At 71.1% G+C, this 115,343-nt stretch carries 80 protein-coding genes and 1 riboswitch (1 of these 81 cut by a window edge); of the genes, 45 read left to right on the top strand and 35 right to left on the bottom strand.

The window, feature by feature from the left end:
- Positions 1-1,913, top strand: the 3' portion of a protein-coding gene (locus ACGFIK_RS13665; protein WP_327026351.1) for a tetratricopeptide repeat protein. Its footprint begins 679 nt before the window's first position; only the last 1,913 of its 2,592 coding nucleotides appear in the window; the start codon falls outside the window, past its left edge; it ends in the stop codon at positions 1,911-1,913.
- Between the two features lie 90 nt (positions 1,914-2,003).
- Here the strand turns inward: ACGFIK_RS13665 and ACGFIK_RS13660 are convergent, their stop codons facing one another.
- Both ACGFIK_RS13660 and ACGFIK_RS13655 read right to left on the bottom strand, forming a co-directional pair.
- Positions 2,004-4,235, bottom strand: coding sequence for a cellulose binding domain-containing protein (locus ACGFIK_RS13660; protein ID WP_327026350.1), 2,232 nt, complete (start codon positions 4,233-4,235; stop codon positions 2,004-2,006).
- Positions 4,236-4,592: 357 nt separating this feature from the next.
- Positions 4,593-8,123: a ThuA domain-containing protein gene (locus tag ACGFIK_RS13655; protein ID WP_327026349.1), complete on the bottom strand. Its 3,531-nt coding sequence runs from the start codon at positions 8,121-8,123 to the stop codon at positions 4,593-4,595.
- A gap of 508 nt (positions 8,124-8,631) precedes the next feature.
- Between ACGFIK_RS13655 and ACGFIK_RS13650 the strand changes: the two genes are divergently transcribed.
- From ACGFIK_RS13650 to ACGFIK_RS13625, 6 genes are all read left to right on the top strand, one after another.
- Positions 8,632-10,143 carry a sugar ABC transporter ATP-binding protein gene (locus tag ACGFIK_RS13650; RefSeq protein ID WP_327026348.1) on the top strand — a complete coding sequence of 504 codons (1,512 nt, stop codon included), beginning with the start codon at positions 8,632-8,634 and terminating at the stop codon, positions 10,141-10,143.
- Positions 10,140-11,114 (top strand): ABC transporter permease, encoded by a 975-nt coding sequence (locus ACGFIK_RS13645; RefSeq protein WP_327026347.1) that lies wholly within the window; start codon positions 10,140-10,142, stop codon positions 11,112-11,114. The genes ACGFIK_RS13650 and ACGFIK_RS13645 overlap by 4 nt, the downstream gene beginning before the upstream one ends.
- On the top strand, positions 11,111-12,085 hold the full coding sequence (locus tag ACGFIK_RS13640; protein ID WP_327026346.1) for an ABC transporter permease: 975 nt from the start codon (positions 11,111-11,113) through the stop codon (positions 12,083-12,085). The genes ACGFIK_RS13645 and ACGFIK_RS13640 overlap by 4 nt, the downstream gene beginning before the upstream one ends.
- 11 nt (positions 12,086-12,096) lie before the next feature.
- On the top strand, positions 12,097-13,281 hold the full coding sequence (locus ACGFIK_RS13635; protein ID WP_327026345.1) for a substrate-binding domain-containing protein: 1,185 nt from the start codon (positions 12,097-12,099) through the stop codon (positions 13,279-13,281).
- A gap of 5 nt (positions 13,282-13,286) precedes the next feature.
- Positions 13,287-14,138, top strand: coding sequence for a sugar phosphate isomerase/epimerase family protein (locus ACGFIK_RS13630; RefSeq protein WP_327026344.1), 852 nt, complete (start codon positions 13,287-13,289; stop codon positions 14,136-14,138).
- A gap of 68 nt (positions 14,139-14,206) precedes the next feature.
- On the top strand, positions 14,207-16,603 hold the full coding sequence (locus ACGFIK_RS13625; protein WP_393339459.1) for an RICIN domain-containing protein: 2,397 nt from the start codon (positions 14,207-14,209) through the stop codon (positions 16,601-16,603).
- A gap of 89 nt (positions 16,604-16,692) precedes the next feature.
- Here ACGFIK_RS13625 and ACGFIK_RS13620 read toward each other — a convergent pair whose 3' ends face one another.
- Positions 16,693-17,178: a MarR family winged helix-turn-helix transcriptional regulator gene (locus ACGFIK_RS13620; protein WP_393339457.1), complete on the bottom strand. Its 486-nt coding sequence runs from the start codon at positions 17,176-17,178 to the stop codon at positions 16,693-16,695.
- A 119-nt stretch (positions 17,179-17,297) separates the two neighbouring features.
- Between ACGFIK_RS13620 and ACGFIK_RS13615 the strand changes: the two genes are divergently transcribed.
- Positions 17,298-17,939, top strand: coding sequence for an NAD(P)H-dependent oxidoreductase (locus ACGFIK_RS13615; RefSeq protein ID WP_327026341.1), 642 nt, complete (start codon positions 17,298-17,300; stop codon positions 17,937-17,939).
- 126 nt (positions 17,940-18,065) lie between these two features.
- On the opposite strand, the gene ACGFIK_RS13610 is transcribed toward ACGFIK_RS13615, so the two are convergent.
- Positions 18,066-21,440 carry an endo-1,4-beta-xylanase gene (locus ACGFIK_RS13610; protein ID WP_327026340.1) on the bottom strand — a complete coding sequence of 1,125 codons (3,375 nt, stop codon included), beginning with the start codon at positions 21,438-21,440 and terminating at the stop codon, positions 18,066-18,068.
- 239 nt (positions 21,441-21,679) lie between these two features.
- Positions 21,680-21,886: riboswitch (cobalamin riboswitch) on the top strand.
- Positions 21,887-22,020: 134 nt separating this feature from the next.
- On the opposite strand from ACGFIK_RS13610, the gene ACGFIK_RS13605 reads away from it, so the two are divergent.
- Entirely contained in the window at positions 22,021-24,384 is a 2,364-nt protein-coding gene (locus ACGFIK_RS13605) for a ribonucleoside-diphosphate reductase subunit alpha (protein WP_327026339.1), read from the top strand.
- A 53-nt stretch (positions 24,385-24,437) separates the two neighbouring features.
- Entirely contained in the window at positions 24,438-25,433 is a 996-nt protein-coding gene (locus ACGFIK_RS13600) for a ribonucleotide-diphosphate reductase subunit beta (protein ID WP_393339453.1), read from the top strand.
- Between the two features lie 107 nt (positions 25,434-25,540).
- Here ACGFIK_RS13600 and ACGFIK_RS13595 read toward each other — a convergent pair whose 3' ends face one another.
- The 6 genes from ACGFIK_RS13595 to ACGFIK_RS13570 form a co-directional block, all read right to left on the bottom strand.
- Positions 25,541-26,317 carry a VOC family protein gene (locus ACGFIK_RS13595; RefSeq protein ID WP_327026337.1) on the bottom strand — a complete coding sequence of 259 codons (777 nt, stop codon included), beginning with the start codon at positions 26,315-26,317 and terminating at the stop codon, positions 25,541-25,543.
- Between the two features lie 110 nt (positions 26,318-26,427).
- Entirely contained in the window at positions 26,428-38,187 is an 11,760-nt protein-coding gene (locus tag ACGFIK_RS13590) for a non-ribosomal peptide synthetase (RefSeq protein WP_327026336.1), read from the bottom strand.
- 62 nt (positions 38,188-38,249) lie between these two features.
- Entirely contained in the window at positions 38,250-38,765 is a 516-nt protein-coding gene (locus ACGFIK_RS13585; protein WP_327026335.1) for a helix-turn-helix domain-containing protein, read from the bottom strand.
- Between the two features lie 30 nt (positions 38,766-38,795).
- Positions 38,796-40,226 (bottom strand): MFS transporter, encoded by a 1,431-nt coding sequence (locus ACGFIK_RS13580; RefSeq protein ID WP_327026334.1) that lies wholly within the window; start codon positions 40,224-40,226, stop codon positions 38,796-38,798.
- A 508-nt stretch (positions 40,227-40,734) separates the two neighbouring features.
- Positions 40,735-41,478, bottom strand: a complete 744-nt coding sequence (locus ACGFIK_RS13575; RefSeq protein WP_327026333.1) for an AraC family transcriptional regulator — start codon at positions 41,476-41,478, stop codon at positions 40,735-40,737.
- 458 nt (positions 41,479-41,936) lie between these two features.
- Positions 41,937-42,740, bottom strand: a complete 804-nt coding sequence (locus ACGFIK_RS13570) for a TIGR03084 family metal-binding protein (RefSeq protein WP_327026332.1) — start codon at positions 42,738-42,740, stop codon at positions 41,937-41,939.
- Positions 42,741-43,184: 444 nt separating this feature from the next.
- On the opposite strand from ACGFIK_RS13570, the gene ACGFIK_RS13565 reads away from it, so the two are divergent.
- The 5 genes from ACGFIK_RS13565 to ACGFIK_RS13545 all read left to right on the top strand — a co-directional run bounded on the left by ACGFIK_RS13565 (position 43,185) and on the right by ACGFIK_RS13545 (position 49,215).
- Complete coding sequence (locus tag ACGFIK_RS13565) at positions 43,185-44,132, top strand: DUF1702 family protein (RefSeq protein WP_393339448.1); 948 nt, start codon at positions 43,185-43,187, stop codon at positions 44,130-44,132.
- Between the two features lie 35 nt (positions 44,133-44,167).
- Positions 44,168-45,652, top strand: a complete 1,485-nt coding sequence (locus ACGFIK_RS13560; protein ID WP_393339445.1) for a polyketide synthase dehydratase domain-containing protein — start codon at positions 44,168-44,170, stop codon at positions 45,650-45,652.
- Between the two features lie 328 nt (positions 45,653-45,980).
- Positions 45,981-46,511 (top strand): DUF5987 family protein, encoded by a 531-nt coding sequence (locus tag ACGFIK_RS13555; RefSeq protein ID WP_327027143.1) that lies wholly within the window; start codon positions 45,981-45,983, stop codon positions 46,509-46,511.
- The gene (locus tag ACGFIK_RS13550; RefSeq protein ID WP_327026329.1) at positions 46,508-48,163 is read left to right on the top strand and encodes a GMC family oxidoreductase; all 1,656 of its coding nucleotides are present in this window, start codon (positions 46,508-46,510) and stop codon (positions 48,161-48,163) included. Before ACGFIK_RS13555 ends, ACGFIK_RS13550 begins: the two co-directional genes overlap by 4 nt.
- Positions 48,160-49,215 (top strand): carboxymuconolactone decarboxylase family protein, encoded by a 1,056-nt coding sequence (locus ACGFIK_RS13545; protein WP_327026328.1) that lies wholly within the window; start codon positions 48,160-48,162, stop codon positions 49,213-49,215. Before ACGFIK_RS13550 ends, ACGFIK_RS13545 begins: the two co-directional genes overlap by 4 nt.
- Positions 49,216-49,292: 77 nt before the next feature.
- Here ACGFIK_RS13545 and ACGFIK_RS13540 read toward each other — a convergent pair whose 3' ends face one another.
- The 5 genes from ACGFIK_RS13540 to ACGFIK_RS13520 all read right to left on the bottom strand — a co-directional run bounded on the left by ACGFIK_RS13540 (position 49,293) and on the right by ACGFIK_RS13520 (position 53,208).
- Positions 49,293-50,306 (bottom strand): SDR family NAD(P)-dependent oxidoreductase, encoded by a 1,014-nt coding sequence (locus ACGFIK_RS13540; RefSeq protein ID WP_327026327.1) that lies wholly within the window; start codon positions 50,304-50,306, stop codon positions 49,293-49,295.
- Between the two features lie 85 nt (positions 50,307-50,391).
- Positions 50,392-50,814, bottom strand: a complete 423-nt coding sequence (locus tag ACGFIK_RS13535; RefSeq protein ID WP_327026326.1) for an SgcJ/EcaC family oxidoreductase — start codon at positions 50,812-50,814, stop codon at positions 50,392-50,394.
- A gap of 307 nt (positions 50,815-51,121) precedes the next feature.
- A complete protein-coding gene (locus ACGFIK_RS13530; protein ID WP_327026325.1) occupies positions 51,122-51,730 on the bottom strand; it encodes a copper resistance CopC family protein in 609 nt (202 codons plus the stop codon).
- Between the two features lie 8 nt (positions 51,731-51,738).
- Positions 51,739-52,329 carry a hypothetical protein gene (locus ACGFIK_RS13525; protein WP_327026324.1) on the bottom strand — a complete coding sequence of 197 codons (591 nt, stop codon included), beginning with the start codon at positions 52,327-52,329 and terminating at the stop codon, positions 51,739-51,741.
- Positions 52,330-52,449: 120 nt separating this feature from the next.
- Entirely contained in the window at positions 52,450-53,208 is a 759-nt protein-coding gene (locus tag ACGFIK_RS13520; protein WP_327026323.1) for an SDR family NAD(P)-dependent oxidoreductase, read from the bottom strand.
- A gap of 262 nt (positions 53,209-53,470) precedes the next feature.
- Between ACGFIK_RS13520 and ACGFIK_RS13515 the strand changes: the two genes are divergently transcribed.
- Both ACGFIK_RS13515 and ACGFIK_RS13510 read left to right on the top strand, forming a co-directional pair.
- On the top strand, positions 53,471-54,697 hold the full coding sequence (locus ACGFIK_RS13515) for a ricin-type beta-trefoil lectin domain protein (RefSeq protein WP_393339438.1): 1,227 nt from the start codon (positions 53,471-53,473) through the stop codon (positions 54,695-54,697).
- Between the two features lie 229 nt (positions 54,698-54,926).
- A complete protein-coding gene (locus ACGFIK_RS13510; protein ID WP_327026321.1) occupies positions 54,927-56,522 on the top strand; it encodes a hypothetical protein in 1,596 nt (531 codons plus the stop codon).
- Here the strand turns inward: ACGFIK_RS13510 and ACGFIK_RS13505 are convergent.
- On the bottom strand, positions 56,495-58,558 hold the full coding sequence (locus tag ACGFIK_RS13505) for a hypothetical protein (protein ID WP_393339435.1): 2,064 nt from the start codon (positions 58,556-58,558) through the stop codon (positions 56,495-56,497). The two genes, ACGFIK_RS13510 and ACGFIK_RS13505, sit on opposite strands and share 28 nt — an antisense overlap.
- Before the next feature lie 236 nt (positions 58,559-58,794).
- On the opposite strand from ACGFIK_RS13505, the gene ACGFIK_RS13500 reads away from it, so the two are divergent.
- Positions 58,795-60,309 (top strand): S8 family serine peptidase, encoded by a 1,515-nt coding sequence (locus ACGFIK_RS13500; RefSeq protein ID WP_327026319.1) that lies wholly within the window; start codon positions 58,795-58,797, stop codon positions 60,307-60,309.
- Between the two features lie 71 nt (positions 60,310-60,380).
- Here ACGFIK_RS13500 and ACGFIK_RS13495 read toward each other — a convergent pair whose 3' ends face one another.
- A complete protein-coding gene (locus ACGFIK_RS13495) occupies positions 60,381-62,027 on the bottom strand; it encodes a ricin-type beta-trefoil lectin domain protein (RefSeq protein WP_393339431.1) in 1,647 nt (548 codons plus the stop codon).
- 353 nt (positions 62,028-62,380) lie between these two features.
- Here ACGFIK_RS13495 and ACGFIK_RS13490 point away from each other — a divergent pair, with 353 nt between their 5' ends.
- From ACGFIK_RS13490 to ACGFIK_RS13435, 12 genes are all read left to right on the top strand, one after another.
- Entirely contained in the window at positions 62,381-62,950 is a 570-nt protein-coding gene (locus ACGFIK_RS13490) for a sigma-70 family RNA polymerase sigma factor (RefSeq protein ID WP_393339428.1), read from the top strand.
- 89 nt (positions 62,951-63,039) lie between these two features.
- On the top strand, positions 63,040-63,858 hold the full coding sequence (locus tag ACGFIK_RS13485; RefSeq protein ID WP_327026316.1) for a zf-HC2 domain-containing protein: 819 nt from the start codon (positions 63,040-63,042) through the stop codon (positions 63,856-63,858).
- Between the two features lie 263 nt (positions 63,859-64,121).
- A complete protein-coding gene (locus ACGFIK_RS13480) occupies positions 64,122-64,688 on the top strand; it encodes a hypothetical protein (protein WP_327026314.1) in 567 nt (188 codons plus the stop codon).
- Positions 64,685-65,365: a hypothetical protein gene (locus ACGFIK_RS13475; RefSeq protein ID WP_393339425.1), complete on the top strand. Its 681-nt coding sequence runs from the start codon at positions 64,685-64,687 to the stop codon at positions 65,363-65,365. The genes ACGFIK_RS13480 and ACGFIK_RS13475 overlap by 4 nt, the downstream gene beginning before the upstream one ends.
- Before the next feature lie 54 nt (positions 65,366-65,419).
- Positions 65,420-65,785, top strand: a complete 366-nt coding sequence (locus ACGFIK_RS13470) for a hypothetical protein (protein WP_327026311.1) — start codon at positions 65,420-65,422, stop codon at positions 65,783-65,785.
- A 45-nt stretch (positions 65,786-65,830) separates the two neighbouring features.
- Positions 65,831-66,574, top strand: coding sequence for a hypothetical protein (locus ACGFIK_RS13465; protein WP_327026310.1), 744 nt, complete (start codon positions 65,831-65,833; stop codon positions 66,572-66,574).
- A 1-nt stretch (position 66,575) separates the two neighbouring features.
- The gene (locus ACGFIK_RS13460; protein ID WP_327026309.1) at positions 66,576-67,811 is read left to right on the top strand and encodes a hypothetical protein; all 1,236 of its coding nucleotides are present in this window, start codon (positions 66,576-66,578) and stop codon (positions 67,809-67,811) included.
- Positions 67,812-67,840: 29 nt separating this feature from the next.
- Positions 67,841-69,340 carry an SCO6880 family protein gene (locus tag ACGFIK_RS13455; RefSeq protein WP_393339421.1) on the top strand — a complete coding sequence of 500 codons (1,500 nt, stop codon included), beginning with the start codon at positions 67,841-67,843 and terminating at the stop codon, positions 69,338-69,340.
- Positions 69,337-71,100, top strand: coding sequence for an ATP/GTP-binding protein (locus ACGFIK_RS13450; RefSeq protein WP_393339419.1), 1,764 nt, complete (start codon positions 69,337-69,339; stop codon positions 71,098-71,100). Before ACGFIK_RS13455 ends, ACGFIK_RS13450 begins: the two co-directional genes overlap by 4 nt.
- Positions 71,097-72,860, top strand: coding sequence for a TraM recognition domain-containing protein (locus ACGFIK_RS13445; protein WP_393339416.1), 1,764 nt, complete (start codon positions 71,097-71,099; stop codon positions 72,858-72,860). Before ACGFIK_RS13450 ends, ACGFIK_RS13445 begins: the two co-directional genes overlap by 4 nt.
- 5 nt (positions 72,861-72,865) lie before the next feature.
- On the top strand, positions 72,866-74,335 hold the full coding sequence (locus tag ACGFIK_RS13440; RefSeq protein WP_393339413.1) for a glycoside hydrolase family 19 protein: 1,470 nt from the start codon (positions 72,866-72,868) through the stop codon (positions 74,333-74,335).
- 108 nt (positions 74,336-74,443) lie between these two features.
- Positions 74,444-75,424 carry a hypothetical protein gene (locus tag ACGFIK_RS13435; RefSeq protein ID WP_327026304.1) on the top strand — a complete coding sequence of 327 codons (981 nt, stop codon included), beginning with the start codon at positions 74,444-74,446 and terminating at the stop codon, positions 75,422-75,424.
- A gap of 61 nt (positions 75,425-75,485) precedes the next feature.
- On the opposite strand, the gene ACGFIK_RS13430 is transcribed toward ACGFIK_RS13435, so the two are convergent.
- Positions 75,486-75,926 (bottom strand): DUF4913 domain-containing protein, encoded by a 441-nt coding sequence (locus tag ACGFIK_RS13430; RefSeq protein WP_327026303.1) that lies wholly within the window; start codon positions 75,924-75,926, stop codon positions 75,486-75,488.
- Complete coding sequence (locus ACGFIK_RS13425) at positions 75,923-76,657, bottom strand: hypothetical protein (RefSeq protein WP_393339410.1); 735 nt, start codon at positions 76,655-76,657, stop codon at positions 75,923-75,925. Before ACGFIK_RS13425 ends, ACGFIK_RS13430 begins: the two co-directional genes overlap by 4 nt.
- Before the next feature lie 409 nt (positions 76,658-77,066).
- On the opposite strand from ACGFIK_RS13425, the gene ACGFIK_RS13420 reads away from it, so the two are divergent.
- The 4 genes from ACGFIK_RS13420 to ACGFIK_RS13405 all read left to right on the top strand — a co-directional run bounded on the left by ACGFIK_RS13420 (position 77,067) and on the right by ACGFIK_RS13405 (position 83,158).
- Entirely contained in the window at positions 77,067-78,650 is a 1,584-nt protein-coding gene (locus ACGFIK_RS13420; RefSeq protein WP_393339408.1) for a DHA2 family efflux MFS transporter permease subunit, read from the top strand.
- A gap of 187 nt (positions 78,651-78,837) precedes the next feature.
- Complete coding sequence (locus ACGFIK_RS13415) at positions 78,838-81,414, top strand: M14 family zinc carboxypeptidase (protein WP_327026299.1); 2,577 nt, start codon at positions 78,838-78,840, stop codon at positions 81,412-81,414.
- A gap of 158 nt (positions 81,415-81,572) precedes the next feature.
- Entirely contained in the window at positions 81,573-82,130 is a 558-nt protein-coding gene (locus tag ACGFIK_RS13410; RefSeq protein ID WP_327026298.1) for a dihydrofolate reductase family protein, read from the top strand.
- Positions 82,131-82,342: 212 nt separating this feature from the next.
- Entirely contained in the window at positions 82,343-83,158 is an 816-nt protein-coding gene (locus ACGFIK_RS13405; RefSeq protein ID WP_327026297.1) for an SAM-dependent methyltransferase, read from the top strand.
- Between the two features lie 16 nt (positions 83,159-83,174).
- Here ACGFIK_RS13405 and ACGFIK_RS13400 read toward each other — a convergent pair whose 3' ends face one another.
- Positions 83,175-84,149, bottom strand: a complete 975-nt coding sequence (locus ACGFIK_RS13400) for a DMT family transporter (RefSeq protein WP_327026296.1) — start codon at positions 84,147-84,149, stop codon at positions 83,175-83,177.
- Between ACGFIK_RS13400 and ACGFIK_RS13395 the strand changes: the two genes are divergently transcribed.
- Entirely contained in the window at positions 84,148-85,563 is a 1,416-nt protein-coding gene (locus ACGFIK_RS13395) for a PLP-dependent aminotransferase family protein (protein ID WP_327026295.1), read from the top strand. The genes ACGFIK_RS13400 and ACGFIK_RS13395 overlap by 2 nt on opposite strands.
- Before the next feature lie 28 nt (positions 85,564-85,591).
- Here ACGFIK_RS13395 and ACGFIK_RS13390 read toward each other — a convergent pair whose 3' ends face one another.
- From ACGFIK_RS13390 to katG, 5 genes are all read right to left on the bottom strand, one after another.
- Positions 85,592-86,440, bottom strand: coding sequence for an ABC transporter permease subunit (locus tag ACGFIK_RS13390; protein ID WP_327027141.1), 849 nt, complete (start codon positions 86,438-86,440; stop codon positions 85,592-85,594).
- Positions 86,440-87,528: an ABC transporter ATP-binding protein gene (locus ACGFIK_RS13385; RefSeq protein WP_327026294.1), complete on the bottom strand. Its 1,089-nt coding sequence runs from the start codon at positions 87,526-87,528 to the stop codon at positions 86,440-86,442. The genes ACGFIK_RS13390 and ACGFIK_RS13385 overlap by 1 nt, the downstream gene beginning before the upstream one ends.
- Complete coding sequence (locus tag ACGFIK_RS13380) at positions 87,525-88,610, bottom strand: hypothetical protein (protein ID WP_327026293.1); 1,086 nt, start codon at positions 88,608-88,610, stop codon at positions 87,525-87,527. Before ACGFIK_RS13380 ends, ACGFIK_RS13385 begins: the two co-directional genes overlap by 4 nt.
- On the bottom strand, positions 88,594-89,223 hold the full coding sequence (locus ACGFIK_RS13375) for a sigma-70 family RNA polymerase sigma factor (RefSeq protein WP_327026292.1): 630 nt from the start codon (positions 89,221-89,223) through the stop codon (positions 88,594-88,596). Before ACGFIK_RS13375 ends, ACGFIK_RS13380 begins: the two co-directional genes overlap by 17 nt.
- Positions 89,224-89,332: 109 nt before the next feature.
- A complete protein-coding gene (gene katG, locus ACGFIK_RS13370; protein ID WP_393339401.1) occupies positions 89,333-91,534 on the bottom strand; it encodes a catalase/peroxidase HPI in 2,202 nt (733 codons plus the stop codon).
- Positions 91,535-91,724: 190 nt separating this feature from the next.
- On the opposite strand from katG, the gene ACGFIK_RS13365 reads away from it, so the two are divergent.
- Together ACGFIK_RS13365 and argS are read left to right on the top strand one after the other, a co-directional pair.
- On the top strand, positions 91,725-92,186 hold the full coding sequence (locus ACGFIK_RS13365; protein WP_327026291.1) for a VOC family protein: 462 nt from the start codon (positions 91,725-91,727) through the stop codon (positions 92,184-92,186).
- Between the two features lie 339 nt (positions 92,187-92,525).
- Positions 92,526-94,250, top strand: a complete 1,725-nt coding sequence (gene argS, locus ACGFIK_RS13360; RefSeq protein WP_327026290.1) for an arginine--tRNA ligase — start codon at positions 92,526-92,528, stop codon at positions 94,248-94,250.
- Here argS and ACGFIK_RS13355 read toward each other — a convergent pair.
- Positions 94,186-95,010, bottom strand: a complete 825-nt coding sequence (locus ACGFIK_RS13355) for a glyoxalase (RefSeq protein WP_327026289.1) — start codon at positions 95,008-95,010, stop codon at positions 94,186-94,188. The genes argS and ACGFIK_RS13355 overlap by 65 nt on opposite strands.
- A gap of 270 nt (positions 95,011-95,280) precedes the next feature.
- On the opposite strand from ACGFIK_RS13355, the gene ACGFIK_RS13350 reads away from it, so the two are divergent.
- The 3 genes from ACGFIK_RS13350 to ACGFIK_RS13340 all read left to right on the top strand — a co-directional run bounded on the left by ACGFIK_RS13350 (position 95,281) and on the right by ACGFIK_RS13340 (position 98,615).
- Positions 95,281-96,786 carry a glycoside hydrolase family 43 protein gene (locus ACGFIK_RS13350; RefSeq protein ID WP_327026288.1) on the top strand — a complete coding sequence of 502 codons (1,506 nt, stop codon included), beginning with the start codon at positions 95,281-95,283 and terminating at the stop codon, positions 96,784-96,786.
- Between the two features lie 76 nt (positions 96,787-96,862).
- Positions 96,863-97,090 carry a potassium transporter TrkA gene (locus ACGFIK_RS13345; RefSeq protein WP_327026287.1) on the top strand — a complete coding sequence of 76 codons (228 nt, stop codon included), beginning with the start codon at positions 96,863-96,865 and terminating at the stop codon, positions 97,088-97,090.
- Between the two features lie 46 nt (positions 97,091-97,136).
- Entirely contained in the window at positions 97,137-98,615 is a 1,479-nt protein-coding gene (locus ACGFIK_RS13340; RefSeq protein ID WP_327026286.1) for a cation:proton antiporter, read from the top strand.
- Between the two features lie 22 nt (positions 98,616-98,637).
- Here the strand turns inward: ACGFIK_RS13340 and ACGFIK_RS13335 are convergent, their stop codons facing one another.
- The 3 genes from ACGFIK_RS13335 to ACGFIK_RS13325 form a co-directional block, all read right to left on the bottom strand.
- Positions 98,638-100,344, bottom strand: a complete 1,707-nt coding sequence (locus ACGFIK_RS13335) for a hypothetical protein (protein ID WP_327027139.1) — start codon at positions 100,342-100,344, stop codon at positions 98,638-98,640.
- 239 nt (positions 100,345-100,583) lie between these two features.
- Complete coding sequence (locus tag ACGFIK_RS13330) at positions 100,584-102,179, bottom strand: FGGY-family carbohydrate kinase (protein ID WP_393339395.1); 1,596 nt, start codon at positions 102,177-102,179, stop codon at positions 100,584-100,586.
- 4 nt (positions 102,180-102,183) lie between these two features.
- Positions 102,184-104,430 carry an aminotransferase class III-fold pyridoxal phosphate-dependent enzyme gene (locus ACGFIK_RS13325; protein WP_393339391.1) on the bottom strand — a complete coding sequence of 749 codons (2,247 nt, stop codon included), beginning with the start codon at positions 104,428-104,430 and terminating at the stop codon, positions 102,184-102,186.
- 140 nt (positions 104,431-104,570) lie between these two features.
- On the opposite strand from ACGFIK_RS13325, the gene ACGFIK_RS13320 reads away from it, so the two are divergent.
- Together ACGFIK_RS13320 and ACGFIK_RS13315 are read left to right on the top strand one after the other, a co-directional pair.
- Complete coding sequence (locus ACGFIK_RS13320; RefSeq protein WP_393339388.1) at positions 104,571-105,755, top strand: PucR family transcriptional regulator; 1,185 nt, start codon at positions 104,571-104,573, stop codon at positions 105,753-105,755.
- Between the two features lie 10 nt (positions 105,756-105,765).
- Positions 105,766-106,710, top strand: a complete 945-nt coding sequence (locus tag ACGFIK_RS13315) for an acyltransferase domain-containing protein (protein WP_393339385.1) — start codon at positions 105,766-105,768, stop codon at positions 106,708-106,710.
- A 7-nt stretch (positions 106,711-106,717) separates the two neighbouring features.
- Here the strand turns inward: ACGFIK_RS13315 and ACGFIK_RS13310 are convergent, their stop codons facing one another.
- The 3 genes from ACGFIK_RS13310 to ACGFIK_RS13300 form a co-directional block, all read right to left on the bottom strand.
- Positions 106,718-108,067: a GNAT family N-acetyltransferase gene (locus ACGFIK_RS13310; RefSeq protein WP_393339383.1), complete on the bottom strand. Its 1,350-nt coding sequence runs from the start codon at positions 108,065-108,067 to the stop codon at positions 106,718-106,720.
- A gap of 163 nt (positions 108,068-108,230) precedes the next feature.
- Complete coding sequence (locus ACGFIK_RS13305; protein ID WP_393339381.1) at positions 108,231-108,998, bottom strand: ABC transporter permease; 768 nt, start codon at positions 108,996-108,998, stop codon at positions 108,231-108,233.
- Positions 108,995-109,732 carry an ABC transporter ATP-binding protein gene (locus tag ACGFIK_RS13300; RefSeq protein WP_393339379.1) on the bottom strand — a complete coding sequence of 246 codons (738 nt, stop codon included), beginning with the start codon at positions 109,730-109,732 and terminating at the stop codon, positions 108,995-108,997. The genes ACGFIK_RS13305 and ACGFIK_RS13300 overlap by 4 nt, the downstream gene beginning before the upstream one ends.
- Before the next feature lie 111 nt (positions 109,733-109,843).
- Here ACGFIK_RS13300 and ACGFIK_RS13295 point away from each other — a divergent pair, with 111 nt between their 5' ends.
- From ACGFIK_RS13295 to ACGFIK_RS13285, 3 genes are all read left to right on the top strand, one after another.
- Complete coding sequence (locus ACGFIK_RS13295; RefSeq protein ID WP_393339376.1) at positions 109,844-110,947, top strand: sensor histidine kinase; 1,104 nt, start codon at positions 109,844-109,846, stop codon at positions 110,945-110,947.
- On the top strand, positions 110,944-111,588 hold the full coding sequence (locus tag ACGFIK_RS13290; protein ID WP_327026277.1) for a response regulator transcription factor: 645 nt from the start codon (positions 110,944-110,946) through the stop codon (positions 111,586-111,588). Before ACGFIK_RS13295 ends, ACGFIK_RS13290 begins: the two co-directional genes overlap by 4 nt.
- A gap of 215 nt (positions 111,589-111,803) precedes the next feature.
- Positions 111,804-112,940, top strand: a complete 1,137-nt coding sequence (locus ACGFIK_RS13285) for an acyl-CoA dehydrogenase family protein (protein ID WP_393339490.1) — start codon at positions 111,804-111,806, stop codon at positions 112,938-112,940.
- Between the two features lie 33 nt (positions 112,941-112,973).
- Here the strand turns inward: ACGFIK_RS13285 and ACGFIK_RS13280 are convergent, their stop codons facing one another.
- Genes ACGFIK_RS13280 through ACGFIK_RS13270 form a run of 3 tightly spaced genes read right to left on the bottom strand, consistent with a single transcriptional unit; the run spans position 112,974 to position 115,280 of the window.
- Positions 112,974-113,540: a TetR/AcrR family transcriptional regulator gene (locus tag ACGFIK_RS13280; RefSeq protein WP_357527620.1), complete on the bottom strand. Its 567-nt coding sequence runs from the start codon at positions 113,538-113,540 to the stop codon at positions 112,974-112,976.
- Complete coding sequence (locus tag ACGFIK_RS13275) at positions 113,537-114,331, bottom strand: ABC transporter permease (RefSeq protein ID WP_393339372.1); 795 nt, start codon at positions 114,329-114,331, stop codon at positions 113,537-113,539. The genes ACGFIK_RS13280 and ACGFIK_RS13275 overlap by 4 nt, the downstream gene beginning before the upstream one ends.
- 19 nt (positions 114,332-114,350) lie before the next feature.
- On the bottom strand, positions 114,351-115,280 hold the full coding sequence (locus tag ACGFIK_RS13270; RefSeq protein WP_393339370.1) for an ATP-binding cassette domain-containing protein: 930 nt from the start codon (positions 115,278-115,280) through the stop codon (positions 114,351-114,353).
- Between the last annotated feature and the right edge of the window lie 63 nt (positions 115,281-115,343).

Here is a 115,343-nt window from a genome sequence, read left to right as displayed (position 1 = left end):
CCCGCACCGCGGCCTACCGTGACCGGCTCGCCGGTACCCGCACCCTGATCGTGCTGGACAACGCCGCAGACCTCGACCAACTCCGCCCGCTGCTCGCCGAGGTGCCCGGCTGTCTCACCGTGATCACCAGCCGGCGAAGCCTGTCCGACCTGCCCTCGGCCACGCAGTTGGTGATCGACGTGTTCGCAGCGGACGAGGCTGTTCGATACCTGGCCCACGCCGCCGGCCAGGTTCCGGTGGGCGACGATCGCACCGCTGCCGCCCGTATCGCACGGCGCTGCGGCTACCTGCCGCTGGCGCTGGACCTGACGGCCGCACACATGCGGGCCACACCCGACTGGACCCTCACCGATCACGCCGACCGGCTCGACGAACGCCACGACCAGCGACGCCTGGAAACCGGTGTCGAACTCGCCCTCGACCTGTCCTACCACCGCCTGCCCGCCGACCAGCGCCAGCTGCTCCGGTTGCTGGCGCTGCACCCCGGGCAGGACAGCGACGCCTACGCCGCGGCTGCCCTGGCCGGCACCGACATCGAGGTCACCCGTGCCCATCTGGACCGCCTGTGCCGCGACCACCTGCTGCACCAGTCCAACGCGGGCCGGTACACCTTTCACGACCTCGTCCGCACGTACGCCACCACCCGAGCCCACGACGAGGTCCGCCCGCGCGACCGTCGCGAGGCCCTGACCCGCCTGTTCGATCACTATCTCGCGACGGCCGCCTCCGCGATGGACGCTCTGCACCCCGCCCAGGCGCACCTTCGACCCCGCGTCGCCCTGTCCGGTACCCCCGTGCCCGAGTTGACCGACCCGGACACCGCCCGCATCTGGCTCGACACCGAACGGCCAGCCCTGGTCACCGTCGTGGCCCACGCCGCCACCCACGGCTGGCCCGCCCACGCCATCCGGCTCTCCCGCGTCCTGGTCCAGTACTTCGCCGGTGGCCACAACAGCGACGCCATCACCGTTCACAGTCATGCCCGCCGTGCCGCCAGCCACATCGGCGACGTCACCGAACAGGCCCACGCTCTCGCCGACCTTGGCGTCGCCTATCTCTGGGGCGGCCAGCATCAGGCCGCCGCCGAACACTTCACCAAGGCGCTGCTCCTGTTCGAGCAGACCGGCGACGCTCCCGGGCAGGCCCGGACCCGGACCAACCTCGGCATCGCCGAACAGCGGCTCGGCCGCTACCGCGAGGCCGCCGCCCACTTCACGCAGGGCGAGATCCTGCACCGGCGAGCCGGCAACAAGGTCGGTCAGGCACGCACGCTGACCAACCTCGGCGACATCGAACAGAAGACGGGTCGGTACGGCGAGGCCGCCACGCACCTGCGGCAGGCGCTCGCCCTGTTCCGAGAGACCGGAGACCGGGCCGGCGAGGCGGTGTCGCTGGTCAACCTCGCGGAGGTCGACACGCGGTTGGGTCGGCATGGGGCGGCCGCCGAAAGCCTGGCCCAGGCGCTCGCCCTGTTTCGTCATGCCGGGCATCGCAACGGCGAAGCCTGGACGCTGGACGGGCTGGGCACCCTCCACGCTGCTCGTGGCGAGCCCGCCAAGGCCGCCGAGTACCACCATCAGGCCCTGACGATCCTGCGGGCGACCGGCGACCGGCACGGCGAGGCATACGCGCTCAACGGCATCGGCGAGGCCGCGCTCGCCGCAGGCCACCCCGCCGACGCTCTTCGCCATCACACCGCCGCGCTGCGGATCGCCGCCGAGATCGGTGCCCGCGACCAGCAAGCCCGCGCCCACACTGGGCTGGCCAATGCCCACCGCGCCCTCGGCCATCCCGACCAGGTCCGTGCTCACTACCACCACGCCCTCGCCATCTTCACCGACCTCGGTACGCCCGAGGTCGACCAGATCCGCGCCTGCCTGGCCGCCCTCGACAACGTCGGCATCCACACCTGAGCGAGATCCCCGGGAAGCCCGCCCGGTGGCTCCCAACCCGGGGATCTCGCGTTTACGGGAGTGGTCGAGAATGACCAACCCCCCGTGGGGTCAGGTGGTGCAGGGGGTGCCGTTCAGCGTCCACCCCACCGGTGGCGGGTTGGAGATGCCGCTATTGCCCAGGAAGCCGAAGGACGTGGAGGCACCGGGTACGAGCGTGCCGTTGTGGCTGAGGTTCCGTGCCGTCACCAACGCGTTGGACTGCGTCACGCCGGCGTTCCAACTGCTGGTGATCCGCTGCCCGTTCGTGAACGAGAAAGTCAGCGTCCACCCGTGCACGGGCGTGTTGCCGGTGTTCGTGATGGTCACGTTGCCGGTGAAGCCGGCGGACGTCGGGTTGGAGTGGGCTGTGTAGGCGATCCGGCAGGCGCTGTTGCCTCCGGTGGGCGATGGGGACGGGGATGGCGGCGCGGGGTTGCCGTCCACCGCGGCCTTTGGAAGTCCGACGAAGACATCAGCAGCCTGCCGGCCGAGTACGGCGACATCCAGCTCGCATGAGACATTCCACATCGGCTCAAGGCGTAGCGTGGCGCAGTACTCCCTCGCCGGTTGAAGAACATTCGCGGGGAGGTGGTGGGAGTAGAAGGGCGCTGCCGGGTTGCCCACGTCGACGGCTTCGCAGAAGCGCAACAGTGAGGTGGTGTGGCTGACCCGCCAGCTGTTGCCAAAGACCCCGTACAGGTCGGCGAAGGAGAGCGGCACGCGCAGGGGGTCGCCGTTGCTGGCTTCGAGAAAGTGGGGGTCACCGTTGTGGTTGCCCAGCAGGCCGCGCACCGCCGGGGTCTCGGAGTCCAGGCTGATGCCCAGGTTCACGTACGGGACGGTGCCGGCGATGGCGGTGCTGCGGACGAGGTTGCCGGACGGGTCCCGGAACGTGTAGACGTCGCCTACGCGGTGGATCGCCACTCCGGTGGAAAGCAGCAGTGATTCGCCGGAGGGCAGGTTGGTGTCGACTCCGTTCACGACCAGACGGGTCCCGGAGCACACCGCCAGCCTGGTGTTGCCCATCCGCACGCCGACCGACTGGTTCACCGATGCGTTGGGCCGGGTCGGGGCGCCAGACTTCTTGCGGGTCTGCACCTCGAACGTGGTACCGGCCCGGGCCTCGACGAAGTCACCCGTAGCCTGGAAGTCGTAGTACGTACCGGCGAAGGTGTACTGGTGAGTGTCGCCGACGGCGACGGCGGCCAGGCAGCCCGCCAGCTCCCGATTCTTGGCTGCCTGGTTGATGATGAGGGCCGGTGCCGGCGATGTGGGGGTCGCACTCGGCTTGCCGAAGTTGAGGTTGTTCCTCTCCTTGCTGAAGCCCTCTTGTTTGCAGATGGGCTTGGTCGGACTGCCGTCGACTATCGTCGTGCGAAGGTTGAAGTCGGCCTCCTTGTTGAAGACGGCTGTGGATCCGTTGCCGAAGCCGAACACGTTGAACTCGACCTGCGTCCATCCCGGTCCCGCCTGGCCGGGCTGCGACGGCACGTCCAGCACATGAAAGACGTCCGAACTGGACGTCGAGGCGGCGTTCTGGTTCCCATCGTTGAACGTGACCACGTCGACGACGACGGTTTCCGCGCCGACCGTCTGCGTTTGCGTCTCCGCTTCCAGCTTGAAGCCCGGAAGCGCGATGTTCCTGATCGGTACGTAGGGAAGCGGGCCCGCCGCCCTCTCACGCCTCAGCCAGCAGTGGACCTCGCCGTCGTCCGGAACCTCGGTCCAGTCCGTCGGGCAGGGCTTGCCCTGGCTCGCATCCGGGTTGTAAGCCAGCAACCAGTAGTCGATGTAGAGACGGCTGGGCAGCTCATTCGGAACGGTCTGCGGGGTGTTGGCGAAGATGAACTGCTTCCAGCCCTCACACAACGCGGGGGTCGGTGAACTGTCGCACTCCTCGACCTTGAGGCGGTTGGTGTTGAGCTGGAGCGTGTAGCTGTTCGCCATCACCGGCCCGCTGGTCGGGGAGGAGTTCACCGTCAGCAGGTCTTTGTCCTTGACGTCTTCGAACGTGCCGGTCGCCCTGGTGATGTCACCGGCATCCGCGGGTCGCTCCGTCACGATGCCCATCCCGGTGCCACCACCGATGTCCCGCCGCGCAGCCGGTACCCGGTTCGGGGACATCGGGATCGCCGGCGAATCCACGCAGGCGGTCTCCCGCCATTCGACCTTGGGATAGGTCGCGTTGAAGCACCCGTCCAGCGATGGCCGCGGAGCCTCGACGATCTGCGCATTCCAGGTCAGGGGATTCTCCTGTATGGCGGGATGCTCCGCTTTACTGGCCGTGTGGACGACTCCCATTGTCAGTAGGACAGCCGCGATCGTGGCGCTGATCAGCCCGAGTCGTGCTCGGCGTTTTCGCGGTAGCAATCTCAGCATCGTTTCCTCCCCAGCGCTTGTGAAACCGCCTAGCGCCCGTCTGCGGGCGGGTCTTGCTGACGAGGGTCGCGCGGTGGGGGGCAGGCTGGGGAAATCCCATACAAACCCATAAATGCCTTCGTGGTGTTGGCACTCCCAGCCACACCTTTTCCACCTTCACGATCTGGCACAGCGTCCGCGAGATGACCGACATGGTCCACGGCCGTAGCGGGTGTCGGGACCGGCGCCGTGGTGCGACGCCGGTCCCGATCGGTGCTGTCACCGGTCAGCTGTGGCCGGTCAGGCCGCGCTGAACCGCCACTGCTGGTTGGTGCCGCCGTGGCAGGTCCACTGCAACAGTCGGGCCCCGTCGGTGGTGGCGGCGGAGTTGACATCCAGGCAGAGCCCGCTCGGCACACTCTTCACCGTGTAGACCCCGGCCGTGCTCGTCTGGGTGGCGGTGAACTTCTGCTGGTTGCTGTTGTTGCAGGTGGCCTGCTGAAGGAAGGCGCCCGCCGTGGTGGAGCCACCGATCACCTCGGCGCACTTGCCACTGTGCACCGCCTTCAGATAGACCGCGCCACCACCGGCGTCGACGGCCTGCCACTTCTGGTTGTTGCCGCCGGTGGCCGCCCACTGGTGGATCTGGGCGCCGTCGGCGGTGGAGACCCCGCTGACATCCATCAGCTTGCCGCTGTGCTGCGCGGTCAGCGTCCAGGTCTTGCCCGCCACCCCGTCACCGGGAGGTGGGGTGACCGGGCCGCCGGTGCCGACCCCGGGGCCACCGAAGGTGTGCGAGTCCAGGTCGAACCAGTTGTTCCCGCTGCCCTTGAAGACCAGGTACAGGGTGTGCGTACCGGCCAGGGGGGTGACGTTCACCGGCGGGGTGGACTGGTAGTTGTCCCACCCCCCGGTGCTCGGCACCGGCGTGGTGGCCAGCAGGGTGCCGGTGGGTGAACCGGCCCGCAGCTCGATGGTGCCGCCGCCCGAGGGGGAGGAGAGTCGGTAGCTGACCGTGGTGATCCCGGACAGGCTCATCGGGGTGAAGGCCACCCAGTCGTTGTTGGAGATGTCCCCGATCCGCTTGCCGCTCTGCGCGCCCGCCTGGTCGATCACCCGGGTACCGGACTGGCTGCTGTAGTACTCCGCCTGCTTGTGCTTGGGCTGGAGGATCACCTGCGCGTGGCCGGTGAGCGGCGCCGCCCCACCCGCCCCACCGTTGTCGGTGTAGCGGGCGTTGAGCACGTAGAACAGGTTGGCCCCGTCCGGGTGCCCGCCGAGCAGGTCGGTCGGGATGGTGCCCGAGCAGCCGGGATAGTCCGTGGTCTCGTGTGCGTGATCGTCATGGCCCAGGGCGGGGTTCAGGAAGACCTTTGTGCAGTCGACCGGGTCCCCGCCGGGGTCGGAGACACTGATCTGGTACGAGACCCGGTCACCGAAGGTGAGCATCCCACCGTTGGTCGGGGTGGTGATGGTGACCACCGGGGCGGTGTTGCCGACGGTGATCTGGACGTTGGCGAAGCCGCTCTTGCCGGTGTTGTCGGTGACCTTCAACTGGGCGGTGTAGTTGCCGTTGCTGGTGTAGACCTTCGACGGGTTGGCCGCCGTCGAGGTGGTGCCGTCACCGAAGGTCCACTGGTAGCTGAGCGTGTTGCCGGGGTCGGGGTCCATCGACCCGGCACTGGAGAACTGCACCGTCAACGGGGCGTTGCCGCTGGTCGGGGTGCCGGTGGCCTTGGCGATCGGAGAGCGCCCACCCTGCACGTAGTCGATCCGGTACAGGCCGGAGTCACTGTTGCCGCCGCCGAAGTTGGTGCCCCACTCCAGCAGGTACAGCGAACCGTCCGGGCCGAACTCCAGGTCCATCGGCTTGTTGAACCGGCTGGTCGTCAGGAAGGGGTTGGTCCGGGTGACCGCGGTGGCCGAGTCGAAGTGCACCTCCTTGATGTAGCTGCGGGACCACTCGTAGAAGAAGTGCACCCCGTCGTAGTACGGCGGGAACTTCGTCTGCGAGGGGTTCGCCGGGTCGTACCGGTAGACCGGTCCACCCATCGGCCCCGAGCCCCCGGAGCCCAGCTCCGGGAAGGTCTGCGAGGTGCCGTAGCCGTACCAGATGTTGGGGGCCACCACCGGTCGCAGGTTGGTCAGACCGGTGTTGTTGGGGGAGTTGTTGACCGGGACGGAGCAGTTGAACTTGGCGCCGACCGCACCGGTGTCCGGGTTGTACGGCGCGTACGGCTGGTTGTCGCCGTGGCAGAAGGGCCAGCCGTAGTTGCCCGGGGCCTTGATCACGTTGAGTTCGACGAGACCCTCCGGGCCCCGGTTGGTGGTCGGGGGATTGCGGTCGGGCCCGTAGTCGGCCAGGTAGACCCAGCCGTTGGCCGGGTCGATGGAGAACCGGAAGGGGTTGCGGAAGCCCATCGCGTAGATCTCCGGACGGGTCTGCGCGGTGCCCTGCGGATAGAGGTTGCCGGACGGGATGGTGTACCCACCACCGGCCGAGGGCCGGATCCGCAGCAGCTTGCCCCGCAGGTCGTTGGTGTTGCCGGCGGTACGGGCGGCGTCCAGCATGTGCTTGCCCGACCGCCAGTCCAGCGGGGCGTAGCCCTGCCAGTTCGGGTCGAGGTTCGGTGCCACGTCGTCACCGGTGCCGATGTAGAGGTTGCCGTCCGGACCGAAGTCGATGTACCCGCCGGTGTGGCCGGGCTCCGGGTAGGTCCGGTCCCGGTAGGCGGGGATGTCGATGACGGTGACCCCGCTGGACATGTTCAAGGTGTCACCGGTCAGGGTGTAGCGGGACAACCGGTTGATGTCCGTGCTGCTGTTGGCCGGTGAGTGGTACAGGTAGACGTACCCGTTGCTGGCGAAGTTGGGGTCCAGGGCCAGTCCGGTCAGCCCGTCCTCGCCCCCGGTGTAGACGCTGAGGGTGCCCGCGGTGACCGTGCTGTTGGTGCTCGGCTTGAAGATCTTGAGCTGGCCGCCGCGTTGCACGTAGAGCACCCGGCCGTCCGGTGCCACCGCCAACGCCATCGGGTCCACGGTGTTGTCGTCCAGGGTGCGCTTCTCGAAGTTGCCCCAGACGGTGCCGCCGCAGTCGCCGGGCTGGTTGCCGGCGGCCCACTTGACCCCGCCGAGTACATGGTTGCGGAAGTGGGTCTCGCTGTAGGACGCGATGGCGTGGCCCATGGCCGTGGCCCAGACCCGACCGCCGCCGACGTTGCGACACCAGGAGATCGGATGGTCCGGGCCCATCGCCCGGGATCCCGGGTTGTAGGTCCGTTCGTCTGCGGTGACCAGCACGTGCACGTCGCCCCGGGGGTTCTTGTCGAAGTTGTACCACTCCTCGCTGCGGTTCCAGCGGTCCGGCAGGCCGGCCGTGGAGGGGTGCTTCTTGTCGGCCACGATCGCCGTGCCGGGCAGCACCCCGGGGGAGTGCTCGGGCATGTGGGCACCGGCGTTGATGGTCTGGTCCCACCAGGGGTACTCGCCCTCGATGCCCATGTCGGTGGCGTTGTGGACGGCGACGATTCCCTTGCCGGAGGCGAGATACCCCTCCACGGCCTGGCGTTGGGCGGCCGAGGTCCAGACCATGCCGGAGGTCTGGAACATGATGAGGACGTCGAAGGTGGCCAGGTTGGCCGGGGTGAAGACGGACGAGTCCTCGCTGTGCACCAGTTCGAAGTTGTCGGCCGCGGCCTGCTGTTGGAACATCGAGACCCCGGCGGGAATCGAGTCGTGCCGGTAGCCGGTGGTCTTGGTGAACAACAGCGCCCGGAAGGCGGGCGCCGCCGTTGCGGGATTCACCAGCGCGAGGGCCAGTAACAGACCCACGATCACACCGACGATTGGTGTTCTGCGACGCATAGCGTCTCCTTCGGGGCGGGCGGAGCTACCTGTGGTGGTGTGGTGCGGGTCGGCGACCGTCGCGTCGTCCTGCCGGCAGGTGGCCTAGCCGGCGGTCACGCAGCGTCATGCCCGGGCGGCGACTGTCCCGTGGTGGTCAAGGGTCGGGCCTGGTGCTCTATTTATAGAAGATCGCATATGTTAACGACAACATCGCGGTGCCGCGCACGGCGGTGACCTGCCCTCTGGATGCACCGCGATTCGCCCTCACCTGGCCTGTCGCTAGATCCAAAGCCGCTGCCAGGTAGGGGATTGCGAACTCATACCCGAACATCTATCTTCATACGTGTGATGTTTTGGTCATGTCAAGCGAAAGTTTGAGCACGACCACACAAAGTGCCGCTTGCTAGGCGGGAACCGGGCGGGTCGGCGGCCGGAGGATGGCCGGAAGCCGTGGAAAGCCCTCGCCTCTGACTACTATGCGTGAGGATTGGCGATGCCAGATCGAGGCTCGGACGCCCTGCTCGCCCTCCGCGGCATCGGCAAGTCCTTCCTCGGCGTCGGGGTCCTGCACGGGATCGACCTCGACGTGGCGGCGGGCGAGGTGCACGCCGTGGTCGGCGAGAACGGCGCCGGCAAGTCCACCCTGATGAAGATCGTCTCGGGGGTGTACTCCCCGGACGCCGGCACCATCCACCTGGCCGGAGCGCCACAGGTGTTCCACAGCCCCCGCGCGGCCCAGCGGGCCGGCATCGGCATCATCCACCAGGAGTTCAACCTGTTGCCGGAGCGCACCGTCGCGGAGAACGTGTACCTGGGCCACGAGCCGGTACGCCGCGGCCTGGTCGACCGGCGGCGGATGCTCGACTCGACCCGACGCCTGCTGGCCTCGGTCGGGGAGACGAACCTGCCCGCCGAGGCCCCGGTCAGCCGGCTCAGCGTCGCCCAACAGCAGGTCGTCGAGATCGCCAAGGCCCTGGCCCTGGACGCCCGACTGATCATCATGGACGAACCCACCGCCGCCCTGGCCGACCACGAGGTGGCCCTGCTCTACGGCCTGGTACGCCGCCTTCAGGAGCAGGGCATCGGCATCCTCTACGTCTCGCACCGGCTCACCGAGGTCTTCGACCTGGCCGGCCGGATCACCGTGCTCAAGGACGGTCGACGGGTCACCACCCTGCGTACCCCGGACACCACCCCCGCCGACCTGGTGCGGCACATGGTCGGGCGGGAGCTGTCGCACTACTACCCGGACCGGGCCATCGGGCAGGAGATCGGCCCGGCCCGGCTGGCCGTACACCGGGGCGGCAACCGGAAGTTGCGCGACATCGACCTGGTGCTGCGCGCCGGGGAGGTGCTCGGCGTCGGTGGCCTGCAAGGCTCCGGGCGCTCCGCGCTGGCCCGGGCCCTGTTCGGGGCGGTGCCATTCAGCACGGGCGAGATCACCGTGGACGGCACCCCGATCCGGATCCGTTCCCCGCGTACGGCGATGCGGGCCCGGATCGCCTACGTCAGCGAGGACCGCAAGGGTGAGGGGATCGTCGCCCGCCAGTCGGTGCTCGACAACGCCCTGCTGGCCAGCCGTGCGGTCTTCGCCCGCCGCTCCGGCCGGGCCGCCCGCACCGTACGGGTGCGGGACCTGCTGGCCGCCGTCGAGGTCCGCGCGGCCGGCGACCACCAGGAGATCCGCTACCTCTCCGGCGGCAACCAGCAGAAGGTCGTGCTGGCCCGCTGGCTGGCCGTCGATCCGCGGATCCTGATCTTCGACGAACCCACCCGGGGCATCGACGTGGGGGCGAAGTCGGCCATCCATGACCTGGTCCGCCGACTGGCCCGCGACGGCGCGGCCGTGCTGATGATCTCCTCGGAGCTGCCCGAGCTGCTCGGCATGAGCGACCGGATGATCGTCATGCGGGACGGTCGGATCGCCGGTGAACTGCCCGCCGGGGCCACCGAGCAGGACGTGCTGGCCCTGGCGGTCGGGACCGTACGGGAGACGGCGGCGTGAGCGCCCTGCCCCTGTCGCCCGCCCGCCGACCGGTGCCGGGGGTCTTCGTGGCCCTGGGCCTGACCCTGGCGATCGGCTGGCTGGTCGTCGCGATCGACGGCGGGCAACTGTTCAACCAGTCCACCACGGTCAGCCTGCTGCATGTCGCCACCGGCCTGGGGTTCGTCGCGGTAGGGCAGACCCTGGTCATCCTCGGCGGTTCGCTGGACCTGTCGGTGGCGTACGTGGTCAGCCTGAGCACCCTGGTGGCGGCCGAGACGATGAACGGCCGCGACGGGGCCCTGCTGCCCGCGATCGGCCTCACCCTGCTGGTCTGCGCCGGCATCGGGCTGTTCAACGGACTGCTGGTCACCGCCCTGCGGATCAACTCCTTCATCGCCACCCTGGGCGTCGGGCTGCTGCTCAAGGGCTACCTGGACAGCAGGTACGACGGTCCGGCCGGCAGCACCGCCCCGGCCCTGGTGCAGACCCTCGGCTACCAGCGGGTCGGACCCGTACCCCTGGCTTTCCTGCTGTTGCTCCTGGTCGCCGGGGCCGGCTGGCTCCTGCTGTCGCGGACCCGGTTCGGTCACCACCTGATCGCCGTCGGCGGTGATCCGGAGGTCGCCCGGCTCTCCGGGGTCCGCAACGACCGGGTCCGGGTGACCGCTTATGTGCTCTGCTCGCTGTGCGCCGGGCTGGCCGGGATCTACCTGGCCAGCCGGCTCGGCTCCGGCGCACCCCGGGTCGGCACGGAGGGCCTCTACGACCTGGAGTCGATCGCGGCCGTGGTGATCGGCGGCACCGCCCTGGCGGGCGGGAGGGGCGGGGTGGTCGGCACCCTCGGTGGGGTGCTGCTGCTGGCCGGCATCGACGCCATCTTCAACCAGCTGGCGGTGGACTCCTTCGCCAAGCAGGTCGTCCGAGGCGTGATCATCATCGCCGCGGTGGCCGTCTACGCCCGGCGGACCCTGCGGAAGGCGGCCCCGTGAGCACCCAGACCGTCGCCCGCCACGCCCGGTGGCGGTGGCCCGGTGGACTCCTGCCGATCCTGGCGCTGCTGGCGGTGCTGCTGGTGCTCATCGGGATCCGGCAGCCCGACTTCCTCACCCCGTCGTCGCTGATGTCCTTCCTCGGCCGGTCGGCGCCGATCATCCTGCTCGCCGCCGGCCAGTACTTCGTCATCGTCTCCGGCGAGTTCGACCTCTCGGTCGGATCCCTGGTCACCGCGCAGGTCGTGGTCGCCGCCCGGCTGATCGACAGCGACGGGTCACGGACATGGCCGGTGGTGCTGGTGCTGCTCGCCGGAGGAGCCCTGGTCGGCCTGGTCAACGGTCTGATCACCACCCGGCTGCGGGTGCCCTCATTCGTCACCACCCTCGGGATGTTCCTGATCCTCGTCGGGGCGGTCTACCTGTGGTCCGACGGCGCCCCCAAGGGGGGTCTCAGCGAACAGTTCCGCCAACTGGGCCGACGCGCCGTCGAGGAGGTGCCGCTGCTAGGCCGGATCCCGTACGCCCTGCTGGTCCTGCTGGTCCTGGCGACGGCCGCGATGCTGCTGATGCGCTCGGACTTCGGTAGGACCCTGGTCGCGGTCGGCGACAACCCCCGCACCGCCGAGTTGAGCGGGGTACGGGTGTGGCGTACCCGCACCATCGCCTTCGTCCTCAGTGGCCTGGCCGCGGCGGTCGCCGCGATCCTGATCGGCGGCTACGGCGGGGTGTCCTTCCAGGCCGGCGCGGGCCTGGAGTTCGGCGCCATCACCGCGGTCGTCCTCGGTGGGGTGGCCCTCGGTGGCGGCCGGGGTTCCGTGCTCGGCGCGATGCTCGGCGCCCTGGCCCTGGAACTGCTCTTCGCGTTGATGAACTTCTCCGGCGTCTCCGGCGCGCTCCGGCCGAGCGTGCAGGGCGCCATCATCCTGATCGCCGTGGCGGTCACGGCCCGGCGTCTCTCATCCAGATAAGGGGACCTCCGTTGAAACGTTGCCTGACCGCGCTGGCCGCGGTGACCCTGTTGACCCTCGCCGGCTGCGCCACGGACACCCCGGTGGCCACCGGATCGGGCAGCCCCTCCGCACCGGCGGGCGCCGGCACCGGCGAGCAGTCGAAGTTCTTCGACCAGGCCGACTACGACGCCGAACTGGCCCTGCTGGACGCCACGGCGACCGGGCCGGCCGACAAGCCGTGGGAGCAGGCCCTCAACCCGACCATGACGGAGACCACGACCTTCAAGAAGCCCGGCCCGTACAAGATCTGTTTCTCCAACGCGGCCCTGAACAACCCCTGGCGGCAGGTCGGCTTCAAGACCATGCAGGCCGAGGTGGCCGCGCAGGCCGACCGGATCAAGGAGTTCGTGCACGTCGAGGCCGAAGGCAAGGACCAGAAGCAGATCGCCGACCTCAACGACCTGCTGGGCCGCGACTGTGACGCCCTGATCGTCTCGCCGAACACGACCGCCACCCTGACCCCGGCGGTCGAGGCGGCCTGCCGTACCGGCCTGCCGGTCATCGTCTTCGACCGGGGGGTCGACACCGACTGCCCGGTGACCTTCATCAACCCCATCGGCGGGTACGGCTTCGGCCACGTCGGGGCCGAGTTCGTCAGCCAGCGGATGAAGCCCGGCGGCAAGGTGCTGGCCCTGCGCATCCTGCCCGGGGTGGACGTGCTGGAGACCCGCTGGTCCGCCGCCAAGGTCGCCTTCGACAAGGCCGGGGTGGAGGTGGTCGGGGTCGAGTTCACCGACGGCGACCCGGCCAAGACCAAGAAGATCGTCGACGACTACCTCCAGCGGTACGGCACCATCGACGGGGTCTGGATGGACGCCGGGGCGGTGGCGGTGGCGGCCGTCGAGGCCTTCCAGGACGCCGGCAAGCCGGTGCCCCCGATCAACGGTGAGGACCAGCTCGACTTCCTGAAGGTGTGGAAGGAGGCCGGCCTGACCGCGATCGCACCCACCTACCCGACCTACCAGTGGCGCACCCCGATCATCGCGGCCCTGCGGGTCCTCGACGGCCAGCCGGTGCCCAGCCCGTGGAAGCTGCCCCAGCCGACGATCACCCAGGACAACCTGGACAGCTACCTGGACCCGGACATGCCGCCGCTGCACTACGCGATGTGCGGCTGCACCGACCTGCCCGGGTACCCCCAGCGCTGGAAGTAGGTCCGATGTTCGAGATCGGCGTCAACCCCTGGGTGTGGGCCTCCCCGGTCGACGACACGGCCCTGGCCGAGCTGGTGCCCCGGATCGCCCGGTTCGGCTTCGACGCGGTCGAGCTGCCGGTCGAGCAGCCGGGGGACTGGGACCCCGCCCGGACCCGGGACCTGCTGGCGGCCCACGGCCTGAGCGCGGCCGGGGTCTGCGCGGTCACCCCGCCCGGCCGGGACCTGGTCAACGCGGCGCCGCAGGTCGTCGAGGCCACGGCGGGGTACCTGCGGGGTTGTGTGGCGGCCGCGGCGGCCCTGGGTGCCCCGACGGTCGGTGGGCCGGTCTACGCCTCCGTGGGCCGGACCTGGCGGATGACCGGGGCCGAGCGGGCGGCCTGCTACGCCGACTTCCGCAAGGCCCTGGCACCGGTCGCCGAGCACGCCGGGGAGCTGGGGGTGTCCATCGGGGTGGAGGCCCTCAACCGCTACGAGACCAGCGTGGTCAACACCATCGAGCAGACCCTGGATCTGATCGACGGTCTGCCCCCGAACGTCGGCCTGATGATCGACACCTATCACATGAACATCGAGGAGGCCGACCCGTACGCCGCCCTCGCCATCGCCGGCCCGCACCTCAAACACGTACAGGTCAGCGGCACCAACCGGGGGGCGCCCGGGGCCGACCACCTGGACTGGCCCCGGCTGCTGGCCGTGCTGGCCACCACCGGGTACCGGGGGGCGGTCTGCATCGAGTCGTTCACCCCGGACAACGACACCATCGCCACCGCCGCCTCCATCTGGCGACCCCTGGCCCCCTCCCCGGACCGGCTGGCCCTGGACGGCCTGGCCTACCTGCGCGGAATCCTCGGCTGAGCGGCGAGACGACGGTATGAGTCCGGCCCACACCCACCACCAGATCCGTCCCGGGTAAGGAGACCCCCGTGTCCGTACCTTCCGTGTCGACCGCGTCGAGACCGGTGCTGGCCGCGATCGCGGCGGTGGCGCTCACCGGCGCGCTCACCGCCACCGCCCTGGCCACCTCCGCCGCACCGGCCCTGGCGGCCACCACCACCCTGTACGCCGCCCCATCCGGCACCGGCAGCGGTTGCAGCGCGGCCCAGCCGTGTTCGTTGACCGCCGCCCAGACCGCGGTACGGGCGATCAACAGCGCGATGTCCGGTGACATCGTCGTCCAACTGGCCGACGGGGTGTACCGGCTGTCCTCGCCCCTGCGGTTCACCGCTGCGGACTCCGGCACCAACGGCCACCGGGTGCTGTGGCAGGCGGCACCGTCGGCCCGGCCGGTGATCAGCGGCGCGCGGGCGGTCACCGGCTGGTCGCTGGTCGACGCCGGCCGCAACATCTGGCGGGCCGATGTCGGCGCCGGACTGGACACCCGGCAACTCTATGTCGACGGTGCCCTCGCCACCCGGGCCCGCACCCAGGTCAGCCGGAACGACTTCACCGCCGACAGCACCGGCATGCGGTTCACCAACGGCGCCCTGAGCTACCTGAACAACCTGGCCAACCAGAGTCGGATCCAGATGGAGAGCGTCAACTCCTTCACCGACCGGTACGTCTCCGTGCAGAGCATCAGCGGCAACCTGATCCGGATGCAGCAGCCCGGCTGGAGCAACAACAACTTCGGGTACGACACCTTCACCAGCCCGCACCGGCCCGGTCCGCTGTACCTGAGCAACGCCTACGAGTTCCTGGACTCCCCGGGGGAGTGGCATCTCGACCCCGGCACCGGGGCGCTGTCCTACATCCCGCTGGCCGGGCAGAGCATGTCCACCGCCCGGGTGGAGTTGCCCATGTTGCAGTCCCTGCTCCAGGTCGGAGGCACCTACGCCGCACCGGCGCACCATGTGTCATTCAGCGGGATCACCTTCACCGGCACGAGTTGGCTGGGCGCCAGCAGCAACCAGGGCTACGTCGACCAGCAGACCGGGGCGTACATCTTCGGCAACTGGAACTGGCCGAGCTTCACCTCCTGCCACAACGGCTGCCCCCAGTTCGAGGCCACCCGACCCAACTGGCAGCAGATGCCGGCCGCGGTGCAGATCTCGGCCGCCGACAGCATCACCTTCAGCGACTCCGCCTTCGTCAACCTGGGTCAGACCGCCATCGGCATCGGCAACGACGCCAACGCCCACGCCAGCGGGGTAGGCCTCGGGGCCAGCAACATCACCGTCACCAGGTCCGAGATCGCCCGCAACGCGGCCGGGGGCATCGTGGTCGGCGGGGTACGCGCCGACGCCCATCACCCGAGCGACCAGCGGATGATCAACCGGGACATCACCATCAGCAACAACCGCCTGCACGACCTGGGCATCGAGTACCGGGGCATCGTCTCCGTGCTGACCACCTACGTCAGCAACGCCACCATCTCGTACAACGAGGTCTACAACATGCCGTACACCGGCATGTCCGTCGGCTACGGCTGGGGTTCCAACGACGCCGGGGGCAGCAACCACTACGCCGACCGAGGGCTGTACAACTACCAGCCGCGCTACAGCACCGGCACCACGGCGCTCAACAACCGGGTCATCGGCAACTACGTGCACGACGTCATGCAGCAGATGAACGACGGCGGATGCATCTACACCCTGTCGGCCAACCCGGGCGCCATGATCAGCGACAACTACTGCCTGCGGACCAACGGCCACTTCGGGCTCTACTTCGACGAGGGCTCCCGCTTCTTCGCCGCCCGCAACAACGTCTTCTCCTCGACCGGCACCTGGGCCACGGCCAACTACTGGTTCGCCGAGAACATGGGCAACTTCACCGTCACCGGCAACTGGTCCACCAACGGCAGCACCAATGTGACCAACGGCGACCGGGGCAATGTCGTCTCCAACAATGTGACCGTGACCGGCGGCAACTGGCCCGCCGGCGCCCAGGCCGTGATGGCCGCCGCCGGGCCGCAGGGCGGCAACCCGCCACCGCAGGGCGTGCAGATCGTCGGTGGCCAGTCCGGTCGCTGCCTGGAGATCGGCGGGTCGAGCACCACCAACGGCAGCCAGGCGCAGTTGTGGGACTGCCACGGCGGCACCAACCAGAGGTGGACCTACACGGCAGGCCGGCAACTGATGGTGTACGGCAACAAGTGCCTGGACGCCTCCGGCCAGGGCACCGCGAACGGCACCCTGGCGATCATCTGGGACTGCAACGGCCAGACCAACCAGCAGTGGAACGTCAACAGCAACGGCACCATCACCGGGGTCGGGTCCGGACTGTGTCTCGACGCCAGCGGTTACGGCACCGCCAACGGCACCAAGGTCCACCTCTGGGCCTGCCACGGCGGCACCAACCAGCAGTGGGCCCTGCGGAACTGATCTCCGGGTGGTGGGGTGGGGGTCGGGCCCGCCCCACCATCCGGTCACCGCAGGTCCACGCGAGCGCGGGACCTCGCGCCGCCCGGTCGTCAGTGGGGGCGCGGACCGGTCTCCGAGGTCTGGGAGATCTGGCGGGTCACGTGGCAGGCCACTTCACGCAGGGCGTCGATCTGGCTCGGGGTCAGACCGTCGATGACGTAGTGCCGGACGGCCGCGACATGACCGGGGGCGGCGGTGACCACCAGATCCCACCCCGCGTCGGTGAGGGCGGCGATGGTGTAGCGGGGACTGTCCGGGTCGGGCGCGCGGCGGAGCAGTCCGCGTTGTTCGAGACGCTTGACGACGTTCGACAGGCGGGACAGCGAGCAGCTGAGGTGGTTGGCCAGGTCACTGAGCCGCATGGTGCGTCCGGGGGTCATGGACAGGACGCTGAGCACGAAGTAGTCGAACAGGGTCAGATGGTTGTCCCGCAGGAGTTGGGCGTCGAGGGCGCCCGGCAGGTTGAACATCAGTTTGGCCAGCGCAAGCCAGGCGTCGCGCTCGTGGTCGGTCAACCACCGAGGTTCCTCGGGCATGTCCCCAAGGGTACGGGCGTCCGCCGGCCGCCGAAGTGAGGGAACTCTCTTTCTGTTCAAGCTTGAACAGACTCGTATAGAGTGGGTTCAACCTTGAACCTACTCATCCGGGAGTCCCAGTGGCCTTGTTCCGTCTCGACGCCAGCATCCGTTCGCACGGTTCGGCCAGTCGCGAGATCGCCGACCTCGTCGAGCAGGAGTGGCTGGCCACTCATCCCGGCGACACCGTCACCCGTCGTCACGTCGGGGTGGACACCCTGCCGTCGACCCTCTGGGCCGCGGCGCTGTCCGCCGGCATGACCCCCACCGAGGAGCACACCGCCGAGCAGCGGGAGGCGGTCGCCCTGGCCGCGACCCTCGTGGACGAGTTGCTCGCCGCCGACGCACTGCTGTTCGCCGTACCCCTCTACAACTACGGCGTCTCCCAGCACTTCAAGACGTACGTGGATGTGGTGTTCGCCGACCCTCGGGTGACCGGCCGGTCGTTCCTGGCGGGTAAGCCGGCCGTGCTCGCCACCGTGCGGGGCGGGGCGTACGGTGCCGGAACTCCCCGCGAGGGGTGGGACCACTCGACCCCGTACCTGCGTCGGATCATCGCCGACTGCTGGGGCGCCGACCTCACCGTGATCGAACGGGAGTTCACCCTCGTCGGGGTCAACCCCGCGCTCGACTCCTTCACCGACACGGCCGCCCAGATGCACGCCGGGGCGTTGCAGTCCGCCCGGGAGGTGGGTAAGGCCCTCGGCGACAGCCGCGCCTGACCCGGTTGAGCCGATCGGCCGAACGCGTCGAGCGGCCTCGAACGTACTCGAGTCGCCGGCAGTTGACCGGCCCGGTGACGCAGGAGGGCACATCCGGCCGGATGTGCCCTCCTGTCGTGCGGTGCGTTACAGGTTGGCGCAGTAGCCCACGCTGAAGGTGCTGGCCCCCGGCTTCAGGGTGCGGTTCCAGTCCACCCCGCTGATCCGGTAGCTACCGTCGGCGAGACGTTCCCGCTTGAAGTTCCAGGCGTCGTAGATGTCGCCTTCGAGCTGCACGGTGGCCGACCAGTCGACCGGCTTGTCGCCGGTGTTCGTCGCGGTGATGGTCGCGCAGTAACCCCCACCGCTGTCGGAGTACCACCGGGTGAAGGTCTTCAGGGCCACCTCGACATTGGACCCGGCCACCAGCCGGCCGACTCCCCAACGCGCGGTGCTCTGGTAGCCCGCACCCTCCTGCTCGGCCCAGTTGCGGATGCTCGTCCGGGTACCCTCGGAGGCGTCGTTGACCTGGAAGTCCAGGCCGTGGAAGGTGTCCAGGCCGCCGTATTCGAGCAGGCTGATCGCCGCCTCCACGGTGTACCCGGTCGGGGTGCGCACGGTCGCGCTCTCCAGCCGGTTCGCCTGGAACCCCTCGTCACCGGTGCCGAACGACACCACGTTGTCGGCGTTGATCCGGATCTGGGTGTCGTCGTACCGGAAACTGCCGTTCTTGAAGTTGCCGGCGTCGACGTAGATCTCCACGGAGTCCTGGATCCAGGGGTCCGAGCCGGAGACGTCCACCACCGGGTCGGTCACCTCGGCCAGCACGTACAGGGTCTGACCCCGCCAGAGGGTACGGACCTGGGCGCTGGCCCCGTCGGTGCCGGAGACCTGCTTGTCCGTGGTCACCGTGGTGGCGTTAGCCCAGGCGGCGTCGACCGAGCCGTCGATCACCGGCGCCTCGGCGGCCTGCCGCACCTCCAGGTACGACAGCTCCTCGACCAGGGTCAGGGTGCCCACCGCCCCCGGAGTGTTCCACCCGGAGGTGGTGTCGTTGTCCCGCACCTGCACGTCCAGGGTGCGGGTGTCACCCTCGGCCGCTGCGGTCAGCGGCAGGTGGGCGACCAGGTGGTAGCCGCCCTCCCGGTCGACGGCCACGGCCGGCACGTCACCGCTGCCGTCGCGGGACACGTGGTAGGTCTCACCGCCCAGCACGAAGCTGACCCGGTCGGTGTCGGAGACCGTGGTGTCGTCGACCGTCACGTACGCGGTCAGGTGCTCCGGCGCCCACCGCAGCTGGAACCGGGCGACGTCCTCCACCTCGTGCAGCGGCAGCTTGCGCCAGGTCAGGTCCGTCGGCGCGGCGGCGGTCAGCGGCACCTCACCGGCGAAGACGTTGGCGGTACGCAGCCGGGCCGGCAGCTCACCGTCGACCGCCCCGTAGTAGGCCGGCTTGGCGCGCAGGTTGTCGTCGAACAGCAGCGGCCCGCCGTTGCCGGAGCGCCAGGAACGCCCGTCGGTGAGCCCCCAGACCGTGACGGTCAGCAGATCATCGGCGTACGCCCGGAAGATCCGGAAGGCGTCCCGGTAGTAGTAGCCCTGGTCGATGAACTTCGCCTGGGTGGCCGGGGTGCCGGTGGTGACGTCGAGCTCGGTGACGGCCTGGGTGACCGGCAGGTCCGAGAAGGTCTCCAACGCGGTCTCCAACGCGCTGACCGGCATGGCCAGCGAGACGTGGAACTGGTGACCCACCCCGTGCACCGGCACCCCACGGGCCAGCAGCCGCTGCACCAGGGCCAGGTAACGGGCCTGCTTGCCGCTCTGCTCGGTGTTGTAGTCGTTGATGAACAGGGTGACCGGCCGCTCCGCGCCCTCGGCGGCGTAGACCTCGTTGAACGCCTCGTCGGCGTAGGTGAAGGTCAGGTCGATGAAGCTCTCACCGAGGATCCGGTACCACTCGCTGCGGCGCAGGCCGTCGCTGTACTCGCCACTGTCGCTGACCACCTCGTTGACCGCGTCGAAGGCGTACAGCGGGTTGGTGGGGGAGCCGAACTTGCCGTACCGCTCGCTCATCGACTCGGCGACGTTGAAGATGTGGGTACGCAGCCGCTCCCGCAGCACCTGCTGGTCGGCCGCCGAGGTGGTCAGCGGCTGCCCGGCGGAGTCCTGGAAGAACCAGGCCGGGGTCTGACTGTGCCAGACCAGCACGTGACCGTAGACCCGCAGGTCGTTGTCGCGGGCGAAGTCCATCATGGTCAGCGCCTGCTCGTGCGGGCGGAAGTTGCCCGCCTCGTCGTACCAGGCCTCCGGCTTCATGTGGTTCTCGGCCGTGATCTGGTTGAAGTGCCGGGTCAGCAGTTGGGCGGGGGCCCCGATGGTCTCCCGGCTGTCGATGGCCACCCCGACCGGGAACTCCGTGGTCTCGTGCAGCGGGGTGAGGTCCTCGATGACCGGCGGCTCGGGCACCCGTACGACGATGTCGTCGGCGAGGAAGTCGCTGGTGTTGCCGGGCACGTCCTCGCCCTGCCAGCGGGTCTCGAAGTAGAGGAAGGCGCTGTCCGCGGCCGGCATGGTGAACCGTGCGGTCACCTCCGTCCACCCCGAGTTGGTGATCGTCTCGAACTGGGCCAGGGTGCTGAAGGACTGGCTGCTCCCGGTGGTGCTGGCCAGGCTCAACCAGATCTGGTCGGCCGGCTGTCCCTCGGCGAACCGCAGCCAGGCGCTCAGCTCATAGGTCACCCCGGCGGTGAACAGGCCGGTGACGTCCCGACCCAGCCCGGCACCCTGGTTGACCCGGTCGCTGACCAGTGCGGCCGAGGTGCCGCCGTGCGCGACATCGGTGATGGTGACGCTCGGGGCCCCCGGGCCGCCGTCGCGTGGCCCCCAGTCGTCCAGGCCGTCCTCGAAGTCGGTGTCGATGACGATGGTGCCCGGCGCCGGTCCGCCGCCGCCGTCCTCCGGCGCGGTGATCAGCACGTCGTCGAGCAGGAACGGGGTGGTGCCCTCGGCCTCCACGTACAGGGTGGCGGCGTCCAGGCCGGTGGGCAGGGTGTACTCGCCGCCGATGCGTACCCACTCGTCGGCGGTGGTGCTGACGTTGTCGCCGATCCAGGTGTAGGTGTTGTCACCACCACCGGCCGGGGTCGACTCGACGGTGAAGTGCACCCCGGCGGTGCCCTCGGTGCCGGCCGGAAGTTTCGCCCACGCGCTGACGGTGTATCGGATGCCCGGCCGCAGCAGGGTGGTCGCGTTGGTGGCGGGGCCCTGCCAGTCGGCGGTGCGGCCGGTGACGGACAGGCTGCTGTCGCTGTCGCGTCCCTCCTCGGCGAGGGCGAGGGTCACCTCACCCCGGGGCCCCCAGGGGGCGTACGAGCCGGACTCGAAGTCGTTGTTGAGCACGACCTCGGCGGCGGCGGCCGGGGTGGGGGCGACGGTGACGGCCGCGACGAGCGCGGCCGAGCACAGTACGGCGAGAGTGCGTGATCGGCGTCGTGATCGATGGGACGGATTCCACAGGCGCATCGACTGGTCCCTTACGCAAATTGGACAGTGGTGGGGGTGCCTGACATCGGGTTTCCGGACAGATCCAAGCGCGTGCATGTTATGTCGAGCCCATCCCGATGGCCAGAACTTCCGGAAGTTTTCGGAAAGTTGCGCGGGTCCGGCGCTGTCGTCGCCTGTCGTCGCGCTCGGTCGGTAGTCCGATCGATGCGTGCTGCGATACGCCATCTGGTGTTGAGGTTCCTGGCACGTTCCCATATATAGTGTTGCCTGCAGCTGGTTCGGCCGTCACTCCACGACGGCCGAGGCAAGAGGGAACCCGGTGAAATTCCGGGACTGCCCCGCAGCGGTGAGTGGGAACGACCGCCGTCAACTAAGCACTGGGCCCGCCAGGTCTGGGAAGCGACGGCCAGTAGGCACTAACACGCCCACGAGTCCGAAGACCTGCCAGCGCGCCGCGCGCGTACGTGTGCGGCGGTCGAAGGCCGCGCGGGACGGCCGACGCCATCAGCTGGTCATAGACGGCAGTCAGGCCGTCCGGTGACCGGCGGCGTCCTCCCGCGTGCCCGTCGACCTTCACCGACCGGTACGAGGAGGGACCATGACGGTGACCCGGGAACAGGCAGGGCCGGAACAACGCCGGCACGTGATGCAGGTCCGTAAACGCAACGGCGACACCGAGCCGGTGGACGTCAACAAGATCGTCAAGGCCGTGGAGCGCTGGGTCGCCGACCTGGACGAGGTCGACCCGTTGCGGGTGGCGACGAAGACGATCAGCGGTCTGTACGACGGGGCGACCACGGCTGAGCTGGACAAGTTGTCGATCCAGACGGCCGCCGAGTTGATCAGCGCGGAGCCGCAGTACTCGAAGCTGGCGGCGCGGCTGCTGGCCGCGTACGTGGACAAGGAGGTTCGTGGGCAGCAGGTGGCGAGCTTCAGCCAGTCGATCCGGTACGCCCACGGTTTGGGGCTGATCGGGGACGCCACCGCCGCGTTCGTGGCCCGCAATGCCCGCAAGCTGGACGATGCGGTCGATCCGGAGGGTGATCTGCGGTTCGAGTACTTCGGGCTGCGGACGGTCGCGGACCGGTATCTGTTGCGGCATCCGCAGACCCGCCTGGTGGTGGAGACCCCGCAGTACTGGCTGCTGCGGGTCGCGTGCGGGTTGTCGCAGTCGCCGGGTGAGGCGATCGGTTTCTACCGGTTGATGTCCAGCCTGGCGTATCTGCCGAGTTCACCGACGCTGTTCAACTCCGGCACCCGGCACACCCAGATGTCGTCGTGTTTCCTGGTCGACTCGCCCCGCGACGAACTCGATTCGATCTACGAGCGGTATCACCAGGTGGCGAAGCTGTCGAAGTTTTCCGGCGGTATCGGCATCTCCTGGTCGCGGGTGCGGGGCCGGGGCGCGTTGATCCGGGGCACGAACGGTAGGTCGAACGGTATCGTGCCGTTCCTCAAGACCCTCGACGCCGGGGTGGCGGCGGTCAACCAGGGTGGCCGTCGTAAGGGCGCGGCCTGCGTCTACCTGGAGCCGTGGCACCCGGACATCGAGGAGTTTCTGGAGCTGCGGGACAATACCGGCGAGGAGTCGAGGCGTACGCACAACCTGAACCTGGCCAACTGGATTCCGGACGAGTTCATGCGCCGGGTGGAGGCCGACGGCGACTGGTCGCTGATCGACCCCTCCGACGCCCCCGAGTTGCCCGATCTGTACGGCGAGGAGTTCGACGAGGCGTACCGGGCGGCGGAGAAGAAGGCCGTCAAGACGGTCAAGGCCCGCGACCTGTACGGGCGGATGATGCGCACCCTCGCGCAGACCGGCAACGGGTGGATGACGTTCAAGGACGCGGCGAACCGGTTGTCCAACCAGACCGGCGCACCGGGCAACATCATCCACCTGTCGAACCTGTGCACCGAGATCCTGGAGGTCAACAACGACACCGAGACGGCGGTGTGCAACCTCGGGTCGATCAACCTGGCCGCGCACGTCACCGCGGACGGCGTCGACTGGGAGAAACTGCGGGCTACGGTACGCACTGCGGTGGTGTTCCTCGACCGGGTGATCGACATCAACTACTATCCGGCCGAGCAGGCGGCGGCGTCGAATCCGCGCTGGCGTCCGGTCGGGCTCGGGTTGATGGGCTTGCAGGACGCGTTCTTCACTCTGCGGCTGCCGTTCGACTCGGCGCAGGCTCGGGAGCTGTCCAGCCGGGTGCAGGAGGAGATCCTGCTGACCGCCCTGGAGACCTCGGCGCAGCTCGCCCAGCAGTTCGGCCCGCACCCGGCGTACGCGCAAACCCGGGCCGCGCGCGGTGAGCTGCACCCGAATCTGTGGGGTGCCGACGTCACCCAGGTGCAGCGGTGGGCGGCGCTGCGCGAGACGATCGCCGCGCACGGCCTGCGGAACTCGCTGTTGGTGGCGATCGCGCCGACGGCCACCATCGCCTCGATCGCCGGCTGCTATGAGTGCATCGAGCCGCAGGTGTCCAACCTGTTCAAACGCGAGACGATGTCCGGCGAGTTCCTCCAGATCAACACCTACCTGGTACGCGAACTCAAGGCGCGCGGGCTGTGGACCGCGTCGATCCGCGAGCAGATCAAACGCGCCGAAGGGTCGGTGCAGGGCATCGCCGAACTGCCCGAAGCGGTGCGGCAGCTGTTCCGCACCGCGTGGGAACTGCCGCAACGGGCGCTGATCGACCTGGCCGCCGCCCGTGCCCCCTTCATCGACCAGTCGCAGTCGCTGAACCTGTTCATCAGCGCGCCGACCATCGGCAAGCTTTCCTCGATGTACCTCTACGCCTGGAAGTCCGGGCTGAAAACCACCTACTACCTGCGGTCGCGACCCGCGACCCGGATCCAGCAGGCCACCGTCGCCGTCACGCCGATCGTCGCGGTGAGTGATGACGAAGCACTGGCCTGCTCCCTGGAGAACCCCGAAAGCTGCGAGGCCTGCCAGTGACCACCGTTTCCGAATCCAGCACCAGCACCGGCGCCAGCCCAGGGGAGCGGCAGATGCTGCTCGACCCCGGCATGGACCTGACCCTGCGACCGATGCGCTACCCGCAGTTCTTCGACCGGTTCAAGGACGCGATCCGCAACACCTGGACCGTCGAGGAGGTCGACCTGCACGCCGACCTCGCCGACCTGGCCAAGCTCTCCCCGGCCGAACAGCACCTGGTGTCCCGACTGGTCGCCTTCTTCGCCACCGGCGACACCATCGTCGCCAACAACCTCGTGCTCAACCTCTACCAGCACATCAACTCCCCAGAGGGCCGGCTCTATCTCTCCCGGCAACTGTTCGAGGAGGCGGTGCACGTCCAGTTCTACCTGAACCTGCTGGACACCTACGTGCCCGACGAGAAGCAACGGTACGAGGCGTTCGCGGCGGTGGAGAACATCCCGTCGATCGCCCGCAAGGCCGAGTTCTGTTTCAAGTGGATCGACTCGATCTTCGAGTTGCGGGAACTGAAGACGCGGGAGGACCGGCGGGCGTTCCTGCTCAACCTGATCTGCTTCGCCGCCTGCATCGAAGGACTGTTCTTCTACGGCGCATTCGCCTACGTGTACTTCCTGCGTTCCCGAGGGCTGCTGCACGGGCTGGCCTCCGGCACCAACTGGGTGTTCCGCGACGAGTCGATGCACATGGCCTTCGCCTTCGACGTGGTCGACACCGTACGCGCCGAGGAGCCCGACCTCTTCGACGTCGAGATGGAGCAGCAGGTCCGCGACATGCTGGCCGAGGCGGTCGACTGCGAGGTCCAGTTCGCCGCCGACCTGCTGGAGCAGGGCGTCTCCGGGATGCCGCTGGCCGACATGCGCCAGTACCTGCAACACGTGGCCGACCGGCGACTGGCGATGCTCGGCATCGAACCGATGTACGGCTCGACGAACCCGTTCGCCTTCATGGAACTGCAGGACGTACAGGAACTGTCCAACTTCTTCGAACGCCGCGTCTCGGCCTACCAGGTCGGTGTGATTGGCACGGTCAACTTCGACGACGACTTCTGATCCCGGTCTCAACCGATCCGCCGTTTCGGCGGTATGACGGTCACCCACCCACCCGGACACCGCCATACCGCCGAAACGGCTCCCACACGCTGTAGGGCGAGTACGCGTCAGGCAGTGAGGACGCAGAATTCGTTGCCGTCGGGGTCAGCCATCGCCACCCGGCCGGTTTCGCTCAGACTGGCGTCGCCCCGGCCGGTCTCGCCCCGGCGGGTCGCACCGAGGTCGGCGTCGATTCGGGTTGCACCGAGGGCGAGGAGGCGGTCGACCTCTGCCTGCTGGTCACCGCCGGGCGGGGGAACGACGTCGAAGTGCAGGCGGTTACGGCCCAACCTCGGCATCAGTGGTGGGCCGCCCCAGGTGATCTTCGGGCCGCCGTGCGGCGATCGGATCGCGGTCTCCTGATCCTGGTCCCACACCAGCGGCCAGCCGAGCGCGGCAGCCCAGAAGTAGCCGACCTGCTGCGATCCGTCGCAGGCCAGCGCGCCGACGAACCCGCATTCGGCGAGGAAGTTGTTGCCGGGTTCGATGACGCAGAACTCGTTGCCCTCGGGATCGGCGAGGACCACGTGCTGATCCTCGGGGCCCTGCCCGACGTCGACGTGCCGCCCGCCGAGCGCCAACGCCCTGGCCACCGTCTGCCGCTGGTCCTCCAGGGAGGTGCTGGTCAGGTCGAAGTGCATCAGGTTCTGGCCGATCTTGGGCTCCTGGCGCGCGAGGAAGCGAAGCCGGAAGCCGGTGTCGTCGGTGGGCAGAAGGGCGACTCCGTCGAGTGGATCGTCCGTCACGCTCCACTGCAGCAGTTCCGACCAGAAGCGCGCGAGCCGCGACGGTTCATGGGCGTCGACGCAGAGCGCGAACAGGTGACATGCCATCTCGTTGCTCATCTCCGCTCCGCAGACCGACCACCTCGACCGCACCGCCGGCCCGGTCACCGTCGACCGACCACCGCTGGTCGGAAGCGTAAGGCCGAGCCACGACGGGCGCAGCTGAGTAACTAGCGGCCGAACCTCCCGAGCAACTCCGGCCCGATCGGGTGGTGCAGCAGGTGCAGGGGCGCGGCGTCGATGCCGGCCTCGGTGAGCGCCCGCGCGTACGCCGCTGCGGTCGCGTCGTCCACCAGGCCGTGCACCAGCGGCAGGTCCGCAGCGGTCGACCACAGTAGCGATTCCAACCGGCAGGAGGCGATCGTCCCGGGCAGCCCGAGCACGTTGCCGTCGACCGGCACCGGCGGCAGGTCCCCGGGTATGTCGCGTTCGGTCTCGCCGACGCCCAGGAGCCCACCGCCGACCACCAGGATGTCGTGGTCGCGGCGCATCCGGGTCAGGGCCTTTCCGGTGTCCAGTGCGGGCGGGAAGGAGTCGTCCACCACGATGGTGCCGGGTGCCAGCCGGTCGACCTCGATCGGTGCGCTGGCCGCGCTCGTCGCCGCGATGATCACGTCTGCCGTGTAGCCGGCCGGGGCGATTCCCGGTGCCGACGGGCACACCTCGATGGTGCCGGCGAAGCCGTCCGCCCGCAGTCGCGCGGCGTGCTCGCCCAGTCGGGGCGCGGCGGCGGGAACGTCGCAGAGCACGAGTCGGGCGGGCGGCTGGTCGGCCCGGGTGAGCAACAGCCGCAGCGCGGAGAACCCGATCGAACCGAGACCGACCACGGCTAGGTCGCGGCCGGCGAGGCTGCGCCCGGTGGCGGCCAGCGCGGCCTGCACCGTGCGGACGACGGAGACGACGGTGACGGCATGGCCGGTGGTCACCGCCACCCCGCTGCGGGTACGGCGCAGCACCCCCAGGCCGTAGCCGGTGCGGGCGGGAATCATCCCGGCCAGCGACACGCAGTGGGCGCCGAGGCGGGCGGCCAGGTCCACCGCCTCGGCGGTCTCGTCGGCGAGGGCGTCCCCGGCGGCGGTCAGCTCGTCGGCGAACCGGGGCAGGCAGACGAAGCCGGAGACGCCCAGCGGCGTGGTCAACTGCTCCAGCAGACGCGGCCGGCCACCGGGAAAGAGCAGTTCGCGTAGCTGGGCCCGGGGCAGGCTGCCGGCGGGCAGCCCGGCGATCGCGGCGAGCTGGGCCGGCGGCGGCAGGTAGCCGACGATGGCCGCGGCCAGCCTGGTCGGTCGGCCGGGAACGGCCGTCGTCGCCGGCACGACGGCGGCGTCACCGGTGACCACGGCCGGCGTGGCCGGCTGGTCCCCACGGGCCGGGTCGGTGTGCTCGGCGGCGGCGGTCAGGTCGGCGCGGAGCCAGTCGGCGAGCCGGCGCAGCTCGGCCGGGGTGACTGTGGCGGGACAGCCGCGCAGGGTGACCCGGAGCCCGTCCCGCTCGGGGCGCGCGGTCAGGAACAGGTCGGTCCCGAGGGGCGGTGGCGCCAGTTCACTGTCGGCGTCCCAGTCGAGGCTGAGCCGATCGGCATCGCTCGGCACGGGGGGCGGGGTGTCGAGTACCGTCGGCGACGGTGCATCGACGACCTCGCGTGATGCCGTATTCGCTGCGGCGGCCGGTAGCGGGGTGCGGGCGGAGAAGTCCAGGAAGCTGAAGAAGAACTGCGCTCCGATGGGGGTGCCGCCCGGGCCGGTGGGCACGGCCGCCGCGATCGACGGCGGATCGTCGTACCGGCGGGCAGTAGCGACCTCGGCCCCGATGTGGGCGAGCTGTTCGGCGAAGCCGGCCGAGCCCTCCAGCCGCAGCGGCAGCATCGCCGCGCACGGGCCGAAGATCCGGTGCAGGTCCGGCAGCGGATGATCCCGACCGGTCAGCGCCAGGCCGATGACCAGGTCGTCCTGTCCGGTGAACCGGGCCACCGCCCGGTGGTACGCGGTCAGCACCGGGGCGTACAGGGTGGTCGCCGCCGAGGCGGCCAGCCGGCGCAGCCCGGCGACCACGGTCCCGTCCAGGGTGAAGCCGCAGACCGGCTCGGAGGTACCGCCCGGGTCGGGCGCGCTGCCGGGGGCGGGTAGCACCGGCGGCCGGTACGGGGTGCCGAAGCGTCCGCGCCACCAGCCGTGGGCCTCCGGGTCGGGTGGGCCGGCGGCCCGCTCGGCCAGCAGATCGACGTAGTCGCGGAAGTGGGTGCGCAGCGGAGGCAGTCCGTCGGGCTGATCGGCCACCAGCCGGCGGTAGACCGTCAGCAGTTCCTGGCCGAGCAGGGCCGCGCTGTAGCCGTCACCGATCAGGTGGTGGGCGTGCACCAGCAGGATGTGGTCGTCGGGGGCGAGCCCCAGCAACTGCAGTCGCAGCAGCGGCCAGGCCCACGGCTCGAAGCGACGGCCGCGCTCCTCGGCGACCAGGGTGCCCACCTCGGCGGGGCCGGCGACCGCCCGGTAGCCGACCGGCAGCCGTAGCGAGGTGGGAAGCTCCTGCTGGACCGGGGGACGGGCCCCGGTGGGAAAGACGGTACGCAGCATCGGGTGCCGGGCCACCAGCAGGTCGACGGCGCGCTGGAGGACGTCGCGACGGAGCCGGCCGCGCAGTCGTAGCCGGGCCAGCCAGGCGGTGCCGTCGCCCGGTGCGATGGCGTCGGCGAGCAGGAAACCGCGCTGGGTGGCCGTCACCGGGTAGGGCCGGTCCGCCGGGCCGCTGACCCGGCCCATGGCTGCGGTGGTGCGGCCCGTGCCGTCGGTGGTACGGCGCGGGGCAGCGGTGGCGTCGATCTCGGCGGCGAGAGCCCGCAGGGTTCGGTGCTGGTAGATGACGGTCGGGCTCGGTGCGGCCGGGAACTGTTGTTGGACGCGGGCGAAGACCTCCAGGGCAAGGATGGAGTCGCCGCCGAGGGCGAAGAAGTCGTCGTCGGGCGCTATCGTCGGCAGGTCGAGCAGCTCACCCCAGATCCGGGCCAGCCTCGCCTCGGTTGCGGTGTGTCCGCCGCCAGCGGCGTCCGGACCGGCGGGTGCCGCAAGCCGCTCCGGAGCGGCGGGTGCCGGGAGTCGCTTCGGGCCGGCGGCGGGTGCGAAGCCGCCGAGTGCACGCAGCCGGTCCCGGTCGACCTTTCCGGTGGGAGTAAACGGAAGCGTGTCGAGCAGATGGATGCGCGCCGGGACCACTGGCTCCGGCAGCCGGGCGGCGAGATACTCACGCAACTGGGCCACCGTCGGCTCGGTTCCCGGTCTGGTGGCGACAAAGGCATGCAGCCGTGGATGGGGTTCGGCCTGGTGCAGCACGGTCGCGGCGGTCACCGCCGGATGGGTACGCAGCACCGCCTCGATCTCACCGGGCTCCAGCCGGTGCCCGTGGATCTTCACCTGGTCGTCGAGCCGACCGAGGAACTCCAGGGTGCCGTCGGCGATGGCGCGAACCCGGTCGCCGCTGCGGTAGTACCGTTCGCCGTCGAGCCGGGTGAAGGCGGTGACGGTCAGCGCGGGCTCATCGAGGTAGCCGGTGGTGACGCCGACGCCGCCGATCAGCAGCTCGCCGGCCGTCCCGGGTGGGCAGGGGTTGCCGTCCGGGTCGACCACGCGGATCCGGGCCCCGCCGACGGGCCGACCGATCGGCAGTCGGCGTACCGCCTCGTCGGGGCGGTTGTCGATCAGATGCCAGGTGGCGTTGATCGTCGTCTCGGTGGGGCCGTACAGGTTGGTGATCCGGCAGCCGTCACCGAACAGGTCGAACCACCGGCGTACCGGCACCGGCGACAACTCCTCCCCGCCGACGTGGACCCACCGCAGGGCACTGAGATCCGGCCGTACCCCCTCGCGGGTGGTGCGGTCCTCGGCGGCCCGCAGCAGCCGTTCCCAGAGGGTGGGCACCGAACTCCACACGGTGAGCCGGTCCCGCTCCAACCGGGACAGCAGCACCTGCGGGTCGCGCAGTTCCGATCGGGCGAAGGTGACCACCGTGGCCCCGACCAGCAGTGGTGCCAGGATCTGCCGGACCGAGGCGTCGAAACAGATCGACGAGGTCTGGGCCAGCCGGTCACCGGCGCGGTAGCCGAAGGTGTCGATGGCCCAGTCGAGGTAGTTCGTCATCGACCGGTGGGTGATCGGCACCCCCTTCGGCCGTCCCGTCGAGCCCGACGTGAAGATCACGTACGCGGTGTCGTCCGGCCCGGCCGTCGGATCCCCGGGCCGGACCGTCGGGCCGTCCAGCGGAACCGCCGGGACGTCCAGCCGGGTCATCGTGCCGTCGAGTCGGACCGCCGTGCCGTCGAGTCGGGCGGCCGTGGTCGCGCAGTCGTCGTCGTGCAGCACCACCCGGACGCGGGCGCGGTGCAGTTGTCCGTCCAGCCGGGCCGGGGGATGGGCGGCGTCCAGCGGCACCCAGGCCGCTGCCGCGCGCAGGATCCCGACCACCCCGATGATCGAATTCGGGCCGGGGGCGGTGAGCAGCCCTACGTGTTCGCCGGGGCGTACCTCGTGGGCGAGCAGCAGCGCCGCCACCCGGTCGGCGGCCTGGTCCAGTTCCCGGTAGGTCACCGTACGCCGACCGTCGGTGACCGCCGGAGCGTCCGGGGTACGCCGGCACACCGCCCGAATCCGGGCGCTGACGTCCATGGCGGCGGGCTCCGGTCGTACGCGGCGATCCTGATCGCCGGGCTGCCGCCCGGTGGCGAGGTCGACGAGTTCCTGGTGGTGCTCGGCGGCGAGCCGGGCCACCGTCTGCCGTCGGAACAACCGCAGCGGGAAGTTCCAGGACAGCCGCAGTGTCGTCCCCGACTCCCACCACAGCAGGCTGAGCCCGGTGGCGGCGGAGCCGGAGCCGGCCGCCGTCGGGGTGACCGTCACCGGGCAGTCGGGATCGGTGTCGACCGGGAACCGGGCGAAGCTGAACCCGGCCGGGCTGGCGGTGCGCGGGCCGCTGTCGGTCGTCGGTAGCAGCCGGGCCAGGTCCAGGCTGGACACCGAGCCGTGCCGCTGTGCCTCGGTCCAGGACTGTCGGAGACGGTCGGCCAGCCGGGCGGCCGACTCGGACGGGTCCACCTCGACCAGCAGCGGCAGGGTGTCGGCGAACGGCCCGACGAGCCGTTCGATGCCGGACATCCGGGCGTCCCGGCCGGCCCGCGCCACGTTGACCGGCACCCGGCGCTGCCCGCTCCACCTAGCCAGGCACCGCAGATACCCGGCGAGCAGCAGGTGGAACAGGGAGACACCGGCGTCGGCGGCCCGCTCGCGCAGCCGCGCCACGAGCGCGGGGTCCAGTTCGTCGGTGTGGGTGACGCAGGGCGGGGCGGGCAGGCCCCCCGGGTCGCCGTCGTACGGCAGCCGCAGCGTCCACCCCGGATCGTCGAACCTCCGACGCCAGTACGCCAGATCCGTCTTGCGTGGCGGGGTGAGGGCAGCGGCGAAGGCGGCGAAACTGCCGATGGCCGGCGGCACCGTGGGGATGCGTCCCGTCACCAGTTGGCCGTAGTCCGCCCAGAGTTGTTCGCTGAGCAGGTGGAGACTGAACCCGTCGGCGGCGGCGTGGTGCAGCACCAGGATCAGGTGCGAGCGGTCGGATCGTTCCTGGGCCAGCACCGCCCGCAGCGGCGGTTGCCGGGTCAGATCCACCGGCGTGTTGCAGAGCTGCTCCTCCAGTGCGGTCAGCTCACCGGTCAGGGGCCGTACGTCCAGGCTGATCGCGGCGGCGGCCGGGGGCACGATCACCTGCCGGGGGGCGGTGACGTCGGCGAGGAGGCGCACCCGCAGCATCGGATGCCGGGCGACGAGGCCGGTCAGGGCCCGGTCGAGCAGCCTCGCCTCCAGTGGCCCTGTGACGGTCTGCCGGACGAAGGCGTACCCGGCCATGCTCGGGTGCAGTTTCTCGTTGACGAACCAGGCCCGCTGCACCGCAGTGAGGGCGAACGGCTCCCCCTCGGCGACCGAACCGGCCGGTGATCCCTCGCCCGCCGCCGGGCGCGCCACCTCCGGCGACGGTGCGGCCGGGTGGGCCGGGGGTCGTCCCGGGTCGGGTTCCGCCAGCGCGGCGGCCAAGGTGGCGACCGTGGTGTACTCGAAGAATAAGGTGACCGGCAGTTGCCGCCCGAGTTCGTCCTCCAGTCGCTTGACCAGGTCGACTGCGGCCAGGGAGTCCAGTCCGAGGGCGAGGAACGAGTCGTCGTCGGCGATCTGGTCGCCGGGGCGGTGCAGGGGCTCAGCGAGCAGTCGGCGCAGCAGTCGCGCCAGTTCCTCGACATCCGAATGCTGATGACGTGCCGACCTGTTGGCCGAAACCTCGCCCGCCTTGGCGATCTCGGCGGTCCCGGGCTCGACCGGCTGGGCAGCCGGACCGGCGGACCGGTCGCCGTGTGCCTGCACGCGGCCATCGACGTGTTGACCCCGTCGGGCGACGGCCGCCGAGTGCGCGGTCGACGCTCGCCGGTCCGCGACGATCAGGTGGGCGGCGTCGACCTCCCGGGCAGCCAGCAAGGCGTCCAGCGCGGCCCGCGCGGTCAGCGAGCCGGGGAGGTCGTGGCGAGCGCTACCTCGGGCAGCCATCCCCGTGTCGCTGACGGCGGCGAGGCCGACCGCCTGGAAGGGGCGGCCGGTCGCCCGATGGGCGGCGGCGAAGGCGTCGAGGAAGGCGTTGGCCGCCGCGTAGTCGCCGATCGCGGCGGCCAGGCCGGGCAGCACCGCGCTGACCGAGGAGAAACCGACGAGCGCCGCCCGGTGGTGACCCTGCCGGCGCAGCGACTCCTCCACCAGGTAGCTGCCGCGTACCTTGGGTGCCAGCACCGCCAGGATGTCCGGGATCGACTTCGCCGCCAGGGTGCCGACCCGGACCGTGCCGGCGGCGTGCCAGACGGTCCCCACCCGGGGCAGCCTGGCGAGCAGGGCGTCGACATCGGCCGGCACGGTCACGTCGCACCGCTGGTAGGTAGCGGTGGCACCGGCCGCGGCCAACTCGTCGAGCAGACCGGCCGGGGCCTGGGCCGACCGCCCGGCCAGCAGCAGGGTGGGTCGTCTCCGACGGGCCAGGGTACGGGCCAACTCGGCGCCGAGCCCGCCACCACCGCCGAGGATCACGTGCACGTCATCGGACGGTGCCGTACCCGGCTGCGAAACCGGGGTCGACACCGGCACCAGGTGCCGTTCGAGTCGGCGTCCGGCCCGCCAGGCCAGCCCGGTCAACTGGTCGGCGGGGTGCGCCGTGGCCTCGGCCAGGTGCAGATCGGACAACTCCCGGCACACCGCCTCCACCCGGACGGCCAGGTCGTCCACGCTGGACAGGTCGACCATCCGGGCCCGCAGGCCCGGTCGCTCGTCGGCCAGCGCCGCGCACAGTCCGCCCAGCACCGCCTGCACCGGGCGGGGACGCTCGTGGTGCCCGGTGACCTGGACGTCCTCGGTGACCACGAGTAGCCGCCCCAGCCGGTCGTCCGGCTCGTCGAGCAGGGCACGCACCGCGCTTACCTGGTCGGCCACGGCGCGATCGAGGTCGGCCACCTCCGCCAGGTCGACCGCGTCGCCGGCGAGCAGCACGGTCAGCTCCGGCGGCGTATCGTCGTCGGTCTGCGGTGTGACCTGGACCCTGACGCTGCGTTCGCGCAGTGCCGTGGCGAGTCGGGCGGCCAGGTCACCGCCGGCACCCGGGCCGCGCAACCGCACCCGGCCCGGCAGGTCGCGGCCGACCACGGCTCCCGGCCCGCCGGTGGCCGACGGCGTCTCCCGCCAGGTGACCCGGTGCAGGGGTAGCAGCGGCGATGGCGGATGAGACCGTCGTTGGAACGGGTATGTCGGCACCGGCACCCGCCGCCGGCCGGCGTGCAGAGCGGCCCGGTCCAACGGGCCACCGAGGGCCCACAGCTGTCCTACCGCCGCCAGCACAGCCTCGGTGGCCTGCGGCCCGTCCAGGACGGTCAACACCCGTGCCGGGTTGACCCCGACGTGTGGCGACACGGCGCGCAGCCGGCCCGAAGCGCCCAGGTCGACGAAGGTGTCGTACCCGTCGGCGCACAGCTGCTTCAGCGCGATGCGCAGCTCCGGCTCGGTCGATGGGGTCGCGTTGGCGGCGCGGCGAATCGCCTCGGCCGGGTCCAGCTCACCTCGGCCTGCCGCCGCCGCCAGGTCACCGACGCCGACACCGAACAGCCGGTCCGGCCGTACGCCCCAGTCGGTGAGCTGACCGACCAGGGCGAGCCCGACCGCCACCGCCACCTGCCGGGCGACCTGCGGATCGGCGGAGCCGGTCAGACACCAGGTCAGCAGTGGTCGGCCCTGTACGGTCGGGGCGGCGACCTCGGTCAGCCGGTCACGGAAGGCCGGCAGTCGGTCGTGCAGATCGCGTACCGCCGCCGGGGTCGGCGGGCCGTCGGGGAAGACGAACGCCGTCCGGGGTCGTCGGCCCACCGGCTCGCGGTGCTCATCCAGCAACTCGGCGGCCCGGTCCAGCCGGGCGGCCAACTCACCGTCGGCGACGACCGTCACCCGGTACGCGGCGTCGTCGCGGGCGGTGCCGGAGCTGGCGCAGACATCCGCCTCGGCCAGGTGGGGATGGGCCCGCAGATGGGCGGCGAGGTCCCGAGCCGCCTGCCGAAGCGCCGGCACCGAATGCGCGCTCAGGGTGGCCAGGCCGATCTCCGGCCCGCCGGACCCGCCCGGCCCGCCGGGCACGGTGGCTGGGGGTTCGCGCAGGATCGCGTGAGCGTTCGTCCCGCCGAAACCGAAGCTGTTCACCCCGGCGACCAGGGGGCCCGGTGCGGTCCAGGGCCGTCCCTGGGTGACCACCTCGAAACCGGCGGCGGCCAGGTCGCAGCGAGGGCTGGGTCGGGTGTGGTGCAGGGTGGGCGGCAGGTACCGGTGCCGCAGCGCCAGCACCACCTTCAGCAGGGCCGGGAAACCGGCCGAGTTGAGCAGGTGACCGAGGTTCGTCTTCACCGAACCCAGCCCGCGCGGCACCTGATCGGCCGGCGGTGGGTAGGCCGCCGCCAGGGACCGTACCTCGACCGGGTCACCGAGTTCGGTGCCGGTGCCGTGGGCCTCCACGTACGACACCTGGCCCGGGTCCACACCGGCCTCCCGGTACGCCCGCGCGATCACCTCCCACTGCCGGTGCGGGTTAGGCGCGAGGATGCTCAACGCCCGCCCGTCGTTGCCGATAGCGGTCCCGGCGACCACGGCCAGCACCTCGTCCCCGTCGATCTGCGCGTCGTTTAGGCGACGCAGCACCAGGGCGGCCCCGCCCTCACCGGGGACGAAACCGTCCGCCTCGGCGGCGAAGGCGCGGCACCGTCCGGTGGGGGAGAGGGCTTCGGCGGCGTCCAGCAGCCGGTACCCGGTCTCGGCGAGGTTCAGGTTCACCCCGCCGACCACGGCGATGTCGCATTCGCCCTCTGCCAGGCTGCGGGCGGCCAGGTGCAGGGCCACCAATGCCGAGGAACAGGCCGTGTCGACCGCGATCGCCGGCCCGGTCAGGTCCAGGGTCTGCGCCAAGCGGGCCGGTATCAGGTTGCGCAGATTCCCGACCAGGGCGCCCGCCCCACCGGCCTGCCCATCGGCCGCCAGCAGCTGCGGGTAGGCACTCTCCCCGACGGCCGCGAAGACCCCGATGCGGTGCCGGTGCCGGCGGGGCCCGGCGTACCCGGCACGCTCCAGGGCCTCGTGCCCGATCTCCAGGAACAGTCGGGCGTGCGGATCGGTGAGCCGGGCCTCCTGATCGGTCAGACCGAAGAACCCGGCGTCGAAGAGCATCGGATCGTCCAGGAAGGAACCCCACCGGGTGGTTCCCTCCGAGGAGGCCCACCGGTGCGCCGGGACCACCTCGACGGTGTCCACGCCCTCGACCAACTGCTGCCAGAACCGCTCAAGGGTGTCCGCGTCGGGAAACCGGCAGGCCATGCCGATTACCGCCACCGGCGTCGGGCCCTGCGTCGGGGCCTCGGCGGTCGCCTCGGTCGGGCGCGGCTGCGGTGCCTCGGCCAGCCGGTCGGCGAGGGTGGCCACCGTGGGGCAGTCCCGCAGGTCCGCCGGGTTCAGCCGGGTACCCAGGGCGTCCTCCAGCCCGGCTAGCACCTCCATGGCCTTGAGGGAGGACCCGCCGATGGCCAGGAACCGGTCGTGCGGGCCGATCGTGGCGGGCGGACGGCCCAGCACCCGGGCCCAGACCTCGCGCACCAGGGCCTCCAACTGCGGCCCGGACCGCCCGGCGGACAGGACCGGCCCGGCCACCACCTCCGGGCCCTCGGCGACCGGGGTGCACCAGCGTCGTTCCCGGTCGGCGAAGTCGCCGGCCAGGTACCGGTCGCGCATCCGGCGTCGGCGCAGCTTCCCGCTGGTGGTCCGGGCGAAGGCGCCGGGCGGCAGCGGCAGCACCCGGACCTCGTCGTGACCGCAGGCCTCCGCCACCCGGGCCCGCACCGCGGCCAGCACCGCAGCCGCCTCGGCCGGTGGGCGGGCCCAGGGCACGAACACCACGATTCGTTCCCCACCGGAGTCCGGGTCGGTCGTCCCGACCACCACGGCCACCTCGCCGGGCAGGCCGGGGGTGGCCACCGCCACGGACTCCAGGTCCGCGGCGTGGAAGGTGCGGCCGTTGACGAACACCACGTCCTTGGCCCGGCCGGTGACGCAGAGCCGCCCCTGGCGCATAAAACCCAGATCGCCGGTACGCAGCCAGCCGTCGACGAAGGTGTCCCGGGTGGCCTGCGGATCGCGGTGGTAGCCCCGGGCCACGTTCGGGCCGCGTACCTCGATCTGGCCGACCCGCTGTTCCGGCAGGGGTCGACCGCCTTCGTCGACGACGCGTACCGCGCACCCGGTCACCGGGTGGCCCAGGTCCATCAGCTCCACCGCGTGCGGGCCGGGCCGGGTGGGCACCGCCACCCCCCGGCTCAACTCGGCCCGGTCGAGCACCTGCGGTTGGGCCACCTCGCCGGGCGGGGGGAAGGTGACCGCCAGGGTCGCCTCGGCCAGCCCGTACACCGGTCGCAGGGCGGCGGGGTTCAGCCCGGTGGCTTGGGTGTGGGCCAGGAAGGACCGCCATACCCTGGGTGAGATCGGTTCCGCCCCCACCACCACGCAGCGCACCGCACTCAGATCGAGACCGGCCAGGGTTTCCGCCGGCACCCGGCGGACCGCCAGGGCCAACGCGAAGTTCGCCGCGGACAGCAGGGTGGCCCGGTGCCGGTGGGCGGTGGTGAACCACAGCGCCGGGCGTTTGGCGAAGGCCAGCGGAGGGATGCGTACCTGCTTGAGGCCGACGGCCAGCGGGGTGAGGTGGGTGCCGATCAACCCCATGTCGTGGAAGTACGGCATCCAGCTGACCAGGACATCGTCCGGGCCGGCCTGGCTGGCCAGCCTGGCCTGTTCCAGGTTGGCCAGGACGTTGTCGTGGGTCAGCTCCACCCCCCGGGGGGCACCGGTGCTGCCGGAGGAGAACTGGAGGAAGGCCACCTCCTCCCCGGCGGGGGTGGGCAGTTCCTCGATCGGGGTGCCGGTGCGCAGGTCGGCCAGGCGCAGCACCGGCCCGGCCAGGCCCTCGGCCACCGCTGCGGTGGCGGGGTCGGTCACCACCACGGCGTCGGCGAGCAGTTGCCGTACGGCGCGTACCCGGTGGGTCTCGGGGGGCAGGGGCACCGGCACCAGCCCGGCGGCCAGGGCACCCCAGAACATCGGCTGGAAATCGTCGCCGGCGTCGGCTAGCAGGAGGGCGGGAGTGCCGGGGGAGACCCCGGCGGCTCGGAAGCCGCCGGCCACCCGCAGCGACTCGTCGCGCAACTGGCCGAAACTGACCGTACGCTCCGTGCCGTCCTCCCGGACATGCACGATGACCTGCTCCGGGGCCCGGTCGGCGGCGTCGAGGAGGACACCCAGCAGGCCCCGGTGGGCACCTGGCCCGATGGCAGTCGACACAGCAGGATGGTAGGTGGTAGAGATCTTGGGCCCGGAGCCGGAGGTGTGGGTGGCCCTCGGGGTCAGTGAGTATCGGGACCGGTGGCCGCCATAGCCTTCAGCGGTCGATTGTCGGCCGGCGGGTCGCCGGTGGCCGGCCCGCCCGGGTCGGACACCAACTCGCTGGTCGGGACCGACTCGTCGCAGGACCGGCAGAGCAGGACCAGTTCCACCGGATGGTCGCAGCGGGTGTGCACCAGGGCCCGGTCGGGCGAGGGTTGGGCGCCGGGGCAGTTCCGCTCTCCCCACTGCATCAACGCGGCCAGCACGGGGGCCAGCTCACGCCCCCGCCCGGTGAGGCGGTACTCGTGCCGCACCGGCCGGTCCCGGTAGGGGATCCGTTCCAGGATGCCGGCCTCGACCAGGGTGCTGAGTCGTTGAGCGAGGACGTTGCGGGCTATGCCGAGGCTGTCTAGCAGGGACTCGAAGCGGCAGTCACTCACCATCGCGTTGCGCACGATGAGCAGGGTCCAGCGCTCGCCGACCACCTCCAGAGCCCGTGCGATCGAGCAGTCCTGTCCGTACCCGCGAGGCGCCATTGGGTCATCGTAGAGGCGCGTGATCCACCGCTACCCTCCCTGCCCGACCACGGGCGCACTCCGCTGCCCCAGCAGCAGCGCGGCCACCAGACCGGCCACGGTGAGTCCGGCGGCCACCGCGAAGGCCGTGGGCAGGCCGGCGCCCACCGGTGCCGGCAGCTGCGAGAGGGACTGCTGGGCGACGAGTACGGCCGACACGGCGGCCAGTCCGAGCGCTCCACCCATGCTGAACGAGGCGTCGGACAGGCCCGAGGCCGCGGCGGAGTCGGCCTCGGTGGCATCCAGGGTCACCCCGATCTGTGCGGCGACGAAGGCCGCGCCGGCACCGACGCCGACCAGGGGCAGCACACTGAGCAGGTAGACCGTGGACAGCGGACTGTCGACCATGGCCAGGGCCAGCAGGCCGGCTCCGGTCAGGGACAGGCCCGCCAGGGCCACCAGCCGCAGCCCGTGCCGCAACACGACCGCCTGACCGAGGTACGAGCCGATGACCGAGGACAGGGTCAGGGCCGTCATCAGGGCACCGAACCTGGTGGCCGAGAGCCCCAACACCTCCTGCCCGTACAGGGTGATCAGCAGCAGCACCCCTTCGATCACCGTGCCGGCGATGAACAGCACCCCCAGGCTGCCCACCCGGTTGCCGGACAGCAGCGGTCCGGGTCGGATCAGGCGGCGCCCGGTGCGCGCCTCGAGGGCCAGGCCGAGCAGCAGCAGCACCGACGCCCCGGTGAGCCGCAGGAGAACACCGCCGGTGAGGCCGCCAGGTCCGAGCGCGGCGATGATCGTCCAGCCGATCAGGGCCAGGGCGCTGATCAGGCAGGTGGCGCTGGCCACCTCCAGCGGATGTCCGGAGCGGCCGCACCGGTCCTTCGGCAGGATCGGGACCAGCAGTACGGCGACGATCCCGATGGGCACGTTGAGCAGGAACACCCATCGCCACCCGAAACTGTCGGTGAGCAGCCCGCCGAGCAGCAGCCCGGCGGTGCCGCCGAAGGCGCCGATGAGGGTCCAGAAGCCGAGTGCCCGGGACCGGGCCGGACCGGGGCCGAGGGCCATGGCCAGCAGTGGCAGGGCGGTCGTGGCGACCAGGGCCGCACCGACACCCTGCACGATGCGTGCGCTGACGAGCACTTCCCCGGTCCAGGCCGTCGCCGACAGCAGGGAGGCGGCGGTCACCATCGCCAGCCCGGTGGTGAACAGCCGACGCCGACCGAAGAGTTCGGCCAGCCGACTGCTGAGCAGCAGTACCCCGCCGAAGGTGATCAGGAAGGCGGACATCAGCCAGTGCGTGCTCGCTGTGGACAGTCGCAGTGCCTGCGCGATGCTCGGGATGGCGGGATAGATGATGGTGCTGTCCAGCGCCGCCATCAGGAAGGACGCGCCGAGGGCGCCGAGGGCCAGCCGTTGCCGTCCGCCGAGAGGGGTTGCCGACGCCGACGCTGCGCTTAAGTTGTCCACCATCCAGCCCCTTGGTTCCCCGTGTCGTGGACGCTGGTTGCCGGTGAAGCACCTCAACGTGCCGTCAGCTCTCAACGACCACGGTGGCCATGGTTACGACGACGGACCCGGATAACCCGGTCGTGTCTGGGTGGCCCGGGCGCCGCGCGTGCGGACGGCCCACAGCCCCGTCGGTCCGGTTTTGAAACTTACGTGGGCAAATGAAGATAGCAGCAGTGCCTTTTCGGCACGACCCTGTGCTCGCCCGGTTCTCCCGGGTGGCGCCACACCTGCCGAGCGGGTTTCCCGCCCGATGGGCGGCAGCGGGGCGCCGAGTGCAGTTCAAGGGGGCGATCGGGTGCCGAGACCTCGATGGTGTGATGCCTGGGACGGGCGCGGTTTCTCCGAATGTGGCATGTGGGGTGGGGTGCCGATCGGGATCTGCGCGGGGCGGCACCGACCGGCCCACCGGGCTGATCCGGCGGGCCGGGTGGGGGTGAGGTCGGGGTCGGTCGGGTGCCGGCCGCCGGGCTCAGGGCTGGGGGAGGGCCAGCAGGATCGGCGGGTCCAGGGAGGTCATCCGGCGCAGCTGGAGGTCGGCCTCGATGGCGCTGGGTCGGCGGCTGATGGTCAGTGGCCCGTGTACGCCGATCAGGGCGTCCTCGTCCGTCCAGTCGGCCTCCCAGTAGTCCTGGCGGCCACGCACCCGGGAGCAGGCCAGCACGTACCACTGCCCGGGAGGTGGGCTGTCCAGTCGGTAGGGGCCGGGTCGTTCGAGCACGGTGCACCGCACGGGACGGCCGAGCGGGACGGGGTCACGGAAGAGCCCGATGAAGGTCAACCGGTCCTTGGTCTGCTCGGAGGCGGGTGGGTGGACCACGCCCTGGATCGCCGGGACCGGTGGCTGGGCCACGGTTCGGTGGTCGACGGGCACCTGCGGTGTCACCCCACGCAGCCTGCGGTAGGTGCTGGGGGAGACCCCGACACTGCTGCTGAACCGGGAGCTGAAGGTGCCCACACTGGCGTAGCCGACCTCGTGGGTTATCTCGGTGACGCTCATGGATGTCGACAACAGCAACTGTTTAGCCCGGTGCAGCCGCATGACCATGAGGAAGCGGCCTGGGGAGATGCCGGTGACACGTTGGAAGATTCGGGTGAAGTGGAACTTGCTGAACATGGCTGTGCGAGCCATGCCGTCCACGGTGTGCGGTTCTGCCAGATCCTCCCGGATGGCTTCGATTACCCGACCGACGGCACGCTGGATACTGTCTTCCATCGCATCCCCCAATCCGATGGCTGCGCTTGTGGCGACGTTTTGTGGGCTGAGGACTGATACGGCAGAGGTGGGCGTGTGGCGATACGCCGTCTAGCGAGAAAGGGGTTTTGTTAACCCGGGTTTTAATTGCGGGAGAAAGTATCGGCTGTTGGCGGAGCGGAGCTGTTTGGTGACTCAGGGTTATGATATCTGGCGGGGAGTAGTTAATCAACTACGGATCATGCAGGTCAATGCTGGGTCCAGGCTGACCCCGGGCGGGTCCGAAAAACGGACGCTTGGCTCCAATGCGGCGACAGCAACATTTGGGATCGACCCCCGGGATCGGGTCGGCCGATTCGTCGGATACCCACCCGCAGAAAAGTTGGCAAATGGGGCGATCCGTCATTCCGGCGGGTGGGCTCGACGTGTCAGCCGGATACCCGACCTCGTCGCAGGTGGTACTCGCCGACCCGGCGGGGTCAGCCCCGGGTGCTGGAGAACTGCCCCGGGCTGCGGCCCGGCCCGGCCGGCCCTCGATACGCCTGAGCGATGTCCAGCCAGTGCTCGGCATCGCCGCCGACGGCCCGTACTGCCAGGTCCTGCCGGTGCCGGCGGCGCGTGACGAGCAGGCAGAAGTCCTCGGCGGGGCCGGTGATCCGCTGTTCGGCCTCCGGCGGGCCGAACGCCCACACCGTGCCCGACGGGGCGGTGATCTCGAAGCGGAACTCCACCTCGGGGGGTGTCAGGCCCCGGGCCAGGTACCCGAAGTCCCAGGTCCGAACGGCGAAACCGACCAGGTGGCCGAGTCGGTCCGTGGGAGTCGGTCGGATGCCGAGGGCGTCCGCGACGTCGCGGCCGTGCGCGAAGACCTCCATCATGCCGGCCGCGGCCAGCACTGGTGCCGGCAGTGGCCGCACCAGCCAGGGCACCGGTTGTCCGGCCGGTACCGCAGCCAGGGCCTTCTCCGCGATGGCCCGCTCGGCCCGCCAGCGCGACAGCAGGACCGCGGGTGGTTCGACGACGAAGTCGGCCATCGCGGCCGCCACGTTGGCGTCGAAGTCGTCGCTGAGCCGGGAGGTCACCTGCTGGAAGGCGGCCGGCTGCGCGGCGGCCAGCCCAGCCAGCCGGAAGGTGGCGGCCAGGTGGGCGATCTGGTGCCGGATCGTCCAGCCCGCGGCCGGAGTCCCGATGTCCCACTGGTCGTCGCTCAGCTTGGCCACGATGGCGTCGAGCGCCTCACTCTCCGCAGTGAGATCGTTGATCACGTCTGGTGTCTGTGACACGTCGATACCTCTTCCTGAAATGGTTGGTCGGCGACCCGTTACCCGGAATTTTCGGCGAGTATCGATTTCCCCACATATTGGCGCACATCACTACCCTTGAGTAGGTGTGGTGACCTGTTCGGACGCGGTGGGTGCCAGCCGAATTTCCTTACTGGCGACGCTTCGCCTTGGTGTGATCAAGTGGAATGGACTTTCCGAGTGTGCCCCAGTCCGCAACCGTCTTTCTTCTTTCTTTGTGCGGTCAGGCGGCTGCTGGTGGTGATGATGGCGACTCGTGGGGGTCGACTCGCAGCCAGCCGGCGAGCGCGGCCCGTGATCATGGAGTGACGCAGAGCAACCAGGGAGTAGGTGGTCGTCCACCGCTGCCCATAGCCTCGGTTCGTCTACCAGACACCGCACGAGACCCTGACGCGACCGGCGTCCGTCTTCCCTGGGGAGAAGCTCATGGCAGGTCTGTGGCGTAGCCTTCGCGCACAGCTGATGACGCCGGACATCGCCGAGACGACGATGAGCAGGCGGGGATTCCACGTCAAGGACGAGCCCGGCCGGCAGCGGCTGGAGGCCGTGGGCGCCAGCTTCCTCACCGGCTTCCGGGCTGCCGTCGAGGCCCGGGACGAGACCGACATCGGCCGGCTGAACCTGATCGATCGGCAGTTCCGTGGCTTCGCCTACGAAGGGGCCGCCATGGGATACGCCGTCCTGGACGGGGTGACCGGCGGACGGCGTACCGCCCGGTTCCTGACCGGCGCCGGCTCGCCCCACGTCTACATGGCCTACGTCGGGATCGGCTGGGCGTACGCCAAACTTCCCCGGTGGCGCTGGCGGGCCGTGGCGGCGCCGGACCCGTTGCTGCGCTGGCTGGTCCTCGACGGCCTGGGCTTCTACCGGGCCTACTTCGAAACCGACCGGTTCGTCCGCCGACAGGCGGTCTCCCCGGTGCCGTGGCCGCCCGAGACGCCCGGTGACTACCCGCGGCGCGCCCTCGACCAGGGCATCGGCCGGGCCAGTTGGTTCGTCGCCGGAGCCGATCCCGATGTCGCCGCGAACATCATCGGCCGCTTCGACTCCGCCCGGCACGCCGACCTGTGGAGCGGCATGGGGCTGGCCGCCACCTACGCCGGGGGTGCCGATCCCGACGACCTGAAGAAGCTGGCCGTCCACGCCGGCCGGTACCGCCCGCAGTTGGCCCAGGGCTCCACCTTCGGTGCGCAGGCGCGACTGCGCGCCGGACTGGTCACCGAGCACACCCCCCTGGCCACCGAGATCTTCTGCGGATGCAGTCCGGAGGAGGCGGCGGCGGTCACCGATCGGGCCCGCGAGGACCTTCCGCCGGACGGCACCGAGCCGGCCTACGAGATGTGGCGACGGCGGATCCAGGCGCACTTCGCCTGAGGCCGCGGACGACGAGAGTGGACGCGGTACCGGGCATGGCCACCACACCCGGCCCGACGCCCCGGGGCCCGGCGTTCGCCGAACGCCTCACCCGCGCGGTGCTGATCCACGAGCCCGGTCGGCTGCTGGTCACCACGACCACCCTCAGCCCCGCAGAGGTGCCCGTCCTCGATGAACCGACCGACCCGGGCGCTCCGCTGCTGCCGGCCGCGCACGTGTTGGAGGCCCTGGCGCAGGGCTGGGTGGCCCTCACCGGACACCGGGGTCCACCGGTGTTCGAGACGGTCGAGTTCGGTACCCCGCTGGTGGTCGGCGAGGACGGGGTGCGGTTACGACTGATCGTCTCGGCCGAGCCGGGGACCGACACCACCGTGGTCGTGTTGCGCGGCGAACACCGGGGCCGCCAGGTGACCTACGGACACGCCCGACTGCGCCACCCCGGCCGATCGGCTGCCCGGACCTCCGCCGATCCAGTCCCGGCAGCCGCCCCGCCGATGCCGAACGACCCGCCGGTGGCGCCCCTGCGGGTCGGGGTGCCGGACCGGCCGCCCCGCACCTTCTTCGTCGAACCCGGGCGCTCGGATCGTCGGCTGCGCTACCGCGAGATCACCACCTCGGGCTGCGTGCTGGAACTGACCGGTACGGGTGCGACGGAGTCCGTCGCCGCCGTGGCAGGTCCGTTGGTGCTCGGTGACCCCGGCGTACGGGCCGCCTTCCTCCGTGCCCTGCATCCGTGGGCACCGGACATGATGCTGCGACCGTCCGGAGTCGACCGGATCTGGCTGGCCGGGGTCGGCCCCTACGAGCAGGTGACCCTGCACGCGACCCACCGCGGCCGGCAGGACCAGGTGCACCGCTACGACCTGGAGATCCGGGCCGGCGGACGGATCGTGGAGCGGTGGACCGGGCTTCGGCTGCGACCGCTGCCCGGCAGACCCGGTCCGTGGCCGGCGCAGCTGCTCGGGCCGTACCTGAGCCGCAGGCTGGCCGAGCTGACCGGGTGCGACGTGGGCGTCGTGCTGGAGCCGGGCCTGCGGTGGAAGTGGCGTCGGCAGCACACCGCCCTGGCCGTGTCCCGGCTGCTCGGTGCGGACCCGACCCTGCACCACCGCCGCGACGGTCGCCCCGAAGTGGGCGGCGGCTGGTGGATCTCGACCGCCCACGGCGCCGGGCACACCTTCGCGGTGGCGGCCCGCACCCCGGTCGGCTGCGACCTGGAACCGGTCCTGCGACGCGACCCCGCCGAGTGGCGTCGGTCGCTCGGCGCGCACCTGGCCTCGGCCGAGCTGATCGTCGCCCAGACCGGGGAGTCGCCGCACCGGGCGGGTACCCGGGTCTGGTCGGCCCTGGAAGCGCTGCACAAGGCCGGGGCCACCGCCTTCACCCCGTTGACCTACGACCGGGCCACCCCGGACGGCTGGCTGCTGCTCACCGCCGGCAGTTGGCAGGTGGCGACCTGTGCCACGACACTGCGTGGCGGGCCGGAGGACCTGGTGGTGGCGGTGGCGACCCCCCGATGAACCGCCGGCCGGCGACGGAGAGTGGCCGCACCGGTCACGGTCCGAACGACCGGCACCGGCCGCCGGGACCACCGGAAACCTGTGCGCGTGCCCCCCGCGTCGTCAGGAACAACTGCGGACAGCATCAGGCGAGATGCTGACCGGTCGATCGACGTAGACCATTGGGGTACGCCGGGCTGGATGAATGTGACGGAGGGCGCCAGCGTCTCCGGTGGTGACTTGAATTGCCTGGTCGCCGATTCGTGCCCTGCGTTTTTCTGTCAGTTCGAGTTGAGCCTCAGAGGTGATGCCCGTGCCCCCGGCAATGGAAAGCAACCAGCGACGGACAATGGTGCTGGAGGCGTACGCCGACACGATTCTGCCGGGCCAGAAACGGTGGCCGGGGGATCGGGCCGTGGCCGGTGTCTCGCCCGACGGCGGGGCGGTCGCCGCCGGCGCACTGCTGACCCTGCGCTCCGAGGAGGGCGGCATGGCTCCGGCGCTGGACACCCTGGCCGACAGACTCGACGAGCACGCCCAGGAGTACGCCGCCGAGACCGGCCTGGACCTGGACCCCACGGTCCCGGCGTTCGTCTCGCTCGACTACCCCGACCGGATCCGGTTGGTGCAGCGCCTGACCGACCCCACCCACCCGGAGCGGGAGGCCTGGACCGGTCTGGCCATGTTCAGCGTCATCGCCTTCGACGCCGCCGCGCACTCGCACACCGAGGAGGCGCTGGCCGCCGGCCATGTGGGACTGAACATCATCGGCTTCCGTCGGCCCGGCCCGGACGGGCTGTGGCGGTTCGACACCTACAGCTACGGCCGCCAACTGGCCCGGCCGCACCCCGACACCACCCCCTCCGGGAGCCCCGCATGACGAGTTCCGAGAGCACCGACGTCCTGGTGATCGGTAGCGGCTTCGGCGGTGCGATCACCGCGTACCACCTGGCCGCAGGAGGCGCACGGGTGGTCGTGCTGGAGCGCGGGCCGTGGCTGTCCGGGGAGGAGTTCGAACACGACTTCAAGTTCGGCTCCTCCTCGACCCGGGTCTTCGACTTCGTCATCGGCGACGGAATGAGCGTGCTCAGCGGCAACTGCGTGGGCGGCGGCAGTGTCGTCTACTTCGCCGCGATGCCCCGCGCCCCCCGGTTCGTCTTCGACCGGCAGGGCCGGTTCGGTCACCGGATGTGGCCGGGCACGATCTCCCGGGACACCCTGGAGCCCTGGTACGACCGGGTGGCCGAGGCCCTGCCGGTAACCCAGACCGGCTGGGACACCGTGCCGTTCTCCGGTGGCCTGTTCGGCGCGGCCTGTGACCACGCCGGACGGACCGCCAACCCGGTGCCGGTGGCGTTGGACCAGGCCAAGTGCACCAACTGCAACTGGATGATGGCCGGCTGCCGGTTCGACGCCAAACGCTCCCTGCTGCTCAACTATCTGCCGGCCGCCCTGGCCCACGGCGCCCAGATCCGTCCGCTGCACGAGGTGCAGCACCTCTCCCGTACCGACGACGGTGGCTACCGGGTGCACTACACCGTGCTGGACGAGGTCGACTACCGGGTCGAGGTGGACAGCGGCACCATCGACGCGAAGATCGTGGTGATCGCCGCCGGGGCCGGCGCCACCCCGGTGATCCTCAAGCGTTCCGAGCCGACCCTCGGCCCCATGCCGCACGCCGTCGGTCGGTACTTCTCCGGCAACGGCGAGCGACTCAACACCGCCATCTTCGACGAGGGCCGCATCCGCGAGGTGCTCGGCCTCAGCCGGCCCGACGGGGTGCCCTACGAGGCGTACCAGATCGGCAAGGGCCCCTGCGTGGCCAACTGGGACAAGCTGGACGGATCCCTGCCGGAGTACGAGCGGTACTCGCTGGAGCAGCTGTACTTCCCACCCGGCTTCGGCACCATCCTGGCCCAGGTGCCGGACGCGGTCGGCCCCACCTGGTTCGGGGCGGAGAAGAAGGAACTGTTGCGCACCTGGCAGTCCTGGCTGACGGTCTTCACCATGAGCGAGGACGACAACGAGGGTGAGTTCGGTGCCCTTCCGCCCAGCGGCAACGCCGTGCGGCTGTCCCAGCAGATGCTGGCCCGGGGATCGCTGCGCTACCAGCCCACCGAGAACACCCTGCGGGGCTGGGCGCTGTCCGACGCGGAGGTACGCGACATCCTGGAACGCGACGGGCTGTCCCGGGTGATGCCGTGGACCAACGACGTGGTCGGGGCGTACACGGTGCATCCGCTGGCCTCCTGCCGCATCGGTGACAACCCGGACACCTCCGCCCTGGACGACCGGCACGAGCTGCGCGACCATCCCGGCATCTTCGTCACCGACGGCTCCGCCGTGCCGGCCGGTCTGACCGTGAACCCGGCGATGACCATCGCCGCGCTGGCCGAGCGGGCGGTGCCCGGCATCGTCGCGGCGGCGCGGGAACGCGGGGTCCCGGTCCGCTACGGGGCGCCGGCCCCGGACGGGGCCACCAGTGGCCGTGCCGCCGTGCTGCCGCTGGTACGCGGCACCGTGCAACGGTGAGTGGCCTGTACGCCAGGGTGGCCCGGCGTCCCTCCCGGGGACACGTACGCCGGGTCACCCCGGTGCCCATCGAACGCGCCGAGGGCCTCACCGCGGTGGTGTACGGGCAGGTGGAACGGGACTTCGGCATGCTCGCCCCGCCGGTGAGCCTGCACTCGCCCGCCCCGCAGGTGCTGGCCGCCTGCTGGGTCGTGCTGCGCGAGACCCTGGTCGCCTCCGGCCGGGTGGATCGGGCCACCCGGGAGGCCGTGGCGGTCGCCGTCTCGGCGGAGAACTCCTGCCCGTACTGCGTGGAGGTGCACGGGGCCACCATGGCCGGCCTGCTGCCCGCCGCTGCCGACCCGGCCGGTGCCGCCCTTCGGGACCGGGTGAGCCAGTGGGCCCGGGCGGGCACCGACCGGACCCAGGCCGGCCACACCCGGCCGCCGGTCGCCGCCGACCAGGCCGTGGAACTTCTCGGGGTGGCGCTGGTCTTCCACTACCTCAACCGGATGGTGAACGTCTTCCTGGAACCGTCGCCCCTGCCGCCCGGCCTGCCCTCGGTCATGCGCGGCGGAGTACGCCGGGTCTTCGGCAAGCTGATGGCCCGGGGTACCCGCGGCGACCGTCCGCCCGGTGCCACCCGGGACCTGCTGCCGGCCGCGGCACTGCCGGCGGACCTTGCCTGGAGCAGCGGCCACCCCGTGCTGGCCGACGCACTGGCCCGGAGCAGCGCGGCCATCGAGGCCGCCGGGCAGCGGTCGGTGCCCACCTCGGTGCGGGAACTGGTCACCGCCCGGCTGGCGGGCTGGGACGGACGGCCGGCCGGGATCAGTCGCGCCTGGGTCGGCGAGGCCATGGGTGATCTGCCCGGCGGCGACCGGGCGGCGGGGCGGCTGGCGCTGCTCACCGCCTTCGCCTCCTACCAGGTCGACGACCAGGTGGTGGCCGAGGTACGGGCCACCGGAGCCGACGACCGGGCCCTGATCGAGTTGACCGCCTGGGCCAGCATGGCCGCGGCCCGGGTGGCGGCGGCCTGGGTCCCCCTGGACCCGAACGCACCGCCGAGCTGATCGGCACGACTCCCCGGCTTCGACGGACCGCCGCCGAGCCGGGGAGCCGCCGAGCCGGGAGGCAGCCGCCGGGGGAGTCAGCGCGGGTCGACGGCCAGCCCGGCCTGCCGGCGACTGATCAGACCGGCGCGGTGCAACCAGGCCACGGTGTCCCGGATGGTCTCCGTGATCGGGCGGGTGGGGGCGGGCACCTGCGGGCCGGTACGCAGATCGCAGTGGCAGGTGTAGACCGCGCCGTACTCCACCGGGACATGCCACGGCGAGATCCGCTGCACCGCGGATGCGGCCGCCCCCACCGGCAGCACCGCCGCCGACGGCAGGTAGCCGACCGGCAGCCGACGCCCGGTGACCTCGCGTACCGCCGCGACGAACTCCCGGGTGGACAGCCGCTGCCCCGGCGCCAGCAGCCGCCGTGGCCCCGCCCCGGCTCGCAGCGCGGCGACATGCAGGTCGGCCACGTCCCGGACGTCACCGACCGGGAATCCGCCACCGGGCCAGATGGGCAGCCACCCGCGCAGCAGGGCCCGCAGCCGGGCGAGCTGATCCCCCAGGTGCGGGTCGTGGGGGCCCAGGGTGGCCATCGGGTAGGTGATGACCACCGGGGCCCCGGCGGCCTGGTGTCGGCGGGCGACCTCTTCGGCCGCCGCCTTGGTGGCCATGTACCGCTCCCGGGGGCGGCCCACCGGCAGCTCCGTGGCCAGCGGCGCACCCCCGGTGGGGGCCAGGGCCACCACGGAGGAGACGTGCACGATCGTCTCGGCCCCGGCCGCGCGGGCCGCCTCCAGCACGATCTCGGTGCCGCCGACGTTGACCTGCCGCATCTGCGCATGGCGGCGGGTGTCGAAGGAGTAGAGGCCGGCGGCGTGCAGGACCCCGGTGCAACCCGCCATCGCCCGGGTCACCGACTCCGGGTCGGTGACGTCGCCGCGCACGGTCGCCACATCCGCGGTGGACACCCCGAGGGGGCCGAGAGCCCGTCCGACCGTGTCCGGGTCCCGAACCAGCAGCCGCACCTCGTACCCGCCGCGCAGCAGCGCCGCGACCGTGTGCGAGCCGATGAAGCCGGTGCCGCCGGTGACCAGTACCCGCACGTCGTCACTGCCCTTCGATGGAGGATGGGACGGGTGGCCGGCGCCGGCCGGGGGGTCACCAGCCGGCACCGGAGCTGTGCCGAGGTCAGCGTGCGTCGCGCGGGCTGTTCTGGTAGGCGGCCAGTCGCCAACCCTCCGGAGTACGGACCAGGAGCCAGGAGGCGCGGATGGCCCGCTCGGCGGCCACCTCGGTCTCGCCGGGGGCGAGCACACCCCCGGCGGTCAGCAGCAGGGCCACGTCCGGGCCGAGGAAGCGGACGTCGAAGGGCTGCCCGGTGACCCGGGTGCCCTTGTAGGGGCCGGCGAAGCCCTGCGCCATGAAGGCCCGGATCTCGTCGCGGCCCTTGCGGAAGTGGCCGGGCAGGATCATGGTGCCGTCCTGGACGAACACCTCGGCGAAGGCGTCGGCGTCGTTCGCCGCCCAGGCCTGCACGACACGTCCGGGCACGGCCGCGACCGCGGCCTGATCCTCGCTGGACACCTGCGGGGTGAGGTGGTTGACAGTCACGGTGGTTCCTTCCGTCCTGGGCGGTCACGTCCTGGCTGAGGAGGGGTTTCGGGACAGGCCCGCACGGTCCTCGGCCCTTCGGTGGCGCTCATCGGCACGTACCGGTCGGGCGACGGGCCCGCCGGAAGCGGGCGCCCCGGCCGGGGCGTAGCCGCTCACCTGTGAGAATCACAGTGGTCAGCGGGGTGCCGCATCTCTGCGAGTGCCTCGAAGTCAACACCGCAGCATGCAAGACGAAAGCCGCGCACCTCCGCCTGAACGACCAGCAGGCGGAGGTGCGCGACGGGCAGGCGAGGAGTTACCGGCCTCAGTGGTGGGCGGGCTCGTCGGGGGACCGGTCGGCCTGACCGGAGACGGTCGGCGGCCCTCGGTGCCGGGCGGGGCGCCGCACCAGCAGGGCCAGCACGACCAGCAGCACCAGACCGTCGAGGACCAGCAGAGTCGCGCCCACCGGGTCGATGCCGTGGGCGTGGTCGGCATCGTCCAGGATCGGGTCGGGGACCTCCGTGAGGCCCTGCGGGGGTACGCCGGTGCCGACACTGAAACGCAGGATGCCGGTGGCGTCCCGCCCGTTGGTGAAGGTGATGTGGTACGCGATGCTGTAGTCGCCCGTCCCGATCGGCTGGATCGGCTGACGCAGCCCGGCCTCGCCGTCGGTGCGTACCCGGCCCTCGTTGACCGGATTGCCGGACCGGTCCCGCACGGTGACATGGGACAGCACCGCGTCGGCGCCGGTCGAGAGCTGTAGGGTGACCGCCTCCGGGGCGGTGCTCAACACGGCACCGTCGCCCGGGTCCACCGCTAGGACCCGGGCGGGGGTGCCGTCGGACTGCCGGGTGACCGCGGCGATGGTGAGGGCCACCCCCACAGAGGCGAGGGCGATGACGATGGCCAACGTTCGGCGCCCGGCAGACATGACGACGATCAGCTGCCGGAGGTGGCGGCGGCCAGCCGTTCGCGGCCTTCGATGGTGCAGTTGCACCGCTGCAACTGCGCCTCCTGGGCGTTGGGGCGCAGGTGCAGGTACATCGCCACCAGCATCGGCAGGAAGACGACCGAGTTGTAGAACAGGTGCAGCTCGACCCGGGGGATCAGCAGCTGAGCGAAGCTGGTCGGCACGCTCGTGCCGGGCAGCAGGAAGCCGATCTGCACCTGCAACAGCAGGAACAGGTGCTCGATGTGGTGCCAGAACTGGAGCGCCAGGGCGATCGTCCACCAGGTGCGGGCCCGGCCGACGAAGCCGGGACGCAGGGCGAACAGGCCGATCAGCATGACGATCGCGTACGCGTAGTGCATCCACTCGGAGCTGACCAGCCACGGGAAGGGCATCCCCAGGACCCCGCGGGCCTGTGGCCGCGCCCAGCCCAACACCCAGATCTGGTACGCCTGAACCAGGTGCTCGGCCCAGTGGGCCAGCACGATCACCATGTACAGACCCAGCACCGCACGGTGCTGGGCTTCGTTGATCGTACTGATCACCCCACGCCGGGCGGCATGCTCCTTGGCCACTGTCATGTGGACTCCATCCAGAGGGCTGGGTAATTTAGCGAACACGCTAGGTGATGGGAGTCCGGTGCGCTTATTCCGGATTGCGCACTTTTCGATCATCGGGTTCGGTGGCCCCAGGTTGCCTGCTCAGGCGGTGAAGCCGCCGTCTGAGGTGATTACCGCACCGTTGACATTGACCGCCTCCGCGCTGCCCAGCCAGCAGACCAGGGTGGCGATCTCCTCCGGCTGGGCGGTGCGGGTGACCCGGTGGAAGGCCTTCGACAACCGCTCGTACGCCCAGGGCACCCTCGGGGCGGCCGTACGCCCGATGTTGGTCTCCACCCCGGCCGGGCAGATCACGTTGGCCCGGATCCCCTCCTCGGCGTAGAGGACGGCGATTGACCGGGTCATGCCGACCAGGGCGTGCTTGGAGGTGACGTACGCCGTGCCGGCCACCGCGCCGGTGAGCCCGCCGATGGAGCCGACATTGACGATCGCCCCGTCCCCGGCCGCGCGCATCAGCGGCAGCACCGCCCGGGTCAGCCGCATCGGGCCGGTGACATTGACCGCCATGACCCGTTCCCAGGTCCCATCGTCCACCTCGGACACCGGCAGGAAGTGATCCATGATGCCGGCGACGTTCGCCAGCAGGTCGATCCGGTCGCCGGGCAGGGCGGCCACGATGCGGTCCACGTCCGCCTGCACACTGACGTCACCGACGACGGTCAGCACGGTCTGCCCGGCGTCGGCGATCAGCTTCTCCGTGGCGGCCAACCCCTCGGGGTCTACGTCACAGCCGAGCACCCGGGCGCCCTCGGCCGCCAGCCGTACGGCGACCGCCTGACCGATGCCGGAGCCGGCTCCGGTCACCAACGCCACTCGTCCCGCGTACCGCTGCTCGTTCATCATCGACTCCTCTGCTCCGCGGCCGCAGACCCGGCCCGCTGCTCGCAGCCTCCGCCGGGCGGACCCGGCGGCGGCAGGGCCACAGGTCCCACCCGCAGGGGCCGACCGGAGTGGACGGTGACCTGCGTAGCGGACGGCGCCGGTCGAGCTTCATCCACCGGGGACAGATGTGATTGAACCGAGGGGTGCCGCGCTCCGTCATGCGGGCGCACGCATTCGAAAGGACCTGGTGGGTCCGTCGGTTCAGCCAACGGAGGGCAGCATGACGGTGAGTACGGGTGTCTTCGCGGGCCGCAAGGCCCGGCTGGGTGGGAAGGTGGCCCTGCTGACCATCCTGGTGCTCGCCCTGGGCCTGGTCGTGGTCCTGTCCAGCAGGTCGGAGGCGGTCATCCGGGAGCGGGTGACCTTCGTCAACGCCACCGGCGAGACGTTGTGGATAGGTGCCGGTGAGAGCGGGGACGGTTCCCGACCCATCCCCGACCTGCCGGTCCTGCGGCCCGGGGAGTCCGGGACCATCGTCATTCCCGACGACGGCGCTCCCGGTCATTGGCGCGGCCGGTTCTTCGCCCGGCAGCGGTGCAGCGGAGAACCGGGTAGCACCTTCAGCTGTCTCGTCGGCGACTGCGGGGTCTATCCGGATCGCTGCGAGCGGGGTGCGCAACCGGTCAGCCTGGCCGAGTTCAACTTCGACCAGAACGACCCGGTAGCCCCCTGGTACAACGTCAGCTACGTCGACGCCCTCTCGTTGACGATCACCATCGAGGCGCCCGGCGGGCCGCCCGCCCCGGTGGCCGGAACCTGCATCAGGTGGGACTGCTCCGGTGGGCAACTGCTCGCCGCCTGCCCGGAGGCACAAGCCGTGATCGATCCCCGCCGGGGAGACCGGATCAACTGCGTCAACCCCGAACGGGACGCGGAGAGCGCCTACACCGCAGCGCTGCGCCCCTTCGGCCCACGGGCCTACCTGTGGTCCACCCACGACCGGGTGCCCGGTAACGAGACCGTCCTCGGTTGCCCCGGATGCGCCGACTTCGTGGTCACCTTCCGCAACGGCGGAACCCCGGTACCGCAGCGGGTCGAGCAGCCCGCCGTCTCGGACGACGCCGGCTTCGCCCTGCGGGGGTACGAGGGCAAGTGCATCGACGTGCCCGCCGGTGTCTCCGCCGACGGGGTGGGGTTGCAGCTCTGGAGGTGCAACGGCACCCCGGCCCAGTCCTTCTCCAAGGGCCCCAACGGATCGCTGATGCTGCTCGACAAGTGCATGGATGTCGCCTGGGGGTCCCGGGACAACGGGGCCAAGGTGCAACTGGCGCACTGCAACGGCGGCCCGGCGCAGGTCTGGGTGGTCGAGGACGGCCAGGTGCGCAACCCCCACTCGGGCAGGTGCGTCGACGTCCGCGACCGGAACTCGGCCGACGGCGCCGCCCTGCAGATCTGGCGGTGCGCTCCCGGGCAGGCCAACCAGACCTGGCAGCCGGTGGGCCGCTGAACCGACCGGGTCCAAGGGGCGGCCGGCCCCCTGCGCGTTGCGCAGGACGATGCCGGTGACTGATAGGAAGTCACACGGTGCGGCGCCGTTGACATGACGGGCACCCACCCTCCGCCGCACTGGAACGGGTGCCGCACCGCGCGAGGAAGACGGAAGGACAGCAATGCAGTCAGCTGGTCGGGGCAGGGCGTCGAGGTCGGCCCCGCAGACATCGGCGGGGTCGCACCGGATGCGCCGCTGGCGAGCGAGCCACTGGTGGACCCTGTCGCTGCTGCTGACGGTCCTGCTCGTCCCACTGGCCGGGGGGACCCCGGTGACCGCCGCGCCTCCCGACGAGACCGGCAAGTACTACGTCGTGGGGCCGCCGGTCAACGGCCAGCGTGACTATCTGTACAGCATCGCGCTGCGTACCCTCGGCAACGGCAACCGGTTCCGGGAGATCATCGAACTGAACCGGGGTCGGGAGCAGCCCGACGGGGCCACCTTCACCGACGGGGTCGAACTCGCGCCCGGCTGGGTGCTCGTACTGCCGAAGGACGCGGACGGGCCGGGAGTGCGGACCGGCCGCCTGCCGGCGATCCGCCCCCCGACCCCCTCGACCCCGCCCAGCCCGGCGACCCCCTCGCCACCCTCACCCTCGCCGCCTGCACCGCCCTCGCCGACCCCTGCACCGCCCTCGCCGAGCGGCTCCCCGTCGCCCCCCGCCCGGTCGGCTCCCGCCGAGGACCCACCGGCTCCGGCCGACACCGGGCCCCCGGCCCAGGCCGCACCGTCCCGGCTGGCCGGGGTCACCCCCGACCTGGTGCGGGTCGGGGCGGGAGCCCTGGCCCTGGGACTGGCCGTCGTAGCACTCCTGGTGCTGCCCCGACGGGTGTACCGGATGCGTGGGGTGACCCTCGATGACGGCCCGTGGCCCCCGCAGCGGCACCACACCCCCACCCCAGCCGAACTCGCCGCCAGCGCCGCCCCACCCGACCTGACTGTCCCGCAGAGGCAGAACCCGGCAGCCTCCGCTGACCCGAAACCGCCCGGCGCTCGCACCACCGAAACCTCGCCAACCTCCACCCAGGACCCGGCGCCTCCGCCAGTGGTCCCTGCGGCCCCACCCGCAGCGGCGCCTGGGCCTCCATCCTGGCCGATGATGCCCGCGGCCCCATCCCGGCCGGCGGTGTCCGTGGCGGTGCCCGAGGGCCCTGCGGCGGCGGTGCCCGCCGCTGGGACCGGGGCAGGCGCGACGGCAGCGCGGTCGGGGAGTGGGCAGGAGGACGGTGGGCCACCCCGGCCGGAGTTGCCGGCCGACGGCGAGGTGCCGTACGTCCGGACCGAACTCAGCACCGACCACGGCCCGATCCTGGTGCGGCTGGTAGGTGTCACGACCGGCCCGGCAACTGCCGCCTACGCCTGGCTGGCCGAGCACGAACCGGCACCGGCCGCCGCCGTACCCCTGGTGCTGGGACGGGCCGGGCCCTGGCGGCTACAGATCGACCTGGGCCGGGCCCCGGACGTGTTCACCCTGGTCGGGGCGGTGCAGGAGTGTCGCCGGTTGGCGGCGGCGTATGCCCGTCAGTTGCTGGCGGCGGGGGTGGTCGTGGCCGTCGTCGGTGACGCCCTCGACGCCGACCTGGTCGAGGGCTGCCGCCGCCTGGCCGCCTGGCCGCAGTCACCCGAGCTGGGACCCGGGCCGTACGTCGTCATCACCACGGACGCCGCCGCGGGGGTACGTGGCCTGGCCGCCGGGTCCGCCGGGCGCGGCATTCCGCTGGTGATCGGTCCGGTCCCGTACGGCCGGTGGTCGGCTCAGCTCGGCGGTGGGGACCCGAGCTGAGGCAGGACGGCCGGCAGCGGCCCCTGCTCCAGGCGAGGTACCCGCTGCCAGGCACCGGACTCGGCCCGGTACACCCGGCGTACCCGCACCCGTGAGTAGGAGCGGCTGGGCAGGATCAGCTCCACCTGGGCGGCGCGCAGGGCCTCGGCCCGACTGCGGACCCGGTTCAGCGGGGCCAGCAGGTCGGCCGTGGCCGTCACGTCGATCGCGCGATCTCTGGGCACCCGCAGCTCCACCAGCAGCCGTCCGTCCCGTACCGCCGGCTGGTCCCGGTACAGCCGCAACCAGTGACGTGGCAGGCGTACCCGCTCGGCGGGCAGCAGGGCGTACGCCCGACGGGTGCCGAAGGTCGGCCAGCGGCGCACCTCGTGGGGCAGACCGGCGATCAACCTGGCGGGCCAGCCGCAGCGGATGGAGACGGTCTCACCGGCACACTCCCCGGCCGGGGTCAGTTCCCCGGTGTGCTCCACCGCGAAGGTGTCCACCGCGAAGACCCGGTCCAGCCGGGCCGCCGGCAGCAGGTACGCCTCACGTAGACCCCGCAGGTGTTGCAGCCGGGCGGGCAGCCGAGCGTGCAGGGCGGCCATCGGGATGGCCCCACCCGGATCCACCCGCACCCGCAGCAGGCGGCGACCCTCCGGCACCGACCGGGGATCGAGGAAGGCCAGCAGGAACAGTTCGGCACCGGGCAGGCCCTCGCCCACCGCCCGGGCCTGCACCGGCGAGGCCACGAACGCCTCGAACGGCTCGGCGTTGACCTGCTGCCCCGGGGACAGCCACCCCAGGCCGTACCCCGGCGCACGACGATCCTCGCCGGTCAGGGCGGGCCGGGGCAGCGGGGTGGTCGGAACGGCCTGCGTCCCCGGCGCCACCTCCCCGACCCGTACCGGCTCGGCCGGTTCCTCGGCCTGACCCGCAACCGGCTCGGCCTGCTGCGCCGGCTGGTCGGCCGTGGGGGCGGGTGCCGGCTCGGCGGGGGGCGGAACATCGGCGTGGGGCGCCGGTGAGTGCGGGGTCTGCTCCGGCTCGGCCTCGGGCGGGGCCGCCGCAGGTGCGGTCAGGGTGAGGGAGGTCGACATCGGCACCAGCAGGCCGGTGGGGGTGGTCCGCAGCGCCGGTGGACCGGCGGCGAAGGGCGGCCGGTACGCGTACCACTCGGCCGGTCGGCCCGCGTGGTCGAGTGCGCGCAGGTCCTGCCGGTCGTCGACGAGCTCCGCGCTGCCACCCGGCGGCGGGGTCCAGACCGTGGCACCGGTGGTCTCGGCCAGTTCCCGGGCGTGGGTGCCGAGGCTGCGTTGCTCCTCCGGGTCGGACGGCCAGGTCAGCCAGAGGCGCAGATCGCTGCCGTAGAGCGGCAGGTCCCCGAGCAGGGCGGCGAGCTGGTCGCCACGGTAGACCCGCTGGGTGCCGCCGTAGTCGCCGATCAGGAAGCCACCGGGTCGGGCGGTGACCGCGACGGTCACCAGTCCCTTGGCGACCGTGCCCAGCCGGTGCGCGGTGGCCCGCCGGGTGACGAAATCGGCCCGGGTGGCGAGCACGAGACCCCCGCGCAGGGGCAGACTGACCACCCCCGTACGGGGACGGACCAGGCCCCGCTCGACGGTGAACCAACCCGGCAGAGGGGTGGCCAGATCGGGCGGCTGGATCACCAGCCAGTCCCGGGCTCGGCGGGCCTGGCGGTCGACCGGTACGGCGTGCAGCGGCCCGCCGGACCCCCCGTGCTGGCGGATCTCCGCGCCCTCGGGGCTGACCAGCACGTCATGGGCGAGCAGCCCGGCCACCTCGCTGAACAGTTCGGCGTGCCGGGCGCCGTCGTCGGTCAGGATCCGTACGTCGTCGGCGGCCTCACCGGAGCGCCGCACCAGTTCGGTGATGGCCCGTGCGGTCAGGGGCCGCTCGGGTCTGGTCGGCAGCACCAGCCCACCCCGTGCGCCGGAGGTCAACCAGAGATCGAACAGTCCGGGGATCCGCCGGTGTCGACGGGGGTCGAAACGGTGGGCGGTCAGCGGCTGGTCGTCGTTCGCGTCGATCGTCATGGTCGTGGCGTACATCTGCTCTCACCAACGTCCGCAGGTTTGCGCGTGCAGGTGACGGCCGGCGAACCACCACATCATCTGGTCTCGTGGCCCTTGCGTCATCATGACGATGGTCACTGGTCGTCGGTTCAGCCGAGTTCGACGTTTTTCTCGATCCAATTGAACGGATACGGTCCAGATCCGCTGTAGAGGGTGTCGCCCGGGTTTTCGGCCGGGCTCCCGAAGGAGGAAGATCAGTGCTGGCGAAGCGCCTCAACGTAGGACGCCTGCTCGCGGGAGTGGTGGCTGTCTGCTGCATGGTCGTGGCGATGGCCGGTACGGCGACAGCCCGCAAAGCGCCCCTGGACCCGCAGGCGTACGTCAAGTACTACGTCGTCACGGCGGCGTACCAGGGACAACCGGAGAACCTCACCGCGATCGCCACCCGGTTTCTCGGCAGCGGTGAGCGGTCTGCGGAGATCTACAACCTCAACGCCGGTCGGGTGCAACCCGACGGGGCCAGCCTGACCGACCCGACCCGGCTCAACCGCGGCTGGTATCTGGTGTTGCCGTGGGACGCGGTCGGCGAAGGGGTGAAGTACGGGCAGATCCCCGCCGGCCCGGGGAAGCCCACGACCTCACCCGGGCCCTCCCGTACCCCCAGACCTGCCTCCAGCCCGACCTCCGGCACCAGTCCCAGTCCCAGCCCCTCGCGCAGCCCCAGCCAGAGCCCGTCGCCCAGCGGCACCTCCGACACCGCCGGCTGCACCCCGGTCGCCGGATCCAGCAGCCGTTCCGACTGGGCCCAGCTGCGGTTGGCCATCGACGGGGCCTGGGACCTCAGCCGAGGCAACGGGGTGATGGTGGCCGTCGTAGACTCGGGGGTGGACGGTCGTCTGGAAGAACTCAGCGGACGGGTGACGGTCGGGGCGGACGTCACCGTGGGCAACGGCCGCGGCGACACCGACTGCCTGGGTACCGGCACCGCGATGGCGAGCATCATCGCGGCGAACACCGCCGTTCAGCAGACCCCGGTCGGCCTGGCCCCGGACGCCACCGTCCTGCCGATCCGGATGATCGGCAAGTCGGGCACCGCCCGGCCCACGGACGCGGCGAACGCCATCGAGGTGGCGGTGAGCGCGGGCGCCTCCGTGGTCGCTCTCGGCTCGCATGTGGACCTGTCCGCCCCGGCGGTCATCGCCTCCCTGACCACCGCCCTGAACCACGACGTGGTCGTGGTGGCGGGTGCCCCGACCAAGCCGGTCACCCTGCCCTCGCCCAGCGAGCCCGAGGCCACCGGCGCCCTGCTGCTGGTCGGCGGGGTCGGGGCCGACAACAAGCTGGTCGAGGACTACCAGCCGGAGACGGTGGAGGTGGTGGCGCCCGGGGCGGACGTGACCGGAATCGGACCCGGGAAGACCGGCCCGTTGAGCTACAGCGGCACCCGCTTCGCGGTGGCCTTCGTGGCCGGGCAGGCGGCGCTGGTGCGGGCCGCCTATCCGGAGCTGAACGCCACCCAGGTCGAGCAGCGGATCCGGGACACCGCTGATGGGCTGGGGGAGCAGACCCCGGACAGCAGGTACGGCACCGGAATGATCAATCCGGGGGTGTCGCTGGCCCGGACCCTGGACGGTGAACAGCCGACCGGAGCCGCGAGCACCGGCGGCGGTGGCGGGGGAGGCATGGCCACCCTCGTCCTGATCGGGGTGGCGCTGCTCGGCGGTGGGGCCTTCCTGGCGCTGGGTCTGCACCGTCGGCGGGCCTACAGCTGAACCAGCTACGGAGAACGGGGGTACGGACCGCGCGGTCCGTACCCCCGTTTCTGGTCGACTCGGTGTGCTGATTACCGCAGCTTCCAGGTCTGCTCGGCGTTACCGACGTAGATCCAGAGTTCCAGCGGCTTGTTCTTGGCCCCCATCTCCACGTCGACGGCCTTGCCGTTCAGGGCGCTGATGATGCCGCCCTTGTCGTTGATCCGCCAGGACTGCGCCGGATTGCCGCTGCAGATGGCCACCTGGATGGCGGTGCCGTCCTCAGAGGCACCCCAGGCGATGTCCATGCACAGCCCTTGGGAGCGGATGGTGCCGTCGTTGCGGACCACCCACCACTGCGCCGGTTCCTCCTTGCAACTACGCAGTTCGAGTCGGGTGCCGTCGCCGTTGCTGCCGGAGCTGACACACAGCCCGGTACGCGGGTGGAAGATCTGCTTGGCCCCGGAGGGACGCTGGGGCTTGGGTGCGGTCGTCTTCGGCGCGGCGGTCGTCGGCTTGGTCTGGACCGGGTCAGGTTCCGACGGTGCGGTGGTTCCCGAATTCGGGGACGCCGACGGCGAGGTGGCCGGCGGACTCTCCTGCGGATCCTCCTCCGCCGGCGGCTCGGGAGTCTCCTCCGCCGGGGGTGCCGTGGTCGGCTCATCGGCCGGTGCGGACCGGGCCAGTCGGGTGTCCAGCACGTAGAGGTCCGTGAGCGCCTTCACCGCCCGCAGGAAGGTCTCCGTCGGCTGGTCGAAACTACCCCCGCTCTGCCGTACCGCGGTGGGACCGTTGCGGTACGCGGCCAGGGCCAGCAGGTAGGGATCACCGTCCAACTTCGACAACTCGTCGATCAGGGCACACATCGCCTCCCCCACGGCCGGGATCGCGGTCTGCGGATCCCAGGCGGATCCCCGACCGGGGCCGTGGCTGCGCCACACCTCGGGCAGGAACTGGGCGATGCCCCGCTGCCCGGCGGGACCGAGCCGGTGGGGGTCGAACTCGGACAGGGCCATCACCTGGGCGGCCACCATGGCCGGGGTGACCTGCTCGCAGACCGACCCGGCGGTGACCACCAGCGGGACGTACGGCGCGGGCACCCCCTTCGTGTTGCCCGCCGGTGGGGCGGCCGGGGCCGGCGCCCCGGGCCCACCGAACTGCTTGAGCTGGCCGTAGTACCCGGCGTAGCCGCTGGCCAGATCGACGTACTCGACGGCCTCGGCGGGGACCCCCTGGGCCTGGGTGACCGCGGGCAGCCCGGTGTGGAAGGCGGCGACCGCCGTACGCCACTGGTCACCGGTGATGCCGGCCAGCCGGAGCCGGCCACTGAAGTCACACATCTGATGGGCCAGGGCGAGCACGTTGGCGGCGATGTCGGACCGGCGGGCGTCCGGCCACGGCTTCCACGCCTTCCAGTCCTCGTCGTCCAGACCGGCGATGCCCCGACCGCCGGAGGCGGTCTTGCGGGCCCGGTTGTCCAGCCCCGACTCGGCCATCAACTGCCCGGCCAGCCGGGCCGGGGTGAGCATCGGGCACGAGCGGGCCGCGGCGACGATGGCGGTCAACTGCTTGTCGGTGACCTTAGCGCCGATCACTGTGTCGTCGCGGGCGGAGGCGACCCCCCAGTTGATGGTGGCGATGACGGCGGAAAGCACCGCCAGCGCGGCCAGCAGGGCCGCGAGCACCTTGCGGGGCGTGCGGCCCAAGCTGATCTTCTTGCGTACGAGGTCGGTAGTCACGGGCCATCCCTTTCGGCGTGGCGACACCTGTCGTGACGGATCGCCACCGTCTGGCGTTCAAAGCCAACCGGGATTCTTTCAACCGATGTCGGACGGATCTGAACCGGAGGCCACCCTCATCCGTCTATCGGACGGTGTCGCCTCCGTACCAAACCGTCTGAAGTGGAGCGAATAAGGGTGCTGACCAGGATCGATTCAACTCGGCCTACTCCGGTCGATGTCGTCGTCGGCCGCCGGGCGACCTCAGCGACGTCACCCCGCAGGCGTACGACTATGCTCGCTGCCAGGGCCGCGAGGGCGAGCAACGTCCATCCGGCCGGCAGGATGCCATCCGTCCGTCAGGGAGGCGGTCTGTGTCGGCGGTGCCCAACGAGTCGATCGCGCCATCCATCCCAGACGGTGCCGTCGGCGATCCGCCCGCCGCCGAGCCCCTGCTCCGGCAGATCGTCGAGGAGTACCGTAAACCCCTGCACCGCTTCCTCACCCGCCTGCTGCTCGGTCAGCAGGAACTCGCCGAGGATCTGGTCCAGGAGACCTTCCTGCGGGCCTGGCGCAACGCCGACCGGCTCGCCGCCGACCCTTCGAAGATCGCCCCCTGGTTGTACACGGTGGCCCGGCATGTCGCGATCGACGCCATGCGGGCGCGGCAGGCCCGACCCCCCGAGGTCAGCCTGCCGGACCTGAACCGGGTCCCCACCACGGACGACGAGATGGAACGGGTGGTGAGCGTGCACGCGGTGCGGCTCGCCCTAGGAAAGATCAGCCCGGAGCATCGGGCGGTGCTGATCGAGATGTACTACCGGGGCGCCTCGGTGGCCGAGGCGGCGGTGCGGCTGGGGATACCCGAGGGTACGGTAAAATCCAGAGCCTATTACGCGGTACGCGCACTGCACGCCGCGATCGGCTCGACCGAGTCGTCCTGATCCCGAGGTCGCCCGGGCCCAGACAGACACACCGCGTGGTGCCGACCCGTTGAGGAGAGGGCTGGATGCGCGTAGGCGGGGATCACTCCGTGGCCGATCAGGAGAGGCTTGCCCTCTACCTGATGGGCGCCTTGGACGACGCCGAGCGGGAGTCGTTCGAGGCCCACCTCGCCGACTGCTGGCACTGCCTGGACGAGGCGGCCCAGATCGGTCCCTCGATCAGCGGCCTGGCCGGTCTGGACGATGTGGACTGGTCCCTGCCCACGGACGAGTTCCCACCTCCCGTGGCCGCCACCGACGCCGCCTCCCCGTCCGCCGACTCCTCGTCCGGGTCGCCACCCGCCAGCTCGTCGCCCGCCGTGGCCGACGATTCGGCGGTGAGCCGGCCGAGTGGCAGCCCCTCGGGCGCCGGAGCGGCCCGACCGGCCGACAATCGACCGGCTAGTAGGCGTACCTCGGGGGCGCGTCCGGCGACGACCGGCGGCTCCTGGCGGCGGCGTCGGGCCCTCTGGGCCGGGGCGGCGGCCGTGATTCTGGTGCTGGCCGGTGGCGTGGTGGTGGTCAACGAGTGGACGGCCCGTACCGATCCGGTGCTGACCGCCACCGGGGATGCCCCCGGTCATGGGGCCAGCCTCTCCGTCGTGATCACCCCCGGGGGCCAGGGCAGTGCCACGATCCGGATCACCGCCACCGGCCTGCGGCAGGGCACCCGCTATCGGCTATTCGCGGTGACCCGCGACGGTGCCACCCATGTCGTACGGGACTGGACGGCCACCTCCGGGCCGCAGGAGGTGGCCGGTGAGACCTCCCTGCCGGTCGACGAACTCTCCTTCATCACCGTCGGGCTGACCGACGGCTCCGCGATCGTGACCGCCCCGATCGCCCGCACCCCCGCCTCGCCCCGCTGACGGTCGACCTCCGTCTCCCGGGCTCGGCTCCGCCACCCCGGCGCACCCTCCTCCGGCCGTCCGTGACCGGGCGGTGGGCCGACCAGTCGGATGCCCGTACCGCCGGGCTCGGTGGCCCGGTCCGACGCCCGGCGGAGCCGGGGCAAAAAAATCCCTGACTCGTCCTGAACCGACCGACCGCGCGCGCCGTTAAGCGGCCGTCCCCGGTGGCTGGACTGCCATCCGGTGACCGAGAAGGCGAGCAGGGAAGGGAGGCAGGGCAGATGGGCAACGGGTCCGTGGCGCTACGGCGGCCGGAGGCTTCGACCGGTCGGCCGGGGCACGTCGATCCACTGGCCGGCCCGGCCTACGGCGATGGTCCGGCCTACGACGACGGCACGGCCTGGCCGCACGACGGCCTCTCCGAGAAGGGCATCGGGTGGATCGGCGCGCACGGAGGTGCGGGCACGACCACCCTGGCCGAGCTGTTGGGCGGTACCGACATCGGCTGCCGCTGGCCGGATCCGGCCCTGGCCGAACCCGCCCGGGTGATGGTGGTCGGGCGCACCAACCTGACCGGACTGCGGGCGGTCTCCCGGGCCCTGCATGCCCTGCGGGAGGGCCGGCATCCGGCCGGAATGCGGCTGGTCGGGGTGGTGCTGATCGCCGATGCCCCCGGTCGGCTGCCGGCGCCGCTGCTCGGCCGGATCCGCCTGCTGCGGTCGATCGCCCCGGTGCACCGGGTGCCCTGGATTCCCTGCCTTCGGGTGGGGGAGGAGCCGAAACGGCTGGGCCGGCAACTCGACCGGATCGCCGCCCTGGTGGCCACCGAGGCGCGGAGGCGGTCGTGAGCAGGATCCTGCGCCTCCTCCTCGTCGCGGTCGTCGGCCTGGGGTGGGGTCTGCTGGCCCCCTCGGGCGCTGCTGCTGCGGCGGAGGACACCTACACCCTGAAGATCCACGGGGGTAAGGCCGCCTTCCTCTACACCCTCTGCCTGAAGACCGACACCACCATGAAGAACCCGCGCGGCAGTGACCGGGTCTGCTCCGGCAAGAAGGGCTCGACCCACGGGTCCTTCGACATGAGCGCCCCGTACGTGTCGGGCGACAGCGTGAAGATGGACATCGAGATGCACACCGGTCTCGCCGGTGAGTCGGTGACCAAGGACAACGTCGACATCACCGGAGCGCGCAGCTGCACCCTGTCGGGGGCGGTGCACGCCGGGAAGTTCCAGTGCGACAGCCCGATCAACTCGGTCAACTTCGAGCCGCCGGTGGTCGAGGCGTACACCGTGAACACGAATCCGAAGAAGTCGGTCGCGAACCTGCTCAACCTGATGGCGTGGCTGGTGAGCGCTGCCGCGGTGGCCGGCCTGCTGATCACCGGCGCGACCCTGGCCGCGCAGCTGCGTCGGGGCGCCATGGAAGAGCGAACCGAGTACACGAAGAGCATCGCCTTCGTCTTCACCGCCTGCCTGATCGCCACCACCGCCGGTCCGTTCGTCAGATGGCTGGCCCTCACCGACTGATCATCCGGCCGGCCCACCGCCTGAACCACCCACATCCGATTCCAAGGAGCCGCAATGTCCCTCTCCGACCTCTACTACGGCAGCCTGGCGCAGGCCACGACCCTGCTGGCGGCCCCCGGCCCGGCCCCCGACCCGACCGGCGGTGGCGGCACGGTGCCACAGCCCTCGATCAACGGAACCCTGCCGCTCGGTCTGTCCGACAAGGTCCAGCAGGTACTCGGCCTGCTCGCCTGGGCGGGTACGGCGGCCGGTGTGGTCGGTGTCCTGGTAACCGGCGCGGTGATGGCCATCTCCCACAAGCGCGGCGAGAGTTCGGAACACATGAGCCGCCTCGGCATGGTGCTGGGCGGCTGCATCCTGGTCGCCACCGCGGGGCCCATCGTCACCTGGGTGTTCGGTACGGGAACCTCCGGCACCTAGCCCTACCGGCAGGAGCAGACGGTCACCGCGATCCGGGAAGGCGCCATGAGACTGAGATACACATCCGACGACGACGCGGATCAGGACAAGCCCTTCTGGCAGCACCGCCGCTGGCAGATGTCGGCCGGTTTCCTCGCCCTGGCCCTGTTCACCGGCACGGTCGCCGCGATCAACGGCGACCCGGGGGCCGGGCCCAGCGTCGCGGCCACCCCGGGTCCGGTGATCGGCACCCTGGGCCCGGACGGCAGCCGCCCGCAGGGCTGCCGCACGGACGACTCCGCGCAGCGCATCCCGACCAAGGTGCCCACCGACATCTCGTGGCGTCCGCTGAACGGGGCCAAGGTGCCGCGCTCCGCCTCGGCGGGACCCCGCAAGAGCACCGGAGCGCTGCTGTGGTGCTTCGCGCACACCCCGATGGGGGCGGTGATGGCGGCACACACCATCTCCCGGCAGATGAGCGGCCCCGACTGGCGTACGGTCAGCCGCCAGCAGCTCGTGCCCGGCCTGGGGCGGGACTACTTCGACGCGATGCGGGCCTCGATGGGCGAGACCGGGCCGGTGCAGACCGTCAACACCCTGGCCGGGTTCCTGGTGCTGCGGTACTCGCCGAGCACGGCCAGCATCCGGGTGCTGATCCGGCAGGCGAATCTGGTGTACGCCTCGGTCGACTACACCGTGGACTGGAACGGCGTCGACTGGCAGCTGCGGCCACTGAACTCCGGTGGCCTGCACACCCGGGCCGCCCCGGTCATCTCCCTAGTCGGCTTCGTGCTGTGGAACGAGGTGTGACATGGAGTGCGCCACCGGTGACGCCGTCTACATCGGCACGATCGGCCAGGTCGTCGGCTTCTTCGAACGCGGCATCGACGGCATCCTCAGCGACATCGCCGCCGCCATCATGGGCGCCGCGGTCGAACTCTTCGCCAATCTGGGGGACATTCCGACCCTGGGTGACCAGCAGCTCAACGAGAGCATTCACATGCAGACCGACTGGCTGGTCGTCACCATCGCGGTGGCCTCCCTGCTGGCGGCGGCCTTCCGGGTGGCGCTGGAACGCAAGGGCCAGCCGCTGACCGTGGCCCTGATGGGCCTGGTCCGGATGGTCCTCACGGTGGGCGCGGCGTGGACCGTGATCAACTGGCTGGCCAGTGAGGCGGACGTCTACTCCCACCATCTCTACGAAGAGGGCATCAAGGCGCAGCTCAAGCTGATCGCCAACTGCGGCACGGACGGGCTCACCGCCTTCCTGCTGATCATCGTCGGCTTGTTGCTGCTGATCGCCGGCTGCGTCCACATCATCCTGATGTACATCCGGCTGGGGGTGATGGTGCTGCTCACCGGCACCCTCCCGATGGCCGCGGCCGCCTCCATGTCCGAGTGGGGCGGGGGCTGGTGGCGCAAGCACATCGCCTGGATGGTGGCCTGGCTGGCCTTCAAACCCGTCGTCGGGCTGATCATGTATTCGGGGGCGGCGATGATCGGTGCCACCGGTGACAACGCCAAACATTACAAACTCGCCGGTGCCGCCGTGCTGCTGATGGCCGCGGTCGCCCTGCCCGCGCTGATGCGGCTGGTCGTACCGGCGATGGCTACCCTCGGCTCGCGGGACAGCAGCGGTACCGGCGTGGCCGTCGGCGGCGCCGCGGCCGGTGTGGTCGCCAGCGGCGCCAGGAAGATCGCCGGTGCTGGCGGCCGGGCCGGCTCCGCCATCTCCGGCCGGCCGAAGCCGCCGAGTGGCAACAGCACCCCCACCGGCGGCGGCTCGGCCGCCTCCTCCTCCGGCGGCTCGTCGGGCGGCTCGTCCAGCGGCGGAGCGTCCGGTGGCTCCGGCGGTGGCTCCGGTTCCGGGAGCCGGTTGGCGGCAGCCGGTACGGCGGCGCGGCGGGTCGCCGGAGGTGCCGTCGGCGCCGCCGCCTGGACGGTGGGCCAGAGCGCCACCGTCGTGCAGAAGACCGCCAGCGCGGTCAGCACCACCCACAAACACGCCAGCGATATCGCCAGCGGGGCCCTCGGGGACCGGGACTGACCGATGCCGCGACGAGGAGAAGGACCATCGTGAGTACGACCGCGGAATCCATGAAGACACCGACGTACGGAAACTGGCGTCGCCCTCGCAAAGCCGGGCTGGGCTCGCTGGGCCTGGTCGGGACCGTCGGCCTGTTCGGCGGGCTGGTGATGGTCCTGATCTCCTCCATGATCTCCCTGAACACCGCCCTGGTGGTGGGGTTGCCGCTCGCGCTGATGCTGGCACCCCTGGCGATCCGTACCGCCGACGGCCGCAACGTGTACAACATGGCCGCCGTCCGGATCGGTTGGGTGCGTCGCAGGTCGCTGGGGCGGCACCTGTACGCCTCCGGCCCGCTGTCGGCGCGACCGGGCGGGCGGTTCCGGCCACCGGGACTGCTCAGCCGGGTGACCATGCTGGAGGGGCGGGACCCCTACGACCGCCCGTTCGGGGTGCTGCACCACCGCCACCGTAACCAGTACACCGTCGTGCTCAGCTGCGAGCCGGACGGCGGGTCCCTGGTCGACTCCGATCAGGTCGACACGTGGGTGGCGCTGTGGGGGGAGTGGCTGTCCCGGCTGGCCCACGAGCCGGGGTTGCGCGGCGCGGCCGTGGTCGTGGAGACCGCACCGGATCCGGGTACCCGGCTGGCCACCGAGGTGCTGGGGCGGATCTCACCGGACGCACCCCCGGCCGCCCGGGCCGTGATGGAGGAGGTGGTGCGCCACTATCCGGACGCCTCCTCGGAGATGAACACCTTCCTCACCCTCACCTACTCGGCACCGGGTGGGGCCCGTCGGGACCACGACACCATGGTGGCCGATCTGGCGCTGCGGCTGCCGGGGGTGCTCAGCGGCCTGGTAGCGGCCGGTGGGGGGTCGGCGGAGCCGCTGTCCGCCGAGCGGATCGCCGAGGTGGTCCGGGTGGCGTACGACCCGGCGGTCGCCGCCGAGGTCCTCGACGTACGCGCCCAGCACGGTCACACCGGGCTGGACTGGGCCGACGCCGGGCCGGCCGCGGCCGTCGAGACGGTCAGCCACTACCAGCACGACTCCGGGGTCTCCCGCAGTTGGCTGCTGACCCTGGCGCCTCGGGGCACCGTGCGCTCCGGGGTGCTGCGCAGCCTGCTCGACCCCGCCCTGGGCATCCGCCGTAAACGGGTCGCCCTGGTCTACCGCCCGATCGACCCGGCCACCTCGGCGAAGATCGTCGAATCGGATCGTCGGTCCGCCCAGTTCATGGCCAACTCGACCCGTGGCCTGGTCCGGGCCCGGGCGGTCTCCGAGATCGAGGCGGCCGAGCAGACCGCGGCGGAGGAGGCCTCCGGGGCGGGTCTGGTCGAGTTCTCCATGCTGGTGACCCTGACGGTCGACTCGGTGGCCGACATCCGCGATGCCGAGGTGACGATGCGCAACCTGCTCGGGGCCACCCGGATCGCGATGCGCCCGGCCGACCGGATGCAGGCCGCCGCGTTCTCCTGCGCCCTGCCGGTCGGCATCCTGCCCTGGGAGCAGACCATGGTCCCGCACGAGCTGAAGGAGGCGCTGTGAGCGCTGCCGGCCGGTTCCGCCTGGGTGCGGGGTGGCCCCGCGGTGCCGCCGGGGCCGGAAACGCGATGTCCGACCTGGTGGTGCCCCCGGTCGAGGAGCAGGACATCGAACCGGACGAGGGGGGCCGGCCATCCGCGAGGGAGTTGCGCCGCGCCCAGCGGCGGCAGGCCCAGCAGGCGGCGGCCGAACAGCGCTACCTGCGGCGACTGGCCCGGGCCAACCGGGAGGACACCGTGCCACACCGCGGCTCGTACGCCCTGGGTGGTGGTCGGGTGGCGGCGTTCGATCCGCCCACCATGTGGCGGGCCACCACCGTGCAGGCCTGCGGGCTCTGGCCCTTCGCCTCCGGTTCCGGCGCTCCGATGACCGGGGTCCCGCTGGGGCAGCACATCCACACCGGGGCCACCGTCTGTGGTGACCCCCTCAACTGGTTCACCCGGGCCCGGTACATCTCCAATCCCTCCCTGTTCATGCTCGGCATGCCCGGCCTGGGCAAGTCGACACTGATCAACCGGATGTTGATCGGGTTGAGCGCCCAGGGGGTGGTACCACTGGTGCTCGGTGACCTCAAACCGGACTACGCCGACACCGTCCGGGCCCTCGGCGGACAGGTCATCTCCATCTCCCGGGGCGTCGGCGGCCTGAACATCCTGGACCCGGGCGCGATGGGCGCCGCCGCAGCGAGGATCGGGGGACAAGCGGGGCAGGCCCTGGAGGCCGAGACCCACGGCCGGGTTCTGAACATGGTCGCGGCCCTGCTCACCATCGTCCGGGGCGGCCCGATCAGCGACCACGAGCAGTCCGTGCTTTCCGCCTGTCTGCGGCACCTGCGTGAACGTACCCCGCAGGGGCGGACCTTCCGGCTGCCGCAACTGCTCGCCGTGCTGGAGGAGGGACCGCCCCGGGTCCGGCAGGTCACCCTGGACCGGGGGCAGGAGTCCCGCTACCGCGACGCCGTCGATCCGCTGCACCGGTCGTTGCTCGGCATCCTCGACGGCCCGCTGGGTGACACCTTCGCCTCGGAGACCTCCACCCGCATCGACCCGGACGCCACCGCCGTCTGCATCGACATCTCCCGCATCGGCGAGGCCGACGGGCAGTTGACCGCCGCCGCGATGCTCGCCGCCTGGTCCGACGGGCTGGGTACGGTGGCCGCCTCGCACGCCCTGGCGGACGCGGGGTTGGCGCCCCGGCGCTGGTTCTTCACTGTGCTGGACGAGTTGTGGCGTCCGCTGCGGGCCGCCTCCGGCATCGTCGACCGCATCGACGCCCTGACCCGGCTCAACCGGTCGCTCGGCCTGGCCGACGCGAAGATCACCCACACCCTCAAGGACGCCGAGGCCCTCGGCAGCGAGGCCGACAAGGCCAAGGCCCGGGGCTTCGTCGAACGGGCCGGCATGGTGGCCTGCGCCGGTCTGCCCCGGGCGGAGATGGAGGAGTTGGGCCGGGTGGTCGGGCTGTCCCGCCGCGAGATCGATCTGGTGTCCTCCTGGTCCTCCCCGCCGGGCTGGGCGCAGGACGGCGGGAACGAGGAGCCACCCGGCCGGGGCCGGTTCCTGATCAAGGTAGGTGGTCGTCCGGGCATCCCGATCCGGGTGGCGATCACGGACACCGAACGCCACCTGCACGACACGAACACCCGCTGGATCGCCAACGGAGAGGCGGACCGACTGCTGGCCGAGCGGGCCGCCGCCGTACGCGCGGTGACCGGCGGAGACCTGGTAGCCCCCGCCCCGTACAGCGAATCGGGGCGGCGATGAGCCGCCCGGGGGGAGTGGGGGGCGACTGGCTGCCCTGGCTGATTCCCGGCTTCGCCCTGCTCAACCTGGTGATCTTCGTGCCGTTGTGGCTGGGCGGCACCCTGGCCGCCCTGCTCACCGGGCACGGCTGGCAGCCGCCGCCGTTCACCCCGCAGGTCTACCTCCACCTGGTCACCGGCGCCACCGACCAGGTCTGGCCGGGCGTACCCCCGTATCTGGTCTACGGCGGGGCCGCCGCCCTGCTCCTGGTCGCCGCCTCCCCGGTGGCCCTGCTGGTACGGGGGATCGTGCGTCGCCCGCGCCGACCGCACGGCCTCGCCGGTCCCGCCGAACTCAGCGCCATGACCGGCAAGGGGATCGAGGCCCGCGCCCGGGACCTGCGCCCCGGGCTCAAGGAGGTGGCCCGGCTGCGCCCGGACGACACCGGCAACCTGCTCGGTGACCTGATGCCCGCCGGGCCGGAACTGCGCTCCTCCTACGAGGACGTGGAACTGGACCTGATGGCACCGCGGGCCGGCAAGTCCACCGGCATAGCCATCCCCCGGGTGCTGCGGGCACCCGGCCCGGTGCTGCTGACCTCGAACAAGTCCGACGTGTTCACGGTCACCCGGCAGGAGCGCACCAAGGTCGGCCGGGTGTGGACCTTCGACCCGCAGGGCATCGCCTACACCGAACGCGACATGTGGTGGGACATGCTCAGCGGCTGCGACACCATCGAGGGCGCCCGACGCCTGGCCGGCCACTTCGTCAGCTCGGTCAACGACGACTCCTCCAAGAAGGACTTCTGGATCGCCGCGGCCCAGAACACCCTGACCGCCCTCTTCCTGGCCGCCTCCCGCAGCGGGGCCACCGTCAACGACCTGCTGGCCTGGCTGGCCGACCCGGCGGACCGTACCCCGGTCGACCTGCTGCGCGATGTCGGCATGACCGCGATGGCCGAGCAGTTGCAGGGCACCGTCCGGGGGGCGGTCGAGACCCGCGACGGCATCTACGAGACCGCCCGGCAGTGCGTGGCCTGCCTGCTCGACCCGGAGATCCTGGCCTGGGTCAGCCCCGATCCGTACCTTCCGCAGTTCGTCCCGGAGCAGCACGTCCTCGGCCGGGACACCCTCTACCTGCTGTCCAAGGACGGCGGTGGCTCCGCGGCCGGGGTGATCGCCGGGCTGGCCGACGCCGTCATCCGGGCCGCGGTGGTCGCCGCCGAACGGATGGGCGGACGGCTGGATCCGCCGATGACGGCCATCCTGGACGAGGCGGCCAACGTCTGCCGCATCTCCGACCTGCCCGACCTCTACAGCCACCTGGGTTCGCGGGGGATCAGCGTGGTGACCCTGCTGCAGAGCTACCGGCAGGGGGTGCGGGTCTGGGGCGAGGCGGGGATGGACGCCCTGTGGAGCGCCGCCACCATCAAGCTGCTCGGTGCCGGGCTGGACGACGCGGACTTCGTGGACAAGGTGGCCCGGCTGGTCGGGCAGCACGATGTGCGTACCCCCAGCTACTCCCGCTCCAAGGACGGCTCCTCCCGGTCGGTGTCCTACCGGCAGGAGCAGGTGCTGCCGGCCGACAAGATCCGGGCCCTGCCCAAGGGCACCGCCCTGCTGCTGGCCACCGGGGTACGCCCGGCGCTGATCCGGCTGCGTCCCTGGTTCAGGGAGCCCGACGCCGGGCCCATCTCCGCCGCGGCCAAGGCCGAGGTGCAGGCCATCACCGACCGGGCCGCGGCACGCTGGCGCCGCCGCGAGTCCCACCGGGCGGGCTGACCGGCATGGCGTTGCGTAAGGCCCAGGCGGCCCGGCAGGCCGGTAGCTCGATCTTCAAACTGGACGCCTCCCAGCTGCTCTGGGCGGTCATCTCGGTGGTCGGGCTGTTCCCGCTGGTGGTCCTGGCGCTGCTGGCCCTGATAGTCCTGCTGGTCATCTTCGCCATGGCCGGCGGATCGCAACTGACCTCGGCCTCGGCGGACCCCTCGGACCCCAACGGGCAGACCTCCCGGGTCAACGCCCTGATCGAACTCTCCGGCGGTGACGGCCGTGGGACCTTCGACCCGAGGAACATCCCGGACCAGGATCTGGTCGCACCGATCCGGGCCGCCGCCAAGAAGTGCGACCTGCTCACCCCGGTGATCCTGGCCGCCCAGATCGACTACGCCTCGGCCTTCGACCCGGACATGGAGGGCCCGCAGGGCCGCAAGGGGCTCTCCCAGTTGACCCCGGAGGTGTTCGACGAGTTCGGCGAGGACGACGACGACAGTGGCGAAGCCTCCGTGCTCGACCCCGAGGACTCCATCCACGCCCATGCCCGGTACTTCTGCCACCTGGCCGAGAGGACCGGGCAGCTGAGCAAGGAGAAGAAGGTGGTCGGTGACCACCTCAGCCTGACCCTGATGGCCTGGGAGATCGGCCTGGAGACCGTCGAGGCCCAGGGCGGTATGCCGGTGCTGGCCCTGGGCGCCTACCCGTTCCAGGTCCGAGGGCTGTTTGAGAAGTACACCTCCACCGGTACGGAGGAGCCCGACCCGGACCCCGTGACGGACGAACCGGATCCGGAGCCCGACGGCGATCCCGATCCCGACCCCACCCCGCCCGACGAGGACGGGCCGGACGTCGACGGGTCCACCCTGCTCAGCGAGTCGGTCTTCACGGCGATGTTTCCGAACCGGAACTCGTTCTACACCTACGCCGGGCTCCAGGAGGCGATGGCGAAGTTTCCCGCCTTCGCCGCCACCGGGGACGAGCAGACCCGCAAGCGGGAACTGGCGGCCTTCCTGGCCAACGTCAACCACGAGTCCGGTGGCCTGGTGCACATCGAGGAGATCAACCAGGCCGCCTGGGGTGACTACTGCGACACCGGTCAGCCGTACGGGTGTCCGGCCGGACAGACCGCGTACCACGGACGTGGTCCGATCCAGCTCAGCTGGAACACCAACTACAAGGCCGCCGGTGACGCCCTCGGCCTGGACCTGCTCAACCAGCCGGACCTGGTACGCGACGATCCCTCGGTCGCCTGGCAGACCGCGCTGTGGTTCTGGACGACCCAGACCGGGGCGGGCACGATGACCGCCCACTCCGCGATGACCGGTGGCGGGGGCTTCGGCGAGACCATCCGCACCATCAACGGCGCCCTGGAATGCGGTGGGGGAAACTCCGCCCAGGTACAGGCCAGAGTGGCGGCCTACGAACGCTTCGCCACCAGCCTCGGCGTGGAGGTCGGAAATGAAGACGACCTCACCTGCTGAAGGACATTCTTGAAAACGGCGGCGATCGGGTGAACCGGTTGGCCGGAGCAGCCGTTGTTGCTGGTGCTGCGGCCAATCCTGCCGCAGCCGGTCAGGAGGTAGACGACAATGACTCAACCGGGGTACGGGCAAGCATCCCAGAACCGATTTGACGATCTCGCGGCGGTCGTCCCGGATGTCCGTGGGCAGACATGGCTCAAGGTGCGGGTCTACATCAACAACGAAGAGGTTCAGCTGCCGATGGCCGACGGCTCCCTACTCAGCGACCGGATCTTCAAGAGCAGGGACAAGAGCTACGAGAGTTCGTCCTTCTCGACCTGGCCTGGCGCCTCCGAGGATGTCAAACAAACGGGGATCGAGGCTGAGGTCGGCGCCTGTGAGGAGACGTATCAGGCGCTGTGGAGATACGCCACTACGCACGGCTCAGACGCTCAACGGGTCGATTTCGAGTTCACGGCGGTGAACGGCACCTGCAATCCGTGCAAGGAACGCATTGAATACCTGAGGGAATCGATCAAGACCCTGTTTCCGAGCGCGCAGGTGACGCGGGGTGAAAGGTCACGGGTGACAGCCCGGGCCAACTACAGCGCCGCGTTACCGGCATCGGCGGTGCCCGGTAGGGGAGACCTGACGACCTACGGGTTCGCGCCGGGGCAGGCCGAGCTGCGGGAGAGCGCCGCAGCGGTGGCGGCGGGGCTAACCGGTCGTGACGCCCTCTACTACCAGGGCACCCTGAGCGACCAGAGTGGCTCCGGCCTCGTCGATCCGCAGCACCTGACCCAGATTCCCGACCACGCGGGCCCCGCCCGTACCGACCGCAGTTCACCCTCCGGTTCACTGCGAACCCCCTCACCTACCAGCTCCGACCCGGGCAACCCCTGGCAATGGTCGAACGATCGGAACACCCACGTCAGCCAGACGACGCCCGAGGCCTGGTGGGCCATGGATCCGGCGCAGAACAAGGCCATCCCGCTGAAGGAGTTTGACCGACGCTATCCGGGCGGCTACCCGAGCCAGGTCGCCTCAAGTTCGACGGCGCAGGTCCAAGGGCCGAGCCAAGGCCAGGTTCAGCGGCAGGGGCGCAGCTGAGGCGGCATGGGCCGGTGACGGGTCTGCGGTGGCCGTCCGTGCGGTCACCGCAGACCCACCCTCAGAGGCCCATCGGAAACGGTTCCACGACCGGCGTCGTCTTCGCCCGGTGTGACCCGGTCTTGCAACCGGCGAAGGGGCCGGCCGGATCCCGCAGCGAGTTCATCACCGGGCCCAGGTAGTCCCGGTGCCAGTTGGCCGGACCCAACGGACCGCCCGCATAGCCGGTCAACTCCTCCCAGGCCAGCCACAGCGCGTGCAGTTGGACCACCGCCTCGGCATGGTTCCACCACTGCGGACACCAGGGCGCTGCCGAAGTCACCTCCCGGCCGTACGTCGGCAGCAGGACATGCTCCACCCAGAGGCTCAGCCGGACCATTGCCTCGTCGTACTCCTGGTCGTCGAGGAAGGAGATGAAACGCGGCCGGGGTGGCGGCGGTGGTGGCGGCGCTGGGGCGGCGACCGTCGCCGGTGCTGGCGGTGAGTCGTACACGGTCGTCACTTCCTGCCCTTGGGTTTGGGTTGCTGCCATCCCTGCGCACCGCCGAGGGTGTGGGTGTACGCGGCCATCCGGGTGGACGAGGTGGCGGTCACCAGGGGGATCCGCTCCACCTCGCCACCGAGCATCTGCCGACGGCGGGCCTCGCTGGTGATGGCGCGGAGCTGGTTGCCGAGCGGGCCGTCGGCGAGGCCTGCACCCCTGAGGGAGTCGGTCAGGTCGATGGCGGTCGACTCGTTGTGGACATGCGCCGTCGCCTGCGCGTACTGGATTCGGCTGTTCACGTGGTCCCTCCATGCGGGGTCCTGGTTGACCGCCCAGTCCTGGTCCAGGGCGGTTGTCACGACGTCCCAGTTCTCCTGGATGGTCGCGAACTGCCGTTGGTAGGAGGCGACACACTCCGGATCATCCGCGCTCTGACCGGGCAGGTGCATGTTGACCCCGCGCAGGTCAGGGTCGTCGGGGTGCTGGTAGACCCGGTCGGCCTGCTCGTGGCCACCCACTTCGTGCTGGAGAGTGCCGTGGGTAGTCAGGCCCGGCTGGCCCGACTGGGAGTACGGGAACGAAGGGTCGTGGGTGACCGTGTTCCTGGGAGCCGTGGTAGCTACCCATTGCGCGGACTGACCGTCGCTGGTTTCGCGGAGATCGATCCGACTCAGGTTCTGCGCGGTCACATCCCGGGTGTCGGCGGTGTCGGAGTCCGAACTCGAGCCTGGGGAGGTCCTTCCACCCATGGAGCGAACCGTCTGGTCATATCGCCGCCGCCTCATCCTGATGTTTTCCGTGTTGTCGCTGTGTTTGTCGACCATGTGCTGTTCTCCCGGAGAAGGGCTCGGGGAATGTGCGGACAACCCCCTGACGAAGCAGGCGCGGGGTCGGTTCACCGCAGGCGGCAATCTCTGCCACCGCCGTGCCGGGCCTCCCGCCCCTGGTCCACACCGCTGAGTGTTGGCGGCATCTCCGAGCACCGGGTCCAGTGATGCAGAACACGTGACGTGTTTGTCTGCTGACCGTTAATTCATGGGCGTGGCGAAACCGGCGCGGGCTAATCTGCGCTGCGGGTTCGCGCCCATGGTCATGCCCGCCATCGCCGGCTGGTGCCACCAGCGACGCCCGACGGGCACTTTCGATTCAGGAGACCTGGTGAAACAGCAGTCTGTCCCGACCTCGGACAAGCTCGACGCGGCGGTTCTCAAGGTGGCCGGCGTCGTCGTGCTCGGCGCGATCATGTCGATCCTCGACGTGACCGTGGTCAGCGTCGCCCTGCCGACCTTCCAGAGCGAGTTCGACGCCTCGTACGCCCGGGTGGCCTGGACGATGACCGGCTACACCCTCGCCCTGGCCACGGTCATTCCGCTCAGTGGGTGGGCGGCCGACCGGTTCGGCACCAAGCGCCTCTACATGCTGGCCCTGGCGCTGTTCACCATCGGGTCGGGGCTCTGCGCCACCGCCGACACCATCGGGCAGTTGATCGCCTACCGGGTGGTGCAGGGCCTGGGCGGCGGAATGCTCATGCCCCTCGGTATGACGATCATGACCCGGGCGGCCGGGCCGCACCGGATCGGCCGACTGATGGCCGTGCTGGGCATCCCGATGCTGCTCGGCCCGATCGGCGGCCCGATCCTCGGCGGCTGGCTGATCGATGTGGCGAGCTGGCACTGGATCTTCCTGATCAACCTGCCGATCGGCCTGGTCGCCCTGGTGTACGCGCAGATGGCCCTGCCCAAGGACAACCCCGAGCCCTCGGAGTCGTTCGACTTCCTCGGCATGTTGATGCTCTCGCCCGGTCTGGCCCTGTTCCTCTACGGCGTGTCGACCCTGCCGGAGACCGGCACCTTCGCCGACAACGGGGTGTGGGTGCCCATGCTGATCGGTGCGGCCCTGGTGGTGGCCTTCGTCGTCTACTCGTTCCGGCCCCGGCACCCCCTGCTGGACCTGCGGCTGTTCCGCAACCGTCGACTGACCGTGGCGGCGGTGACGATGTTCGTGTTCATCATCGCCTTCATGGGCGCCGGGCTGCTGTTCCCCAGCTACTTCCTCCAGGTGCGGGGCGAGTCGACCCTGGCCGCCGGTCTGCTGATCGCCCCGCAGGGCATCGGGGCGATGGTGACCATGCCGATCGCCGGGATGCTCGCCGACAAGGTGCCGGTGGGCCGGACGGTGCCGTTCGCCCTGCTGCTGATCATCGCCGGGTTCGCCACCTTCACCCAGGTCGACGCGGACACCTCGTACGTGTTGATCTGTGGCTCGCTGTTCGTGATGGGTCTGGGCATGGGCGGCACCATGATGCCGATCATGACCTCGGCGTTGCGGACCCTGACCGGGCACGAGGTGGCCCGCGGCTCCACCCTGGTCAACATCCTCCAGCAGATCGGTGGCTCCATCGGAGCCGCGGTGATGTCGGTGATCCTGACCAACGAGCTGAACAAGTCCACCCCGATCCCGGGGGTGACCGACCCGAACGGGAACCCGGTCACCGAGGCCGGCCTGGCCATCGCGGCCCAGCAGCAGCCGGAACTGCTCCAGCAGTTCCCGGTCGAGCCGTCGCTGATCCAGCGTGGGCTGGACTTCGCCGCCGACGCCTTCGCCGGCACCTTCTGGGTGGCCTTCGCCCTGGTCGCGTTGACCCTCATCCCGGCGGCCTTCCTGCCCCGTCGGCGCGAGCGGTCCCACCTGCTCGACGACCAGCCCGGCGACCAGCCGAAGGCCCCGGTCGTCATCCACTGACCGGCTGTTGCGCCGGCCGTCGGGAGCCTCCCGGCGGCCGGCTCCGGCGGCTCCCCGCCGCGTGTCTGACCCGGACCGGCCCCCCTTAACTCAAGATTCGGTCAACTGGGCCCGACGCAGGCCGTCAGGCTCGACTGGCGCCGGTAGCTTCTTCCCACCCATGCCTCGAGTAAATAAGGAGGGAAGAATGCGGCGCACGCGACAACGCATCGCTCTTCTCGTAGTACCCGTGCTGGTGGGCAGCGTCCTGCTGGCCGGCCAACCGGCCGTCGCGGAGTCCGCGGCAGCGCCGGAGCCCACGGCCGAGGCCGGTCGCTCCCACCTGGAGCACGCGGACAACGCCGACGTGGTGCGGATCCACCTGACCGGGTCGGACATGCTCGACCGGGTGGTGGCTGCGGGCTTCGACCTGGAGCACGGCCTTCAGCGGGTGCCGGACGGCATCGAGGGTGAAGCCGTGGTGACCCCCGAGCAGCGCGTCGAACTTGAGGCGATGGGGGTCCGGATCCTCGCCGAGGGTGAGGGCTTCACCTGGAGCGACGAGGCCGACGGTGGGTTCCAGGCCGTCGGTGCCCGGGCCGCGACCGCCCGGTCGATGCCCGAGGCGACGACCATGTCGACCCAGAGCCACGAGGCGGCGGTACGTATCGCGCGCGCCGACTGGTTCACCACCAAGGGCCAGGGCTTCCTCTACGTCGAGGCGCGCACCACCGAGGGTGCGCAGACCGACCCGATCGTCGGCATGCAGCTGGAGAACGACTCCGGCCAGGGCACCGACTTCGCCTTCGCCCGGACGATGAGCCGGTTCATCGACTCCGGCCAGTACATGTTCCACCGGAACCTGTTCAAGCTGGACACCCGGCCGAGCCAGATCCGGGTCACCAGCTCCACCGGTGGCGTCGCGGTCGGCCCGGTGTCCGACTGGTTGGAAGACGGCGAGCCGCCGCTGACCGACAAGCCGGGCTACAAGTGGAACCTGGTCGACGGGTACAAGCACCCGCAGCAGCTGCACGACCGGATGGACGAGATCGCTCGGGAGAACCCGAAGATCGCCGAGATCGTCTACCTGCCGTACAAGACGAACGGCTACCAGCGGAAGGCGCAGGCCACCATCGGTGGCACCGGCCAGTCCGCGGTCGTCGTCACCTCCGCGGCCTGGGGCCACGAGGGCGGCAACGACATCACGGTCGAGTTCGTCGACCGGCCCGGCGCCAACCTGCCGCTGTCCGTTGAGGTCAACGGCAAGGCCGTGCGGGTCCTGCTCGCCAAGGACTCCTCCGGTGCGCTGGCCAGCACCGCCGCTGAGGTCGCGACGGCCCTGAAGACCCAGTCCAACGGGCTGATCGACCGCTCGCACCCGTACCGCACGAACGCCGGCACCGGCATCGTGGCGCCGACGGCGCCGGTGGCGCTGAGCGACTTCCTGGACGAGAAGCGTGTCGGTGCGCCCGAGGGTGACGTGCCGCGTGGCCCGAACACGGTCCGCGTGCTGCGGATCGGCAAGCACCGTGACGGCAAGAAGCCCGGTGTCCTGATCCAGGCCCAGGACCACGCCCGCGAGTGGGTGCCGGCGACGACCACCCTGGAGACCGCGGAGCGGCTGGTCGCCAACTACAAGACCGACAAGGAGACCAAGAAGATCGTCGACAACACCGACATCTTCCTGATCCCCACGAACAACCCCGACGGGGCGAACTACAGCTTCTACAACTTCGCCTCGCAGCGGCGCAACATGACCAACCACTGCCCGGACGCGGACGCCGACCCGGCTCGCCGTAACTCCTGGGGCGTGGACCTGAACCGCAACTACCGGGTGGGCTCCGCCCAGGACGGTTACGCCGGCGGCTCGTTCGTCTGCACCAGCAACACGTACCAGGGTCCGGAGAAGCTGTCGGAGCCGGAGGCGAAGAACATCGTCTGGCTCGCCGAGACCTACTCGAACATCAAGTTCTTCATGTCGGTGCACTCCAACGGTGGCCAGCTGTTCTGGCAGCCGGGCGCCTACAAGGCCGACGGTCGGGTCACCACCCCCCGTCCGCCGCTGGGTGACGAGATGTTCTACTGGCAGGCCGCCTCCCGCATCCTGTCCCAGGTGAAGGCGTACCGGGAGACCGTGGTCACCCCGGAGAACGTGGGTGGCTCCTCCGACGTGCTCTACTCGTCCGCCGGCAACGTCCGCGAGGACCTGTACCACACCTACGGCATCTACTCCTTCGGCTGGGAGGTCGGTGGCTCGGTCTACAACCCGGCGACCGGCAACTGGCAGGGCGGCTCCTTCCAGCCGCCGTGGGAGGGCAACCCCGAGCTGGTCAGCGGGCACGCCGAGACCATGGAGTACGCCAACGGCATCATGGAGATGTTCCGGATCGCGGCGGAGTGGGGCAAGGACAAGAAGGCCCCCACCTCCACGCTGGTGCCGGGCGCCGGCCGGTTCTCCGGCCCGGTGGACGTACGGTTCGAGGTCAGCGAGCCGGCGACCATCTACTACACCACCGACGGCAGCCGCCCGACCCTCGACTCGCCCCGTTACAAGGCGACCGAGTTCCGGGAGCCGGGCGAGGTGTTCCACGTGACCGAGACGACGACCTTCCACTGGTTCTCGGTCGACGCGGCGGGCAACATCGAGAAGAACTACGACCCGTCGAAGGCCGACAAGCGCAACAACTTCAACAAGGCCACGATCACCATCGGTGACGCGGACCCGGACAAGCCCAAGAAGGACAAGAAGAAGGACAAGAAGGGCAAGGGCAAGCCCAAGAAGTAGTCCGCTGAGGTATTCGGTGCCCCGTCGGTGCGAGTTGTCGCACCGACGGGGCACTGCTCGTCGGCGACGAAATTTCTCCGTCGGTTGTCGAATCCGGCCGGGCCCGTTCGACGTTGCGGTGAAGGCACCACAGCTCGTCGATGAAGGAGACCCGCACCATGCGTACGTTGATCGTCACCGAGTTCATGTCCCTGGACGGCGTGATCGATTCACCGGGCGGGGGCAGTCACCCGCACGCCGGTTGGACGTTCAAGGACGTGCCGATGGACGAGGCCGTGTGGGAGATCAAGGCCCGCGAGGAGCAGGAGGCGGGGGCGTTGCTGATCGGCCGGGTCAGCTACGACGAGTTCGCCCCGGTCTGGCCGACCATGGAGGAGTTCGCGGCGTACAACGCGATGCCGAAGTACGTGGTGTCGACCACCCTCACCGATCCCCGGTGGCACAACACCACGGTGTTGCGGTCCCTCGACGAGGTCGCCGCCCTCAAGCAGGGCGAGGGCGGCACCATCCTGGTGCACGGCAGCGCCACCCTGGCCCAGGGGCTCGCCGCGGCGGGTCTGGTCGACCGGTACCACCTGCTGGTCTTTCCGCTGCTGCTCGGCGGCGGTCGGCGGCTGTTCGCCCCGGAGGGGGCCGACAAGCAGCGGCTGACCCTGGTCGAGCACGCCACCTATGGCAACGGAGTGCAGTTGGCGATCTACGACGTCATCCACTGATCCGGCCGGGTCAGGTACCCCCCGGTCACGGGGCCGGGGGGTACCTGTACGAACCGAGCCACCCTCATCTCGGGCCGGGTTTCGCAGGCTGCGCGGTTGTCGACGGCAACTGTTGCCGGGAGGTGAGGGGTCGCTGAGGGTGCGGTCATCGACCCCGGTCTAGACTTCCCTTCATCTTTCGGGGTAAGTCCAGACGAGACTGAGGTGTGATCGTGGCGGACGGTGCGGCCGTGACCGGTGGCGAACGAAACAAGTCCACCTTGGACACCGGCGTGCCGCAGACCGCCCGGATCTGGAACTACCTGCTCGGCGGCAAGGACAACTTCGCCGCCGACCGCGAGGTCGGCGACCAGATCATCGCCAACCTGCCGCAGCTGGCGGAGAACGCCCGCCTCTCCCGGGCCTACCTGACCCGGGCCATCCGCTACCTGGCCGGCGACGCCGGCATCCGGCAGTTCCTCGACATCGGCACCGGCCTGCCCACCGCCGACAACACCCACGAGGTGGCCCAGTCGGTGAACCCGCAGGCGCGCATCGTCTATGTCGACAACGACCCCCTGGTGCTGACCCACGCGCGGGCGTTGCTGGTCGGCACCCCCGAGGGCGCCACCGACTACGTCGACGCGGACCTGCGGGACCCGGCGGGCATCCTTCGCCAGGCGGCCCGCATCCTGGATCTGGGCCAGCCGGTGGCGCTCATCCTGATGGGCATCCTCGGTCACATCGAGTCCGACCAGGAAGCCAAGTCGATCATCGACAGCATCATGGCCGAACTGCCGTCGGGCAGCTACCTGGCGATGTACGACGGCAGCGACACCAGTGAGGCGGTCACCGAGGCGGCACGGATCTGGAACGTCTCCGCCAACCCCAAGTACCACCTGCGCAGTCCGGAACGGATCGCCGCCCTGTTCGAGGGACTGGAACTGGTAGAGCCCGGGGTCGTCTCGGTCACCCGCTGGCGGCCCGACGGCGCCGATCCCGACCCCGCCGAGATCGACCAGTACTGCGCGGTCGGCCGCAAGCCGTAACCGGCGGGAGGCGCTGTCACCGGCGGGAGGCGTTCTCACCGGCGACGGTCGCCGCCGGCACCGGCACGGTCGCCGGCCTGGTGGTGCGGGTGCGTTGGACCAGCGCGATGCAGGCCAGCACCACCAGGGCGGCCGCGATCGAGGCCGGGGTGACCCGTTCGCCGAGCAGCAGTGCCGACCAGACCAGGGTGAGCACGGGCTGGGCGAGTTGGATCTGGCCGACCTGGGCGATGCCGCCCCGGGCCAGTCCGGCGTACCAGGCGAAGAAGCCGAGGAACATCGACACCACGGTGAGATAGCCGAACGCCGACCAGGCGCCGGCGTCGGCGTGCGGAGGATCGGCCAGGGCGGCGACGGCGGTGATCGGCACGGTGACGGGCAGCGAGAGCAGCAGGGCCCAGCAGATCGTCCGGGCGCCGCCCAGTTCGCGGGCGAGCGCGCCGCCCTCGGCGTACCCCAGACCGGCGAGCACGACCGCCGCGAGCAGGAACAGGTCCGCCACGGCCGGGGTGCCGAGCACCGCGCCGTTGGCGAGGAGGAAGGTGAGGATCGCCAGCAGTCCGCCCGTGCTGGCGACCCAGAACAGCGGCGGCGGGCGTTCCCCGGCGCGCAGCACGGCGAACACGGCGGTCATGGCGGGCAGCACGGCGATGACGATCGCGCCGTGCGAGGCGGTCTGGGTGGTCAGCGCCAACGAGGTGAACAGCGGAAAGCCGACCACCACGCCGAGGGCGACGAGTGACAACCGGCGCCACTGACCCGGGCTCGGCCGTGGCGCCCCGGTGACCCGCAGATAGGCCCAGCCCAGCAGCGCCGCGCCGACGCAGCGTCCGAAGGCGACGAACCACGGATCGAGTTGCTGTACGGCGATCCGGGTGGCCGGCAGCGACATGCTGAAGGCGAGCACGCCCAGCGCGCCGAGCATCAGACCGACCGCCCGATCGGGCGGCGTTACCGTCGACCGGGCAGTAGCGCTACTCTCTTCTCTCATGAATGACGGTAACGCAACGGGCCGCGTTATCCAAGATCTGCGTCGGTTGGCCGCCGTCGCCGGTCCCGGCACCCGACTGCCCTCGGTACGCGAGTTGACCGGTCGGCACCGGGCCTCGCCGGTCACCGTCGCCGAGGCGATCCGGCACCTCGTCCGGGAAGGCCTGGTCGAGACCCGGCCCGGTCGAGGCACCTATGTGGCGGCCCGGCCGGACGAGCCCCGTACCGCCGACCTGTCCTGGCAGACCGTCGCCCTCGGCGCCCGCCGTCCCGGCGAGGAGGAGATGCAGGCGTTACTGGCGTTACCGCCCGCCGGGGCGATCCCGCTGTCCGGCGGCTATCTGGAGGCGGAGTTGCAGCCCGCCGCCGCCCTCGGCGCCGCGCTCACCCGCGCCGCCCGACAGCCCGCGTCGTGGCAGCGTGGACCGGTCGAGGGACGGGCGGACCTGCGCGCCTGGTTCGCCCGCGAGGTCGGCGGCGGGCTGCGCGCCGAGGACATGGTGATCTGTCCGGGTGGCCAGGCCGCGCTGTCGACGGCCCTGCGGGCCCTCGCCACGCCCGGCGACGCACTGCTCGTCGAGTCGCCGACCTACCTGGGTGCGCTGGCCGCCGCCCAGGCGGCGGGGCTGCGGGTGGTGCCGGTGCCCGCCGACTCAGACGGAGTACGACCCGACCAGTTGGCCGCCGCGTTCGCCCGCACCGGTGCCCGGCTGTTCTACTGCCAACCCCTGCACGCCAACCCGCACGGCGCCACCCTGGCCGCCCACCGCCGAGCCCAGGTCGCCGAGGCGGTACGCGACGCCGGGGCGTTCCTGATCGAGGACGACTACGCCCGTGACCTCACCATCGACGGGTCGGCCCCGCCGCCACTGGCCGCCGAGGACCCGGACGGGCATGTCGTCTACCTGCGTTCGCTGACCAAATCCACCGCACCCGGGCTGCGGGTGGCCGCACTCGGCGCGGTCGGGCCGGCCGGTGCCCGGCTCCGCGCGGCCCGACTGCTCGACGACTTCTTCGTCGCCGGCCCACTGCAACAGGCCACGATCGAGTTCCTCACCGCCCCGGCGTGGGCGCGTCACCTCCGGGCGCTGCGTACCGCACTGCGGGCCCGGCGCGAGGCGCTGTTGACCGCGCTGCGCCGGCACCTGCCGGACCTCGTCGACCGACAGCCGGTGCCACGCGGCGGCCTGCACCTGTGGCTCCGGCTGCCCGAGGGCACCGACGACCTGACGTTGGCCGCCGCCGCGGCGGCCGAGGGCGTCGTCGTCTTCCCCGGTCGTCCCTGGTACGCCGCCGAAGCACCGGCGGCGCACCTGCGCCTCACCTACGCCGCCGCCGGGCCCGACCTGATGGACGAGGCCGTCCGGCGCCTGTCCCGTGCCCTGGACCAGCAGGGCCGCGCCCCTCGACGGTGACGGTGCCACCGGTGCCGCTGCCGACGAATCACAGGTCACGGCGGCGGAACACCAGCCCGGTGAGGCCTAGCACGAGCGCCACCCAGAGGACCGCCCAGGCCAGGTAGGTGAGGGTCAGCGAGGCGTCACTGAGGAACGGGTGGCCCTGCATGGCCGGGCCGAACTGCATCAGCACGGTCGGATCCTGGAAGGCGTTCATCGCCCCCCGCCACAGCCCGTCGGTGGGCAGCAGCATCCGGGACACCGTACCGACCCGGGCCACCCCCTCGTTGTCCAGCGCGGTGCCGAACGCGCCGACCACCCCCGCGATCCAGGTGGCACCGAACAGGCCGACGGCCACCACCCCGGAGGCCATCGGTGAACTGACGCTGGAGAGCAGCAGCCCCAGGGTCAGCAGTACGACGGTCTGCGCGGCGAGCAGCGCCAGGCCGGTCACCGGCTGCGGCGGCCAGTAGCCGACCGTGACCCGTACGACCAGCAGTTGAGCCAGGCCGGCCAGGGCGACGAAGCCGGCGCCGAAGGCGATCAGCCCGAGCCACTTGCCCACCAGCACCGCGAACCGGTGCACCGGTCGGGCCAGGATCGCCAGGGCCGCCCCGGACTCGATGTCACCGGCCAGGGTGGGACCGGCGAGGAACGCCGTACCCAGGGCGGCGATCAGGCTCAGGCCGAACATCACCAGGTTGAGCACCATGGCCGCGACCAGCCGGGCCTCGCCGCTGGTCAGCCCGCCGAACTCGGCGTCGATCCGGGAGAACCCCCAGGCGCTGAGCGCCAGCAGCACCACCGTCAGTGCGCCCAGGGAGCGCAGCACCCGCCGCCGGGCGGCCTCCTGGAGGGTCAGGGCGGCCATGGTGAGTACGGTCCGAAAGATCATCACCGGTCGCCTCCGGCACGCAGGATGGCCAGCAGCCGCTCCTCGAGACTGACCCGCCCCGGCTCGACCGCGTGTACCCGCACCCCCAGGCCGACCAGGTCGGCCACCAGCTCCGGTACGGCGGTCGGCTCGGTGTCCAACAGCCGGACGGTGAACAGGTTCCCCTCCTGGGTCAGGGCACCGGCGGCGGCCAGCCGGTCACGGGCCCGCTCGTCCACCCCGTCGAGCCGCAGCCGCAGCTCACCCTGGCCGAGCAGGTCGGCCAGGGTACCGGCGGCGGCCACCCGCCCGGAGTCGAGGATGACCACCCGGTCACAGACCCGTTCCACCTCGCCGATGAGGTGCGAGTTCAGCAGGACGGCCACCCCACGAGCCTTGAGGGAGAGCAGCAGGTCCCGTACGTCGGCCCGGCCCAGTGGATCCAGGGCGCTGGTCGGCTCGTCCAGGACGACGAGTTCCGGGCGGGCCACCAGCGCCACCGCCAATCCCAGGCGCTGCTGCATGCCCTTGGAGAAGCCGCCCACCCGGTCCTCGGCCCGGTCGGCCAGCCCGACGGCGGCCAGGCACTCCTGCCGCTGTCGTGGCGGCACCTCCGCACCGGCCAGCCGGACGTGCAGGGTCAGCACCTCCGCGGCGGTCAGCCACGGCTGATACCGGAACAGCTCCGGCAGATAGCCGACCCGAGCCCGCGAGCGCGGATCACCCGCCGGTCGTCCGAGCAACTGCACCTCGCCCCCGTCCGGTCGGACCAGTCCCAGCAGGATCTTGATGACGGTGGTCTTGCCGGCGCCGTTGGGGCCCAGCAGCCCCACCACCTCACCCCGGTCGACCGTGAAGGAGACACCGTCGACTGCGGTGCGTCGCCGGTACCTCTTGCGCAACTGCGAGCACCACACCGCCGGGGTGGGTGGCAGTTCGGCCAGCAGTCGCTCCGCCGCTTCGACCGATCCGCCGTCCTGCACCCCGGCAGGCGTGCCGTCCCGCTCGACGAGGAGGTCCCGCTGGGCGAGGTGCCGACCGCCGTTCCGGGTGACCGGGCCCTTCTTTGCGGCTACCCGGCCGCTCGGCCGGGCCTCCGGGCCGGTCACCGGTCCCACCGCAGGCCGCGCGCCACCGACAGCACCTCGTCGGCGGTCAACGGCCCGGCCACCGCGGTGACCGTCCCGGCGTCGACCCAGACCACCCCGGCCAGTACCCCGTCCCGCGAGGTGAGCACCGTGGCCGGCTTCCCGTGCACCTCGGTGGTGCCGGCGGTCAGATACCGGGCGTTGACCGGCAGCGGCAAGGTCGTACCGTCGCCGGTGAACTGCCGCAACTGGGCGGCGAGGTTCTCCGGCAGGCCCGGCAGCGACAGCAGGTAGTCGACCGCCGTGGACAGCTCGATGCCGGAGGAGTACGCGGTCGGGGCGGCCATCCGCGCCACGATCAGGTTCGGCACCCCCCGCTCGGCCGCCCACACCGCGGCGACTCCGGGGCCGGCGGTCAGCCGGAACTGGTTGCCGTCCAGACCGGCGGGCGGCTGCGGCAGCGGCTCACCGGCCGCCGCGGCCACCTGCTCGGCCTTGGCCGCCGAGAAGGTGAACACGGCGCTGGTGCGGTCCCCGACCTGGAAGGTCGGCTCACCGCTCACCCCCCGGGGCAGTCGGTCGACCCGGGGCAGGGGCAGGCCGGTGACCCGCTGCGCCTCGGCGGCGTCGCCGACCTGACGGACATTCGCCGCCTCGGTCATCTCCACCTCGCCGTACGCCGACAGGTCCGGCAGGGCGACCAGGTCGGCCTGGGCGATCGTGACCGGGGCGATCCGCTCGGTGTGGAAGATCTGCAACCAGTTCCCGGCCGCCGCGGCCCCGGCCCCACCCACCAAGGCGACAACGGCGACGGCCGCGACCACCGGGCTGCGCAGCGCGGCCCGCCACCGCCGTGCCCGGGGGGCCCGGACCCGGACCGGGTCGGGGTCGCCGATGGTACGGATCAGCCGCTGCCAGCCGGCCTCCACATCGACCTGCGGTGGCTCGGCCAGCGCCGCCGCGCTGATCGCCGCGTCCTGTCGGGCCGCGGCCAGTGCCGACAGGCAGGTAGGGCAGTTCGCCACATGTGCCCGGTCGGCGTCGGTGACACCGGCCGGCTCGTCCAGCAGCCGGCGCAGCGTGCCGTCACTCGGATGACGCATGACGGTTCAACTCCTTGCGTAGGGCGGACTCGGCCCGGCGTACGGTCGTGCCGACACTGCCGGGGGAGAGGTCTAGCGCGGCGGCGACCTCGGCGTAGCTGAGACCGCTGTGCCGCAGCAGGAGGGCGACGGCCTGTCGGCGGGGCAGTTGGGCCAGGGCGGCCCGTACCCGTCGACACTCGTCGCGGGTCACCACCGCCTCGGCGATGTCCGGGGCCGCCTCCGGGGGGCCCGCGAACTGCTCCCGGGCGGTGCGGCGGCGGCGGGACCGGACCTGGTTCAGCGCGGTGTGCGCCGCCGCGACCGACAGCCAGCCCACCGCCTGACCGGCCGGCACCGAGGAGCGCCCGAAGGCCAGGAACACCTCCTGGGCCACATCCTCGGCCTCGGCGCGGGACCCCAGGACCCGGGCGGCGACCGCGACGATCCGGGGATAGCTGGCCCGGAAGACCTGTTCGAGATCGGCCCGGATGCCGCTTTCTCCCGCTGCGATCGACCCGAGCACGCCACCCCCCTCGCGTACGGTCGGCCCGGCGGTGTGGCGGGCGGGCCCGGACACCGTCGGCGCGGGGGCCACCCCTGCCCGCCCGACTCGACCAGCTTCCTCCTCCATACCTGGTAAGCACCGTCGACCGCCCGGAAGTGACACCCTCGGCAGGAAATGTGGCGACACGAAGGGGTGGTGCGGCAACCAGTGCCGCACCACCCCCGTAACGCCACCCCTAGGCGTACCGGGTCGACGCCCTCAGGTCGAAGCGGTCCAGGTTCATCACCTTGACCCAGGCCGCGACGAAGTCCTGGAGGAACTTCTCCTGGCCGTCGGCGCTGGCGTACACCTCCGCGATGCCTCGGAGCTGGGAGTTCGCACCGAAGACCAGATCGACCGCGGTGGCCGTCCAGACCACCTTGCCGGTGGTCCGACTCCGGCCCTCGTAGACGTTCTCCGTCGAGGTGGACACCTTCCACTGGGTGTCCATGTCGAGCAGGTTGACGAAGAAGTCGTTGGTCAACATCCCGGGCCGGTCGGTGAGCACCCCGAGAGGGGTCTGTCCGGTGTTCGCGTCCAGGGCCCGCAGCCCGCCGATCAGGACGGTCATCTCGGGCGCGGTGAGGTTCAACAGGTTGGCCCGATCCAGCAGCAGGGTCTCCGGCGACAGCTTCTGCCCCTGGCGCACGTAGTTGCGGAACCCGTCGGCCCGGGGTTCGAGCACGGTGAAGGAGTTCACGTCGGTCTGTTCCTGGCTGGCGTCGGTACGACCGGGGAAGAACGGGACCGTGATGTCGTACCCGGCACTGCGGGCCGCCTGCTCGATGGCGGCGCACCCACCCAGGACGATCACATCCGCCAGGGAGATCCGCTTGCCCCCGGACTGCCCGGCGTTGAACTCCTCCTGCACCCCCTGAAGCACCGGCAGGACCTGGGCCAACTCGGCCGGGTCGTTGACCGCCCAGTTGCGCTGCGGCTCCAGCCGGATCCGGGCCCCGTTGGCGCCGCCGCGCTGGTCGGTGCCCCGGAAGCTCGCCGCCGAGGCCCACGCCGTACGGACCAGTTGGGCCACGGACAGGCCGGCGGCCAGCAGGGACGCCTTCAGGCTCTCCAGGTCGGCGACGTCGACCAGTTCGTGATCCACCGGCGGCACCGGGTCCTGCCACAGCTGCGGCTCGGGCACCCACGGCCCCAGGTAACGCGACACCGGACCCATGTCCCGGTGCAGCAGCTTGTACCAGGCCTTCGCGAACGCCTCCGCGAGCTGGTCCGGGTGCTCATGGAAACGCCGCGAGATCTGCTCGTAGATCGGGTCGGCGCGCAGCGCGATGTCGCTGGTGGCCATCATCGGGGCGTACCGGATCGAGGGGTCGTGGGCGGACGGCACGGCGTCGGAGGCGGCACCGTTCTTCGGCCGCCACTGCTTCGCCCCGGCCGGGCTGTCGTGCACCTCCCACTCGTACCCGAAAAGGGTGTCGAAGTAGCTGTTGTCCCAGGTGATCGGGGTGGGGGTCCAGGCGCCCTCCAGGCCGCTGGTGATGGTGTCGTTGCCCATGCCGGTGCCGAAGCTGTTCCGCCAGCCCAGCCCCTGCTCCTCCAGGGGGGCGCCCTCGGGCTCCGGGCCCAGGTAGCTGGCGGGGGCGGCCCCGTGGGTCTTGCCGAAGGTGTGCCCACCGGCGATGAGGGCCACGGTCTCCTCGTCGTCCATCGCCATCCGCCGGAAGGTCTCCCGGATGTCCCGGGCAGAGGCCAACGGATCCGGAACCCCGTTGGGACCCTCCGGGTTGACGTAGATCAGTCCCATCTGCACCGCACCCAGCGGGCCGGAGAGTTCCCGGTCACCGCTGTAGCGTTCGTCGCCGAGCCAGGTGTCCTCCGGCCCCCAGAAGATCTCCTCCGGCTCCCAGACGTCCTCGCGCCCGAAACCGAAGCCGAAGGTCTTGAAACCCATCGACTCCAGGGCACAGTTGCCGGCGAAGACCAGCAGGTCGGCCCAGGAGATCTTCCGACCGTACTTCTGCTTGACCGGCCAGAGCAGCCGGCGGGCCTTGTCCAGGTTGGCGTTGTCCGGCCAACTGTTGAGGGGGGCGAAGCGTTGCGCGCCGTCGCCGGCACCGCCCCGACCATCCTCGATCCGGTACGTGCCGGCGGAGTGCCAGCTCATCCGGATGAACAGCGGACCGTAGTGGCCGTAGTCCGCCGGCCACCACTCCTGCGAGGTGGTCATCACCTCGAAGACGTCGCGTCTGAGGGCCTCGACATCCAGACCGGCGAACTCGGTCGCATAGTCGTATGTCGCACCCATCGGGTTGGCCCGGGGTGAGTGCTGGTGCAGCACCTGAAGGTTGAGCTGGTTGGGCCACCAGTCCTGGTTCGTCTTCGGTCGACCCGGCTTGGGAGCCGGGGAGGGGATTGCCGGGTTCTCGCTTTCGGACACGTCTCTCCTCTGCAAACGGATTCTCGCCTATGTCAACTGAACGTCCCGCTTTCGGGACACTGCGTGACGCGCCAGGATGCGTCCGCTGGGGCGACCGCCCTCAGTAGCGTGGCGTACACCGAGCCCGTACCGCCGGTGGTCGCCGAAATCGGCGGACCGGCGTTCACCCCGATGCGTAGGAGACTGAAACGTGAATCCGTCTGAGCTGCCCACGTCGCCGGTACGTCAACTGCGGCTGGTCGTCGAGGCCGAGGACTACGAGGCGGCGGTCCGGTTCTACCGCGACGTGCTGGGCCTACCCGAGCAGGCCGCCTACGCCGGTGACGGCGACGCCCGGGTGGTGATCCTGGACGCCGGCCGGGCCACCCTGGAGATCGCCAACCCGGCGCAGAAGCGAATGATCGACGAGGTGGAGGTCGGGCAGCAGGTCGCGCCGAGATTGCGAGTGGCCTTCGAGGTCGACGACACCCCCGCCGCCACCGACCGCCTGGTCGCCGGAGGCGCCACCCAGGTCGCCCCACCCACCACCACCCCATGGCACTCCGTCAACGCCCGCCTGGACGCCCCCGCCGGCCTGCACATCACCCTCTTCCAAGAACTGCACACCCCCGAAACCCGCACCACCCTGGACGGCTTCACCACCAACCCCTAACCCGGGAGGGTCCTGTCGCCCAGCCCTGCCCACGCCCTGTTGATCAAGAAGTCTCGAAATCGCGTTCTGGAGACCACAAACTCTTGATCAACAGGGCGGGGTGGGTGGGGCGGAGGGTGAGGTGGGTAGGGTGGGGGTGTTGGTCGCGTTTGGTGCGCGACCCCTGGCGTCGAGGTGGTGGAGATGGGACTGGTGGTTGCCGCTGTCCGTCGCCTGCGCCTCCGCCTGCGACGACGATAGTCGTCGAGCTTCTCCGCGCGTTCTCCGTCGTGCTCGCCGCCATGCTGCGGCCGGCCGTCGTCTCGTGACCCGCTCACCCCAGCCCTCTCGGGAGTACCCGTGACCGTGCCCTCGTTGGCCTCGTCGTTGTCCGACAGCGTCTCCGCCGCCGCCACTTCCCTGGGGTTGGCGGACTTCGTTGCGCAGGTGCGCCGATCGGAGCACGCCGACTTCCAGGCCGACGGGGTGCTGGCGGCGGCCCGGTCGCTGCGGCGGCGCCCGCGTGACATCGCCGCCGAGGTGGTCGAGGCGCTGCGCGCCGAGGACCTGTCGGCCCAGGTCGCCGGGCCCGGATTCGTCAACCTGGACCTGACCGACCGGGCACTGTTGACCCAGCTCGCCGGGCGGCTCGCCGACCCCCGGCTGGGCGTCGGTACGCCGGAGGTCGGCGTCACCACGGTCGTCGACTACTCACAGCCGAACATCGCCAAGGAGATGCACGTCGGGCACCTGCGCTCGACCATCATCGGTGACGCGCTGGTCCGCATCCTCGAACACCTCGGCGGCACGGTGGTACGCCGCAACCACATCGGTGACTGGGGCACCCAGTTCGGCATGCTCATCCAGTACCAGAACGAGCAGCCCTTGACGCCCGACGACAGCGACGAGGTGTCGATGAGCCGGCTGGCCACCCTCTACCGGCAGGCCCGGGCCCGGTTCGACACCGATCCGCAGTTCGCCGTACGGGCCCGGCAGCGGGTGGTGGCGTTGCAGGGCGGCGACCCGGACACCGTGGCCGCCTGGCAGGACATCGTCGCCGAGTCCACCCGCTACTTCACCGAGGTCTACGACCGGCTCGGGGTGCGGCTGACCCCCGCCGACGCGGTCGGCGAGAGCGCGTACAACGATGCCCTGCCCGGCGTCGCCGCGGACCTGGCGGCCCAGGCCGTGGCGGTGCCCAGCGACGGCGCGCTCTGTGTCTTCTTCGACGAGGTACGCGGACCGGACGGCGCACCTAGCCCGTTGATCGTCCGCAAACGTGACGGCGGCTTCGGCTACGCCGCTACCGATCTGGCGGCGCTGCGGCAACGGGTCGCCGACCTGCACGCCGACCGGCTGCTCTACGTGGTCGACGCCCGGCAGTCGCTGCACTTCACCATGGTCTTCGACACCGCGCGGCGGGCCGGCTGGCTGCCGCCGCAGGTGTCCGCCGTGCATGTCGCCTTCGGCACGGTCCTCGGCCCGGACGGGCGGCCCTTCAAGACCCGGACCGGTGACACCGTGCGCCTGGTGGACCTGCTGACCGAGGCGGTCGACCGGGCCCGCGAGGTGGTCGCCGCGAAGAACCCGGACCTGACCGGGACGGCCCTGCACGAGCGGGCCCGGCAGGTCGGCATCGGCGCGGTCAAGTACGCCGACCTGGCCACCAGCCGTACCCGCGACTACACCTACGACCCGCAGCGGATGCTGGCGTTGACCGGCAACACCGGCGTCTATCTCCAGTACGCCCACGCCCGGATCCGGTCACTCCTGGCCCGGGCCGGGGACCTCGCCCCCACGGTGGACCCGACGACCACCCTGGACCCGGCCGAGCGGGCGCTGATCCTGGACCTGGACGCCTTCGCCGACACCCTCACCGAGGTCCTCGCCCACTACGAACCGCACCGGCTCTGCGGCTATCTGTACCGGCTGGCGCAGACCTTCACCACCTTCTACGAACGCTGCCCGGTGCTGCGCGCCCCCGACCCGGTCCGGTCCAACCGACTGGCCCTGTGCCACCTCACCGGCGACACCCTCCACACCGGCCTGTCCCTCCTCGGCATTCCCGCCCCCACCCACCTCTAGCCCTCCCTTCGGCCCCCTGGTCTCTGTTGACCAAGAGGTTTGCGTCTCGGGCATGCGCTTCCTCAGACCAAAACCTCTTGATCAACAGGGCGGGGGAGGGGCGGGGGCAGCCGGGCGGAGGCGGGTGGGTGGTCAGGTCCACCTTGCCCAGCGCGGTCGACAGTTCGATCAGGGCGGCGAGTGCCAACGCCTGCTCCACGGCAGGGGCCTCGTCGCCGTGCCGGCGCAGTCCGGAGTTGAGGGCCCGGAAGGCGGCCTGGTCGTCGCTTTTGAACTCGCGCAGGGTGCGGGCGTTGTCGAGCACCCGGGCCAGACCGGCCAGCTTCTTCGACCCGCCGTACTCCAGCTCGGCCGGCTCGTCGCGGCGGATGAAGGTGATGGTGTTGCCGGACGGGTCGACGACGCTGAACCGCGACGCACCGGGCCGGTAGCGGGTGATCCGAGGCAACCCCTGGGACAGCATCTTGCCGTACGTGCCGCGCATCCCCGCTACGAACGCGGCATGGTACGGCGCGACCGCGTCGACCATCACCAGGCAGCCGACGGTCTGTTCGGCCGGCTCGAACCCGCGCGGCGGACGGCCGTAGTGCAGTTCGAAGCCGCTGAACTCGAAGGCCAGGAACAGGTACGGCTTGCGTTGCTCCCAGGTCACCGCGAAGCCGAGGGCCCGCCAGAAGACGATCGTCTCGTCCACCGCCGCACAGGGCAGCAGCGGCAGGGTGGTCTCGTTCGGCGTTATCCGTTCCTCGGTCGTCTTCACCCGTACCCCCGGTTCCGGTCGATGTCCCGACCAGTGTGTCCCGCCCACCTGGTAGTACGGGGTCCCGGGGCGCGGGCCGAGATCGCAGCATCTGATCTGCGCCCGGGCCGACCACTACAGCAACCGATGCGCATCGATGTCTTGACAGTGCACAGGCGGCCGTAAACACTTGCGAAACAAGCCGATAACAGTGATCCCGGCGGGTCGCCGGGGTTGTTGTTAACGCTCACAAGCGTCGTCCCTGGACCCCGCCGGCGAGGAGAGCAACGGATGTCGAGAGTTCTGGGCCGGGTGGGTGCGCTGCTCGCCGCCGTCTGCCTGCTGTTGCTGCCCGCCGCGCAGGCACCCCGTGCCGAGGCCGCCGCAGCGGGACCGGGTGCCGAGGCCGCCGCGCAGGCGCCGGGAGCTGCCGCGCTGGATCCGTTCACCGGGTACCTGATGGCGCACTTCACCGGGGAGTCCGCCACCGGGGAACAGGTCTACCTGGCCCACAGCCGGGACGGGCTGACCTGGCGCGACCTGAACAACGGTGCCCCCGTCCTGCTCTCCACCATCGGCACCCGGGGGGTCCGCGACCCGGCCCTGGTCCGCTCGCCCGCCGGGGACCGGTACTGGATCGTCGCCACCGACCTGCGCATCGCCAGCGGCACCCCGTGGGGCGACGCCGCCAACCGGGGCAGCACCTCCCTGGTGGTGTGGGAGTCCCGCGACCTGGTCAACTGGTCCACCCCCTGGCTGATCAACGTCGCGGGTGGGATCCCCGGGGCGGGCAACGCCTGGGCGCCGGAGGCCATCTACAACCAGGCCACCGGCGACTACGTCGTCTACTGGGCGACGAACTCCGCCCGTAACGGGGTCACCAAACACCGGATCTGGTACGTGCGCACGACCGACTTCCGCAGCTTCACCGCCCCGCAGCTGTACATCGAGCGTCCGGGTGGCGGTCAGGGCATCATCGACACCCAGATCATCGAGGTACCCGACAGCGTCGGCGGCTACCGCTACTACCGGGCCTCCGCCGACGGACACATCACGATCGAGGCCAGCAACTCGATCCTGGGCTCCTGGACCAGCCTGGGCAACCTGTCCCACCTGGGCATCTCCAACGGCACCGGCGGCGGCAACGTGGTCGAGGGGCCGATGTGGATGCAGTTCAACGGCCGCAACGAGTGGGCGCTGTACCTGGACCAGTACGCCACCGGCCGCGGCTACCTGCCGATCACCTCGACCAACCTTGGCGCGGTCACCAACTTCCGCACCCGGTCCGACTTCCACATGGGGGCCAGCCGCAAACGGCACGGCTCGATCCTCAACCTGACCGCCGCCGAGGAGAGCCGGGTGCTGGCCCGCTGGCCCAGCAACGCCCCGGTCCACCGGATCCAGGCGTACACCCACCAGGACCGCTACGTGCGGCACGCCAACTACGACGTACGCATCGACGCGAACGTCAACCCCGCCCAGGACGCCCAGTTCCGGATGGTGCCCGGCCTGGCCGGCAACGCCGGGTACGTCTCCTTCGAGTCGGTCAACTATCCCGGGCACTACCTGCGGCACTACGGGTTCGACTTCGTGCTGGCGGCCAACGACGGCGGTGCGGTCTTCGCGGCCGACGCCACCTTCCGGCAGGTCCCCGGGCTGGGCAACAGCGGCTGGTCGTCGTTCCAGTCGTACAACTACCCCGACCGGTACCTGCGGCACTACGACTACCAACTGCGCCTGGACCCGATCACCGACACCCAGGCCCGCAACGACGCGACCTTCCGACTGACCTCGTGACCCCTCCGGGGTACTGGCGTCACGGCCGGTGGCTCGTAGGATTCGGACAGGACATCGCGCGGCGGCGGGAGAGGCCATGGGCAAGGGCGTCTATGTGCAGGAGTTGCCGGGCATCGGCAGACGGTACGACGTGGACCTGGGCAGCCACACCCAGCGGATCTCGATCGTGGTACGCCGGGACGGGACCCGGGACCTGTACGTCCTCGCCGCCGGGGCGGACGATCCGGTGGCCGTGATCGAGATGTCCGAGGAGCAGGCCCGCAAGGTGGGGGCTCTGCTGTCCGGCACCTACTTCACGGAGTAACCGACCCGCAGACGACCCCCTCGCGTCCACCTCAGGAGTCTCCGCCGTGCACGCTGATCTTGTGGGTTTCGGTGCCCTGGTGCTGATCGCGGGCCTGCTGGCCCGCTTCGGGCGGCGGATCAACCTGCCCACGGTGCCGTTCTTCATGCTCGCCGGCATCCTGCTGGGGCCGGGCACTCCGGGCCCGGTGCTGGTCTCCCATCCCGAGGATCTGGGCCTGCTCGCCTCGCTGGGGCTGGTCCTGCTGCTGTTCCACCTGGGGGTCGAGTTCCCGGTCGAACAGGTGCTCGGCAGCGGCAGACGGCTGTTCGTGGCGGCCGGGGCATACATCGGCCTGAACATCGGGGCCGGGCTGATCTTCGGGTTGGCCCTGGGCTGGGGCGGCTACGAGGCGTTCGTGATAGCCGGGGCCCTGGGCATCTCCTCCTCGGCCATCGCCACCAAGCTGCTCATCGAGCTGCGTCGGCTGGCCAACGCGGAAACCCCGGTCATCCTCGGCATCATCGTGATCGAGGACCTGTTCCTGGCCCTGTACCTGGCGCTGCTGTCGCCGCTGCTGTCCGGGGCCGGATCGGCCGGGGAACTGGCCCTGCGCATCGGGCTCAGCTTCGCGTACCTGGTGGTGCTCTTCGCGGTCGCCCGGTACGGCGCCCGACTGGTCGGCAGGATCATCGACAGCAACGAGGACGAACTGCTGGCCATCCTGATGGTCGGGCTGGTGGTGCTGGTGGCCGGCATCTCGGCCGAGATCGGTGTCTCCGACGCGATCGGCGCCCTGATGATCGGCCTGGTGGTGTCCCGTACCCCGATCCGGGAGCGGGTGGAACGGCTGGTCCTGCCGCTGCGCGACGTCTTCGCGGCGGTGTTCTTCGTGGCGTTCGGGCTCAGCATCAACGTCGGCGCGATCGGTTCGGTGGCCGTACCGGTGCTGCTGGCGGTCCTGCTGACCCTGGCCACCAACGTGCTGGCCGGTCTGATCGCCGGGCGGTTGTTCGGGCTCAACCAGCGGGGCACGGCCAATGTGGGCCTTACCGTGCTGGGGCGCGGCGAGTTCTCCCTGATCCTGGCCACCCTGGCGCTGGCCGCCGGGCTGGATTCCCGCCTGGGCCCCTTCATCGCCCTGTACGTGCTGGTGCTGGCCGTGACCAGCCCGCTGCTCGCGGCCAACTCGCGCTACCTGGCGCGGGTCATCCCCGACCGGCTGCTGCGCGGCAACTGGCGGTACGTGCGGGAGGAGACCATGAGCACCGCCTGCACCCACCTGGACCGGATCAACATCACCGAGTCCGACGCCGAGGCCTGCCCGCAGTGCGTGGCGTCCGGCGACGACTGGGTGCAGCTGCGGATGTGCCTGACCTGCGGCGCGTTGGGTTGTTGCAGCGACTCGGTGAACAGCCACGCCGAGGAGCACCACCGGCAGACCGGCCACCCCCTGATCCGGTCCCTGGCGCCCGGCGAGGACTGGCGCTACTGCTACCTCGACGGTGCCCTGGTCCGCGCGCCGATGGGCGCGACCCGGGAGTAGCTCCCGGGCCGCAGAGGCCGGCTCAGTCCAGGCGGTACAGCACCGCCCCGTCGATCTCCTCCCGGGTGATGCCCAGACCCTCTACCGGTCGGAAGGTCACCCCGTCCCAGGGGGTGCCGGCCAGCCGATCCGGCAGGACGACCACGGACCGGATGCCGGCCTGCCGGAGGAAGGCGATGCTGCCCGGGTCGGGGAAGGACATGCTCATCGTGCGGATGTCCTGCTGGCTGGGGGGTACGAAGTTGGCGAACCCGTTGGCGACCCGGGGGAACCCCTCGGTGGACCAGAGCATGACGTGGAATTCGGAGATGCCCTCGCCGGGGAGGACCAGCAGGGGTTCGGGGGCCGCGCTGATCGCCGTGGGCGCGGGCGGCACCTCCGGGTGGGGGGTGCGGTTGACGCCCTCGGCCAGCACCAGCACCAGCGGCACCACCAGCACGATCCGCCCGGCCACCCGCTGCCACCCCGTGTCGGGCAGTTGCCGCACGAACTCCGTGATCGCACCGGCGGCCAGCACGGCCAGCAGCAGGCTGGTCCAGACCATCAGCCGACCCGGGGTGCGCAGCGCGTCCCAGCCGGGAAGCAGCCGCGACAGGGTCATGTAACCCGGATCGCCGCCTCCGGCGAGGTTGCTGCCCAGCCCCAGGGCGCCGCTGACCAGCACCCCCAGCCCCAGCATGAGGCGGTAGCGCAGGCGGAACGCCGAGTAGCTGAGCCCGGCCACCCCCAGCATGATCAAGGTGACGCCGGGCAGCAGGGTCATCTCCGGGGGCCAGGACAGCTGGCTGCGGGCGGTCTCGAAGTAGTCGCCCCACAGCCAGGAGTCCGCCGGGGCGACCAGGTATCCCCGCAGTGGCGGGGAGAACATCTCCGTCCAGGACAGATCGCGGCGGGCCTGCGGGTACAGCTCCACCACCCGCAGGTAGGTGGTCCCCAGCCAGATGCACACCGCCCCGAAGAGGGCGCCGCCGACCAGGTTGGCCACCACCACCCGGCGGCCCAGCACCCACCGACCGCCACGCCACCGGGACCACCCCAGCCCCACCGCCACCACCACCCCGGCGGCGGCCAGGATGTAGATCAGGGGCAGGCCGATCGCCAGACCTAGGCTCACCTGCCAGGCGGCCACCAGCCAACCGGCCACGATCCAGCCGGGGCGGTGCAGATGCGGCCGGTGACCCTCGCGCAGGGACCAGCCGTGGCCGCGGGCCAGCATGGCCAGGCAGAGGGCGATGCCGCCGGTGGAGAGGATGTTCAGGTGGCCGCTGTGGGCCATCCGCCACGGCGCGAAGGCCCAGGCGATGCCGGCGACGGCCGCCGCCGTGCGCACCCCACCCAACTGGCGGACCAGGGCGTACGCCCCGACGAAGGCCAGCGCGTAGGCGAAGACGAACAGCAGGTTGTAGCGGAACACCGCAGCCTCGACCCCGCTGCCGAACAGACCGGCGGGGGCGTACCCGAGCAGGGTGTCCGTGTAGACGTAGCTGTAGGTGGCCGGCCACAAGGCGTTGGCGTGCCAGATCGCCAGCGGGTCGGTGAGCAGGGCGTGCCCGGCCCAGGCGACCTGCCAGGTCTGCAATGTGGGATCCGCCAGGTCGCCCGGGATGGTGGTCCACGGATTCTTCAGGGTCGGCCAGGTGAGGACGACGGCCAACAGCAGACCGGCCACCGAGGCCAGGGTCCACTCGTGGCGCAGCAGGCGCGAGGCCGTCCGTGCGGCCGCCGCCAGCCGCCCGGCCCCACCGGTCGACTCGGCCGGCGATTCGGGCCGGTCAACCTCGGGTTCCCGGCCCTCGACGGAAGAGGTTTCGGGCAGCTCTCGCCGTGTCGTCTCCACGTACCCTCCTGTCGGTGCCGATGTCGGCGTACCAGCCTCGCATCGTTGGCAGAGAAGCGCCATCATCGATGAGTTCTGGAACTTCCGGGACCGCCGACCGGAGCCCTGCGTCCCAACCGATGGGAGACGCCTCAGCGGGGCCGGTGCAACCGGCGGTACACCGGGGCCAGCCGCTTGTGCAGGTCCCGGTAGACCGCGAAGATCTCGTCGTAGGTGGCCCGGTGCTGCGGGATCGGGGTGAAGACCCGATCCGTACGCATCAGGTCGGGGATGTCGCCGAAGTCGAGCCGACCGGTGCCGACCGCACCGATCCATCCCGCCCCCCGGGCGTTCACCGCCAGCGGTCCGGCGTCCCGGCGGATCTCCACCCCCAGCACGTCGGCGAAGATCTGACACCAGGAGTCCGACAGGGCCCCGCCGCCGGTGATCGCCAACGAGGTGACCGGGATGCCCAGGAACCGGTCGACCGCCCCGGTGAGCCAGCGGGTGTTGAGGGCCACCCCCTCGAAGACCGCCCGCAGCAGGTCGGAGCGGTTGGTGTCCAGGGAGATGTTGAGGAAACCGGCGCGCAGGTTCGCGTCGTCGACCGGGGCCCGCTCGCCGTACAGCCAGGGGGTGTAGAGCACCCCGTTGGCCCCCGGCGGCACCCGGGGGATGATCAGGTCGAAGGCGTCGAAGATGGTGCCCCCGTCCCGGCTGAGGTGACCGGCGCCGAGCAGGGGATCGTCGTACTCGACGACCTTGTCCCGCAGCCAGGTCAGGTTGGCCCCGGCGGTGGCCTGCAGGGCGGTCATCAGGTAGCGGTCCCCGATCGCGCAGGGCACCGAGGCGATGCCGGCCGCCACGTCGGTCTTCTTGGCGGGCACATGCGCGGCGATCCAGGAGGAGGTGCCCAGGTAGAGGTGGGCCTGCCGGTCGCCGGTGGTGCCGGCCCCGATCGCCGCTGCGGTGGTGTCGATCGCCCCGGCCACCACCTGGACCGACTCGGGCAGCCCCAGGTGTGCGGCGGCGGCCGGGGTCAGCGGGCCCAGCACCTGGGTGCAGGCCACGATCGGCGGCAACTTGCCGGCGTCGATGCCGCAGTCGGCTACCAGGGCAGGGGAGTACCGGACCTCGCCGGGGCGGCGGTTGTCGGTCACCCAGGAGGTGAGGATCGAGTCGACAGTGGCCACCGTCCGACCGGTGAGCTTCAGGTTGATCCAGTCCAGCACGTTGAGGAAGGCGGCGGTGCGGGCGTACACCTGGGGCAGTTCGTCGCGGACGAACAGCATGTGGGCCGCGGGGTCCTTGCCGGTGGGGGAGGGCATCCCCCCGGTGAGCCGCAGCCACCGCGCGATGCGGCGCACGGACATCCCCTGGTACGCGGGGAAGCCGCCGAACTGTCGACGCAGGTGGGGTGCCCCCCGCATGTCCAGCCAGGAGATGCACGGGGTCAGGGGTTCCCCGGCGGAGTCCACCGCGATGGTGCCCTCACCCTGGGTGGAGGCACAGACCGTGGTCACCGCCCGCATCTGGTCGGGATGGGCCCGACCCAGGTCGGCGGCGACCGCCCCGAGCGCGGCCCACCAGGTCGCCGGATCCTGTTCGGCGCCGCCCCCGGGCAGCACCCGCAGCGGCAGGGACCGCTCGGCCCAGCCGGTGACGGTGCCGTCGGCGGCGACCAGGGCGGCCTTCAACGCCGAGGTGCCCAGGTCGACCGCGAACACCTGAGGGGCGGTGGCGGCCACCGGCTCAGACCCCCTCGACGAGGGCGAAGACCTGATCGAAGCGGGTCAGGGCGTCATCGATGACCGCGTCCGTGTCCGCCATCGAGGTGTACATCCGGGAACCGGCCAGGGTGATGATGCCGTGCGCGGTGTACGCCGCCCCCATCTGCTCCATCAGCCGCTTGCGGGCCTTGTTCTCCTTGAGCAGCTTCACCGGGTGCCGCATGTCCAGCAGCATCACCCCGCTGCACTCCAGGTGCACGATCGAACCCTGGTTGTACGCGACATACGGCAGCCCGTACGAGTCGATCAGCCGTTGCAGTCCCCGGGTCAGCCGGTCACCGGCCCGCCCGGCGATGACCGGGGCTCCTGTCCGGGCCATCTCCTCGATGGCGAAGTAGCCGGCCGCGCAGGACAGCGGGTTGGCCGACAGGGTCCCGCCGACCTGGATGTGCGCCCCGCTCTTACCGTCCAGGCCGGAACCGAAGACCGCCATCACCTCCGCGCGACCACCCACCCCACCGGCCATCGGGTAGCCCCCGGAGACCGCCTTGCCCAGCACGGTCAGATCCGGGGTGACCCCGAAGTAGCCGGCCGCCCCGCCCAGACCCAGCCGGAACCCGGTGACCACCTCGTCGAAGATCAGCAACGCGCCGAACTCGTCACACAACTGGCGGACCTGCGCGTTGAAGTCCCGGGGCGCGGGCCGGGTGCCGGACTCCGGGCCCACCGGCTCGACCACCACGGCCGCCGTGCCGCCGCGCAGCCGGTTCTCGATCAGCTTGCGTCTGAGCTGCCCCAGGTCGTGCGGGAAGGCCTCCCGGGTGCGGGCGGTGGCCCCGAAGGGGATGCCCTTGGCGTTCATCCGGTACGTGCCAGGCACCCGCAGCCCGTAGACCATGGTGTCCGACCAGCCGTGGTACGCCCCACCGACCTTGATCACCATCTTCTTGCCGGTGAAGGCCCGCGCGCCGCGGACCGCCGCCATCACCGCCTCCGTGCCGGAGCCCAGGGCGCGGTACATCTGGATGTGCGGCATGTACCGGTGGATGATCTCGGCGAGTTTGAGTTCGTACTCGTGGAACAGGCCGGTCACCGGGCCGCACTCGCGGACCACCTCGGCCACCCGCTCGTTGACCGGGCGGTAGTTGCTGCCCAGGATGGTCGGCCCACCGGCCTGCAGGAAGTCGATGTAGGTGTTGCCGTCCCGGTCGACCAGGTACGCCCCCTCGGCCTTCTCGATGGCCAGCGGGAAGGGGTAGTTGAAGGCCAGGTTGTGCTGCACCCCGCCGGGGATGCGCCGTTTGGCCCGGTCGGTGATCTCCTTGCTGGCCCGACACTTGGTGTCGAAGTAGTTCAGCACGTCGAGCAGCGCGTCGTGCCGCAGCCCCCGGATCGGCTGGGCGGTCAGGGCCTTCAGCCGCCGCATCACGTCCTCGACGTCCGGGTAGGTGCTGATCGCGTACCCCAGCCGGGCGGACTCGGCCCCGCTCGCCTCCGGGTCGACCGCCTCCGCCGTGGTTTCCGCGGCGACCGCGTCGGCGCTGGGCAGCGGCTCGTCGGCCGGTACCCGCAGCGGCTCCACCGCCTCGGTGATCTGGGCGGCGATGCGCTTCTCGTCGGCACGCAACTTGCCGAAGGCGATCTCCCGGATCGCGGTGGGGATGGTGAAGACCCGACCCGCCTCGCTGGTCAATGCCAGCAGGTAGGCGATGCAGACCTTCTCCAGCAGGGCCATGTTGAACACCGCCCGGTCCGGGTCGGTGCCCACCGCCACCACCCCGTGGTTGGCGATGATGAAGGCGTTGTCCCCGCTGGCCACCTTCTTCTGCACGTTGCGGGCCAGGAAGGAGGTACCCGAGGGGGCGTAGTCGATGATCGCCACCTCCCGGCCGAGGAACCGCACCTGCTCGTCGGTGAGCGCCGGGATCGGCTTGCGCAGAAAGGCCAGGGCCGAGGCGTACGGCTGATGGGTGTGCACGATCGCGTTGACGTCCGGGCGTTCCCGGTAGATGTTGGCGTGCATCCCGCACTCGATGGAGGGCTTGAGTTCCACCCCGGAGTCGTCCGGCACATGCCGGCCGTCGAAGTCGACGATGCAGATGTCCTCGACCCGCATCCGGTCGTAGTCGTAGTTGCTCGGGGTCACCGCGTACAACCGGTGACCGGGCACCCGCACGGACACGTTGCCCTCGGTGGCCTTGAGGTAGCCACGGTCGAGCATGGTGCGGCACATGTCGACCACATGCTGACGGGACAGGCGATGCTGCACGGCCCTTCTCCTCCGTCGACTCCTGGCCGTCGCCGGGTGCGCGGCGGCTCCATCCTCGCCCGCCCCGGCGGGCCGGGGCACCGTCCGTACGGCAGCGAGAACCCGGCCGCAGATTGTCCTCAGGTGACAAAATCTGCCGGGTGAGCGCGCCCCTGTCCGCCACCCCCTGGCGGCGACTGCCCACCGACCTGGCCACCGCCATGCGCCCGCACCTGCCGGCCACCGTGCCCGCCGTGGCGGTGGCGGTCACCGAGGCCACCCCCGCCTTCGCCACCGTCACGGACGAGAAGTTCCGCCGGGACGTGCACACGGCCGTCCAGGTGGCCCTGGACCGCTTCCTGGACCTGGTCGGCACGGACGAACCCGCGCTACCACCCCGCATCCGGGAGGTCTTCGTCGCCCTGGGCGCCGCCGAGGCCCGCGAGGACCGGGGCCCGGAGGCGCTGCTGGCCGCGCTGCGGATGGCGGCCCGGGTGCTGCTGCGGACCGCCTCGCAGTCCCTGGCCCGGCTCCGCCCGGTGGACACCGAGGAACTGATCGATCTCTCCGACGCCGTCAGCGCCTATGTCGCCGAACTGGCCGCCGCCAGCACCGACGGGTACGCCCTGCAGGTGCGCGAGCAGGCCGGCGAGGACCGGCGGCGGCACCTGGCCGAACTGCTGCTGCGCGGCGACGGCATGGCCAACGCCGTGCAGGCCGCCGCCGCCCGGATCGGCTGGCCGGAACTGCACACCGTGGTGCCCGTACTGCTGCCGCTGGAGCAGGCCCGCGACGCCCGGTTCCGGTTCGGCGCGGACGGCCTGGTCGTGGAGCGCGGCCGGGACGCCGTGCTGGTGCTGAGCGCCGGGCCCCGGACGACCCGGGCCGCCCTGAGCGCGGCGTTGGCCGGCCGGTGGGCGGTGGTCGGCCCGGCCCTGGCCTGGCCGCAGGTCCCCGCGGCGGTACGCCTGGCCGAACAGGCCGCCGGGCTTGTCGAGCCTGACGCTGGACCGGTCTTCGTCGACGACCACCTGGTGTCGTTGACCCTGCGCGGGGAACCCGGCGCCCTGGCCGTGCTCACCGAACGCAGACTGGCCCCGCTGCACGACCTGCGTCCGGCGCAGCGGGACAACCTGCTGGTCACCCTGCATTCCTGGCTGCGGCACTGGGGGGCCCGGGCGGAGGTCTCCGCCGAACTGTTCGTCCACCCGCAGACCGTCAGCTACCGGCTGAAACGCCTGCGCGACCGGTATGGCGGCGACCTCGACGACCCGACCGTCCGGCTGGAACTGCTGGTGGTGCTGGCCGGCCTGTTCGGCCCCCCACGACACCACGCAGGTCGGTAGGGTCTGCCGCATGGAGGCCGCCGACATCGCCGCCCGCTTAGGGGTGCCCGTCGAGGAGGTCGAGCGGGTGCACCGGCTCGCCGCCGACCTGCCCTCGGCTCCCCTGCCCGCCAGATCCGCAGCCCCCGCGATCCTCGACCGCCTGGCGGTACCCCCGGAGGACGCCGCCGAGATCATGGCGGCCTGGCCCGACCCGGACTCCCCACAGTGGACCCCGGAGCTGCGCTGGCTGCTGGACCGCTCGATCGCCCTGGTTCGCGCCGACCTGGGCGGCCACGGTTGGCTGCCGCCCGGCCCGGAGTTGCCCCGGGACCGAGGCCCCGCCTGGCGGCACCTCTACGTGTACGCGTACCTGGCCCTGGTCGAGGTAGCCATGGGATACCACCGTGACCACGGCATCCCCGAGCCCGTCTCCTGGACCGCCTTGGCCGACCTGGGCCGGAACCTGGCCATCGACCGGCGGATGAACGGCGAGGGTTGGCCGGTCATGCAGAGCTGGTTGACCCTGCATGTGCGGGGTGCCGTGTACGAGCTGGGACGGTTGCAGCACCACCGGGGCGGCGCCACCCTGGACCTGCACATCCCGGACTCGGGGCCGATGACCCCGCAGGCCGTGGCGGACTCCCTCGATCAGGCCCGGGAGTTCTTCCCGCGCCACTTCCCCGAGGAGCACTACACCGAGTTCGCCTGCGGCTCCTGGCTGCTGGATCCCCAACTGGCGGAGTACCTGCCGGCGGACTCCAACATCGTCCGGTTCCAGCGCCGGTTCGAGCTGGAACCCTACGAGCAGCCCGAGGGGCTGGACCCCGATGTGGAGGTGCTGCGGTTCGTGTTCCGGACCCTGACCACCCCACTGGAGCGGTTGCCGCGCCGTACCGTGCTGCAACGCGCCGTCATCGACCACCTGGCCGCCGGCCGCCACTGGCAGTGGCGGCGCGGCCGGTTCCCCTTCTAGAACACCCCTACGCCGGTCCGGCGGTCAGCACCTCGGCCAGCATCCGATGGCCTTGGGCCTCGAACGCCTCGTCGCCCACCTGGTGGGCCCAGGCCGCGGTGCCGATCGCGTTCCGGACCAGGGTGCGGTGCCAGGCGCCCGGCTCCCGAGGATCGGCACCGTACCCGTCGAGGAAGGCCGCTTCCAGGCGCGGATCCCGACGGAACTCCTGCACGGCCAGCCGGGCGAAGTCCGTGAGGGCGGGACGCAGTGCGGCCCGGCCGAAGTCGATGATGCTGACGACTCCGTGGTGAATCAGCCAGTTGCGGGGCTGCCAGTCCCCGTGGGTGGGCACCAGGATGGCGGGCGGGGTGGGCCAGTCGGCGATCTCGGCCCGCAGCCGCGCGACGGTGCTCGCGGGAATCCGGTGTGGTCGGCCCAGCCAGGCCAGTGACCGCTCGTTCTCCCGCCGCTCGTAGTCGTCGTTGAGGACCGAGGTCTGGGCGTGCAGCAGGGCCAGCAACTCGCCCGCCTGCCGGTAGGTGTCGGGCTGCTCGGCGTGGGCGGTGCCGAGCACCAGGTCACCGGGCAGGTAGCGGGTGACGAGGATCTTCTCCTGGATGCTGCCGTGCACCAGGGTGGGTGCCCGGCCCCGGTCGGTCCAGGGCCGCAACCAGGTGCGGTGGGCGTGCAGTTCCCGGGCGATGTGGCGGTCCTCGGCACCACCGGCCTTGACGATGAACCGGGACCCCGCCCAGGAAACCTCGACCACCCTGGTCGCCACCAGGCCCCAGCTGTGCTCCCGCACCAGGGTCGCCCCCGGCAGCCACCGCCGCAGCAGTACCCGCTGCCCTGGCGCCAGCTCCTCGTCCCAACCCGCCGTCCGCCCGGCCCGCTCGACCCGGTCGGAGGTCGCTGATCCTGGCCTCGCATGGGCGTACCGGGTGATCCAGAGACCGGGGATGGCCTCCAACTCGTCGGTCCGCACGAACCCCAGACCCTCGTACAGCCGCCGGGCGGGGCGGTTGTCCCGGCCCGTGGCGACGACGACTCGACGGTGACCCGCGATCACCAGAACGGCCGCCACCAACCCCCGGCCGGCTCCTCGCCGATGGGCCGCCGGATCGACCAGCAGCCGGTCGATGTCCACCAGGGAGTCCTCCTCCGACCAGCCGATCGCCCCGATCAGGGCTTCCTGCTGGAAGGCGCCGAGCCACCTCAGGGGTGCGGAGCGCAGCGCGTCGAGGGTCTCGTGCAGTGGCGGGATCCGGTCGTCGCCGATGAGCGCCGCCTCCACCGCGTACGCCGCCTGCTGGATGCTCAGCAGTCCCCGGACCAGGGCTTCGTCCCTGCCCGGTGCGATCTCCCTGATCTCCATCGGTGGATCTCGCCTCCCCGATCAGCCGTCCAGGCGGAGGCCACCGCACGATTGTGCACCCTCCGCAGCAGCCCTGCCCATGATCGTGCTCGATCTGGGATCGAGTGGCTCACGTCAACGGGTAAGCCACTCGATCCCGGATTGAGAGGGCTGCCCAAGCCCGTCATTCCCAGCGGAACAGCAGGGCGGCTACCAGGGTGCCGAGGAGTACCGTGGCGCCGAGACCGAGCAGGGGTGCCGCGTCGATCGTCGAGCCGGCCCAGGCGGCGGAGAGCGCGTCCACGGCGGCACCGAAGGGCAGCCAGGCGCCGAGTTCGGCCAGCGGTTCGGGCAGATTGTCCCGGCCGCCGAACATGCCGCCCAGGGCGCCGATGAGGAAGAAGGTGACCAGGCCGATGGCCACGGCCGAGTTGGGGGTCGGGGCGACCGCGGCGACCATCATGCCGAGGGCGTACATCGCGGCCATCGTGAGTGCCAGCACCCCGAGGGCCACCGCCAGGTCGGCCGGTGGCCGGGCACCGAAGGCCGCCAGCGCCACCCCGGCGGCGACCGTGATGCCGGTGAGGGTCTGTGCGACGCTGACGATCGTCTGGGCGGCCAGCACCAGCGCGGGCGAGACCGGGGTGACCGCCAGCCGCCGCAGGATGCCCGAGCGTCGGTAGTAGGCCAGGAAACTCGGCATGTTGATGATGCCGATCATCGCGACGACCATGGTGACCACCAGCGGGAGGACGAACACCTCCAAGGCCGTACGCCCGTCGGCCACGACCTGGCCGCTCGCCGGACCGGCGCTGGTCAGCAGGATCAGCAGCGGCAGGCCCAGCGGGACGACCAGCCCGGGGGTGTCCCGTACGACCATCCTGGCCTCACATCCGACGAGGACCAGCAGGGCGCGCGCCCCGGGGCGATGGGGCAGGGCAGCGGTCGTCATGCCGCCTCCTCCAGGTTCTTGCCGGTCAACGCGACGAAGGCTTCGTCCAGGGTGTCGGTGCCGGCCCGACTGCGCAGACCGGCGGGGGTGTCCACGGCGATGACCCGGCCGGCGTCCAGGACGGCTACCCGGTCGCAGAGCCGTTCGACCTCCTCCATCGCGTGGCTGACCAGCAGGAGGGTGACCTGATCGGACCTGAGCCGCTCGATGGTGCCCCACATGCGGCGCCGGGCGGTCGGGTCCAGGCCGGTGGTCAGCTCGTCGAGGATGGCCACCCGGGGCCGCCCGACCAGCGCCAGGGCGATCGAGAGCCGCTGTTTCTGCCCGCCGGAGAGCTTCTCGAAGATGGTCCGGCGTTGCCGGGTCAGGTCGACCAGGTCCAGCAGTTCGTCCGTGGGACGGGGATCGGGGTAGAAGCTGCGGTACAGCTCGACCAGTTCGCTGACCCGCAGCGCATGATGCAGGTAGGCGTCCTGGAGTTGGACGCCGAGCACCTGCCGCAGCCGGGCCCGGTCACGGCGGGGATCCAGGCCCAGGACCCGTACCCGCCCCCGGTCGGGGACCCGGAGCCCGGCGATCATCTCGACGGTCGTCGTCTTGCCCGCGCCGTTGGTGCCGCACAGGCCCATCGTCTCACCGTGCTCGATGCGCAGGCTGACCTCGGTCACCGCCTGGACGCGGCCGTACCGCTTGGCTAGGTCTTCGGCGAGGACCGCCGGCTCGGAACTGGTCATGTCCGCCACGCTACGAGCACAACCATGGTCGATTCCCGTACCGGAAGTCATGACCCCCGACCATGACTTCCGGCACCGGTTATCGGGGCGAAACCCATCTAGGGTGGCCACATGCGACGTGTCGGCACCGAGGAGTGGTCCGGTCTCGCGATGCTCGTGGTAGCGGTGGCCGTCGCCACCCCCGGTCTGTTCGGCGGCGCCGAACTGCGGATCGGGCGGGGTTGGTGGATCGCCCTGTTCGTGCTGCTGCTGGCGGCGCTACTGACCGCACCGGCCGCCTCCGAGCAGCGCCGGGTGGGACACCTGGCGTACGGGGTGGCCGTGGTAGCCGCCTGGGCGCTGGTGCTCACCATCCACCAGGTGGGGCTGCTGCCGGTGCTGCTGGTCCTCACCGCCGCGATGAGCGTCTACCTGGTTCCGCTGCCGGTCGGGCTGGTCGTGGTAGCCCTCAACACGGGGGTGATCATCCTTGTCGCGGTGCCGACCACCCGTACGCCGGGGGAGCTGGGCCTGATAGTGGGCTTCTACGTGCTGATCCAGTTGGCCTCGCTGCTGAGTTCGATGACCCTGCTGCGGGAACAGCGGATGCGCCGGGAACTCGCCGCGGCCCATGTGGAGTTGAAGGCCGCCGGGTTGCGGTTGGAGGAGTCCGCCCGGACGGCGGAACGGCTGCGGATCTCCCGGGAGTTGCACGACCTGATCGGTCACCAGTTGACCGTGCTGACCCTGGAGTTGGAGACCGCCCGACACCTGGACGGCCCCGCGGTCCAACAGCACGTGGAGCGGGCCGACCGGGTGGCCCGGGACCTGCTCGGCGACGTCCGCACCACGGTCGGGCAACTCAGAGCGGAGGCGGTCGACCTCGAAGAGGCCCTCCGGCGGATGGCGCGGGACCTGCCCGGCCTGGAGGTGTCGATCGAGGTGTCGCCGCAGGTGTGGGTGGACGAGGAACGGGGGGCCGTCCTCGTCCGCGCCGCCCAGGAGATCATCACCAACACGATCCGGCATGCCGAGGCGCGCGAACTGCGGATCTCGATCACCGGTGACGACGGTGTGATCGTGCTCGACGCGCGCGACGACGGGCGGGGTGCGGGTGATCCGGGGTTCGGCAACGGGCTGCGTGGCCTGCGGGAACGGTTCGAGGCCCTCGGCGGCGACCTGGCGGTGGAGGGCTCGGCCGGGTTCCGGGTGACCGCGCGGATGCCGACCTCATGATCCGGGTGGTGGTCGTCGACGACCAGACCCTGATCCGGCAGGGCATCCGGGGGCTGCTGGAGGTCGCCCAGGTCGATGTCGTCGGTGAGGCGGCCGACGGTCGGGAGGCCCTGGCGGTGATCGAGCGCACCGCACCCGATGTGATCCTGCTGGATCTGCGGATGCCCCGCTTCGACGGCATCTGGACCATCGAGCAGTTGCAGGCCGCCGGCATCGACATCCCGGTGCTGGTGCTGACCACCTTCAACGACGACGCCCTGGTGCTGGCCGCCCTGCGGGCGGGGGCCCGCGGCTACCTGCTCAAGGATGTGACCTTGGCGCAGCTCACCCGGGCGATCCGCACCCTGGCCGGGGGCGGCACCCTCATCGCCCCCTCGATCACCGACCGGATGCTGCGGGCGATCCGCTCCGGTCCCTCCCCGGCCGGCCCGGAGGCGCCCATGGTGGTCCGCCTGACCGAGCGGGAGGGGCAGGTGCTGCGGCTGGTGGCCCAGGGCTACAACAACCGCGAGATCGCCGGTGCGCTGTTCCTGGCCGAGGGCACCGTCAAGAACCACGTCTCCACGATCCTGACCAAGCTGGGCGCCCGGGACCGGACGAACGCGGTGCTGCGTGCCCTGCACGAGGGCATCCTGGACTGACCCGGGGCGTCGATGTCCCGTACCCCGAGCCTGCGGACCTGCCGGGACCCTGCTAGACCATCCTCAGGGCCTGGCCACCGCGCACCGGGTGGCGGGGACCCTCGACGCGCTCGACGCCACGGCCTGGCCGTGGGGTGATCGCGCACCTGAACCGCGCCGGAAGGAAACCGCCCGTGACCCTGACCGTACCCGCGTCCACCCTCGACTACTTCGGGATCGACTCCCTCATCGACGAGGACACCCGGCACCTCCAGGCCGCCGTGCGGGCCTTCGTCGACCGGCGGGTCCGGCCGCACATCGCCACCTGGTACGAGGACGGTCAGTTGCCGGCCCGGGAACTGGCCCGGGAACTCGGTGAACTCGGCGTGCTGGGGATGCACCTGACCGGGTACGGCTGCGCCGGCACCTCCGCCACCGCCTACGGGCTGGCCTGCTACGAGTTGGAGGCCGGCGACTCCGGGTTGCGCTCCCTGGTCTCCGTGCAGGGTTCCCTGGCCATGTACGCGATCTGGCGGTTCGGGTCGGAGGAGCAGAAGCAGCAGTGGCTGCCCCGGATGGCCGCCGGTGAGGCGATCGGCTGCTTCGGGCTGACCGAGCCGGACTTCGGCTCGGACCCCTCCGGCATGCGCACCCGGGCCCGCCGGGACGGCGGCGACTGGGTGCTCGACGGCACCAAGATGTGGATCACCAACGGGTCGATCGCGGACGTGGCCGTGGTGTGGGCCCGCACCGACGAGGGGGTACGGGGGTTCCTGGTGCCCGCCGGCACCCCCGGCTTCACCGCACCGGAGATCACCCGCAAGCAGTCCCTGCGCGCCTCGGTCACCTCCGAACTCGTCCTGGACGGGGTCCGGCTGCCCGCCGAGGCCATGCTGCCGGAGGCGGCCGGGTTGTCCGGGCCGCTGTCCTGCCTCAACGAGGCCCGGTTCGGCATCGTCTTCGGGGCCCTCGGCTCGGCCCAGGACTGCCTTCAGGCCACCATCGAGTACGCCCGCACCCGGCAGATCTTCGACCGGCCGCTGGCCGCGTACCAGGCCACCCAGCTCAAGCTCGCCGACATGAGCCTGGAACTGGGCAAGGGCATGCTGCTGGCCATGCACCTGGGGGTGGCCAAGGACGCCGGCACCCTGGACCACCGGCAGGTGAGTCTCGGCAAGCTCAACAGCGTCCGGGAGGCCATCGCGATCGCCCGGGAATGCCGCACCATCCTCGGGGCGGCCGGCATCACCCTGGACTATCCGGTCATCCGGCACGCCGCGAACCTGGAATCCGTGCTGACCTACGAGGGCACCTCCGAGGTGCACCAGTTGATCATCGGCCAGGTGCTCACCGGCCACTCCGCCTTCCGCTGAGCCGACCCGCCCTGGGCACCTGCCCGGGGCGGGTCAGCCGGTGCTGCGGGGGCGGGCGCCGTCGAGGAAGAGGGCGACGATCCGGGCCGGGCCGGTGTCGTCGGTCAGGTCGGCGGCACGGGCCAGGTGCAGGAAGGCGTTCATCAGGAACTCCGGCTCCCCGGCGACCAGGCCCGCCTGCCGCGCCTCGGTGAAGAACTCCGTGACCGGAGCCAGCAGCAGGGCGACGTAGCGGGCCGAGACGTGGTCCCGGGTCGCCTCGCTGACCAGGGGAAGGGCGTCGTAGATGCGCTGCTCGAAGGTGATCGCCTCACCCTTCTGCCCGGCCACCACGGTGGCCAGGGCGTGCAGCCGCTGCTCGACCGCACCCGGGTCGGCCAGGGCGGCGGCGACCTGCCCGCCGACGGCCTGGATGTAGCGTTCGGCGACCGCGATGTAGAGGTCCTCCTTGCCACCGGGGAAGTGGTGGTAGATGGAGGGCTTCTGGATGCCGACGGTCCGCCCCACCTGCGCCAGGGAGATCCCCGGGTAGCCGGTGGCGGCCAGTTGCTCGGCGAAGGCGTCCATGATCTGGACGCGGGTGTCAGGCTGCGGACTCATCGGTTCTTCCTAGCGGTGCGCAGGGCCAGGGCACAGGCGGCCATCCCGGCGACGATCAGGACGGCGACTGCGGCCACACCGGCGGGGGCGGCGGTCAGCGGGTCGCCGCCACCGAGCTGACGGGCGGTTTCGACGATATAGGTCAGCGGGTTGACCATCGCGATCACCCGCATCCAGGTGGCCAGGTCGTCCACCGGCGCGAAGACCCCGGTGAAGAAGGAGAGCCCGAACACGGCGAGGGTGACCAGGCCGGTGGTGGAGGCCGAGACCGACCGGATGGCCAGCGCGGTGCTCAGCAGCGCGACCCCGAGCCCCAGGGCCGCCAGCAACAGGAACACCCCCAGCACCCCGGGCCAGCTCTGCGGACGGTAGCCGATCAGGGCCGCGCCGAGGACCGTGACGACCATCTGCACGGCGACCGCCAGCAGGGCGGCGACGACCGGGCCGACCAGGAACGGCACCGTGCTGCCGCGGGCCAGCCGCAGCCGGTCCAGGTAACCGCTGGTCAGGTCGCGCAGGACCAGGGTGCCGGCGGCACCCGCCCCGGTGGCCACCCCGGTGAGCAGGATCAGCGGGAGCAGGAAGGCGATGAAGTTCGTCCCGTGCAGGTAGCTACTGCCGACCGTGGTGAGCTGCCCGGCGTAGACGAGCAGGAAGAACAGGCTCTGCGCGACCGGTGAGATCAGCAGCGCGGGCGAGCGGAGCACGGCCCGGGTGGATCGCCGTACGGCGGCGAGAACGACCGGAGCCGGAGTGCGGCGGGGCGGGGCGACCGCCAGCGGGAGGGTCATCGGATGCCTTTCGGTGGGGTCAGCGGGCGGCCAGGGCGACGAACACGTCGTCCAGCGAGGGTTCGCGCAGGTGCAGTCCGGTGAGGTCTCCGGTGCGGTCGCGGATCTCGTCCAGGGCGTCGCGCAGGGCGGCCGGGTCCTCGGAGATGCTCAGGCGTACCCGGTCGCCGTGCTCCTCGTCGGCTTGGAAGCCGATCCGGGAGTGGGCGACGAGGGCCTTGGCGGTGGCCTCGCTGGTCAACTCCAGGGTCAGGGTGCGGGTGCCCACCCGTTGTTTGAGGGAGGTCGGGGTGCCCTGGGCGACCAGCCGTCCCTCGCGCAGCACCGCGATGTCGGTGGCCAGGACGTCGGCCTCGTGCAGGTCCTGGGTCGAGATGAGCAGGGTGGTGCCGCCCTGGTTGAGCCGGGTCAGTTCGGCCCAGAAGTCGAGCCGGGCCAGGGGGTCCAGGCCGGTGGTGGGCTCGTCCAGGATCACCAGCCTGGGCTCGGCGACCAGGGCCACGGCCAGGTCCAGCTTCCGGCGGGTGCCGCCGGAGAGGGTGGCCACCCGGGAGGCGCGGTGCTCGCCCAGGTCGAACAGGTCCAGCAGGTCGCGGGTGCGCTGGGTCCGCTGCCGCCGCCCCAACCCCAGGGCCACCGCCTGGAAGTCGAGCACCTCGGCCGGGGTGGCCAGCGGGTCCAGGGCGTTCGACTGCGGCGCCAGGCCGATCAGGCGTCCCGCCTCGCGGGCCTGGGTCACGGTGTCGAACCCGCCGACCCGGACCGAGCCGCTGGTCGGTACGCGCAGGGTGGCGATGATCTCCAGCAGGGTCGATTTGCCCGCGCCGTTGTGCCCGAGGACGACGCAGCGGCTGCCCGGCTCGACCCGGAGGGTCAGCTCGTCCAGGGCTCGGCGGGTCTTGTAGATCTTGGTGAGATCGGTGGTCTGCACGATGGGCTCCGGAGTCATGCCAGCAGCCTACCTACCGTTAGGTAGGGGGTGGATGTGGGATCGCCCACTGGCCCGCTGAGC

Source organism: Micromonospora sp. NPDC048871 (assembly GCF_043198155.1).
In the GTDB taxonomy this organism is placed as follows: Bacteria; Actinomycetota; Actinomycetes; order Mycobacteriales; family Micromonosporaceae; genus Micromonospora.
Note: the sequence above shows the minus strand (reverse complement) of the source record. Positions and strands in the feature narration are given on the sequence as shown.

Bases quoted from the DNA above. Each gene is read 5' to 3' on its own strand.
- ACGFIK_RS13290 (WP_327026277.1), top strand. From the start codon at position 110,944: ATGATCCGGGTGGTGGTCGTCGACGACCAGACCCTGATCCGGCAGGGC.
- ACGFIK_RS13550 (WP_327026329.1), top strand. From the start codon at position 46,508: ATGACGAGTTCCGAGAGCACCGACGTCCTGGTGATCGGTAGCGGCTTC.
- ACGFIK_RS13300 (WP_393339379.1), bottom strand. From the start codon at position 109,732: ATGACCAGTTCCGAGCCGGCGGTCCTCGCCGAAGACCTAGCCAAGCGG.
- ACGFIK_RS13380 (WP_327026293.1), bottom strand. From the start codon at position 88,610: ATGCGTCATCCGAGTGACGGCACGCTGCGCCGGCTGCTGGACGAGCCG.
- ACGFIK_RS13560 (WP_393339445.1), top strand. From the start codon at position 44,168: ATGGCCACCACACCCGGCCCGACGCCCCGGGGCCCGGCGTTCGCCGAA.
- ACGFIK_RS13350 (WP_327026288.1), top strand. From the start codon at position 95,281: ATGTCGAGAGTTCTGGGCCGGGTGGGTGCGCTGCTCGCCGCCGTCTGC.
- ACGFIK_RS13310 (WP_393339383.1), bottom strand. From the start codon at position 108,067: ATGGAGATCAGGGAGATCGCACCGGGCAGGGACGAAGCCCTGGTCCGG.
- ACGFIK_RS13610 (WP_327026340.1), bottom strand. From the start codon at position 21,440: ATGCGCCTGTGGAATCCGTCCCATCGATCACGACGCCGATCACGCACT.
- ACGFIK_RS13620 (WP_393339457.1), bottom strand. From the start codon at position 17,178: ATGCCCGAGGAACCTCGGTGGTTGACCGACCACGAGCGCGACGCCTGG.
- ACGFIK_RS13505 (WP_393339435.1), bottom strand. From the start codon at position 58,558: ATGACGATCGACGCGAACGACGACCAGCCGCTGACCGCCCACCGTTTC.
- ACGFIK_RS13425 (WP_393339410.1), bottom strand. From the start codon at position 76,657: ATGGGTGGAAGGACCTCCCCAGGCTCGAGTTCGGACTCCGACACCGCC.
- ACGFIK_RS13530 (WP_327026325.1), bottom strand. From the start codon at position 51,730: ATGTCTGCCGGGCGCCGAACGTTGGCCATCGTCATCGCCCTCGCCTCT.
- ACGFIK_RS13595 (WP_327026337.1), bottom strand. From the start codon at position 26,317: ATGAGCAACGAGATGGCATGTCACCTGTTCGCGCTCTGCGTCGACGCC.
- ACGFIK_RS13465 (WP_327026310.1), top strand. From the start codon at position 65,831: ATGAGACTGAGATACACATCCGACGACGACGCGGATCAGGACAAGCCC.
- ACGFIK_RS13630 (WP_327026344.1), top strand. From the start codon at position 13,287: ATGTTCGAGATCGGCGTCAACCCCTGGGTGTGGGCCTCCCCGGTCGAC.
- ACGFIK_RS13390 (WP_327027141.1), bottom strand. From the start codon at position 86,440: ATGATCTTTCGGACCGTACTCACCATGGCCGCCCTGACCCTCCAGGAG.
- ACGFIK_RS13270 (WP_393339370.1), bottom strand. From the start codon at position 115,280: ATGACTCCGGAGCCCATCGTGCAGACCACCGATCTCACCAAGATCTAC.
- ACGFIK_RS13305 (WP_393339381.1), bottom strand. From the start codon at position 108,998: ATGACGACCGCTGCCCTGCCCCATCGCCCCGGGGCGCGCGCCCTGCTG.
- ACGFIK_RS13440 (WP_393339413.1), top strand. From the start codon at position 72,866: ATGGCGTTGCGTAAGGCCCAGGCGGCCCGGCAGGCCGGTAGCTCGATC.
- ACGFIK_RS13565 (WP_393339448.1), top strand. From the start codon at position 43,185: ATGGCAGGTCTGTGGCGTAGCCTTCGCGCACAGCTGATGACGCCGGAC.
- ACGFIK_RS13280 (WP_357527620.1), bottom strand. From the start codon at position 113,540: ATGAGTCCGCAGCCTGACACCCGCGTCCAGATCATGGACGCCTTCGCC.
- ACGFIK_RS13470 (WP_327026311.1), top strand. From the start codon at position 65,420: ATGTCCCTCTCCGACCTCTACTACGGCAGCCTGGCGCAGGCCACGACC.
- ACGFIK_RS13525 (WP_327026324.1), bottom strand. From the start codon at position 52,329: ATGACAGTGGCCAAGGAGCATGCCGCCCGGCGTGGGGTGATCAGTACG.
- ACGFIK_RS13315 (WP_393339385.1), top strand. From the start codon at position 105,766: ATGGAGGCCGCCGACATCGCCGCCCGCTTAGGGGTGCCCGTCGAGGAG.
- ACGFIK_RS13460 (WP_327026309.1), top strand. From the start codon at position 66,576: ATGGAGTGCGCCACCGGTGACGCCGTCTACATCGGCACGATCGGCCAG.
- ACGFIK_RS13410 (WP_327026298.1), top strand. From the start codon at position 81,573: ATGCGTACGTTGATCGTCACCGAGTTCATGTCCCTGGACGGCGTGATC.
- ACGFIK_RS13375 (WP_327026292.1), bottom strand. From the start codon at position 89,223: ATGGAGGAGGAAGCTGGTCGAGTCGGGCGGGCAGGGGTGGCCCCCGCG.
- ACGFIK_RS13580 (WP_327026334.1), bottom strand. From the start codon at position 40,226: ATGGTGGACAACTTAAGCGCAGCGTCGGCGTCGGCAACCCCTCTCGGC.
- ACGFIK_RS13575 (WP_327026333.1), bottom strand. From the start codon at position 41,478: ATGGAAGACAGTATCCAGCGTGCCGTCGGTCGGGTAATCGAAGCCATC.
- ACGFIK_RS13520 (WP_327026323.1), bottom strand. From the start codon at position 53,208: ATGAACGAGCAGCGGTACGCGGGACGAGTGGCGTTGGTGACCGGAGCC.
- ACGFIK_RS13650 (WP_327026348.1), top strand. From the start codon at position 8,632: ATGCCAGATCGAGGCTCGGACGCCCTGCTCGCCCTCCGCGGCATCGGC.
- ACGFIK_RS13585 (WP_327026335.1), bottom strand. From the start codon at position 38,765: ATGGCGCCTCGCGGGTACGGACAGGACTGCTCGATCGCACGGGCTCTG.
- ACGFIK_RS13295 (WP_393339376.1), top strand. From the start codon at position 109,844: ATGCGACGTGTCGGCACCGAGGAGTGGTCCGGTCTCGCGATGCTCGTG.
- ACGFIK_RS13435 (WP_327026304.1), top strand. From the start codon at position 74,444: ATGACTCAACCGGGGTACGGGCAAGCATCCCAGAACCGATTTGACGAT.
- ACGFIK_RS13480 (WP_327026314.1), top strand. From the start codon at position 64,122: ATGGGCAACGGGTCCGTGGCGCTACGGCGGCCGGAGGCTTCGACCGGT.
- ACGFIK_RS13395 (WP_327026295.1), top strand. From the start codon at position 84,148: ATGAATGACGGTAACGCAACGGGCCGCGTTATCCAAGATCTGCGTCGG.
- ACGFIK_RS13515 (WP_393339438.1), top strand. From the start codon at position 53,471: ATGACGGTGAGTACGGGTGTCTTCGCGGGCCGCAAGGCCCGGCTGGGT.
- ACGFIK_RS13605 (WP_327026339.1), top strand. From the start codon at position 22,021: ATGACGGTGACCCGGGAACAGGCAGGGCCGGAACAACGCCGGCACGTG.
- ACGFIK_RS13555 (WP_327027143.1), top strand. From the start codon at position 45,981: ATGGTGCTGGAGGCGTACGCCGACACGATTCTGCCGGGCCAGAAACGG.
- ACGFIK_RS13510 (WP_327026321.1), top strand. From the start codon at position 54,927: ATGCGCCGCTGGCGAGCGAGCCACTGGTGGACCCTGTCGCTGCTGCTG.
- ACGFIK_RS13275 (WP_393339372.1), bottom strand. From the start codon at position 114,331: ATGACCCTCCCGCTGGCGGTCGCCCCGCCCCGCCGCACTCCGGCTCCG.
- ACGFIK_RS13415 (WP_327026299.1), top strand. From the start codon at position 78,838: ATGCGGCGCACGCGACAACGCATCGCTCTTCTCGTAGTACCCGTGCTG.
- ACGFIK_RS13445 (WP_393339416.1), top strand. From the start codon at position 71,097: ATGAGCCGCCCGGGGGGAGTGGGGGGCGACTGGCTGCCCTGGCTGATT.
- ACGFIK_RS13660 (WP_327026350.1), bottom strand. From the start codon at position 4,235: ATGGGAGTCGTCCACACGGCCAGTAAAGCGGAGCATCCCGCCATACAG.
- ACGFIK_RS13400 (WP_327026296.1), bottom strand. From the start codon at position 84,149: ATGAGAGAAGAGAGTAGCGCTACTGCCCGGTCGACGGTAACGCCGCCC.
- ACGFIK_RS13600 (WP_393339453.1), top strand. From the start codon at position 24,438: ATGCTGCTCGACCCCGGCATGGACCTGACCCTGCGACCGATGCGCTAC.
- ACGFIK_RS13345 (WP_327026287.1), top strand. From the start codon at position 96,863: ATGGGCAAGGGCGTCTATGTGCAGGAGTTGCCGGGCATCGGCAGACGG.